Below are 114,145 nucleotides of genomic sequence, written 5' to 3' on the forward strand. Positions count from 1 at the left end.
CGCAGCCGCGCCAGCCGGCTTCACGCCGCCGAGCGCCGCGGAAATCGCCGCCGTCGCCGCCGAAGTCAAGGCCGCGCCAGGCGCGCGCCGCGAAGTCGCCGACAAGAAAGACGAACGTCAGCACGCCGCGCCGGCCAAGGAAGAATCGATCCGGATCGACGCCGTCAAGCTGGATGCGCTGCTGGAAGTGGCCGGCGAATCGGTACAGGCCGCCAACCAGGCCGCCGTGCTGCTGGAGCGCCTGATGCAGTTCAAGTTCGAGGGCCAGGCGCAGACGCTGATGTCGACGCTGGCCGAGACGCTGGAACGCGCCTCGCGCTACTCCACCGAACTGCAACGCGCCACGCTGGCGACCCGCATGCAGCCGGTCGGCCGCCTGTTCCAGAAGTTCCCGCGTCTGGTGCGCGAGCTGGCCAAGGATCTGGGCAAGGAAGTCGATCTGAACATCGAAGGTGCGGAGACCGAAGTCGACCGCGTGGTGGTGGATTCGCTGTACGATCCGCTGGTGCACATGCTGCGCAACGCGCTGGACCACGGCGTCGAGACGCCGGAAGAGCGCGCCGCAGTCGGCAAGCCGCTGCGCTCGTTCATCCAGCTGAAAGCGTGGCAGGAAGCCAACAGCGTGATGATCGTGCTGCAGGATGACGGCAAGGGCATGGACCCGGTCAAGCTGCGCCAGATCGCCTTGCGCAAGGGTTTGATTTCGGAATCGGCACAGTTGACCGCCGACGATTGCTATCAACTGGTATTCTTGCCGGGTTTCTCGACCAAGGAAGTGGCGTCCAGCGTCTCTGGCCGCGGCGTCGGCATGGACGTGGTGAAAACCGCCGTGGAGAAAAACCGCGGCGCGATCCACATCGAGTCCGAGCTGGGCAAGGGCACCAAGTTCTCCATCCGCCTGCCGATCGAGCTGTCGATCGTGCCGACCATGCTGGTATCGACCTCGGGCGCCGCACTGGCGCTGCCGATGGCCGTGGTTCAGCGCGTGGTCGAGCTGCCGGAAGTGTTCATGGAAGTCGGCGGCGCCCCGGTGCTGAAAGACCAGGGCCGTCCGCTGCCGGTGCGTTCGCTGGCCGACTCGCTGGGCTACGAAAGCTGCCGCGAGAAGGTGGGTATTGTTGTCTCGGCACCACAGCCGTACATCCTGGCCGTGGAAGCGGTGGATGGCACTGCCGATCTGGTGATCAAGCCGATGACCGCGATTACCGTCGAGGGCATTACCGGCACGGCGCGCTCTGCAGAGGGCGAGCTGGTGCTAGTGGTAGGCCTATCGTTCCTAATGGACGGTTGCAGGGGTAGTGTACGCATGGCGGCTTGATTCACGGATCAAGCCAGAAAAGACCAAAAGCCTGCGTTCACGCAGGCTTTTTTTTCGCAGTAAAGAACACGGGGTCATACCAAGTGGATGGATGGGCAGAAGGCGTCGGGCTCAAGAGGCTGGACAGCGGTGGCTGCTATTGCATTGCACAATATGGCATAATCAAGTTGGATAATAGTAGCAGTAAGCAAAGAACATCATGAAGACGCTTTACGACAAACTCTGGGAATCCCACGTAGTCAAGACCGAGGAAGACGGCACCACCATCCTCTATATTGATCGCCACCTGGTTCACGAAGTGACCAGCCCGCAAGCATTCGACGGCCTGCGCGCCGCCAACCGCCAGCCATGGCGCCTGTCGGCCAACCTGGCCGTGGCCGACCACAACGTGCCGACCACCTCGCGCGCCGACGGCATCGCCGACCCGGTGTCGCGCCTGCAGGTCGAAACGCTGGACAACAACGCCAAGTCCTACGGCCTGACCTACTTCAACATGAACGACAAGCGCCAGGGCATCGTCCACGTGATCGGGCCGGAGCAGGGCGCGACCCTGCCGGGCATGACCGTGGTGTGCGGCGACTCGCACACCTCGACCCACGGCGCATTCGGCGCGCTGGCGCACGGCATCGGCACCTCGGAAGTGGAGCACGTGCTGGCCACCCAGACCCTGCTGCAGAAAAAATCCAAGGCGATGCTGGTGCAGGTCGACGGCGTGTTGCCGGCCGGCGTCACCTCCAAGGACATCGTGCTGGCCATCATCGGCAAGATCGGCACCGCCGGCGGCAATGGCTACTGTATCGAGTTCGGCGGTTCGACCATCCGCGCGCTGTCGATGGAGGGCCGCATGACCGTCTGCAATATGGCGATTGAAGCAGGCGCCCGCGCCGGCATCATCGGCGTCGACGACACCACCATCAACTATGTCAAAGGCCGTCCGTTCTCGCCGGCCGGTCCGCACTGGGACCAGGCCGTGGGCTACTGGCGCACGCTGCACACCGATCCGGGCGCCAAGTTCGACCTGGTGGTGACACTGAACGCCGCCGAGATCAAGCCGCAGGTCACCTGGGGCACTTCGCCGGAAATGGTGCTGCCGGTCGACGGCCGCGTACCGGACCCGGACCTGGAAAAAGACGCCGTCAAGCGCAACGCCATGGAAAAGGCGCTGGTGTACATGAACCTCAAGCCGAACACGGCGATCGAGGACATCCGCATCGACAAGGTCTTCATCGGCTCCTGCACCAACTCGCGCATTGAAGATTTGCGCGCGGCGGCGGCGGTGGTGCGCGGCAAGCAGCGCGCCTCCAACGTCAAGCTGGCGCTGGTGGTGCCGGGCTCCGGCCTGGTCAAAGAGCAAGCCGAACGCGAAGGCCTGGACCGCATCTTCAAGGATGCCGGTTTCGAATGGCGCGAACCGGGCTGCTCGATGTGCCTGGCGATGAACGCCGACCGCCTGGAACCAGGCGAGCGCTGCGCCTCGACTTCCAACCGTAATTTTGAAGGACGCCAAGGCCAGGGCGGACGCACCCATCTGGTGTCTCCCGCCATGGCGGCGGCAGCCGGTATCGCCGGCCATTTTGTTGACGTGCGTGCACTGCACTAACCCCTCTACCCACCGGGAATTATCATGAAAAAACTGATCGCTCTGACCATCCTCGCAATCGCTATCACCGGCTGCAACACCATTGCCGGCATGGGCAAGGATGTGCAGAAAGCCGGCCAGGCGGTGCAGGGCGCTGCCGGGCATTAACGAACCGACGCGCGCCCCGTAGCAAGACGGGGTGGCGTCCCAGGAAGAGCATTATGGAAAAATTTACGATTTACGAAGGTCTGGTCGCGCCGCTGGATCGCGCCAATGTCGACACCGACGCCATCATCCCGAAGCAGTTCCTGAAGTCCATTCACCGTACCGGCTTCGGCCCCAACCTGTTTGACGAGTGGCGCTATCTGGACCACGGCGAGCCGGGCATGGATAACAGCAAACGTCCGCTGAACCCGGACTTCGTGCTGAACGAGCCGCGCTACCAGGGTGCTTCGATCCTGCTGACCCGCAAGAACTTCGGCTGCGGCTCCTCGCGCGAGCACGCGCCGTGGGCGCTGGACCAGTACGGCTTCCGCGCCGTGGTGGCGCCGTCGTTTGCCGACATCTTCTTCAACAACTGTTTCAAGAGCGGCTTGCTGCCCATCGTATTAACTGAAGCGCAGATCGATCATCTGTTCAACGAAGTCAAGGCGTTCCCCGGATACAAACTGGTGGTCGACCTTGAGCAGCAGCGCATTTCCACCAGCAATGGCAGCATCTCCTATCCCTTCGAGATCGACGCCTTCCGCAAATACTGCCTGATGAACGGCCTCGACGATATCGGCCTGACGCTGCGTCACGCCGACACCATCCGTGAATACGAAGCGCGTCATCTGGCAAACCAACCCTGGTTGGCTAACGTCATCTAAAGATAAAAGACATGAAAATCGCAATCCTCCCGGGCGATGGCATCGGCCCGGAAATCGTCACCCAAGCGGTCAAGGTACTGAACGCGCTGGGCGAGCAATTTGAACTGGAAACCGCGCCGGTTGGCGGCGCCGGCTACGAAGCCAGCGGCCATCCGCTGCCGGAAGCCACGCTGCAACTGGCCAAGGACGCCGACGCCGTGCTGTTCGGCGCCGTGGGCGACTGGAAGTACGACACGCTGGACCGCCCGCTGCGTCCTGAGCAGGCGATCCTGGGCCTGCGCAAGAACCTGGGCCTGTTCGGCAACCTGCGTCCGGCCATTCTGTACCCTGAGCTGGCCAACGCCTCGACGCTGAAGCCGGAAATCGTCTCCGGCCTGGACATCCTGATCGTGCGCGAACTGACCGGCGACATCTACTTCGGCCAGCCGCGCGGTGTGCGCGTGTGCCCGGACGGTCCGTTCAAGGGCCAGCGCGAAGGCTTCGACACCATGCGCTATGCGGAAGGCGAAATCCGCCGCATTGCCCACGTGGCGTTCCAGGCTGCGCAAAAGCGCGACAAGCGTTTGACCTCGGTGGACAAGGCCAATGTGCTGGAGACCTTCCAGTTCTGGAAAGACATCGTCACCGACGTGCACAAGGAATATCCGGACGTCGCGCTGGACCACATGTATGTCGACAACGCCGCCATGCAGCTGGTGCGCGCGCCGAAGAAGTTCGACGTCATCGTCACCGGCAATATGTTCGGCGACATCCTGAGCGACGCGGCGGCGATGCTAACCGGTTCGATCGGCATGCTGCCATCGGCTTCGCTGGACGCCAACAACAAGGGCCTGTACGAGCCGTCGCACGGTTCGGCGCCGGACATCGCCGGCAAGGGCATCGCCAATCCGCTGGCGACCATCCTGTCGGCCGCGATGATGCTGCGCTTCTCGCTGAACAAGGTGGAGCAAGCCGACCGCATCGAAAACGCCGTCAAGAAAGTGCTGGCCCAGGGCCTGCGCACCGCCGACATCTACGAAGCCGGCACCACCAAGGTGGGCACGGAAGAGATGGGCAACGCGGTCGTCAAAGCACTCGCATAAAAATTCATAGACAAGGAAGAGCAAAATGAAACTCGTAGGTCTGGTAGGTTGGCGCGGTATGGTGGGTTCGGTCCTGATGCAACGCATGCAGGAAGAGGGCGATTTCGCCCATATCGAGCCGGTGTTCTTCACCACCTCGAATCCGGGCGGTAATGCACCGGCGATGGCCAAGAACGAAACCAAGCTGAAAAGCGCGACCGACATCGACGAACTGAAAAAGTGCGAGATCATCATCTCGTGCCAGGGCGGCGATTACACCACCGAAGTGTTCCCGAAACTGCGCGCAGCCGGCTGGAACGGCTACTGGATCGATGCGGCATCGACCCTGCGCATGGAAAAAGACGCGGTGATCGTGCTGGACCCGGTCAATATGCACGTCATCAAGGACGCGCTGGGCAAGGGCGTGAAAAACTTCATCGGCGGTAACTGCACCGTGTCGTGCATGCTGATCGGTCTGGGCGGTTTGTTCCAGCACGGCCTGGTCGACTGGATGACCTCGATGACGTATCAGGCGGCCTCGGGCGGCGGCGCGCAGCACATGCGTGAACTGCTGACCCAGTTCGGCACCATCAACGGCGCCGTCAAGCCGCAGCTGGACGATCCGGCTTCGGCCATCCTGGAAATCGACCGCCAGGTGCTGGCCACCCAGCATGGCCTGTCGCCGGACGAGATCAAGCAGTTCGGCGCGCCGCTGGCCGGCAACCTGATTCCGTGGATCGACAAGGATCTGGGCAACGGCCAGTCGAAGGAAGAGTGGAAGGCCGGCGCCGAGACCAACAAGATCCTCGGTCTGGGTGCGGACTTCGGTTCCAAGGCGATTCCAGTGGACGGCCTGTGCGTGCGTATCGGCGCCATGCGTTGCCACTCGCAAGCGCTGACCATCAAGCTGAACAAGGATGTGCCGCTGGACGAAATCACCGACATCATCGCTTCGGCCAACCAGTGGGCGAAAGTGGTGCCGAACACGCGTGAAGCGTCGGTCAAGGACCTGTCGCCGGCCGCGGTGACCGGTAGCCTGACGATTCCGGTGGGCCGTCTGCGCAAGATGAGCATGGGTCCGGAGTACCTGTCGGCCTTCACGGTTGGCGATCAACTGCTGTGGGGCGCGGCTGAACCGCTGCGCCGCATGCTGCGCATCGTGCTCGATCAGTAAAATTCACACTGCTGCATCGTTGTAAGAGAAGGGGTTTTTCCTATGTGTTCTCATAGGGGAAATCCCTTTTTGTCGTGTAAAGTGGTGCAAAGCTTGCACGCTCCTGTGCATGATGTTATGTTGATATATCTGGGAAAGTAACATTTTCCAACTGACAACCATAAGAATCGCCCCACTATGCCTGTACAAAATCGCCCCCGCATTGTTTCGTTTGCGTTGAAAACGCTCACCAGCGCTGTTGCTAGCGCGGTGCTAGTGGCCTCCACGGCCAATGCGGCTGGGCTGGGCAAGTTGACGGTGCTATCGTCGCTGGGCCAGCCGCTGCGGGCGGAAATCGAATTGACCTCGGTCTCGGCCGAGGAGGCCAGCGCGCTGGTGGCCAAGCTGGCGCCGGCGGACGCCTTCCGCACTGCCAATATCGACTTCAACCCAGCGCTGAGTTCGCTACGTTTTGAAGTCGAGCCGCGCAATGGCCGGCAGGTCATCAAGGTCAGCTCCAGCCAGGCCATCAACGAGCCGTTCGTCGACATGCTGCTGGAACTGAGCTGGACGGGGGGGCGCATGGTGCGCGAGTACACCTTCCTGCTCGACCCGCCGGATCTGCGCGCCACCCAGGCGCCGCAAGTGACCGCGCCGGTGGATGTCAGCAATCGCACGGGGCAGGCGCCAGCTGCCGCACCAGCGCAAACGCCTGTCGCTGCGCAGCCTGCCGCAACCGCTGCTGCGCCGGCGCGCGCCGAGCCGGCACGGCCACAGCCAGCCGCGAAGCCGGCTGCCAAAGCCGCCGCCGACTACACCGTCAAGCAAGGCGACAACCTGACCCGTATCGCCAACCAGGTCAAGCCGGTGGACGTATCGCTGGACACCATGCTGGTCGCGCTGTACCGCGCCAATCCGGAAGCGTTCGCCGGCAAGAATATGAACCGCCTGAAATCCGGCCAGATCCTGGCCGTGCCGGATGCCGAACAGATCCGCGCTGTCGGCGGTGAAGGCGAAGCACACGGTGTGGTGGTTGCCCACGCGGCCGATTTCAACGCTTACCGCGCCAAGCTGGCCGGTCAGGTCGCCGCCAGTTCGGCCGCCAAGGAAACCGAGCCAAGCAAGATCGCGTCGGGCAAAGTCACCGCCAAGGTGGAAGAGAAACCCAACGCCACCAACACCGCGCAAGACAAGCTGACGCTGTCCAAGGCCACCACCGAGAAACCGCAAGCCGGCAAGACCGGCGTGGCGGCGGAAGAAGACAAGATCGCCAAGCAGAAGCAGGTGGACGAAGCCGCCGCCCGCGTCAAGGAACTGGAAAAGAACGTCAACGACCTGGAAAAGTTGATGGCCTTGAAGAGCAAGACTGCAGCGGATGTGAAGGCGCCTGCCGCCTCTGCTTCAGTGTCTGCCTCCGCAGCGGCCTCTGCTCCGGCTTCGGCCCCGGCCGAAGTCAAACCGAAGCGCACGCTGGTACTGCCGCCGAAGTTCGCCGAGCCGAGCCTGTTCGAAACGCTGATGGACAATATCACCTACGTTGGCCTGGCCGCTGCGGCGGTGCTGGCCGGCGCGCTGGGCATCATGGCCTCGCGCCGCCGCAAAAAATTCGTGGTGCCGCAGGACGAGCCGTCGATTCTCGGCGATACCGCGCTGCCGCCACCGCAGCCGCTGATTGCCGATGCCGGCGGCCAGAGCATCGACACCAACAACAGCGTATTCAATTCGAACTTCGCGCCGTCGGCCAGCCAGCTCGACACCAATGAGGTCGATCCGGTGGCGGAAGCCGACGTCTACATCGCCTATGGCCGCGACGCCCAGGCGGAAGAGATTCTGAAAGAAGCGCTGCGCACCCATCCGGAACGCCATGCGGTGCGCCTGAAGCTGATGGAAATCTACGCCGCCCGCAAGGACGCGCGCGCGTTTGAAACCCAGGCCTCGGAACTGTACGCGCAAACCCGTGGCCAGGGCGACGAGTGGGATCACGCCGCCGCGCTGGGCAAGACGCTCGATCCGTCGAATCCGCTGTACACCGCCGGCAAGGATGAGGGCAGCTTTGCCGCCGCACCGCTGATGGCTGGCGCTGCCGGCGTCGCCGCCGGTGCCGCTGCTGTCGCCGCGTATGAATCGTCGGACTTCAGCAACGACTTCGGTGACACCTTCGGCGCCGAACCGCCGGCCCCTGCGCCTGCCGCCGCGCCATCGCCGCTGGACTTCGACCTGAGCCAGGACGCCGTGCGTTCGGCGCCAATCTCGCACAGCCCGGACTTTGGCGCCGAGTTCGCTGCCGACGACATGGAAACCGCACTGCCGCAAGCAGCCGATGCCGCCATCTCGCCAGCCTCGGTGGCGGCGGAAAACGACAACCTGATGGACTTCGACCTGGGCGGCCTGAGCTTCGAGCCGGTCTCCGCACCGTCGCCGGCGATTGAAATGCCGGCCCCGGCCGCCGAGCCGGAAGCGCCTGCGCCAGCCGACGACATGAGCCTGGACTTCGGCCTCGACCTGCCATCGCCGGCCGCCGCGCCGGTTGCTGCTCCTGCGCCAGCGCCGGAACCACGCGACCTGACCACCGTCGATCCGCTCGACCTGGACCTGGCTGGTTTCGATATCCCGGAAGTGCGCGCCTTCACCGAGCCGCCAAAAGAACCGGCGCCGCTGGACTTCGACGCCACCCTGGACCTGCCGCCTGACGTGGAAACCATCACGCCGGCCCCGGCCCCGGCAACGCCGGAATTCGACCTGTCGAACATCGACCTGGACCTGGGCAGCTTCAACAACGACACCGCCGCCCCGGCCACCGCCGCATCCAGCAATGAACCGCTGTCGGCGATGCAGATGGAGATGGACACCAAGCTGGATCTGGCAGTCGCTTATCAGGAAATTGGCGACAAGGAAGGCGCGCGCGAGCTGCTGGACGAGGTGCTGCGCGGCGGCAGCGACGAGCAAGTCGCCAAGGCCAACGCCATGAAGGCCCAGCTGGGATAAAAGCCGGGCGTTATATAATGGCTGACTCAGACATTTAGATTGGGCAGCAATTGAAACGGATCGCAATCGGGCTCCAGTACGACGGCCAGGCCTGGCAGGGTTATCAGAAGCAGGTCCACGGCCTCACCGTGCAGGACAAGCTGGAACATGCGCTGCTGGAGTTCACCAAAGTGCCGATGGCAACCACTTGCGCCGGCCGCACCGACGCCGGCGTGCACGCCAGCGAACAGGTGGTGCATTTCGATACCGATCTGGACCGCGTGCCGTATGCCTGGCTGCGCGGCATCAACGCCTTTTTGCCGCCGTCCATCGCCGTGCGCTGGGTCAAGGAGTTGGACGGCGATCCAGGCGTCCTCGATTTCTTCCACGCCCGTTTCAGCGCCCAGGCGCGCACCTATCACTACGTGCTGTACAACAATCCCACGCGTTCGCCGCTGCTGGTCGGCCGGGCCGGTTTCTATCATCGCCCGCTGGACGTCGAGCGCATGCAGGCGGCGGTCGCGCCCTTGCTGGGCTGGCACGACTTCACCACCTTCCGCGCCGCGCAATGCCAGGCCAAGTCGCCGGTCAAGCTGATGCACGACATCCAGATCCGCCGCCATGGCGAGCTGATCGTGTTTACCTTGAAAGCCAACGCCTTCCTGCACCACATGGTGCGCAACCTGGTGGGCTCGCTGGTCTACATCGGCCAGGGCCGCGAAGAGGTCAGCTGGCTGGGCGAGTTGCTGGAATCGAAAAATCGCGGGCTGGCCGCGCCGACTTTCATGCCGGACGGCCTGTACCTGGCGAAAATCGACTACGATGAAAAGTGGGCACTGCCGCAGGAAACCACCAGCGTGCTGCCCTGGTTTTAAAGGATGAGCATGCGCACCCGTATCAAGATCTGCGGCCTGACCCGCGAAGAAGATGTGCAAGCCGTGGTGGCTGCCGGCGCCGATGCGATCGGCTTCGTGTTCTATCCGAAAAGCCCGCGCTACGTCACGCCCGAGCGCGCCGCCGAACTGATCCGCAGCGTGCCGCCGTTTATCACCAGCGTCGGCCTGTTCGTCAACGCCACGCCGGACGAGGTGGCAGCCACTGTGCGCGTCGCGCCGTTGTCGTTAATTCAATTGCATGGCGACGAAACCGTGGACCAGGCGGCTGCCATCGCGGCGGCGGCGGGGCGGCAGTACATGAAAGTGTTCCGCGTCAAACCTGACACGGCCCCGGATGAACTGCTAGAATACGAGCAGGCAAACCGCGCCGCCAGTCCCTTGTTCACCAGCCTGTTGCTGGATACCTATGTGGACGCCTACGGGGGCGCAGGAAAGGGTTTTGATTGGTCTCTCATTCCAAAAGATCTCGCGCCTCGGGTCGTTTTAAGTGGTGGCTTGAGCGTACACAACGCGACTGACGCGGTGGCCGGTGTACGTCCCTACGCTGTCGACATCAGTTCTGGTGTCGAGGCGGCCAAGGGAATCAAGGATGCCCGCAAGATCGCCGACTTTGTCGCGGCGGTGCGGGCCGGAGATGCCATTTTAGAAAGCCAAGCCCATCATGAATCCCCAAGCGAAGCCGCTGTTCCACGCTAAAGAATACGATTTGCCCAACGCCAAAGGTCACTTTGGCCCTTACGGCGGCAGTTTTGTCGCCGAAACCCTGACCTATGCGCTGGCCGAGCTCAACGAAGCCTATGCGCGCTACAGCCAGGACCCTGAATTCCTCGAAGAGTTCCGCTACGAGCTGAAGCACTTTGTCGGCCGCCCGTCGCCGATTTATCACGCCAAGCGCTGGTCCGGGATGGCCGGCGGCGCGCAGATTTACTTCAAGCGCGAAGACCTGAACCACACCGGCGCGCACAAGATCAACAACGTGATCGGCCAGGCATTGCTGGCCAAGCGCATGGGCAAGCCGCGCATCATCGCCGAGACCGGCGCCGGCCAGCATGGCGTGGCCACCGCGACCATCTGCGCGCGCTTCGGCCTGGAGTGCGTGGTCTACATGGGCAGCGAAGACGTCAAGCGCCAGGCGCAGAATGTCTATCGCATGAAGCTGCTGGGGGCGACGGTTGTTCCGGTCGAGTCCGGCTCCAAGACCCTGAAAGACGCGCTCAACGAAGCGATGCGCGACTGGGTCACCAATATTGAAAACACCTTCTACATCATCGGCACCGTGGCCGGTCCGCACCCGTATCCGATGCTGGTGCGCGACTTCCAGTCGGTGATCGGCGAGGAGTGCCTGGTGCAGATGCCGGAAATGACCGGCCGCCAGCCCGACTATGTGGTGGCTTGCATCGGTGGCGGTTCCAACGCCATGGGCATCTTCTACCCGTACATCGATGAGAAGAATACCAAGCTGGTTGGCGTGGAAGCGGCGGGCGAGGGGCTGGACGGCGACAAGCATGCGGCGTCGCTGACCAAGGGCTATCCGGGCGTGCTGCACGGTAACCGCACCTATCTGCTGCAGGACGAGAACGGTCAGATCATCGAGACGCATTCGGTGTCGGCCGGGCTGGATTATCCGGGCGTCGGCCCGGAGCATGCTTACCTGAAGGATAGCGGCCGTGCCGAGTATGTCTCGATCACGGACGATGAGGCGCTGCAGGCCTTCCATGATTGCTGTCACATCGAGGGCATCATTCCGGCGCTGGAGTCGTCGCACGCTTTGGCCTACGCGGCCAAGTTGGCGGCCACGCTGCCGAAAGATAAGATTGTTTTGGCCAACCTGTCGGGCCGCGGTGACAAGGACATGCATACGGTCGCAGAGCGTATGGGTCTGAACTTCAACTAAGGAAACCGACAATGTCCAAAATCGCAGCAACCTTCAGCGCTTTGAAAGCGCAAAACAAGACCGCGCTGGTGACCTTCATCACTGCCGGCGATCCTGGCAAGGAATCCACCGTGCCGCTGATGCACGCCCTGGTGGCCGGCGGCGCCGACATCATCGAGCTGGGCGTGCCGTTTTCCGATCCGATGGCCGAAGGCCCGGTGATCCAGCGTGCCTGCGAGCGGGCGCTGGCCAACGGCGTCGGCATCAGGGATGTGTTTGATTACGTGGCCGAGTTCCGCAAGACCAACCAGACCACGCCGGTGGTGCTGATGGGTTACGCCAACCCGATCGAGCGCATCGGCGCTGCCGAGTTTATCGCGCGTTCGACGGCGGTGGGGGCGGATGGCGCGATTGTGGTCGACTATCCGCCGGAAGAGTGTGAAGAGTTCGCCGCCGCCATGCGCGCGGCCGGGCTGGACCTGATCTTCCTGCTGGCGCCGACCTCGACCGAGCAGCGCATCGAGCAGGTGGCCAAGGTCGGTGGCGGCTTCAGCTACTATGTTTCGCTGAAAGGCGTGACGGGCGCCGGCAATATCGACGTGGCCGATGTGGCGCAGCGGCTGACGGCGATCCGCAAGCACGTCAAGTTGCCGATCGGCGTAGGTTTCGGCATCCGCGACGGCGCCACCGCGCGCGCCGTGGCCGAGGTGGCGGATGCGGTCGTCATCGGCAGCCGCATCATCCAGGAAATCGAAGCCGCCGGCAAAGACGGCGCAGTGGCCGCCGTACAAGCCTTCACCACCGCCATCCGCACCGCCCTCGACGCGTAATGCGTTCGCAAGGGGCGCCGTCATGGTACCCCTTGAAATATCTTCAATATTGGCTATATTGAAATAGTGTCTCTTCAATAGTGTATTTCCTCTAAAGTTCGACAGGTCTGCGAGAAACGGCTACACTTCGGCCCACGAGTAAGCTGCAAGGAGAATTTATGAGTTGGTTGGAAAAACTGCTGCCCCCCCGAATCCAGCGTTCCGACGCTGCCGCGCGCAAGACCATGCCGGAAGGCCTGTGGGTCAAATGCCCATCGTGCGAAGCCGTCCTGTACCGCACCGACCTGGAATCCAACCTGCACGTCTGCCCGAAATGCGACCACCACATGCGCATTCGCGCCCGCGAACGCCTCGATAGCCTGTTCGACGCCGGCGGCCGCTACGAAATCGGCATGGACACGCTGCCAGTCGATACGCTGAAGTTTAAGGACAGCAAGAAATACCCGGACCGCCTCAAGCAAGCCATGGAAGCCACCGGCGAGACCGATGCGCTGATCGTCATGGGCGGCTCCATCATGAGCCTGCCGGTTGTGGTGGCGTGCTTCGAATTCGAATTCATGGGCGGCTCGATGGGCTCCGTCGTGGGCGAGCGCTTCGTGCGCGGCGCGCAACAGGCGCTGGAACAGAAAGTGCCGTTCATTTGCATCACCGCCACCGGCGGCGCCCGCATGCAGGAAGGTTTGCTGTCGCTGATGCAGATGGCCAAGACCACCGCCATGCTGACCAAGTTGTCGGAAAAGAAACTGCCGTTCATCAGCGTGTTGACCGACCCGACCATGGGCGGCGTGTCGGCCTCGTTCGCCTTCATGGGCGACGTGGTCATCGCTGAGCCGAAAGCGCTGATCGGCTTCGCCGGCCCGCGCGTGATCGAGAACACCGTGCGCGAGAAACTGCCGGAAGGCTTCCAGCGCGCCGAGTTCCTGGTGACCAAAGGCGCGGTGGACATGATCGTCGACCGCCGCAAGATGCGCGAAGAAATCGCCCGTCTGCTGGCCTTGCTGCAAAATCAACCTGTGGAAGTGCTAGCCTAAAAAACGGCCCGGCCTACACACCACGGCGCGCAATCGGATATCATCCGGCCTGCGCGCCGTTTTCATTTCAGAGTCCCATCATGTCGAACCTCCCAACTACTTTGCCCGCCTGGCTTGCGCTGCTTGAATCGCGCCATGCCGAAACCGTCATCAACATGGGCCTGGACCGCGTTCTCGCCGTCAAGGAACGCCTGCAACTGAGCTTCAGTTGCCCGGTCATCATGGTGGCCGGCACCAACGGCAAGGGCTCGACCTGCTCGATGCTGGAATCGATACTGCTGCGCGCCGGCTACAAGGTCGGCCTGTACATCAAGCCGCATTTCCTCGATTTCAACGAGCGCGCCCGCGTCAACGGCGAGCTGGCCAGCGATGAAGTGCTGGTGGCCGCCTTCACTGAGGTCGAAGCCGCCCGCGGCGACACCACGCTGACCTACTTCGAATTCACCACGCTGGCCATCATGAAGCTGCTGTCGCAAGCCGGCATGGACGTGGTGATCCTGGAAGTGGGCCTGGGCGGCCGCCTGGACGCGGTCAACATCGTCGATGCGGATGTCTCCATCGTCACCAGCGTCGATATCGACCACACCGACTACCTGGGCGACACCCGCGAGAAGATCGGCTTCGAGAAAGCCGGCATCTTCCGCACCGGAAAAACCGCGATCTGCTCCGATCCGGTGCCGCCGCAATCGCTGATCGACCACGCCGAAGCCATCGGCGCCGACCTGTGGCTGATGGGCCGCGATTTCAATTATTCCGGCGACAAGCAGCAGTGGAGCTATGGCGGCCGCAACCAGCGCCGCAATTCGCTGGCTTACCCAAGCCTGCGCGGCGCCAATCAGATTCTCAATGCCTGCGCCGCACTGGCCGCGCTGGAAGCGCTGAAGCTGGAATTGCCGGTCGGCGCGCAGGAAGTGCGCACCGGGCTGGTCACGGTGGAACTGCCGGGCCGCTTCCAGGTGCTGCCGGGCCGTCCGACCACCATCCTCGACGTCGCCCACAATCCGCACGCCGCCGCCGCGCTGAACCAGAACCTCGGCAACATGGGCTTCCACCGCTACACCTACGCCGTGTTCGGCTCGATGCAGGACAAGGATATCGACGGCGTGATCGCGGCCATGTCCGAACACGTCGATCACTGGTGCCTGGCGACGCTGCCGTCGCCGCGTTCGGCCAGTGCCGCCGAGCTGGCCGCCAAGGTGCTGGTAGTGCAGCCGGAACGCGACGAACGCACCATCAATGTGTTCGATGATCCTGCTGCCGCGTACGCAAATGCCGTCAGCCGGGCCGGTGAGGATGATAGAATTGTGGTCTTTGGATCGTTCCTGACCGTGGCCGGTGTCATGGCGGCGCGAAAATCCTCACTCCACTGAACGCACAGGACTGAAATCACGCATGGGCTTGTTCTCGAAATCCGGTAAAAACAAGCAAGACGCTGGCCAGGACAGCGGCTATTACACCAGCGCAGATGACCAGGCGGCAACCGAGCGCGCCCGCTCCAAGCGCGCCTCGTCGGCCGATGGTCCCAAGCGCCGCTCGCGCGACCGCGAAGAGGATGATCCGGTATTGCCGGAAAAGAAACGCGCGCGCCGCCGTCTGGTTGGCGCCATCATGCTGGCGCTGGGCGTCGCGGTCGGCCTGCCGATGCTGCTCGATTCCGAGCCGAAGCAGCTGGCGTCCGATATCGAAATCAAAATCCCCTCCAAGGACAAGCCGGTAGCTGAAGCCGCGCCTGCGCCTGCCGCCACCGTGCCGGCCAACGCCGCGCTGGACAGCCGGGAAGAAATCGTCGAGGACGTGAAGCCGGCCGCCAAGCCAGCCGCCGCAGCCGTAGCCGCCGCCGCGCCGGTGGTCGCCGCCGTCGACACCACCAAACAGGACGCCGCCAGGCTGGAAGCGAAGGCCAAGGCGGACGCCCGCGCTGAAATCATGGCCAAGGCACAGGCTGAGCGCGAGCTGAAGGCCCGCCAGGACGCCGACTACAAGCAGGAACAGGAACGCAAACTGGCCGAGGCCAAGGCCGAAGCCAAGCTCAAGGCCGACAAGGATGCCGAACGCAAGCTGGCCGAAGCCAAAGCCGCCAAGGCCGCCGAAGCCAAGCCGGCCGCCGCACCGTCCAAGTCGGACGACGCCCGCGCGCTGGCCATCCTGGAAGGCAAGGGCGCCGCCCCTGCTGCCGAGGGCGGCCAGAAATTCGTGCTGCAAGTGGCCGCACTAAGCGACCAGGGCAAGGCGGACGAACTGCGCGCCAAACTGAAAAACGCTGGCATCAGCTCGTTCACGCAGAAAACGCCGTCGGGCATCACCCGCGTGCGTGTCGGCCCGTTCAGCAGCAAGGAAGAGGCCGAGAAGGTCAAGGCCAAGCTGACCAGCATGGGCCTGGACGGCCGCCTGGAAACCGTCTGACGTGACGCTCTTCGACTACCTGGTGATCTTCGTGCTGGCCACGTCGGTCATCATTGGTCTGGTGCGCGGACTGGTGAAGGAAGTGCTGTCGCTGCTGAGCTGGATCGTGGCGTTCGTGGTGGCCAATGCCTACGCCGCGCCGCTGGCGCAGATGCTGCCGGCGGCGGTGCCGGGCGAGGTGTTGCGGCTGATCGTTGCCTTTATCGCACTGTTTATCGGTGCACGGATTTTAATGAGCCTGTTGTCGCTGGCGCTGGACGCCTTGCTCGACGCGGGCGGCCTGAGCTTCATCGACCGCGTGCTAGGCGCCGCGTTCGGTATTGCCCGTGGGCTTGTAATTGTGCTGGCCGCCGTCATCTTGAGTGGGATGACCTCGCTGCCACAACAGGATTTTTGGAAGCATGCGATGTTGAGTCCTTACGCGGAAGAAGGCGTACGGATGGCCAAACCCTATCTTCCCGCTGCCATCGCGCAGCATGTAAATTTTTGAATTCTTTAAATCTGCGTTTTTAAATCTGTAGTCCAGTCCAGGAGCACCATCATGTGTGGCATTGTCGGCGTCGTTTCCCATCAACCTGTCAACCAAATGCTGTATGACGCCTTGCTGCTGTTGCAGCATCGCGGTCAGGATGCGGCAGGTATCGCGACCAATCACAGCAGCATGTTCGCCATGCACAAGGCCAATGGCCTGGTGCGCGACGTTTTCCGTACCCGTAATATGCGTACGCTGCAAGGCAACTCCGGTATCGGCCACTGCCGCTACCCAACCGCCGGCTCGTCGAGCGAGGAAGAGGCGCAACCGTTCTACGTCAATGCCCCGTTCGGCATCACGCTGGCCCACAACGGCAACCTGACCAACTGGGAACAGCTCAAAAAAGAGATGTTCGAGAATGATCGCCGCCACATCAACACCGATTCCGATTCGGAAGTGCTGCTGAACGTGCTGGCGCACGAAATCGAAAAAGCCACGGTCGGCATCTCGATCGACGCCGAGACCATCTTCAACGCCGTGACCGTGCTGCACCGCCGCGTGCGTGGTGGCTATGCTGCCGTGGCGCAAATCGCCGGTGTCGGCCTGCTGGCGTTCCGCGATCCGTTCGGCATCCGTCCGCTGTGCCTGGGCATCAACGAAGGCCCGGATGGCGTGGAATACCTGATCGCCTCCGAATCCGTGGCACTGGAAGGCATGGGCTTCCGCTTCGTGCGCGACATCGCGCCGGGCGAAGCCGTCTTCATCGACAACGACAAGAAGCTGCATGCGCGTCAGTGCGCCGACAATCCATCGCTGAACCCATGCGTGTTCGAGTTCGTCTATCTGGCCCGTCCGGATTCGGTGATCGACGGCGCCTCGGTGTACGCCACCCGTTTGAAAATGGGCGAGTACCTGGCCGAGAAGATCAAGCGTGAACTGAAAGACATGAAGATCGATGTCGTCATGCCGATTCCGGATTCGTCGCGTCCTGCGGCGATCCAGCTGGCGCTGGCGCTGAACGTGGAATACCGCGAAGGCTTCATCAAGAACCGTTACATCGGCCGTACCTTCATCATGCCGGGTCAGGCTGCGCGCAAGAAATCCGTGCGCCAGAAGCTGAACGCCATTCCGGCTGAATTCAAGGACAAGGTTGTGCTGCTGGTCGATGACTCGATCGTGCGCGGCACTACCAGCCGCGAAATCGTGCAGATGGCGCGCGACTCCGGCGCCACCAAGGTGATCTTCGCTTCGGCCGCGCCACCGGTGATCTACCCGAACGTGTACGGCATCGACATGCCGACCCGCGACGAGCTGATCGCCCACGGCCGCACGGTGGAAGAAGTCTGCCGCGAAATCACCGCCGACGCCCTGGTGTACCAGGACATCGATGCGCTGAAACGGGCGATTTCGGACGTTAATCCGGCGCTGACCAGCTTCGAGGCATCGTGCTTCGACGGCGTCTACGTGACCGGCGACGTGACCCGCGAGTATCTGGATAAACTGGAATACGAGCGTCACCACCCGACCAAGGCCGCCGCGCCGGAAGATGCTGGCCGTTCGCAGCTGAACCTGAACTTGGCAGCCAGCGAAGCGTAACCATGAGCGACAAGAAGAACTACGGCTTCACCACCACCATCCTGCACGGCGACCGCCAGAAGGGCATCGAGCACGGTTCGTTGCACAAGCCGATTCATACCTCGGTGGCTTTCGGCTACGCCGATGCGCGCCAACTGGCGTCGGTCTTCCAGGGCAAGGAACCGGGCTTCCGCTACGGCCGCCAGGGCAACCCGACCATCTCTGCCTTGGAAGAAAAGGTCAACAAGATGGAGCAGGGCGTGGGCACCATCTGCTTCGCCACCGGCATGGGCGCGATTGGCGCCGTGGTGCAGGCGCTGCTGCGCACGGGTGATCATGTGGTGTCGTCGGCCTTCTTGTTCGGTAACACCAACAGCCTGTGGCAGACCGCCATGAGCCAGGGCATCGGCGTGTCCTTCGTGGACGCGACCGATGTGGCGAATGTGGAAGCGGCCATCACCGAAAACACCCGGGTGGTGTTCGTCGAGACCATCGCCAATCCGCGCACGCAAGTGGCGGACCTGAAGCGCATCGGCGAACTGTGCCAGGCGCGCGGCATCCTGTACGTGGTGGACAACACCATGACCACGCCCTACCTGTTCCTGCCGAAAGCGGTGGGGGCCGGCCTGGTGGTCAACGCGCTGACCAAGTCGATCGGCGGCCACGGCAACGCGCTGGGCGGCAGCTTGACCGATACCGGCGCCTACGACTGGACCCGCTTCCCGAATATCTACGAGAACTACAAGAAAGCCGCGCCGCTGCAATGGGGCCTGGCACAGATCCGCGCCAAGGCGCTGCGCGACTTCGGCTCCTCGCTGGCGCCGGACGCTGCGCACCACATCGCGGTCGGCGCCGAAACGCTGGCCTTGCGCATGCAGCGCACCACCGCCAACGCGCTGGCGCTGGCCGAGTTGCTGGAGAAGGATGAGCGCGTCGCGGCCGTCTACTATCCGGGCCTGAAGTCGCACCCGCAGCACGCCATCAGTTCGGAACTGTTCCGCGCGCACGGCTCGCTGCTGAGCTTTGAGCTGAAAGACGGCCTGGATTGCTTCGACTTCCTCAACCGCCTGAAGCTGGCGATTCCGGCATCCAATCTGGGCGACAACCGCACGCTGATCATCCCGGTGGCGCACACCATCTTCTACGAGATGGGCGCCGAGCGCCGCGCCTCGATGGGCATTGCCGAATCGCTGATCCGCGTCTCGGTCGGCATCGAAGACACCGCCGATCTGCTGGACGACTTCTGCACCGCACTGGAAGGTTGCTGATCACCCGGGCCGGGTGTTGCGGTTTTGTCGCAACGTTGCGAACCTGATACTAAATTAATGCGATGTCAAAATCCTTGAGGTACACTGGATTTTGCTGTTTCGATAATTAAATCAGGGGTTGAGATGAAAACACGTCAATTGCTGGGCCTGGGGTTTGTACTGTTCTGTGGCGCTGCCGTAGCGGATGAGCTGGCGGATGCCGACCGCTTCGTGGCGGCCAAGGAGTACGCGCGCGCATTGCCGATCTACGCCAAGCTGGCGGCCAGCGGCAACGCCGTGGCGCAATTCCATCTGGGTGAACTGTACTGGTATGGCGAGGGCACGCCGGCCGACACGGCCAAAGCCGATGAGCTGTTCCGCAAAGCCGCCGATGCCGGTGTCACGGACGCGCGCCAGGCCTTGCAGCTGACGCCGCAGCGCGCCGCCAACCGCGCCAAGATCGATTACTACGTCAAGCAGTACGACGGCGCCGATGTCCGCCTGAACAAGTTCAATTGCGTCAAGCCGGCCATTCCGGTGCTCTCCACCACGGCGGAAGAAATCAAGAAAGTGACTGCTGGCATCGACGGCTGGCAGAATTGCTACAAGGGCTTTGTCAGCAACCTGACCACCTTGCTGCCGGTCGGCAAAGCCATTCCGGCCGATTTGCAGAACGTGATGACGGACGAGGAAATTACCGCTGCCGTAGCGCGCCTGGACAAGGCGTATGCGGCTGCCGCAGGCGACGCCAAGGTGGAAGCGGATGCGATGCTGGCGGCGCAGGACGCGTGGCGTGAACGGACCAACAGCCATGTGGTCAGCGCCAACGCCAAGACGGCGTCCGACCTGGCGCTGATGCGCGCGCAAGATGAGAAGGTGCGCGCGATGAATCGCGACAAGGGTGTGGGCTTCACTTCGCCCACGCCGGGCGCGCGCTAATAGAATAGCGACGCCGCAAGTAAAACAGCCCGCAACTGCGGGCTGTTTTGTTTTTTAGTGCCAGGTGCGCATCAAGCCGACCGCCAGGCCTTCCAGCGCAAACTCGTCCGCTTCCGGATCGACGGTGATGATCTTGAAGTCCGGATTTTCCGGCAGTAGCTCGATCAGCCCGCCGGTCTTGCGGTAGCGCTTGACCGTGACGTCGTTGCCGATGCGGGCGACGACGATCTGGCCATTCTTGGCGCTGTCGACTTTTTTCACGGCCAGCAGGTCGCCATCCATGATGCCGGCGTCGCGCATCGATTCCCCGCGTACCTTCAGCAAGTAGTCCGGCTTGGCGGCAAACATGGCCGGGTCGACGTTGTAGTTGGTTTCCAGGTTTTCTTGCGCCAGGATCGGCGAGCCGGCGGCCACGCGGCCGATCAGCGGCAGCGACATCATCAGCGCGGCCGGGATTTTCGACGCGGCCGGTTCGGCATGCACGCCCAGCAGGCGGATGCCGCGCGAGGTGCCGGCAGCGATTTCAATCGCACCCTTGCGGGCCAGCGCCTGCAAGTGTTCCTCGGCGGCGTTGGCGGACTTGAAGCCCAGTTCATTGGCGATCTCGGCGCGCGTCGGTGGGAAACCGGTGTTTTCGATCGCGTCCTTGATCAGATTCAGGATTTGTTCCTGGCGGGCGGTGAGCTTAAGCATGGGGTACGGTGAGCCTGTGTATATAGACAGTCTGTATTTTTGTACAGTATGCCTTGAAATGCAAGGGAATTTGTTGCCTCGTACGAAATAAATTCACTTGCCACGCCAGGTGGTGGCTCCCTCTGCCAGCGTCACCAGCGACTCGCTGCGCTTGCCGTTGCGCTCGACGATCACGCGTGCGGTCGGCGTCGAGGCCGTGCGCGGCGCCAGTTGCAGCGTGATGGCGCCGCTGCGGGTGTCGATGTCGGCGCTGTCGATCTTGCCGGCTGCCAGCGTGATCCAGGTGCGCGTCGAGGCGACGAACAGGCGGCTGCGGGCGCTGTCCCTGGGCGTGACGTGCAGCGTGGCGCCATCATTGCGCAGGTTGGCGCCGAAGGCCAGCCAGCCGAACACCGGATCGTTGAGCACGTAGGTGGCGGTAGCGTAGGCGTGGCCGTAGAAGCCCATGCCGTAGTCGCCGCTGTAGGCGTCCCAGCGCATCATGTCCGGCCAGGCGTGGAAGGCGGCCGAGGCAAAGCCTTGCGGATCGATATTGGTGATGCCGCCCAGCAGGCCGCCATACGCCACGCGCAGCAGGTGCAGGTCGGACGGGTTGGCGCGGTAGGCGGCAAACAGCGGCACCGCGTTCAGCGTCGAGCCGTAGTGGTGCAATTGGCGCTCGATGCGGCGCGTCTTGCCGCCATACAGGAAGTCCCAGTAGCGGCGGGCGTTGCCGTTGTAGCCCCAGCTGGGCAGTGTCGGGTCGTAGCCGAGGATCACTTCGCGCGTGATGTCGGCCTGCTTCTGGTAGCCGAAGTAGCGCATCCATGCGTAGACCTCGGCCTGGCCGGTCGAGTCCCACGCCATTTCGCTGCCGAACGGGTAGGCCAGCGAACGCCAGTGGTCGGCGCGCTGCTTCATCAGGCGTTCCATGTTGGCGGCTTCGGCTTGCAGGCCTTCGCGTTGCAGGTCTTGCAGGATGTCGACGAAGACGTCGCCTTCCATCAGGCCGAACTGCGCGTACTCGGGCGCGTCGCGTTCCATCGCCACCACGGTCTGGTAGGCGTGTTGCAGATACCAGCGCCAGTCGTGCGCAGTGACCAGGCCGCTGTGGTTGCGCGCAAGGCGGTACAGCACCCAGTGGCCGATCGCCACGTGCGGATAGTTGTAGGCGCGGCCGAGGTCGCCGGCGTCCTTCTTGTTCCACGAGGTCCAGGTCTTCCAGTCTTGCGTGGCATCGTAATAGGCAGGGAAGGCTTGCGGATCGTAGTAGAACAGGCTCTTGCGCACCGCGCCGGCTTGCGGGCCGTCGGCTACTTGCAGCTTGCCGACGACGGTCTCGTTGACCAGGCGTTCCAGCTTGGCCACTTCGACCGCGTCCGGGTTGTCGAGCTGCTTCATGATGGCCGCCACCCAGCTGCCGGCGCCGCCTTCGTCGCTCATGCCGGAAATCCACACGCGGGTGTCGTCGGTGACGATGCGTTTGGCGTCGTTGTCGTAGGTCAGGATGGCCGGCGCGCGCTGGAAGGGATCGGTCTTGTCATCGAACCATTGCTGCGTGGTGCTGAAGCGGCCGAGGTCGGCCACGGCCTGTTCCAGCGGCTTGGTGATGAAATAGCTGATGGTCTGCACGCTGTGGTCGGCGTAGGTGATGTTCAGGCGCGCCGGTCCCCAGCCCTGGCTCTTGATGGTGTAGCGCAGCCAGCCTTTGGCGGTGGCGCTGGCCGGTGCTGCGGCTGGCGTGGCAGTCAGCGCGCCGGCCGGTTCAGCGTCGATGCGCGCTATCTTTTGCGGGCTGTGCAGGAACAGTGTGGCGTCCAGGTCGGTCGGCACCACGTAGCCGGGAATGCCGATCGCCACCGGCCGCTGTTGCGCCACCAGCGTCTGCTCGATGGCGCGGATGGTCGGCGCGGTGACGAAACGGACGCCAATCTCGCGCCGTTCGCCCGCTTGCAGCGTCAGGCTGGTGGGCGTGTTCCACTGCTGGCCGGCGTTTTTCCAGTCGGTTTCCGCGTAGGCCTTGCTGGTCACGGTCCAGTCGTAAAAGCCTTCGGCGGTCTGCGCGCGCTTGCTGTTGTCCTCGATCGGACGCCAGGCTTCCAGCGGCGTGTGACCGTCCGGCAGCACCAGCAGCGCCGGGCCCTGGCCGTTGAGGCGCGTCACCTGCACGTAGCCGGCGTCGCGGCCGATGTAGGGATCGGCGAAGCTGGCGCTGGCGTGGGCCTGCTCCAGCGTGCGGTCGGTGATGATGTTATCGAACACCATCGGCATGCCGAGGCCGCCAATCTCCACCGGCTGGGCCGAGCGGTTGATCAGCGTGAAGCGCAGCACCAGCGCGCCTTTATCGTTGAGCCAGCGTCGTTCCACTATCAGCGGCAGTCCGCCGCCAAAGGTGGCGCTGATGTCGGCGGCGGCCAGCGCGCGGCCGGCCGGCAGCACGCGCACCGGTTTTCGATCTTTGGACGACGAATATTCCTGCCAGGCGCCGTCGCCGCTGCGCAGCCGCAGGTTGAGGTCGCCGATGTGGGCGTAGCCGTTGCCGCGCCGTTCCTGTCCCCGCGTGCCGGGCGTGAAATCGAAGCTGGGATCGCTGACCGGCGTCAGCCGCGCCAGCGTTTGCGTGTCGGCGCGCAGGGCCAGCAGCAGTTGCGGCGTGCTATAGGCGCGGTCGGCGGCAGCAGCGGGCAGGACGATAAGGGCGGCAAGCAGGGCAGGGTAGAAATTCATCGGCACTCCTGAAGGAAGATCCGATGATTGTAGCCGGGCTCGCCTGCCCGGGGAGCGCTTTTCCACGGACAGGCTGCGACGGTCAGAAGTGGTAGTTGAGGCCGACCGTGATGGTCTTGAAGCGGATGTCGGTATCCGGGCGATCGCCCTTGCTCCAGTCCTTGGACAGCTTGTTGGCCAGCACTTCAAGATTGGTGGTCAGCACTGGCGACCAGGCCCACTCGACGCCGGCGCCGGCCGACCAGCCGTATTTCACGCGCTTGTCGCCAGCGTCGTCGATGCGGCCGACCGCCACGCCGCCGGTACCGTACAAAAACAGCCGCTCGTCCAGCATCAGCGAACCGCCGCGCAGCCGGCCGGTGGCCAACAGCGGTATCTTGACCTGCGGCGACAAGGCGCCGTCACTGCCGGCTTTGATGCGGGTGCCGGAGAAGTCATTCTGGAAGCCGACCACGAACGTCGGGCTGAGGCGATAGTTGTAGCCGATCTGCACGCCGCCAAGCGCGCCGCTGCCGTCGCCCTTGAAGGAGCCGAGGCGGCTGTTGAGCGAGTCGCTGTCGGTGCTGGCGTGACCGCCGCTGACGCCGCCATAGAAGCCGCTCCAGGCGGATTGCGCGCTGGCGCCGCCGCAGGCGCACAGGATGCTGATGCCCAGCAGGGCTTTGGTGGTGAAGGTCATGTCTGGCTTGCTCCGGATAAGGTGATTGAGGTGGTTCATTGCAGTTCGGCCAGCAGCTCGTGGGCGCCTTTGTCCAGGCCGGTACGCGCCGCGCCGAGGCTGCCGAAGGTGGCGCCGACGTTCATGGCGTTCGGGTACTGCCGCGCCTGATAAGCCTTCAGCAGGCGGTTGCTCATGGCGTCATACACCTCGACCGAGTAGCTGACCGAGCCCATGAAGATGCCTTCCTTGCCGCGCAGCGCCTGCACGGCGTTGTAGGGCAGGCCGACCAGGTCGAAGCGGGTGACGGTGGAGACCACGGCGGTATTGCCTTTGGCGCCGGTCAGCGTCAGCCGCAGGCGCAAGGCGCCCGGTTGGGAGGTGTCGGTGAGCCGGAAGCGGCTGCGCAGTGTCTGGCGGAATTCATGGTCCATGGCGGACGCCAGTTCGCGCTGGTCGCTGGCCGACAGGTCGCCGAACTGGTGGTCGGCGCCGGCGTAGATGGCGACCGGTTCAATGATGATGGCGGAGTAATCGCGCCAGTGCGCCGGTTCGTCATAGGCGAACGGCATGGTGTCCGAGCTGGTCGGTTGCAGCCGGGCCGTGATCGGCAGGTCGTTATAGCGGTCCGGCGGCCGGCTGGCGCAGGCGGTCAGCGCGCTGCATGCCAGCAGGGCAAGGAGTAGGGGACGGGTAGCCAAGATAATCCTCTCAGGATAAAAGTTGAACAAAGGCGCCGACCGGTGCTGGCGAAAATTCGCTAATGACCGATCGATCACTTTTATCGTAACACACTAACGATCGATCGGTCATTAGTGTGTTTGCTTGGCGGTGGTATCATTTCCGCAGTCCCACATGGAAGGAACACATGGCTGTAGCAAAAACTGCTGGCGCGGCGCCGGCCAAAAAGCGCGTGCGCTTGACCACGGAAGTGCGGCGGCAGCAGATCCTGGAAGCCGCGCTGATCGAATTCACCGCGCTCGGCTTCAATGCCGCCAGTATTTCCAAGATCGCCAGTCGGGCTGGCACCTCCAAGGCCAATCTGTACGTGCACTTTGAAAACAAGGACGAGATTTTCGAGACCTTGCTGAAAGATGTGCTGCAGCCGGCGCTGGGCGCCTGGCAGCTGCCGCCGGTGGGGCATAGCGTCGAGAGCGCGCTGGATACTTTCATCGACCAGCGCTATGACGAGATGACGCCGCAAATGGTGTCGCTGATGAAATTGCTGATTGCCGAAGGCCACCGGGTGCCGGCGCTGATCCGGCGCTGGCAGGACGAAACCGTGCTGCCGGCCCACCGCCAGCAACAGGCGGTGATCGATGGCTATGTCGCCAGCGGCGTGCTGGAGCCGAGTCCGCTGACCGATAATTTCAGCTTCATCATGGCGCCGGTGCTGTACGCGGCGATCTGCCGCATCATCTTCACGCCCGACGTCGCCGAGGCGGAATGCCAGAAAACCAAGGAAACCCACCGGCAACTGATCCAGCTCTTGCTCAAGCCAAGGGCTGGTGTTTTGCCGTAAAAGCTGGTATAGTCGCCGGCTTACCTCTTCCCACACCTGTCTTGACGCCAGGGTGGGCTCATTTTCAAGTCCTTAAGGGAGTTATACATGCGTCACTACGAAATCGTATTTATCGTCCACCCGGACCAGAGCGAGCAAGTGCCCGCCATGATCGAACGTTACAAAGCAACCGTAACGACTCGCGGCGGCTCCGTGCACCGCGTTGAAGACTGGGGCCGCCGCCAAATGGCTTACCCAATCCAGAAACTGGCCAAAGCGCACTACATCTGCCTGAACATCGAAGCAGACAACGAAACCCTGGTTGAGCTGGAAACCGCATTCAAATTCAATGATGCCGTTCTGCGTCACCTGACCGTCAAGCTGAAGAAAGCCGAAACCGCTCCTTCGCCAATGATGAAGTCGGTACAACGCGAAGATGCAGCGAAATCGCATCGCACCGAAGCGCCAGCCGCTGCTGCTCCAGCCGCTGCTTAACTGGTCTGAGAAGGAACCGCGCTGAACCAGCTCCAGTTCATCGCCCTCATCGCCGAACGGGATGCAATTCGTTACACCCCGGCCGGTATGCCGATCGTGAATGCTGTACTCCAGCACCGGTCGCAGCAGATGGAGGCGGGCATCGCCCGATTGAGCGAGTTTGAAGTGTCCGCGATTGCCGCGGGCGAGATTTCAAGCCGCTTCAGTCAGACGCCGCTGGCAGGGCTGTATCAGTTCACCGGTTTTCTCAACAAGAAAAGCCGCAATAGCAAAAGCCTGGTGTTTCACATCATTGATTTTAGTGCTGTCCAAGACAGCGCAATTTAAATACAGGAGCCTAAAATGGCATTCGGTAAAAAGTTCGACAAAAACAAGCTCAAGCTGAAAGAAAAGCGCAAGCAACAAAACCCACTGTTCAAGCGCAAGAAGTTCTGCCGCTTCACCGCCGCTGGCGTTGAGCAAGTAGACTACAAAGACGTAGACACCCTGAAAGACTTCGTCCAGGAAAACGGCAAAATCATGCCAGCACGTCTGACCGGTACCAAGGCGCACTATCAGCGTCAAGTTGACACCGCCATCAAGCGCGCTCGCTATCTGGCCCTGCTGCCGTACACCGATCTGCACAACGCTTAATCGCGGCAGAGTAACTGGAGAAGAACTATGCAAATCATTCTGTTGGAAAAAGTTGTCAATCTGGGCAACCTGGGTGAAGTCGTTAAAGTTAAAGACGGCTACGCACGTAACTTCCTGATCCCGCAAAAAATGGCCCGTCGTGCAACCACGTCGGCTATCGCGGAATTCGAAGCCAAACGCGCTGAACTGGAAAAAGCTGCTGCCGCTAAACTGGCTGCTGCTCAAGCCCAAGGCGAGAAACTGAACGGCATGACCGTGACCGTTTCGCAAAAAGCTGGTGTTGACGGCCGTCTGTTCGGTTCGGTCACCAACTTCGACATCGCTGAAGCGCTGACCAAAGCTGGCTTCGCAGTGGAAAAAGCTGCTGTGCGCCTGCCAACCGGTCCGCTGAAGACCGTCGGCGAGTTCCCAGTCACCGTTTCGCTGCACACCGATGTGCTGGCGGAAGTGACCGTTGCCGTAGTCGGCGAAGCTGCCTAAGACTGGACCGGGCGGCAACGCCTGTCTGGTTTGCAACACCCTTAAAAAAGCCGGGCTTTGCCCCGGCTTTTTTCTCGTCATAATTTTGTAGTACGGCACAAGCAGGTATAATTCGCGCCATGAACGCCCCCTCCGATCCGCAAGTCGATTCGCTCCGCGTCCCGCCGCACTCCATCGAAGCAGAACAGTCCGTCATCGGCGGCCTGCTGCGCGATAACGCGTCCTTCGACCGTATCGCCGACATGATGCATCCGGAAGACTTCTACCGCTACGACCACCGCATCATCTTCGAGCAGATCGTCAAGATGATCAACGGCTCGCGGCCGGCCGACGTCATCACTGTGTTCGAGACCCTGACGCAATTGGGCAAAGCCGACGATGTGGGCGGTCTGACCTATCTGAACGCGATGGCGCAGAACACGCCGTCCGCCGCCAATATCCGCCGCTACGCCGAGATCGTGCGCGACCGCTCGGTGCTGCGCCAGCTGATCACCGTGGCCGATGATATCTCCGGCCAGGCCTTCAGCCCGCAGGGCAAGGAAACCAAGGAAATCCTCGACGAGGCCGAGTCGCGCATCTTCGCGATTGCCGAGCAGGGCGCCCGCGGTTCTGCCGGCTGGCTGGCGGTGCAACCGCTGCTGACCCAGGTGGTCGAGCGCATCGACGAGCTGTACTCGCGCGAGAACCAGTCTGAAATTACCGGCGTGCCGACCGGCTTCATCGACCTCGACCGCATGACCTCGGGTCTGCAGGGCGGCGACCTGGTGATTGTGGCCGGTCGTCCGTCGATGGGTAAAACCGCATTTTCGGTCAACATCGGTGAAAACGTCGCCATCGAAGCCGGTTTGCCGGTGGCGATTTTCTCGATGGAGATGGGCGGCACCCAGCTGGCGATGCGTATGCTGGGTTCGGTCGGCCAGCTCGACCAACACCGCCTGCGCACCGGCCGCCTGAACGACGAGGATTGGCCGCGCCTGACGCACGCCATCCAGAAGATGAATGACGCCCAGGTCTTCATCGATGAAACCCCGGCGCTGAATCCGATCGAGATGCGCGCCCGCGCGCGCCGCCTGGCGCGCCAGTGCGGCAAGCTCGGCCTGATCATCGTCGACTACCTGCAACTGATGCAGGGTTCCAAGCCGGGCGACAACCGCGCCTCCGAGATTTCGGAAATCTCGCGTTCGCTGAAAGGCCTGGCCAAGGAGCTGGGCTGCCCGGTGATCGCGCTGTCGCAGCTGAACCGCTCGCTGGAGCAACGCCCCAACAAACGGCCCGTCATGTCCGACTTGCGCGAATCCGGCGCTATCGAGCAGGATGCGGACGTCATCATCTTCCTGTATCGCGACGAGGTCTACAATCCCGACTCGCCCGATAAGGGAACGGCCGAGATCATTATCGGTAAGCAGCGTAACGGCCCGATCGGCGCGGTACGTCTGACCTGGATCGGCCAGTACACCAAATTTGGCAATTACTCTGGTAGCTTGGGTGTGTACCAGGGTGACTAATCCTTAACGCCGGTACATCATCCAAGAGACCGGCGATCTGCAGTAGTAATAAAACGGAGAAAAATATGTTTGGACGTTTGATGCCCACCGAGGGCAAATTCTTTGACCTGTTTAATCAGCACGCCGAGCTGTGCGTCAAAGGCGCAAAAGAAATGGTGGGCCTGATGTCCAACTTCGATGACCTGGAAAACCGCGTGCACGCGATCGAGAGCATCGAGAAACAGGCCGACAAGATCACCTACCAGACCGTCGACCTGCTGCACAAAACCTTCATCACGCCGATCGACCGCGACGACATCCACAAGCTGATCACGCGCCAGGACGACATCCTCGACCTGCTGGAAGACGCGGCCCAGACCGTGTCGCTGTACGACCTGCATTCGGTGACGCCGGAAGCCAAGCGTCTGGCCGAACTGGTGCTGGCCTGCGCCGAGAAGGTCAAGGAAGCCGTGTCGCTGCTGCATAACATGGACAACTCGCGCCAGATCGTCGCCATTTGCGAAGAGATCGACCGCCTGGAGTCGGACGCCGACCACGTGATGCGCGCCGCCATGTCCAAGCTGTTCCGTGATGAGCCGGACGTGCGTAACCTGATCAAGATGAAGGCCATTTACGAAATCCTCGAAACGGTGACCGACCGCTGCGAAGATGTGGCCAACATCATCGAAGGCATCATCGTCGAAAACGCTTAAGAATAACAACATGCATACCATACAAATCAGTCTCTACGTGCTGATCCTGCTGATCGGGCTGGCGCTGATATTTGACTTCATGAACGGCTTCCACGACGCCGCCAACGCGATCGCCACAGTGGTCTCGACCGGCGTGCTGAAGCCGCAAACGGCGGTGGCCATGGCCGCGCTGTTCAACTTCGTGGCGATCTTCGTGGTCGGCCTGCACGTGGCCGGCACGGTGGGTAAGGGCACGATCGACCCCGGCATCGTCGACCAGTACGTCATCTTTGGCGCGCTGGTGGGCGCCATCGTCTGGAACCTGTTTACCTGGTACTACGGCATTCCATCGTCGTCGTCGCATGCGCTGATCGGCGGCCTGGTGGGCGCTGCAGTGGCCAAGTCCGGCACCAGCGCGCTGGTTGGCGGCGGCCTGTGGAAGACCGTGCAGTGGATCATCCTGTCGCCGCTGATGGGCTTTGTGTTCGGCTCAATCATCATGCTGATCGTCTCGTGGATCTTCGTGCGCTCGACGCCGCGCCGGGTCGACAAATGGTTCCGCCGCCTGCAACTGATTTCGGCTGCTTCGTACAGCCTGGGCCACGGCGGCAATGACGCGCAGAAAACCATCGGCATCATCTGGATGCTGCTGATCGCGGTCGGCCAGGTGCCGGCCGGTGGCGAAACGCCGCCGCTGTGGGTGATCGTTTCGTGCTACGGCGCGATCTCGTTCGGCACGCTGTTTGGCGGCTGGCGCATCGTCAAGACCATGGGCCAGAAGATCACCAAGCTGAAGCCGGTCGGCGGCTTCTGCGCCGAGAGTGGCGGCGCCATCACCTTGCTGATCGCCTCGCACTTCGGCGTGCCGGTGTCGACCACGCACACGATTACCGGCGCGATCGTCGGTGTCGGCTCGGCGCAGAAGATGTCGGCGGTGCGCTGGGGCGTAGCGGGCAACATCGTATGGGCCTGGATCTTCACCATCCCCGCCTCGGCCTTCGTGGCCGCGCTGGCCTGGTGGGTCGGACACCACATCATGTAACACCAAGGGAGCTGCGGCTCCCTTTTTTGTTCCTGCCGATACGGAAAAAAGATAGTTTAGGTATAGTGGCTGCTGGTCGTATTCTAGTGAACAAGAGAATGTTTATCGATTTTGCAAACCTGAAGCGGATGGCGGAACAATCCGCCGCTGTGACGCAGTCCTGCAGCTGTAGCGATGCGCAGGCGCTGGCCTGGCGGCAGATACCGCTGACGCTGGAGCTGGATCAATTCGAAGAAGTAGGCACGCTGGTGGCAGATCCGTATGCCGAACCAGCGTTCAAGGAATACCATCCAGCCGGCACCCGCCTGCAAAGCGATGACGCTCCCATTGCGCCACGTTACTATCCGGCCAACCTAAGCCAGGTACTACGCTGCGTGAAATGCAGCCGCCTCTATCTGCGCTACACCGAAGGCGGCGGCTACTTCACCGAAGTACGCCTGCGCGCCTTGCGGCCGCAACTGCTGGTTGACGCCCCGCTGTAAAACGCTCCACCAGAAGTGCGGTGCCGGCCGCCGGCTATTGCACGAATGCCGTCGCAACCGTAGACTAAGCAATTCTCAACATTGGCAGCTTACAAATGGTCGATACTCATCCCGCCCATGATCTTGAATGGGACGCCGGCGATCTTTCCTGCGGCGACCTGGTGCTGGAGCTGCGCCGCCGCGTGCGCGCCGCTCCCGGTAAGGTGTTCAAGCTGATCGCGCGCGATCCCGGCGCCCCGGCCGACCTGCCGGCCTGGTGCGGCATGACCGGCCACCAGCTGCTCGCGCAAGACCTCGCCGCCCAGACCTACTGGATTCGCGCCAAGCCTTAACCCCCATGCTTTACTCACCAAGGAGATATCATGTCCGGCAAATTCCTGATCAACCTCACCAGCGGCCTCGATAACACCGACAAGGCCACGGTCGCGTTCGTGGTCGCCAACGCGGCGGTCGCCTCCGACAAGGAAGTGGTGGTGTTCCTGTCCACCGAAGCGGTGCGCCTGTCGCAGCTGGGCGTGTCCGACGCTGTGCACGAAGCCGGCTTCGCGCCGCTCAAGGAGTTGATGGACAACTTCGCCGCCGCCGGCGGCCGCATGTTCGTTTGCTCGCCGTGCTTCAAGAAGCGCGCGCTGGACGAGAACGCGCTGGTGCCGGGCGCGGCCGTAGTTGGCGGCGCCAAGCTGGTCGAATTCATGACCACCAGCGAATGCCCAAGCGTCAGCTTCTAACCCAAGGAACCGTGTAATGACCGCATCGAAACGTAGAACCCTGCTGACTGCCGGCGCCGCCGCTGCCGGTGTGCTGGCCTTGGGCGCCGCCGCCCCCGTGCTGGCGCAAACCAAACGCAAGCTGCGCTTCGGCGTCGGCCCGCTGCTGCCGACCGCCGAGGACACCAAGAAAGCCTATAACGCTTTCTTTGCCCACCTGGCCAAGGAACTCAACGCCGATTTCGAACTGCACGCCACCACCGACTGGGCCGGCATGGCCGTCGCCATGGGCTCGGGCCAGCTCGACCTGGCATGGATGGGCCCGTGGGGCTACATCATCGCCAACAACAGCACCGGCTGCACCGCGCTGGCCACCGTCAAGTACGACGAGAAGCCGGTCTACCACGCCATCATCATCGGCAAGCCGGACCTGAAGGTCAGCAAGTTCCCTGAAGACACCAAGGGCCTGACCATCTCGTTCGCCGACATCGGCTCCACCTCGGGCTGGCTGATCCCCAGCTGGTACGCCAAGGAAGTGTGGAAGATCGATCCGAAGAGCTACTGGAAATACAGCGAAGGCGCGACCCACGCCGCCAATGAAATGGCAGTGCAGGCAGGGCAGGCCGACATGGCCACCGACTTCGACCGCAACCGCAACGCCATGATCGAATCGGGCAAGGTCAAGCCGGACAGCAACAAGATCCTGTGGACCTCGGCGCCGCTGCCGAACGACGCCATCGCCGTGCCGAAGGGCACCTCGCCGGCGCTGGTGGCGCAGATCCAGAAGATCCTGACCGCGATCACGGTCGAACAGGCCAAGACGCTGCTGCCGAACCATTACACCGGTTTCGTTGCCGCCACCCACGCCGACTACGCGTCGATTGAAAAAGCCGGGCTGACGCTGGGCAAACTCAAGAAGGCATAAGCGTGAGCACGCCACCAAGCGCGCGTGTCGGCGTGACAGCGGTGCAGGCCGCGCTGGCGCGCCAGCTGGCCAGCCGTGCCAGTCCGGCCCGCCGGCTGCGGCGCGCCGCGCTGGTGGTGGTGCTGATCGTGTTGTACGGCCTGTGCTGGCAACTGGCGCAGGTCGATCTGATCAAGCTGGCGGACGGCCTGCCCAAGCTGGGCCACTGGCTGGCGCAGGCCTGGCCGCCGGACGTGGCCGAGCTGCCGCTGTTCGCGCAGCGCATGGGCGAGACCATGGCGATGGCGGCGCTGGGCACCACGGCCGCCGCGCTGCTGGCGCTGCCGATGGCGGTGCTGGCCAGCCGCAACATCACACCGTTCCCCAAACTGTACTATCCGGCGCGCTGGCTGCTGAACGCCCTGCGCGGCATCGATTCCTTTGTGTTCGCGCTGCTGTTCGTGGCGGCGGTCGGCCTGGGGCCGTTCGCCGGCGTGCTCGGCATCGCGCTGCACACCTGGGGCAGCGCCGCCAAACTGTTTGCCGACCATATCGAGAACGCCGGCACCGGTCCGCTGGACGCGGTGCGCAGCACCGGCGCCGGGCGCGGCACGGCCATCGTCTACGCTTTGCTGCCAGACCTGCTGCCGGTGCTGCTGTCGACCACCTTGTTCTGGTGGGAATTCAACGTGCGCGCCTCGACCGTGCTGGGCGTGGTCGGCGCCGGCGGCATCGGCCTGGAACTGAAGAACAGCATGGACCTGCTGGACTTCTCGCGCCTGTTCACCATCATTGCGCTGATCCTGGTGGTGGTGACGCTGCTCGACCAGCTGAGCGGCTGGCTGCGGAAACGCCTGGTATGAGCGCGCCGCTGTTCGAAGTGCGCGCCGCGCGCAAAACTTATGGCCAGCTGGTGGCGCTGGACGACGCCAGCTTCCGCGTCGCGCGCGGCCAGATGCTGGCGGTGCTGGGGCCCAGCGGCGCCGGCAAGAGCACGCTGTTCCGCTGTCTGGCCGGCCTGGCGCCGCTGGACGGCGGCGCGGCGCTGCTGCACGGCGGCGACGTCGCCCACCTGCGCGGCCGCCAGCGCCGCAAGATCGCCGTGGTGTTCCAGCAGTTCAACCTGGTCAACCGCCTGAGCGCGCTGGACAACGTGCTGGCCGGACGGCTCGGCCATGTGCCGGCCTGGCGCGGCTGGCTGCGCCGCTTCGGGGCGGAAGACATCCGCCTGGCGCTGGAATGCCTGGACCGCGTCGGGCTGCTGGCGCATGCTGACCAGCGCGCCGATGCGCTGTCCGGCGGCCAGCAGCAGCGCGTGGCGATCGCGCGCGCGCTGGCGCAGCAGCCGGACCTGATCATCGCCGACGAACCGGTGGCCAGTCTCGATCCGCACACCGGCGCCGGCGTCATGGCCTTGCTGTCGTCGATCTGCCACGACGGTGAGGGTGGCATCGCCGTCATCTGCAGCCTGCACCAGCCCGAACTGGCGCGGCGCTACGCCGATCGCGTGGTCGGCCTGCGCCAGGGCCGCATCGTGCTTGACGTGGCGGCCGCCGACTGCGCCGATGCTACGCTGGAACAACTGTACGGCGCGGCGCCGCTGGCGCCCGCCGCGTGAATCACCGGAGAAATACCATGACCGCTTCTTTCCCCCACCCGCAGCAGCCTGACGTCAGTTTCGACGGCGGCGACCTGGATTGCGGCAACGGCCTGCTGTTGCTGATCCGCCGCCATATCGACCCGCTCGAACGCGGCGGCCTGCTGGAAATCCGTTCCACCGAAATCTCGGTCGATGAAGACCTGCCGGCCTGGTGCCGCATGACCGGCAACGAGCTGGTGTCCTTCCTCAAGGATGGCAAGCAGCGCAGCTTCCTGGTCTGCAAGGGCCAACTGGCGGAACGGCGCGCGGCGCCGGCGCAACCGCCGCAACAGCGCGGCGGCATCGAGCTGGTCGCGGTCAAGCCGCTGACGGTGTACCCGGCGCCGGCCACCGCGCCGGCGATCCGTCCGCTGTCGGTGATGGGCATCGGCAGCTGGCCGCGCCCGCGCTGGATGCTGCAGGCGGTGCACGAACACATGGAAGGCCGGCTCGATGACGCCGCCTTCCACGCCACCGCCGACGACGCCGTCAGCCTGGCCATCAACGCCCAGCTGCGCGCCGGCGCCGATGTGGTCAGCGACGGCGAACAACGGCGCGACAGCTATTCCAGCTTCGTTGCCTCGCGGCTCGACAACTGCCAGCTGATTCCGCTGACCGACCTGCTGCCGCTGGTGGACGATCCCGAGGAATTCGAACGCGAGCTGCGCGCGCTGGACGTGCCGGCCGGCGACGTGCGCCATCCCGCCGTGTTCGGTCCGTTGGGCCGCAGCCGCGGCATCGCCGTGCACGAAGTCGACTACGCGCGGGCGCTGACCACGGCGCCGGTCAAGGTGGCGCTGCCAGGACCGTACCTGCTGACGCGCACCATGTGGATGGAATGCATCTCCGATCGCGCCTACGAGAACCGCGAAGACCTGGCGCGCGACATCGTGCGCGTGCTGCGCGAGGAAATCGCCTGCCTGCTGGCGTCCGGCGCGGCGCTGGTCCAGCTGGACGAGCCGGTGCTGTCGGAAGTGGTGTTCAGCGGCCCGGCCAACCAGCGCAGCTTCATGTGCGGCGCGCTGGGCGCCAAGGGCGACACGCCGACCGAACTGGCGTTCGCGCGCGATCTGGTCAACGCCGTCACGCAGGACTTCCCGCGCGAGCGCATCGCCCTGCATATGTGCCGCGGCAACTGGACCGCCGACGAAAGCAAGGCGCTGTCGGGCAATTACCAGCCGCTGGTCGACACGCTGGGGCAGATGCGGGTCGGCACGCTGTTCCTTGAACTGGCCACGCCGCGCGCCGGCGAGATGGAAATCCTGCGCTCGCTGCCGGACGACATTCGCATCGGCATCGGCGCCTGCAACCAGAAGCACGCGCACGTGGAAAGCGTGGGCCACGTGGTGGCGCACGCCGAGCATGCCATCCAGCTGTTCGGCGCGCAGCGCGTGCTGCTGACGCCCGACTGCGGCTTTGCCACCTTCGCCGACAATCCGCTCAATTCCAGCGCCACGGCGGAAGCCAAGCTGGCGGTGCTGGCGCAGGCGGCGCGCATTCTGCGGGAACGTCATGGCGTCTGAGCACGCGGGCAAGCTGGTGATCCTGCTGGAGCGCGCCGTCACGCCGGAGGCGGTGCAATCGGCGCTGCGCTACGCCAGCACGGCGGCCGCCATGGACCTGGCGGTGGAAGTGCATGCGGTTGGCGCAGCCGTGAAACTGCTGCGGCGCGGCGCCGAGGCCGACTACGGCGCCTGGCAGGCCACGCTGGCGCAGGCGCTGGAGCTGGGCGTGCTGCTGTTTGCCTGCCCGCAGGCGCTGGCGGCGCAAGACATGGTGGCGGACGACCTGATCGACGGCGTCGCGGGGATACGCGGTGCAGCCTCGCTGCTGGCGGCCGGCATGGCGCCGGGCGGCCGCTTCATGGTGTTCTGACTGCCGGCAGCGTCCAGTTAGGCTATGATGCCGGGTTTTCCGCTTTCCTGGCCGCCTTCATGTTCGTTCCGCGTAACAAACGCTATTCCCGCCGCCACGCCACCACAGAGGCGTGGCTGAATGCTGCCTTGCTCGGCGGCCGTGTGGCGGCGTGGAGTTATCGGCTGGGACTGCACGGCCGGCTCGGCGTCACGCGCCACACGGTAACGCTGCCGCCCGAGCGGCGCTTGCCGGAGCCGTTGAAGATCGCTTTCGCGTCCGACTTCCACGCCGGCCCGCCGACCCATCCCGCCATCTTCGACGATCTGTTCGCGCAGATCGCCGTCGAGCAGCCGCATGTGCTGCTGCTGGGCGGCGATTACGTCTCCGGTCCGGCGCGCTTTGCCGAGGCGCTGATGCCACGCCTGGCGGCCTGCCATCCGCCGTGCGGCAAATTCGCCGTGTTCGGCAACCACGACCTGTCCACCGACGACATGCAGCTGACGCAGATGTTCAGCCAGGTCGGCGTGCATACGCTGGTCAACCGCGCGCTGACGCTGCCGGCGCCGTTCGACAGCGTCTCGATCTGCGGCATGGACGATCCGTGGACCGGCGCGCCCGACGCCGCCGCTACCTTCGCCGGCGCCGGCGCCACCCGCGTGCTGCTGATGCACGCGCCCGACGGCCTGCTGATGCTGGATGGCCAGCACTACGATGTCGGCTTCGCCGGGCACACGCACGGCGGCCAGATCGCCTTACCCAACGGCACGCCGTTGCTGATGCCGCAAGGTCCGCTGTCGCGGCCGTTTTATTACGGCCGCTTCCCGGTGCCCGCTAACGGCGACCTGATCGTCAGCCGCGGCGTCGGCTGCGGCAATATTCCGGTCCGCATCAACGCCGATCCGGAACTGGTGATCTGCACTGTGCAATAATCTAGCCACCATGCACACTATCCACCTGATTGAAGAAGATCCGACCGCGCCCGAGTCCGTTCTGCTGATGGCGGAATTGTCGACCGCGCTGGAAGCCATTACCGGCGACAGCGGCAAGGCCTCGTTCGACCCTGACGACGTGCGCGGCCCGGCCGCCTGCTTCGTCGTGGCGCGCAGCGACAGCGGCGCGGCGCTCGGCTGCGGCGCCTTCCGCCCGCTGGAGCCGGGCGTGGCCGAGATCAAGCGCATGTACGCGCGCCACGGCACCAGCGGCGTCGGCAGCGCCGTGCTGCGCTATCTGGAAGGCGAGGCGCAGGCGCTGGGCTACCAGGCTGTCTGGCTGGAAACGCGGCTGGTCAACCGCCGCGCCATGGATTTCTATGAAGCGCGCGGCTACCAGCGCATCGCCAACTACGGCAAATACATCGGCAACCCGCTGGCCGTGTGCTTCGAAAAACAACTGCCATGACCCGCCACGCCGCCCTTGCCGTACTGCTGATGCTGGCGCTGGGCGCGCCGGCGGCCGGCCCGCTGCGGGACCGTCTCGCCGCCTTGCAGGATGAGATGGACGAAGGCGGCGCCACGGCGCCGTTTGCACTGCCCGCCGGCGTGCGGCTGCTGGCCGACCAGCCTTACGGCGAACATCGCCTGCAGCGCTACGACGTGTATCTGCCACCGCACGCCAGCCAGGCGCCGGTGATCTTCATGGTCCATGGCGGCGCCTGGCGCACCGGCGACAAGGCCAGCGCGCAGGTGGTGCAGAACAAGGTGCGGCGCTGGACCGCGCGCGGCATCATCGTGGTGTCGGTCAACTACCGCCTGTTACCTGGCGCCAGCGTGGCGACGCAAGCGGCCGACGTCGCTGCTGCGCTGGCGGCGGTGCAGGCCGGCGCGGCCGGCTGGGGTGGCGACCGCAGCAAGTTCGTACTGATGGGGCATTCGGCCGGCGCCCACCTGGTGGCGCTGCTGGCGTCGGCGCCGCCGGCGCAGGGCGTCACGCCGTGGCTGGGTGCGGTGGCGCTCGACAGTGCCGCCATGGATGTGCCGGCGCTGATGGCGCAGCGCCATTTCCCGTTCTATGATCGCGTCTTCGGCAGCGATGCCGCTTACTGGCGCAGTGTCTCGCCGGCGGCGCAGCTGAAGCCGGGCGCCTCGCCGCTGCTGGCGGTGTGCTCGTCGCGGCGTCAGGACTCCTGTCCGCAAGCCGAGGCCTACGCCAGCCGCGCCCGCGCGCAAGGGATGCGCGTGCAGGTGCTGGCGCAGCCGCTGAGCCACATGGAGATCAACGCCACGCTGGGCCAGCCCGGCGCCTACACTAATGCTGTGGAAACTTTCCTTGCCGAGTTAGATCCAGCCTTCGCCGCGCGGCCGTGATGTAAGTTTTGTCTTACAAGCCGCCGCGCCCGGCGCTGCTTCCGCGTGCAGCCGGCAACGGGCACAATGCTGCTCATGAAAATCATTGACCAACGCTATCTGGAAAGCGATAACCGCTACTCCACCCAAACTTGCCTGCTGAGCATCCTTGAACTGGATGCTGTGAGCGAAGAAGCAACTGAAAAATTGCAGGAACGCCTGTACGCCGCCTTGCCCGGCCTGGCCCGTTTGCGCGGCCTGGTCGGCAAGCGTGCCGACGCTGTGCCGCCCGTCGTGGAACTGGTGCAGCAAACCGCCCTGGAGTTGCGCCGGCTGGCGCTGAATGAAGTGACGGTCGGGTTTGTCGACGTCGTGCCGCGCATGCAGGGCCGCTACCGCATGGTGCTGCCGTACAGCGCCAAAAGCGCCGCTGCGCCCTCGCTGAAAATGGCCACGCAGCTGGTGAACGCCATGCTGGCTGGCCGTTCCTTCAACGTCAAGGCCGGCCTGGCCCGCTTGCGCGCACTGGCGGACCGCCGTAGCAAGCCGCGCGGCTCGCTGATGCAGACCGCGCGCACCATCCTGATGTCGGTGATTCCCAAGCAACCGCTGGCGATGCTGCTGCCGGCGCCACGCCTGGGCTAATCAGGCTAGTTCGACTTCCATCCCCTCGTAAGCCAGTACCACCTTCAGGTCGCCCAGTACCGGCGCATGGCGCGCCATGACTTCGGCGAATACCGCTTCCAGCTCATCGTCGCTGCGGGTCGGTTCGTGGTGGGTGCAGAACAGCGTCTTGGCGCCGGTGCGCAGCGCCAGCGCGAAGGCCGAGTCGAAGGTGCCGTGCCCCCAGCCCTGCTTGGCAGGGTATTCCTCCCGCGTGTACGAACAATCGACGATCAAGGCATCGACCCCGCGCACGGTGGCGTCGATGGCGGCATTGCGCTCGGCCATCCACGTCTCGTAGGCTGCATGCTCAGGGTGATCGGCCGGGTGAATGTTGTAGTGCGGTTCGTGGTCACCGGTGAAGAACAGCGAGCGGCCGTTGCATTCCACCCGGTAGCCCAGATCCGTCACCGGATGGTTCATCACCACATTGCTGACCGTGGCGTCGCCCACGTTGATTGGCTGGTCCACTTCCAGCGTCTGGTATTCAATGGTCGCGTCCATCTGCGTTTCGCTGACCGGGAAATAACTGTTCTGTAACTGCACGCCCATTACATGCTCGATGCCATTGCCAGTGACCGGATCGGTCACGCCATGTAGCCGGACCCGGCTGTCGCGAATGAACAGCGGCGTAAAGAACGGCAGGCCATGGATATGATCCCAGTGGCTGTGGGTAATGAAAATGTTCGCGTGGATAGGACGGGTTTTTTGCTGGATCAGCGATTGCGCCAGCGAAAACAGGCCGGTGCCGCCGTCCAGAATGATCAGGGTGTCGTCGTCGGTGCGGACTTCAATGCAGGTGGTATTGCCACCATAGCGTGCCGTCCGCGGACCGGGGGAGGGAATCGAACCACGGACTCCCCAAAATGTGAATTTCATACGCAAAATCCCTGGTGTGCTTTTTTGTTCCTGCTATTTGGTGTGTTGCAGCATTGCCTACAGCCGATGATAGCTTTTTTTTTACGCGACAGGGAAAAAGCCGCTGCAATTTCGTCGCGTCGCACCATTTCTCGATGTACAACAGCTTGCACTACAGATACACTTCCACATTGAGCTTGCTCATTGTGCGGTCGCTGTCATCCTTCCTCAGGTATCTAAAAAACAACCATGCAAGAGTTGAATCAATCGCAAATCGCCGAGCGGCTGGACCAGTTGACCGAGCTCAACGTCCAATTAGGCCGCAGCCACGATACCGACTCCTTGCTGGAGCGCATACTGATCGTCGCCAAACGCATGACCAACGCCGATGGCGGTACGCTGTACCGTCCCAGCGACGACAAGCGGCAGCTGAATTTCCACATCCTCATCAACGATACGCTGCAAACCCACCAGGGCGGCTCCAGCGGCCAGCCGGTGACGGCCGGCAGCGTGCCGCTGTACAACGACGATGGCGAGAAAAACCTGTCGGCGGTGGCGGCCTATGCCGCGCACTTCGGCCTGTCGGTCAACATCGAGGATGTGTACAAGGCCGATGTGTTCAACTTCTCCGGCATGGTCAAGTTCGACCAGCTGCGCAACTACCATTCGCAATCCTTCCTGACGGTGCCGATGAGCGACCACGAAGGCGAACTGGTGGGCGTGCTGCAGCTGATCAACTCCAAGGACACCGAAAGCGGCGAGATCCGCGCCTTCACCCAGACCGACCAGCGCTTCATCGAAGCACTGGCGGCGCAGGCGGCGGTGGCGCTGACCCACCAGCGCCTGATCGCGCAATTGGAAGAACTGCTGGAATCGCTGGTTAACCTGATCAACATCGGCATCGACGAAAAATCGCCGTACACCGGCCGCCACTGCCAGTTCGTGCCCGAGCTGACCATGATGCTGGCCGAGGCCGTGCACAACACGGAGACCGGCCCGCTGGCCGATTTCCAGATGAACGACGCCGACCGCAAGGAGCTGTGGCTGGCCGGCCTGCTGCACGACTGCGGCAAGATCACCACGCCGGTGCACGTGGTCGACAAAGCCACCAAGCTGGAAACCATTTTCGACCGCATCGCGCTGGTGGACACACGCTTTGAAGTGCTGCTGCGTGACGCCGAGATCGCCGCCCTCAAGCGTAAGATCGAAGCTGGCAGCGACCATGCCGCCATCGATGCTGAGCTGGCGCAGCAACAGGCTGCGCTGCGCGAAGAACGCGACTTCATCCGCTACGCCAACGTCGGCGGCGAGGGCATGCAGTCGGAAGACCAGGAGCGCGTGCGCCAGATCGGCAAGCGCCGCTGGACCGGTCCGGACGGCGCCGAGCAAGCCTTCCTCAGCGCCGACGAGCTGACCAACCTGACCATCAAGTTCGGCACGCTCACCGAGCCGGAACGCAAGGAAATCAATAACCACATCTCGATGACCATCAAGATGCTGGAGGCGCTGCCATGGCCGAAGCATCTGAAGAACGTGCCCGAATACGCCGGCGGCCACCACGAGCGCATGGACGGCAAGGGCTATCCGCGCGGCCTGACCAAGGACCAGATGTCGGTGCAGGCGCGGGTGATGGCGATTGCCGACATCTTCGAGGCGCTGACCGCCAAGGACCGCCCGTACAAGAAGGGCAAGATGCTGTCGGAGTCGCTGCGCATCCTCGGCCATTTCTCGCTGAACGGCCACATCGACCCGGACCTGTTCGACATCTTCATCCGCAACAAGATTTACCTGGAATTCGCCCACAAGAATATGGACGAAAAACAGATCGACTTCATCGACGAAACGCAGATCCTTGGTTATCGTGCGGATCAAAACGCTTAAAAAGTACGGCCTGCGCTGGGCGCTCGGCCTGCTGCTGACGGCGCTGGCGGTGTTGCAGGTGTCGGGCGCGCTGCGCATCGACGCCGTCGAGCGCATGGACACTTTCTTTGCCGACCTGCGCATGCGGCTGGTCAAGCCGGTGCTGGACCCGCGCATCGTGGTGGTCGACATCGATGAAAAAAGCATCGCCGAAGTCGGCCACTTTCCGTGGAACCGCAAGATCGTCGCCCAACTGGTCACGCAGCTGACCGAGCACTACGGCGTGGCGGCGGCCGGCTTCGACATCGTGTTCGCAGAGGCCGACAACACCTCCGGCTACGACGTGCTGGCACAGCTGGCGCAGCGCGAGCTGAAAGATGTCGGCGGCTTCAGCGCCCGCGTCGCCGGCCTCAAAGAACAGCTGGACTACGACGGTCTGCTGGTCAAGGCGCTGCAAGACCAGCCGGTGGTGCTGGGTTATAACGTGGCCGAGAATCAGCGCAAGGGCAAGCTGCCCAATCCCTTCTTCAACACCGATACGCTGAACGGCCGCGAACTGCCGGCCATCGCCTCCAATGGCTACCTGGCCAACCTCGACCGCTTGCAGGACGCGGCGGCCAGCGGCGGCATCTTCACCGCCTTGCCGGACCCGGACGGCATCCTGCGCCACACGGCGCTGCTGATGCGTATCGGCGACGGTTTCTATCCGACCTTGTCGCTGGCGACGGCAGCGGTGGCCTTGCAGGCGCGCGCCATCACGCCGCTGTGGGAAACCAATGTAGCCGAGATGTCGGCCCGCCAGCGCGCCAACGGCGGCCTTGACACGCTGCTGATGTTCGTCGGCCAGGAAAAAGTGCCGCTGCACATCGCGGTCGGTGAAAACCTGTCCAACCTGATCGAGTTTCGCGGCACCGGCGGACCCAAAGGCGGCGCCTTCCCGTACGTGTCGGCGGCCGACGTGCTGGCTGGCCGCGTCAAGAAAGAGGTGCTGGCCGATCGCATCATCCTGATCGGCACCACCGCGCCCGGCCTGCTGGACTTGCGCGCCACGCCGGTCAGCAGCGCCTATCCCGGCGTGGAGGTGCACGCCAACATGATCAAATCCATCCTTGACGATCGCTTCAAGGTGCGGCCGGATTATGCCGATGGCATCGAGGCGATCCAGGTGCTGGTGGTAGGCGGCGTGCTGGCGCTGGCGCTCGGGGTGCTGGCGCCGCTGCCGTCGATGCTGCTGGCAGCGGCCATGGCGGGCGCGGTGTTCGGCTTCAACTACTGGAGCTACACCGAGATGGACGCGGTGCTGAAGCTGGCGATGACGCTGGTGCTGATCGCCGCCGTGTTCGTGCTGAACGTGGCCTGGGGCTATTTCTTTGAAGTGCGCCGCAATCGCGGGCTGGTGTCGCGCTTCGGCGAATACGTGGCGCCGGAACTGGTGGCGCAGATGGCCGAGAATCCCGCCCAGTACAACATGGACGGCGAAAGCCGCGAGCTGACCGTGATGTTCGTCGACGTGCGCGGCTTTACCACCATCTCGGAAGGGCTGACGCCGAAGCAGCTGCGCGAATACATTAACCTGTACCTGACGGCGATGTCGGAAGACATCCGCAGCGCCCACCAGGGCACGCTGGACAAATACATCGGCGACGCCGTGATGGCGTTCTGGGGCGCGCCGGTGCACTTCAGCGACCACGCGCGCCGCGCAGTCGCCACCTCGCTGCTGATGCAGGCCAGCGCGCGCCGCCTGAACGACGACTTTGTCGCGCGCGGCTGGCCGGAGCTGAAGATCGGCATCGGCCTCAACTCCGGCCTGATGCACGTGGGCGACATGGGTTCCAACATCCGCCGCGCGTACACGGTGATGGGTGACGCCGTCAATCTCGGTTCGCGGCTGGAAGGCATCACCAAGGTGTACGGCGTCGGCATCGCGGTCGGCGAGGCCACGCGCGCAGCGGCGCCGGAATTCTGCTACCGCGAGCTGGACCTGGTGCGGGTCAAGGGCAAGAACGAGCCGGTGGCGATTTTCGAACCGCTGGCGCTGGATGCCGAGGTGGATGACGCTACACGCGCCGAACTGGCCAACTGGCACGCAGCCCTGGCCGCCGTCCGCGCGCAACGCTGGGACGAGGCCGAAGCAACGCTTGCAGCATTGCAGGCATTGTCGCCGCAGCGTGGCCTGTACCAGCTGTACCGCGACCGCATTGCCCACTACCGCGCCCATCCCCCGGGCGAAAGTTGGGACGGTGTTACCACCTATGACACAAAATAATACTTAAAAAGTAACAATCGTCAGAATTTCATGGCTAACCCGGCCAAGGCAGTTTACACTTCAATAAAAAGTTTCCCTAGGGCTATTTTTTTGGCCCACCCCTCATCCTGATAAAAATCAAATGCCATCCGTCATGCGTCACAACATGAAATATAAGATCACGCGCCTGCTTGCAGTGTCCCTTCTTGCTGCCGCAGTGGCGTCGGCGTGGGGCGCGGCGGATGACGGTATCATCCGGTTTGAGATTTCCCGCTTCGACGTCAAGGGCAACACCTTGTTGCCGCAGGCCGAGATCGACGCCGTGCTGGCCGGCTACAGCGGCAAGCAGCGCGACTTCGGCGACGTGCAGCGCGCACTGGAAGCACTGGAAGCGCGTTATCACCAACACGGCTACAACATCGTCACCATCGAACTGCCGGAGCAGGAATTGAACGGCGGCGTGGTCATGCTGCGCGTGGTGGAGACCAAAATCGGCCGCGTGACGGTCAAGAACAACCGCTATTTCGACGAAGCCAACATCCGCCGCAGCCTGCCGGCCTTGCAGCCGGGCCGCACGCCGGACCTGAGTGCGGTGTCAGCCAACCTGAAACAGGGCAACGAGAATCCATCCAAGCAGGTCACGATGAAGCTGCAAGGCGGCGAGCGCGACGATGAGGTGGACGCCGTGCTGGACGTTAAGGACGAGTCGCCATGGAAGGTCATGGCCAATGCCGACAACACCGGCAGCGAGGGCACCGGCAAGACCCACGTCGGCGTGGTGCTGCAAAACGCCAACCTGTTCGGCCGCGACCATGTGGGTTCGCTGCAATACACCACCTCGGCCGAAGAGCCGGGCCGGGTCAAGGTGTATGGCGCCGGCTACCATATTCCGCTGTATGAACTGGGTGACTCGCTGGACTTCTTCGCCAGCTATTCCAACGTCGATTCCGGCACCATCAGCGCCGGCTTGCTCAACCTGGCCGTCAGCGGCAAGGGCGCGGTGTACGGTGCGCGCTACAACCAGGCGCTGGCCAAGCGCGGCGAAGTCGAGTCGCGGCTGTCCTACGGCGTCGACGTCAAAGCGTTCAAGAACAGCGTGCAGTACGACGGCGTTGAGCTGGGCAACAATGTGACGGTGCATCCGGTCAGCGTCAGCTACCAGCTGAATGCGCCTATCCCGCAAGGCGAAGTGGGCGGCCAGTTGACGCTGTTGCGCAATATCTCCGGCGGCTCCAACGGCGACCAGGGCGCCTTCACCGCTGCGCGCCTGAACGCCAAGCCGGACTACACCGTGCTGCGCTTCGCCGGCAGCGTCACGCGCGCGCTGGCCAGCGACTGGCAGCTGCGCGCCATCGTCAACGGCCAGTACACGCGCGACGCGCTAATTCCCGGCGAACAGTTCGGCGCCGGCGGCGCCACCTCGGTGCGCGGCTTTACCGAGCGCGAAATTTCCAATGATACCGGCGTCAGCCTCAACCTGGAGGCCTACACGCCCAACCTGTGCACGCGCACCGGCTGGAACTGCCGCCTGCTGGGTTTCTACGATACCGCCTACGTCAGCCGCAACAAGGCGCAGCCGGGCGACCTCGACACCACCACCATCGCCAGCGCCGGCCTCGGCGCGCGCCTGGTGCTGTCGACGTATGTGAATCTGCAACTGGACTATGGCCACGTGACCAAGGCCGGCCTGACCACCCGCGCCGACGCCAACCGCCTGCACCTGCGCCTGGGCCTGGCTTACTAAAGAAGAAGAGACAAGATGAAACCGACTCCACGTTTTAACTTGCGCCGCAAAGCCCTCGCCATGATGGTGGCGGCTTGTTACGCCAGCGCCCAGGCGGCGCCCGTCAACCCGACCGTGGTGGCGGGGCAGGCGAGCTTCAGTCAGCAGGGCAAGACCTTTACGATTACCAATACGCCGAACGCCATCATCAACTGGCAAGGCTTTTCGATCAGCGCCGACGAGGTCACCCGCTTCATCCAGCAAAGCAGCGACAGCAAGGTGCTGAACCGCGTGACCGGCGTGGACCCGAGCCTGATCCTCGGTTCGCTGCAATCGAACGGCAAGGTGTTCCTGATTAATCCGAACGGCGTGGTGTTCGGCGCCGGCGCGCGCGTGGACGTCAACGGTCTGGTGGCGTCGAGCCTGAATATTTCCAACGCCGATTTCCTGGCGGGTAAAAACAACTTCACGGCCGGCGACGTCGCGGGCAAGGTCAGCAACCAGGGCACGATTACTACGCCGTCCGGTGGCCAGATCTTCCTGATCGCGCCATCGGTGGAAAACAGTGGCGTCATCACCGCGCCGAATGGTGATGTGGTGCTGGCGGCCGGTCACAGCGTGCAGCTGTTCGATTCGAAAGATCCGAATGTGCAGGTGGTGGTGTCGGCGCCGGCCGACCAGGCGCTGAACCTGGGCAGCATCGTGGCGCAGGGCGGCCGCGTGGGCGTGTATGGCGCGCTGGTCAACCAACGCGGCGTGATCAACGCCAACAGCGCGGTGCGCGGCGAGAACGGCAAGATCGTACTCAAGGCCAGCGGCACCACGCTGGTGGAGGCGGGTAGCGTGACCAGCGCTACCGGCAGCGACCAGAACACTGGCGGCGACATTCTGCTGCTGGGCCGGCAAGTCGGCGTGACCGGCAATGCGGTGGTGGACGCCAGCGGCGCGGCCGGCGGCGGCAAGGTTTTGGTCGGCGGCGATTATCAGGGCAAGAACGCGGCGGTGGTCAACGCCGAGTCTACCTTCGTCGGCAAGGACGTGGTGATCAGCGCCGACGCCACGCAGAGCGGCAACGGCGGCACGGTGGTGGTGTGGAGCCAGGATGCGACGCGCATGTTCGGTTCGATCTATGCGCGCGGCGCACAGGGCGGCAATGGCGGCCAGGTGGAAACCTCCGGCGATTACCTGGACGTGGCCGGCGCGCGCGTGAATACCGGCGCGGTCAACGGCAAGACTGGCAGCTGGTTGCTTGATCCGCAGGATATTGAAGTGGTCAGCGGCCTCGGTGGCTTGTTGACCGATGTCACCACCTTTGGCGGTGGCCTGATCAGCGGCCTGACGTCCATCGGCGCCAGCCAGATTACCCAGGCAAGCAGCAATGTGGTGCTACAAGCCAAACGCGACATCACTTTCAGCAGCAGTATTTCGAACGACACCAGTGCCTCGCTGACGGTGCAGGCCGGGAATGACATCAAGGTCAACGCGCCGATCTACATGGGCGGCGGCGTCACGCTGACCGCGAACGACGCGGCCAGCGGCAGCGCCACCGGCATCGGCGGCATCACGCTGGCCAGTGCCGCCAACAACGCATCCATCCTGCGCACCGGCGGCAAGAACGCTACGCTGACCGGCGCCTATATCAACATCGACGGCAAGGTGGATCTGGCGGGCGGTAACCTGGACGCGCGCGCCAACGTTGCCGGCGGCACCATCACGCTAGGCGCCAACAGCAGCGTGGCGACCACTGCCAGTAGCCCGGCGGTGCTGTCCTTCGTGGCCGACAATATCGTCCTGAACGGCGCCAGCGGCACCGTCGGCAGCGGCGCCAGCGATGGCAAGGATGCGGTCTCGTTTGCGGCGTACACGGCCGGCCGCGGCATCACGCTCGGCGGCAGCGATCCCAGCACGCTAAGCCTGAGCGCAGCCGGGTTGGGATCGGTATCGACCGGCACGCTCACTATCGGCAATGGTGCGGCCGGCACGGTGACGGTGGCCGGTCCGGTCGACCTGAGCAGCGGCATCGGCCAGGTGAATCTCTCCGGCGCTTCGATCGCGGTCAATGATGCACTGACGGTGGCGCAGGGCCTGAACCTGAATGCGACGAACGATATCAGCGGCACCGGCGCGATTAGCGCCGATAGCCTGAACGCCAATGGCGCCAGCGTGGCGCTGAGCGGCGCCAACAGCGTCAACGATATTTCCGGCAGTGCGCGGAGCGGCGGCTTCAGCTTCAGCTCCCTGAGCGATATGAATATTGGCGGCAATATCACCGCAGGCAGCGGGATCACCCTCAGCTCCGGCGGCGGTATCCAGCAGGGTCAGTCTTCCACCCTGAGCGCGAATTCGTTGTCGGTGACGGCCGCCGGCGCGGCGCGCCTGAACGGCTCTAATCAGATTGCGGCGCTGAGCGCGACCAGTGTCGGCTCCTTGTCCTTCAATGACAATGCCAGCCAGCTGACGTTGAATGGCATCACGCTGACCGGCACCTACGGCGATGGCACGATTAGCATCCAGTCGCTCGGCGATGTGCTGGTGGCGGGCGCGCTGAATGCGAAGACGCAGAGTGTGACGCTGACAGGCGCCAACATCACTGGCAGTGGCGTGATCACTGCCAGCTCCCTGAGCGCCACTGCTGTCGCCAGCAGCAACGGCAGCGTCAACCTAAGCGGCGCCAACCTGGCCGACCGTGTCACCGGCAGCTCCAGTGGCACTTTCAGTTATAGAGGCGCAGGCGACTACAGCGTGAGCAACATCGACGCTGGCCAGAGCAGTATCGCGCTGTCGGGGACCGGAAATATTTCACAGGCGGTCGATGAGGGCGCACTCAGTGCGCTGTCGCTGAGTGTGAGCACGCCGGGGGCGGTGAGCCTGCTGGGCAACAATCAATTGACTGCGCTCAGCGCCACGGATGTGGGATCGCTTTCGTTCCATAACGGTCAGGCGCTGACTTTGGGGAACGTCTCGCTGAGCAGTGCTTCGACCGGTGCGGTGAATGTGGAGGCCAGGGGCATCACGGTGAACGGCACGTTGAATGGCCGCGCGCAAAAAGTAACGTTGGCGGGTGATTCGGTGGTGGTGAATAAAGCTGGCTCGGCCGGCACCTTCGAGATCGGCGCCGACTCGTTGACGCTGGCGGCGGAACTGGCGTCCGCCTACGCCATCGTGCACCCGTACAGCACCGACTATAAAATGGTGGTTGGCGCCAACAATGGCTGCGGCGGCGATTGTCTGGCGGTGAGCAATCTGTGGCGTCTGTCGGCGCCGAGCGTGACGCTGGGCTCGACCGATGCCACGCTCAACGTGGGCAATATCACGGTGGCTGGCATCATCGGTGGCAATGGCGGCACGCTGGCTACCCGCAACGCCGCGACCACCCGCATTGCGCTGTTCAGCAATGACGGTAACATTACCCAGACTGGCAACATCGCTGTGCAGGATCTGGCGTTGCAGACGTCCGGGAATATCATGCTGACCAGTCCGGGCAATACCGTCACTAATCTGGCGGTGGCGCAGACCGGGAGCGGGCACCTGCAATTCGCCAACACCGGAACGCTGGCGATTGCGCAGCTCGATGATATTGACGGCGTCAGCAGCAACGACGACGTGATGATTTCGGTGACGGGCGGTGGCGTGGTGCGCGGTAGTGGCATGGCGCTGACTGCGGATAGACTGACGTTGAACACCACGGGCGGTGTGGGCGCCAGTGGCAGTCCGCTGGTGACCGAGGTGGCGGAGCTGACGGTGATCAATACGGCCGGCAGCGGCAACACGGCGGGGATTTACATCGCCAACACCAATCACAATACACAGATGATGACGGTGCATGACGTTACCCAGGTTGACGCGGGCGGCGGCAATGGCGGCGCCATCAGCATCGATAATACCGGCGGCATGAAGATCGCCGGCACGGTGCAAACCTCTACCGGCGCGATCACCTTGCAGACGCACAGTCCGCTGGTGATTGACGGTTGGGTGGATTCGCTCAGCGGCGATATTACGTTGGCAGCGGGCACTGGCTATGATGTCAGCAATACGATTACGGTCGGCGGTTCTGGCAAGGTGACGTCGGCCAGCGGGCATGTGGGTATTACTGGGACGGCTTATTCGTCGACGGGCATTGTGTCGGATGTGAACGGGGCGGTGACGGCGACGATTGTGCCTGCACCGACGCCAACACCGACTCCAACACCAACACCAACGCCAACGCCAGTACCAACGCCTGTGCCAACGCCAGTACCAACTCCGGTGCCGACGCCTGTGCCAACGCCTGTACCAACGCCTGTACCAACTCCGGTGCCGACGCCTGTGCCAACGCCTGTACCAACTCCGGTGCCGACGCCAGTACCAACGCCTGTGCCAACTCCGGTGCCGACGCCAGTGCCAACGCCAGTACCGACGCCAGTACCGACGCCTGTGCCAACGCCAGTACCGACGCCTGTGCCGACACCTGTACCGACACCTGTACCGACACCTGTACCAACTCCGGTGCCGACGCCAGTACCGACGCCTGTGCCGACACCTGTACCAACTCCGGTGCCGACGCCTGTGCCGACACCTGTACCAACGCCTGTGCCAACGCCAGTACCCACGCCTGTACCAACTCCGGTGCCGACGCCGGTACCAACGCCTGTGCCGACGCCAGTCCCGACACCGGTACCAACGCCGCCACCGTCGGCCGATATCTGCACCATCGCGCCGAATTCGGCGTTGTGCCAAGTGCTGTCGCCGCCAACGGCTTCTGAGCCTGTCAAGCCAGTCCAGCAAGCCTCCAACCAGGTCATCAAAACCTTGGCGGCCAGCGATAGCGCGCCGGGCAGCAGCTCGTCCGGCGGTTTAAGCTCGGGCGGCACGACCACCTCGTCAACCCCTGACGACAGCAAAAAGACGGACAAAGTAGCAACAACCACCGACAAGACCGGAACGCAAAATGACGCAACTAAAAAACTCTACTGCAATTAAAGCGTGGCTGGCGTTGATGCTATTCTGCGTGGCCGGCGCCGGCTGGGCGGCGCAGGTAGCGGGCACCATCGTGCAGTTAAGCGGACCGCTGATGGCCAAGCGGACCGACGGCGCGGTACGCATCCTGTCGATGAAATCCGAGGTGGAAAGCGGCGACACGCTGGTGACCGAGAAGAACACCTACGCCATGGTCAAGTTCATTGACAACAGCGAGATCACGCTGAAGCCGTCGACGACCTTCAAGGTGGAGAATTTCGCCTACGATGCCGACAAACCGGATGGCGACAACGCTTCCTTCAACCTGGTCAAGGGCGGCCTGCGCTCGGTGACCGGCCTGCTGGGCAAGCGCAACAAGGAAAAGTTCTCGCTGAAGACGCCAAGTGCGACCATCGGCATTCGCGGCACCACTTTCATCGCTGAATGGGTGGAACCGACCGAACAAGCCGTCGCGTTTGCGGCCGCTGAGCGCCAGGCGTGGCTGATGGCCAGTACCGCCGGCCTGGGTGACGCCTATCCGCTGCAACCGCTGATGCTGGCGCAAGCCAACATTCCACAGCCGGGCAGTCAAAACACGCTGGTGCCGGGCCTCTATGTGCAGGTGATCGACGGAATGATCAATTTGACCAATAAGGGCGGCACGCAGAATTTTGCCGCTGGCCAGTTCGGCTACACGGCGACTTTCGTGCAGCCGCCGGTGATCGTGCCGCAGAATCCGGGCCTGAAATTTACGCCGCCGCCGGTGTTCAGCCAGTCGACCGGCCCGACCAGCAGCACCACGCCGCCCAAGTCCAATGCGGTGGATTGCGAAGTCCGCTAAAAAAACCTTGACCTTCCAATCGTGGGATACTTGATGCTGTAGGTATGTAAATACAGCATCGGGTGGCCCATGAATCAGCAAGCGATCAAAATTGACGGTATGAGCTGCGCCTCCTGCGTTGGCAGGGTGGAGCGGGTGCTGGCGGCCGTGCCGGGCGTCGATAAAGTCAGTGTCAATCTCGCAACCGAGATGGCGCGCGTGGAGTCGGCCCAGCCGGTCGATTTTTCCACGCTGGCGCAGGCGATCGACAAGGCGGGCTATCAGGCCTCGCTGCCGCCACCGGAACCGGGCGCTGCACCTGCCGCCGATGCAGCCACCGTTGCGGGCGACGGCGTTGCTCCGGCCGCGCGCGGCTTCCTCGCAGCCTTCACGCCGACCGGCGGCACGGCCGTCCTGTTGGCCGCGCTGCTCTCACTTCCCCTGGTCCTTCCCATGCTGCTGGAACTGGCCGGCATCCACTGGATGCTGGACGGGCGCCTGCAATGGCTGCTGGCCACGCCGGTGCAATTCTGGCTGGGTGCACGCTTTTATCGCGCCGGCTGGCTGGCAGCGCGTGCGCGCAGCGGCAATATGGACTTGCTGGTGGCCCTGGGCACCAGCGCGGCGTACGGCCTGAGCGTGTATCAGCTGCTGTCGGCCGCCGCTATGCCACACCTGTATTTTGAAGCGTCGGCGGTGGTGATTACGCTGGTCTTGCTGGGCAAGTGGCTGGAAGCGCGCGCCAAGCGTCACACGGCGCAGGCGATCCGCGCGCTGCAAACGCTGCGGCCGGAGTCGGCGCGCTTGCGCCGGGGCGGGCAGGATGTGGATGTCGCGATTCATGAAGTGCGGGTGGATGACATCATCGTCGTGCGTCCCGGTGAACGTATCGCCGCCGATGGTGTGGTCAGCGAAGGCGCCAGCCATGTGGACGAGGCGCTGATTACCGGCGAGAGCCTGCCGGTCGCCCGTCATGCCGGCGAGCGCGTGACCGGTGGCGCCATCAACGGCGAAGGCTTGTTGCTGGTGCGTGTGACGGCGGTGGGGGCGGAGAGCACGCTGTCGCGCATCATCCGTCTGGTGGAGGATGCGCAGGCGGCCAAGGCGCCGGTGCAGCATCTGGTGGACCGCGTCAGCGCGGTGTTCGTGCCGGTGGTGCTGGTGCTGGCGCTGCTGACCTTCGCCGGCTGGTGGCTGGTGGGCGGCGATGCCGAGCAGGCCATCATCAATGCGGTGGCGGTGCTGGTGATTGCGTGTCCGTGCGCGCTGGGGCTGGCGACGCCGGCGGCCATCATGGCCGGCACCGGCGTGGCGGCACGCCATGGGATTCTGATCAAGGACGCGGAGGCGCTGGAACTGGCGCACCGCATCACCACGGTGGCCTTCGACAAGACCGGCACGTTGACCGAAGGCCAGCCGTCGCTGGCCGTGCTGGCGCCCGCGCCGGGCGTCGACGAAGCGCACTTGCTGCAATTGGCCGCCGCCGTGCAGCGCGGCAGCGAACACGCGTTAGCCCGTGCAGTCCAACAAGCCGCCGATGTCGCTGAGCGCGTCGCCCCGCCGCTGCTGGCGTCCGACATCAGCGCCTTGCCGGGACGCGGGGTGACGGCCACGGTGGCAGGCGTCCGTCTGCTGCTGGGCAGCACGCGCCTGATGCAGGAGCAGGGCATCTCACTGCAAGCGCTGTCCGTCCGCGCCGAAGAACTGGAGCACACCGGCCACACCATCTCCTGGCTGGCCGATGCCAACACCCGCCAGTTACTCGGCCTGCTGGCCTTCGGCGACCGCATCAAACCGCAAGCCCAAGCCGCCATCGCCGCGCTGCGCGCGATGGGCATCCACACCGTGCTGCTCACCGGCGACAACCAGGGCAGCGCCAACGCCGTCGGCCAGCAGCTCGGCGTGCAGCGCATCGTCGCCAACATGCTGCCGGCCGATAAAGCCAGTACCATCGCCGCCCTCAAACAGGAAGGCGGCACCATCGCCATGGTCGGTGACGGCATCAACGACGCGCCCGCGCTGGCCGCCGCCGATGTCGGCATCGCCATGTCGAGCGGCACCGACGTCGCCATGCACGCTGCCGGCATCACGCTGATGCGCGGCGATCCGGCACTGGTGGCCGCCGCCATCTCCATCTCGCGCCGCAGCTACAGCAAGATCCGCCAGAACCTGTTCTGGGCCTTTATCTATAACCTGATCGGCATCCCGCTGGCCGCCTTCGGCCTGCTCAACCCCATGGTGGCCGGCGGTGCGATGGCACTCAGCTCGGTCAGCGTGATCAGCAACGCGCTGCTGCTGCGCCGCTGGAAACCGGAGCACCGCACATGAATATCGGACAAGCCGCAACCGCCACCGGCGTTTCAGCCAAAATGATCCGCTACTACGAAAGCATTGCCCTGATCCCGGCCGGCAAACGCACTGACGCCGGCTACCGCATCTACGGCGACAACGACCTGCACACGCTGCGCTTCGTCAAGCGCGCGCGCTTGCTGGGCTTCTCGCTGGAGCAGATCCGCGGCCTGCTGTCGCTGTGGCAGAACAAAGGACGCGCCAGCGCCGACGTCAAGACCATCGCGATGGGCCACGTGGCCGAACTCAATCAGCGCATCGCCGAACTGACCGAAATGCGCGACACCTTGCAAACCATGGCCAGCTGCTGCCACGGCGACCAGCGTCCCGATTGCCCCATCCTGCAAAGCCTGGCCGATTGACGGCACCACCGAAGCACGTATAATCCTGACACGTTTTGGTGCTCGCGCTTCTGTTCGGATGCGCAGTTAAACGGGAAACAGGAAGCCGTCACCGGCCCACCTGTGCTGCCCCCGCAACGGTCAACAAGCGTCGTCGCATGACGACACTCCGCCTCGCAATACCACTGTGCTCCTTGCATGGGAAGGTCAGGCGGATTTGCTTGCCAGCCCGGATACCGGCCAAACAGGGGGAAATGCCGCAGGCATTTCTATTCAATCCGCTCACGGGGAGGTGAGTGGCTTGCTTCTGAAAGCTTTCAATGATCTACAAATCGATCGTCGCCTTGGCGACTTTCCTGCCGCTGGCCGTCCATGCGGACACCACGGATGCCGCCGATACGCCGGAGACCACGGTCCAGGTACGCGGCCATTACGATAACGGCGTGGGCACCTCCAACGCCGCCAGCCAAGGGGCGGTGACGGCGGAGTTGATCGCCAATCGTCCCGCATTGCGTCCGGGCGAACTGCTGGAGTTTGTGCCCGGCGTGATCGTCACGCAGCACAGCGGCGACGGCAAGGCCAATCAATACTTCCTGCGCGGCTTTAACCTCGACCACGGCACCGACTTCGCCACCTTCGTCGACGGCATGCCGGTCAACATGCGCACCCACGCGCACGGCCAGGGCTACACCGATCTGAACTTCCTGATCCCGGAACTGGTCGACCGCATCAACTACAAAAAAGGTCCGTACTACGCGGATGAAGGCGACTTCGCGTCGGCCGGCGCGGCGCATCTGACGCTGGCGAACAAGCTGCGGGAAAACACCGCCAGCCTGTCGGTGGGCGAGAACCAGTATTACCGATCGGTGGTCACCGGTTCGACGCCGATGGGCGCCGGCAATCTGGTGTACGGTGCGGAGCTGGGCCACAACAACGGCCCGTGGGTGGAGCCGGAAGCCTTCCACAAAAGCCTGGGCGTGCTGCGTTACGCGCAAGGCGCCAGCGATGACCAGTTCACCGTGACCGGCATGTTCTACAAGGGTGCCTGGCATGCGAGTAACCAGATTCCGCTGCGCGCGGTGCAGAGCGGCGAGATCGATCCGTTTGGCGCGATCGATCCGACCGACGGCGGTGAGACGTCGCGATACAGCCTGTCCGCCACCATGCGCAAGCGCACCAGTGACGCGCTGTTCCAGGCCAATGCCTACGTGGTGCAATCGAGCCTGACGCTGTACAACGACTTCACCTACTTCCTCGACGACCCGGTCAACGGCGACCAGTCGCGCCAGACCGAGAAGCGCCGCATGGCCGGCTTCGACGTCGGCCAGACGTGGTTCAGCCACTGGGGCGGTCTGGATGTCAGCAACAAGGTCGGCTTGCAGGGACGCTACGACTACATCTCGCCGCTGGGCCTCTACAAGACGGCGCATCAGCAAACGCTGGGCGTGATCACCGAGTCGAAAGTGAAGGAAGCCAGCGCCGGCGCCTACGTCGAGAACACTGTGCAGTGGCTGCCGTGGATGCGCACCACGGCCGGCCTGCGCTACGACCGTTACCGCTTTGACGTCGACAGCAACATCGCCGAGAACTCGGGCAAGGTCAGTGCCGGCACCACGTCGCCGAAATTTTCGGTGGTGCTGGGACCCTGGGCCAAGACCGAATTCTTCATCAACTACGGCGAAGGCTTTCACAGCAACGATGCGCGCGGCACCACTGTGCATCTGACGCCGAAGGAGCGTGAGCCGATCGATCCGGTCACGCCGCTGGTGAAGACGCGCGGCGCGGAGATTGGTGCGCGTACCGAATTCCTGCCTGGCCTGCAAAGCTCGATGGCGTTGTGGAAGCTGCGCTCCGAATCGGAGCTGGTGTTTTCCGGCGACGCCGGCGACACCTCGCCGAGCCGTGGAAGCTATCGTTCAGGCATCGAGTGGAATAACCACTACATTGCCAATTCCTGGCTGCTGTTCGATCTGGATATGGTGTATTCGCGCAGCCACTACACCGAGCATGATCCGGTGGGCGATTACATTCCCGGCGCGATCGGCAAGGTGGCTTCGTTCGGCGCCACCGTCATGGATATGGGGCCGTGGTCGGGCGCTTTCCAGATGCGGTACTTCGGACCGCGTCCGCTGATTGAGGATAACAGCCAGCGCTCGGCCAGCACGGCGATCGCGTATGCGCGTGTGGGCTATAAATTCAACCGCCGCTGGACGGTGCAGCTGGACGCCTTCAACCTGTTCGACCGCAAGGCCAGCGATGTGGATTACTACTACGCTTCACGCCTGCCGGGCGAGCCGGCGGAAGGCGTGGACGACATCCACTACCATCCGGCCGAACGCCGCACCTTCCGCCTGACGGTCAAGACCACGTTCTGAATCGGGCTACGCCATGGTGGCGCCGGTGCTACCATGGCTGCATGACGACTCCATACCAACTTTATTATTGGGACGGTCTCCAGGGCCGCGGTGAATTTGTGCGGCTGGCGCTGGAGGAAGCCGGCGTGCCGTATGTCGACGTGGCGCGCAAGAAGGGCGGCATGTCCGCGCTGACGGCCAGCCTGGATGGCGAACAGGTGGCGCATCCATCGTTTGCGCCGCCGGTGCTGCGGGTGGGCGAACTGCTGATCGGGCAGACTGCGAATATCCTGATGTTTTTAGGCACGAAGCATGGGCTGGCGCCGCGTTCGCAGGACGGACGCTTGTGGGCCAATCAGCTACAGCTGACCATCGCCGACATCGTCGCTGAGGCGCACGATACGCATCATCCGATTTCTTCCAGCGCGTACTACGAGGAGCAGAAGAAGGAAGCCAAGGCGCGCGCCAGGGATTTTCGCGAGAAGCGCATACCGAAGTTCCTCGATTATTTTGAAGGCGTCATCGAGCGCAATCCGGGACGTGGCGGTTACGCGATTGGATCGCGGCTGTCGTATGTGGATTTGTCGCTGTTCCAGCTGCTGGACGGGCTGGCGTATGCCTTCCCCAACACGATGGCGAAACTGGCGCCATCGTATCCCGGCCTGTTTGCCCTGCACGCCAAAGTAGCGCAGCGCCCCAATGTTGCCGCCTACCTCAACTCGAAGCGCCGGATTCCGAATAACGAGACCGACATCTTCCGCCACTATCCGGAGCTGGACAAATAATTACGCTGCGCTGGTGACCGGGTAGCCGGCGTCGGCGATGGCGGATTTCAGCGGGGCGAGCGGGGTGGCGCTGTCGATCTTGACGGATTTGGTGGCCAGGTCGATCTCGACTTTGGCGCCGGCGTCGATGGTTTGCACGGCCTTGGTGACGGCCCCCACGCAGTGGCCGCAGCTCATGTTTTCTACTTGCAGCTGGTACATCGCATACTCCTTAAACAGTTTCATTACCTGTACTTTAATCCTTCCTGCCATGGGAAGGTCAAGCGTTCATTTGGGAGGGTTGGTATGGCAACTTTGGAGCGGGCGGGGCTGGAGCCGGTGGCGTAGGGGAGGGGCGAAGCGTCTCATGACTGAGGCGGTGTTGAGATAGCGCATCGGGTGGCGCACCGGAACGCGCTAGCCTCCTTGAATGACTAGCGAAGTTCATGCTGAAACGGGTAAAAGTGTTGTCGTGCCATATCCAAAAAAGCATTTGGCAGTTGGGGCGATGCGCGCTATCTTAAGACAGGCGGATTTGAAGGGGAGGGGATGGCGCATGGCGAACCTATCCCCGCCGCCACGACCATCGATCATTGGCGCAACGATGCGCAATTCCATGGCGGCTTCTGGATGCTGGTGGAGATTAATCCTGCGGCGGGTCGTCCAGGCGGGCCAGGTCGAGGCTGACCAGGGCCCAGATGCCGCCGGCGTAGTCGGGTTCCTGCGACAGCGTTTCCACTTCCGACGGCCGAATTTCGAAGGCCTTGCCTTGCTCGACCAACTGGCCGACGTGGCCGTAGATGGCCTTGGTGGCGTTGCTCATGGCGGTGCCCACCGTGTCGCCCGTAGTCACGCAGCCGGGAATGTCCGGCACCGTCACGCCATATTTTTTGGCGCCGATGGTTTTCTGGATCAGGATAGGGATGTCCATGATGTCTGACCTCTGCTGTGGCGCGAAATCCGGGCAAAATCAATAACTTGGATTCTTAGTGTCATACAGGATGCCGACGGTTTCAAGCACTTTTTCAGACGCGCCTTTACCCCGCTATTCGTGGTTTTTGAGCGATTGACATCGCCTGTTGCCTCAGATAACATTCATGCCATGCATTAAAGAATTTAAAAGTGCATAACAGAAACACTCTTTCGCCAAGGTCCCACACCCCCGTACCTGGTTAAGCTTCGCCGCTTTTCAACCATTTACCTACAGGGACCATCATGAAATACGCCAAACTCGCCGCACTCGCCGTTGCACTCGCCTACGGTAGCGCAGACGCCGCTGTCATCACTTTCCAAACCGGTACGTCGAATGCCGCTGCGCAAACCACCGCCAACGCCTACCGCGATATCGTCGACGCCGCTGTTGCCAATTCGTCGCATTCAACCGTACTGAGCAACTACGATATCGTCTCCAACCAGTCGCTGTTCGGCGCCGGCGCCACCAATATCGCCTTCAAGTCGACCATTAACTTCGGCCTGAGCGCGGCTGGCACCTATTCGTTCCGTGCCGGCGTCGACTTCGGCAACGGCGGCGCCGTGTTCCTGGACGGCCAGGCTGTCGATCTGAAGACCGGCGACCTGTGGTGGGCGCATGACTATAACAACACCAATTCGGTGCTTAGCGTCAGCAACAAGGCGCTGACGGCCGGCAACCACACGCTGACGATCTACGGCCTGGAAGGCTGCTGCGATGGCGGCCAGCAGGTGCAGTACTCGGCCAACGGCGCCGCGTTCCAGAGCTTCGGCGCCAGCACCCTGCAGATGGCCGCTGTGCCTGAGCCGGAAACCTATGCCATGATGCTGGGCGGCCTGGGCGTGGTCGGCGCCATCGCCCGCCGCCGCCGCGAGAAAAAGCAGGCGTAAAAAAACTCAGCCCCGCCGGCATTGCTGCGGGCGGGGCTGAGAGGATCGAACTAAACGATTTATACCATTACAGGACTTCGCTGGCGTGATCCGCCAGACGCGAACGTTCGCCGCGCGCCAGCGTCACGTGACCGCCGTGCGACCAGCCCTTGAAGCGATCCACCACATACGTCAGGCCACTCGAACCTTCGGTCAGGTATGGCGTGTCGATCTGCGCGATATTGCCCAGGCAGATGATCTTGGTGCCCGGACCGGCACGCGTCACCAGCGTCTTGACCTGTTTCGGCGTCAAGTTCTGCGCTTCGTCGATGATCAGGAACTTGTTGACGAAGGTACGGCCACGCATGAAGTTCAGCGACTTGATCTTGATGCGCGAACGGATCAGGTCCTGGGTTGCCGCGCGGCCCCACTCGCCGCCATCCGAATCGGACTTGTTGAGCACTTCCAGGTTGTCGTCAAACGCGCCCATCCACGGCGACATTTTCTCTTCCTCGGTGCCAGGCAGGAAACCGATGTCTTCGCCGACCGGCACCGTCACGCGGGTGACGATGATTTCGTTGTAGAGCTTGGTTTCCAGCACTTGCGCCAGGCCAGCGGCCAGGGCCAGCAGGGTTTTACCCGTACCAGCCTGACCCAGCAGCGTGACGAAGTCGCATTCCGGATTCATCAGCAGGTTGAGCGCGAAGTTCTGCTCGCGGTTGCGCGCGGTCACGCCCCACACATTGTTCTTGTTGTGGCTGAAGTCGCGCAGGGTTTGCAGCACGGCGGTCTTGCCGTTGATCTGCTTGACCTGGCCATAGAACGGCGCTTCGCCATTCTTCGGCTCCAGGAACACGAACTGGTTGACCAGCATCGACGGCACGAACGGACCGGTCACGCGGTAGAACGTGGCGCTCTGGCCGCTCTTGTTCTCCTGCCACGACTCCAGGTCCTTGGCGTGCTTGTTCCAGAAGTCTTCCGGCAGTTGCAGGATGCCCGAGTACAGCAGGTCGGTATCTTCCAGCACGTGGTCGTTGAAGTAGTCTTCCGCCGGCAGGCCCAGCGCGCGCGCCTTGATGCGCATGTTGATGTCTTTCGACACCAGCACGATGGCGCGGCCTTCCTGCTCCGATTCCAGCGAGCGCACTACCGACAGGATCTGGTTGTCGGCTTTGCCCGATGGCAGGCCCACCGGCAGTTCCGCCGTTTGCAGGCGGGTCTGGAAGTACAGGCGGCCCTTGGCGTCCTTGTTGCCCAGCTTGGACAGCGGGATGCCGTTCTCGATGGCGTCGTCGTCGGTGTTGGAGACCAGCGCGTCCAGCGTGCGCGAGACTTGACGCGCATTGCGCGCCACCTCGGTCATGCCTTTCTTGTGGTTGTCCAGCTCTTCCAGCGTCATCATCGGCAGGTAGACGTCGTGTTCTTCAAAGCGGAACAGCGACGATGGATCGTGCATCAGCACGTTGGTGTCCAGCACGAACATCTTGGTGGTGCCGGTCTGGTCGGCATTGCGGCTGGTGGACGACTTGATCGCCACCTCATTGGCCTTGTGCTTGGCCGGATGCGGCGCTTCGGTGGTGATCGGCGTGACCTTGCCGCGCGGCGATGGCTTGCCCTTGGCTTCGACGGCGTCGGCCGCCGCTTTCAACACGGCTGGCGCGGCTTTCAGTACGGCGGCCACGGCTTTGGATTTGGCTGGCGCAGGCGCCGGCGCTGGAACAGCAGTTGCAACGGCGGCGGGCGCTTTGGCGACCACCGGTTTTTTTGCTACAGGAACGGCTTTGACGGTCGCCGCTTTCTTCGGCGCTGGTGCTGGCTCGGGCGCGATATCGGCAACTGCCGCGAGGGCAGGGGTCGCACGGCCGGTGGCCTTGGGGTAATCTTTTGCCAACAGTATAGTCGCTGGCTTACTTGGTATTTTTGGCAGTGGCATCAGGATCTCAATCGAAAGATATCTGGAGGAATCCGCCCACAGGGAGTCGTCCCGATGGGGTGGATGCTGGGTAAAAGGGAAAAGGAGACTGCCGACGGGCACGCATGGCGCCCGGTGAAAGTACCGCGTGGTGGCCGGCTGGCCACCATGTAGGGTGGGAGGAATTACAGTGCTGACTCAAAATGACTGGATACGCTCGGTTCTGCTACGGTTGAGCAAACTGGAAGCTGCAACGCATCCCTACAACTTAAGCCTGGCGCGTGACAAATTCCAGCACTTCATCAACGTGACCCGCTACCTTCACGCCTCTCCATTCTTTCACCAATTGGCCGGTAGCGTCAATCACAAACGTGCTGCGTTCGATGCCGCGTACAGTCTTACCGTACATTTGCTTCATCTTCATGACACCGAACTGTTCGCAGACTTTTTCTTCCGGGTCGGAAATCAGTTCAAACGGCAGGCCCAGCTTGGCGCGGAAGCCTTCGTGCGAACGCAGCGAGTCGCGGCTGATGCCGTAGATTTCGGTCTCGGCCGCCTGGAATTGCTCGTACAGGTCGCGGAAGGCCATGTTTTCGGTGGTGCAGCCTGGGGTGTTGTCCTTGGGGTAGAAGAACAGCACGGTATAACGCGCCGGGCGGCCGGACAACTGGAAGGTCTGGCCGCTGGTCATCGGCGCGGAGAAATCGGTTACTACATCAGCCACAGGCGTCTCCTGGAAGGGTTATTCGGCGCGGGCGGGGCCCTGAATGATCAGCTGGCCCGAACGTCCCGGCAGCTCGCCCCAGGTGATGGGGCAAACCGGCATCGGCAGGTCTTGTATCTTCTGATGGTAGTCAGCCATGGACGCCAGTTGGTATCCCTGTGCTTGCCACCCTGCCAATAGCTGCTCGAATATGGGGGCGAGTTTCTGTCCTTCAAGCTCGGCGTGCAAAGTATAGACGTGGTCGCGCGTGGCGCCTTCGGTCAGCTTGAGCAGGAAGGCGGCGATATTGCCGGTGCCGATCGTCACGCCGTCGACTTCGCAGCCCAGCACTTCGTCCAGCGTCGGCAGCGTGGTCGGCATCTGGATGTGCTTCAGCACCTGCGCGCCGTCGGACAGACGGTGCGGACCGTCGGCCGGATTGGCCAGCTGGCCGTTTTCCTTCAGCACGCAGCGGCCGTCGGAAGCGTAGGCGTAGCCGGCGGTGTCGTGTTCGTGGAAGGCGGCGTTGTTCATCTGCCAGCCGGCGGCGCCGTGGGTGCGCGGCGCCTGGCCGAACACCTGGGTGAAACGGTTGGCGGCCTTGCGCATCATGCTGGTGGCCCAGCCGGCGTCGCGCCTGGCGACGTTGTCCTGCCACAGCACGTGGTCCCAGGTGTGGATGCCGCACTCAAAGCCGGCGTCCTGCACCGCGCGCATGTCGGCGGCGCAGTCCTTGCCGATGTCCGGGCCGGGCAGCAGCACGCCGTACATCAGCGTCTTGAAACCGTAATGCTCAACCACCGACGTGCGCGACACCTTGCTGAAGAAGCCCGGACGCAGCGCGCGCCGCATCGCCCAGCCGGTGTGATCCGGCCCGAGCGAAAACAGGAAGGTGGCGCCGGCATTGTGCGCCTTCAGCATGCGTACCAGGTTGGGTACGCCCTCACGGGTGCCGCGGTAGGTGTCGACGTCGATCTTCAACACCATCAATGGTTTTTGATTCAATGCTTAGTCCATCAGTTTCTGTGCTTCGGCCACTTGGCCGCGGTAGGCGTCGAAGATTTTCTTCAGCGCGTCAGCCATGGTGGTGGTCGGCTTCCAGTCCAGCTCTTCGCAGGTGTTGGTGATTTTCGGCACGCGGTTCTGCACGTCCTGGTAGCCGGCGCCGTAGTAGGCGCCCGAGGTGGTTTCAACGATCTGGACCTTGGCGGCGCCTTCGGCGTACTCAGGGTATTGCGGCGCCAGTTTCAGCATCATGTTGGCCAGTTCGCGGATCGAGAAATTGTTGACCGGGTTGCCGATGTTGTAGATCTTGCCGGTGGCGGCGCCGTTCTTGTTCTCGATGATTTTCATCAGCGCATCAATGCCGTCGTCGATGTCGGTGAACGCGCGTTTCTGCGCGCCGCCGTCCACCAGCGAGATGTTCTCGCCACGCACGATGTGGCCGAAGAACTGGGTCACCACGCGCGACGAGCCTTCTTTCGGCGTGTGGATCGAATCCAGGCCGGCGCCGATCCAGTTGAATGGACGGAACAGCGTGAAGTTCAGGCCTTCCATGCCGTAGCCCCAGATCACGCGGTCCATCAGCTGCTTGGCGTTGGAGTAGATCCAGCGTGGCTTGTTGATCGGGCCGCAGATCAGTTCCGAGTTTTCCGGATCGAACTCTTCGTCGTGGCACATGCCATACACTTCCGAGGTCGATGGGAACACCAGGTGCTTGCCGTACTTGGCGGCGGAACGCACGATCGGCAGGTTGGCTTCAAAGTCCAGCTCGAATACGCGCAGCGGCGCTTTCACGTAGGTCGATGGGGTCGCAATAGCAACCAGCGGCAGGATCACGTCGCACTTCTTGACGTGGTACTCGACCCATTCCTTGTTGATGGTGATGTCGCCTTCGAAGAAGTGCATGCGCGACTTGTAAGCCTCATTCTCCAGCACGTCGGTGATACGGTCGGTACTCATGTCCATGCCGTACACGTGCCAGTCGGTGGTTTCCAGAATGCGTTTCGACAGGTGATGGCCGATGAAGCCATTGACGCCGAGGATGAGAACTTTTTTCATGTGAGTATATCCAGGTAATGTTTAGTGCTGCCGCCGCTTAAGCGCGCGCGGCCAGGCGAATATCGAGCTGCTCCGCCGTGATCGGTTCACCATCGGCGGTCAATGCGGAAATCGTCAGCATGCGGCCATCGCCGCAAACGCCAAAGATGCAATTATCTACTACTGTCAAGCCCGGTGGCAAACTGAGAGAAACAACATTGCCAAAGTTGCCATGGCCAGTGCCGGTGATGCGGGCGCGCTGGATCACGTAGCGTACACCGTCGATGTCGGTAAAGGCGCCCGGATACGGCGGCGCCACCGCGCGGTGCAGGTTGTAGACGTGCTGGGCCGGCCAGAGCCAGTCGATGCGGCCGTCTTCCGGCTTGCGGCCGCCGAAGTAGCCGCCCTTGCTCAGGTCGTTGTGCAGGCGCGGCGCCGTGCCGTCCAGCAGCGATGGCAGCACGCGCCACAGCGCCTGCTCGGCCGCCACCTGCACCTTGCCGAATACTTCGTGCGCGGTGTCGTCCGGCAGGATCGGCACTTCCATCTGCGAGACGATGGCGCCGGCGTCCGGCTTGACGGTCATTTCGTGCAGCGTGGCGCCGGTCACGGTGGCGCCGTGCAGCACCGCCCAGTTGACCGGCGCGCGGCCGCGGTATTCCGGCAACAGCGAGCCGTGCATATTGAACGCGGGCGCCACCGCCAGCAGCTCGGCCGGCAGCATGTTGCGGTAGTAAAAGCTGAACATCAGGTCCGGCTTGGCGGCCTGCACCTGCGCCAGCAGCTCGGGCGACTTGGCGTCGGCCGGCGTGATGTAGGGAATGCCTTCGGCCTCGCACAGCGAAATCACCGATTCGAACCAGATGTTTTCGTTGGCGCTGTCCTCGTGCGTGACCACCAGCGCGACGTCGACGCCGCCGGCCAGCAGCACTTTCAGGCAGCGCACGCCGACATTGTGATAGCCGAAGACGACGGCGCGCTTGCGCGGTTCCAGGTCACTCATGATGGCGGCCCACGGTGCGTTTCTCGACGCCGGGCGGCGGCAGCGGCTGGCCGTTGTCGTCGCGCTGTTGCAGGATGGTCTGCACCACGTAGCGCGGACGGGCCCGCACTTGCTGGAAGATGCGGCCGACATATTCGCCCAGCAAACCGATGCCGAACAGGATGATGCCCATGAAGAAGAAGGTGATGGCAAACAGCGTGAACACGCCTTCCGCTTCCGCGCCCAGGAACAGGCGGCGCGCCACCAGCACCACCACCAGCAGCGCCGACAGCAGCGACATCAGCATGCCCATCATCGAGTAGAACTGCAGCGGCACCAGCGAGAAGCCGGTGACCAGGTCGAAGTTCAGGCGGATCAGGCTGTACAGCGAGTATTTCGATTCGCCGGCCGAACGCTCTTCGTGCTCGACCACGATTTCGGTCGGGTTGCGCGAGAAGCGGTAGGCCAGCGCCGGCACAAAGGTATTCACTTCGGCGCACTGGTTCATCAGGTCGACGATGTTGCGGCCGTAGGCGCGCAGCATATTGCCCTGGTCGGTGATCTTGATGTTGGTGATGCGCTCGCGCAGGTGGTTCATGGCCTTGGAGGCGTAGGTGCGCCACGCCGAGTCCTGGCGTTTGCGGCGGATCGAGCCGACGTAGTCGTAGCCTTCGCGTACCTTGGCCACCAGGTTGCCGATTTCTTCCGGCGGATTTTGCAGGTCGGCGTCCAGCGTCACCATGATGTCGCCGCGCGACGCTTCAAAGCCGGCCAGGATGGCCATGTGCTGGCCGTAGTTACCGTTGAACAGCACCACGCGGGTCACGTCCGGGCGCTGGCGGAACTGTTCGGCCAGAATCGACACCGAGTTGTCGCGGCTGCCGTCGTTGACGAACACGATTTCGTAGCTGGCGCCCAGCTTGTCCAGTGCCGGATACAGGCGCGCGAACAAGGCGGCCAGGCCGGCCTGTTCGTTGTAGATCGGGATGACGACGGAGATTTCCGGCTTGTTCAGGGAGACGGTCATTTGATCAGGATCGCTTTCACGGCTGCGACTGCGCGATCGACGTCGGCAAAAGTCATGGCGTAGAACATCGGCAGGGTCACGGTCAGGTAGCCGAGTTTTTCGGAGACCGGGAACATGCCTTCCTTGAAGCCGCGCTCGCGGTACAGGCTGAACAAATGGATCGGCGAGTAGTGGTAGCCGGTGCCGACGTTGAAGCGGTCCTTCATGGCGGTCATGAAGTCGGCGCGCGTGCTCGGACCGTTGTCCGGCAGGATGATCTGGAACAGGTGGTAATTGCTGGAATCGAAGGCTTGCAGCGGCAGCTGGGCGCCGGACTGCGCTTCAAACTCCGGACCAAACGCCTCGTAATAGCGGCGCGCCAATGCGCGGCGATGGGCGGTGACCTGCTCGATATTGGCGAACTGGCCCAGGCCGATGGCGGCCATGATGTCGCTCATATTGTATTTGCCGCCCAGGACATCGACATCGATGCCGTCGACGCCGCTGCGGGTCACGCCTTGCAGGCGGTATTTCTCGGCAATCTTGGCTTCTTCCAGGTTGTTCAGCACCAGTGCGCCGCCTTCGCCGGTGGTCAGGTTCTTGTTGGCCTGGAAGCTGAACGAGACGAAATCGCCGAACGAACCGATGCGCTTGCCGTTCCATTCGGAACCGAAGGCTTGCGCCGCATCTTCCACCACGCGCAGATTATGCTTTTTGGCGATGGCGTACAGGCGGTCCATATCGACCGGCAGGCCGGACAGGTAGACCGGAATGATGGCCTTGGTGCGCGGCGTGATCGCGGCTTCGACTTTATCGAGGTCGATATTGCGGGTGACCGGGTCGATGTCGGCAAACACCGGGGTGGCGCCGACTTCGATGATGACGTTGGCGGTGGCGACCCACGAAATCGGCGTGGTGATCACTTCATCGCCAGGACCGATGCCGGCGATGCGCAACGCGATTTCCATCGTGCAGGTGCCGGAATTGAAGGTGCGCACCGGACGGCCGCCGAAGTACTCGGACATCTGGGCTTCAAACGCCGCCACTTTCGGGCCGCTGGTGATCCAGCCCGAACGCAGGACTTCGCCCACGGCGGTAATGGTGGCCTCGTCGATCGTAGGCTTGGAAAAGGGCAGGAAGGGCTGATCAGCACTCATGAGGTGGTATGCTCTCTTAATATATTTTTGTCTATGACGTATGGCCGTCATTCTAAATTGTTCGTCAGGTACGCGCCAGCCACGCCACCCCGACCAGGATGACGAAAATGGCAAGCAGGCGCTGCATCGACAGCGCTTCGCCGAACAGGTACCAGGCGCCGACGGCGGTGACCACATAGCCTAAAGACAACATCGGATAGGCGACGGACACATCGACGCGCGACAGTGCAATAATCCACAGCACTACCGACAGTACGTAGCAAGTAAGCCCGCCAATGATGGGCAACTGCGTGGCGACGCGCCAGCCGACACTGAACAGATTGCTCAGCGTCAGGTGGATTTCGCCGACGTTGCGGGCGCCGGCCTTGAGCAGCAGTTGCGCTACTGCATTAAGCAGCACGCCGACGATGATGAAGCTAAACGTTGCAATATTCATTTATGGTTTTATTCATTACAGATTGGTAATGACGATCCGGCGGCTGTCTTCCGCGATCACGCGCATGGTCACGCCCTTGCTTTTCAATTCCCGATAAGCATCGTCGCTGACGATGGCCATGGCCTTGACCTGCTGCGCCGTATGCTCGCGCCAGCGGGCGATAAAGCCGTCCACCGTCGGAATCGACAGCTCCGGCTGCTGGCGCAGGCCGAAGGTGAATTCGTCCCAGTAATCCACCAGGATCACCGTGCGGCGCAGGTAGAAGGTCATCGATTGCTCGTAGGTGGAGACCGAATAGATCTTGGTGTCCGCTTGCAGTTCTGGCAGCATCTTCAACGCCAGTTGTTTGCCGGCGCGCAGATTGCCATACGGCTCAAAGCCGGTCAGGATCAGCTGTACCGAGACAAAACCGGCGATGGCCAGCGTCAGCACGGTCAGGTCGCGGCGCAGCTGGCGCGCATGCAGCATCGCCAGCGCACCGCCGCCGGCCGCCACGATGGCGGCCGTCAGCACCCACGGCTGGTAGGCTTCCAGCAGCGCGCGCTCGTCCGGATGGCGCGTCGCGTTGCCGATCATGTGCGGCAGCGCCGCCAGCCCAGCTATGCCGACCAGCACCAGCAGGCCGGCCGCCAGCGTGCGGTTCATGCGCGAGGCGCTTTCCAGATAGGTGGCGATCAGGATGGCCAGCGCCGGGAATACCGGCAGGATGTAGCCCGGCAGCTTGGAGCTGGAATAGCTGAAGAAGAAGGTAATGAACACGGCCCAGATCACCAGCAGCAGTTTCGGCTGGAACACGCCGGCCGTGCGCTTGGCGCCCTGGAACAGCGCCTGCGGCAGCAGGCCCAGCCATGGCATCACGCCGGGAATCAGCAGCAGCAGGAAGTAGTACCAGGCGCCTTCACGGTGGTGGGCCTTGAGGAAGAAGCGTTCCCAGTGTTCATGGATGAAGAAGAAATGCGGCTGTTCCGGGTTCTTCAGCGCCACCAGCACAAACCACGGCGCGGCAATGGCGAAGAACAGCACCAGGCCTTTGCCCAGATGCAGACGTTTCCAAATGGTAACGTCACGCGACAGCACGGTGTACAGCACCAGCACCGCGCCCGGCAGCACTAGGCCGATCAGGCCCTTGGCCAGCACCGCCAGCGCCATGCCGGTCCAGCACAGCAACATCCAGTTGCGTTGTTCGGTCGGCGTGGCGTTATCGCGCTGGGCCAGCAGCAGGCTGCACAGGGCGATGGTCATCATGCCCGACAGGCCCATGTCCAGCGAGTCGATCTGGCCGCAGGCGACCCAGAACAGGCTGGAACCCAGCGTCAGCGCGGCATAGAAGCCGGCGCGCTGGCCGAACACGCGGTTGGCGGCATAGCCGGTGAACAGCACGCCGCCCAGGCCGCACAGCCCGGTCCACAGGCGCGCCTGCCACTCGCCCAGGCCGAACAGGCCGAACGAGACGGCGTTCATCCAGGTTTGCAGCGGCGGCTTTTCGAAATACTTGATGCCATTCAGGCGGGTGGTGATCCAGTCGCCGGTGGCCCACATCTCGCGCGCCATTTCGGCGTAGCGGCCCTCATCGGGCGGCACCAGCGTGCGCACGCCCAGCACGTACAGCCAGACAATGACGAACGCCGCCAGCAGTCCCCACACGACTTTCTTGGAGTTGTAGAGGTCGTTCATCAGGCGCTTTTGCCCTCGTTGGCGTCGATGATCAGGGCCAGCGCGACCTTGCGGCCTTCGCCCATCAGGATGTTGTAGGTGCGGCAGGCGGCCTGGCTGTCCATGCACTCGACGCCGATGCGGCGCAGCGTCAGCGCGGCGGTCAGCCTGGGATGGATGAAGCGCTGGCGGGCGCCGGTGCCGAGGATCACCACGTCCGGATTCTCGGCGCCGATCAGGTCGAAATGTTCGGCGGTGATCGACTCGAAGGTCGGCGCATTCCAGGCGCGCGGCGCCACTTCCGGCAGTACGATCAGGCTGTAGTTGTAGCGCTCAGCATTGATTTCGACGCCGGTTTCGTCGTAGCCGGTAACGGTCTGGTATTTTTGGGTATCGCTTTGGTGGAGCTTCATGTCGGAAATCGTGGATGGAATCGGGTGTATAAAGCGCAAAAGAAGTTGTCATTGTAGCGTTTTCAAGGGGCGTCCGGCCTGAAAGGTTGATTAAATCGGCCCCTTTCGGCAGAATGGTTCTTTTCGCATTGCAGCACGGGCCGCCACCGGCATTTTTGGCAGGTCATGGAAGTTTGCCTCACATAAACAGGATTTTATTTTGCGACCGATTCAAAAATCGAACAAACTGGCGGAAGTCTGCTACGAGATCCGCGGCCCGGTGCCGGAAAAAGCCCGGCAAATGGAAGAGGAAGGCCACAAGATCACCAAGTTGAATATCGGCAACCTCGCCGTGTTCGGCTTCGATCCGCCGGACGAGATCGTGCAGGACATGAAGATCAACCTGTCGAATGCGGCCGGCTACACCGATTCCAAGGGCATGTTTGCGCCGCGCAAGGCGGTGATGCACTACACCCAGGGCAAGAATATCGCCGGCGTCAGCATCGACGATATCTACCTGGGCAATGGCGCGTCCGAGCTGATCGTGATGTCGATGAATGCGCTGCTGAACAACGGCGACGAGGTGCTGGTGCCGGCCCCGGACTATCCGCTGTGGACGGCGGCGGTGTCGTTGTCGGGCGGCACGCCGGTGCATTATGTGTGCGACGAGCAGCAGGAGTGGTATCCGGACATCGAGGACATGCGCCGCAAGATCACGCCGAACACGCGCGCCATCGTCGTCATCAACCCCAACAATCCGACCGGCGCGCTGTACCCGGTCGAGCTGCTGCTGCAGATCATCGAGCTGGCGCGCCAGCACGACCTGATTATTTACGCCGATGAAATCTACGACAAGGTGCTGTACGACGGCGCCGAGCACGTGTCGATCGCCTCGCTGGCGGACGACCTGCTGTTCGTGACCTTCAACGGCCTGTCGAAGAATTACCGCGCCTGCGGCTACCGGTCCGGCTGGATGGTGGTGTCGGGCGAAAAGTCGCACGCAAAAGATTACATCGAAGGCCTCAACATGCTGGCCTCGATGCGCTTGTGCGCCAACGCTCCGGGGCAGTTTGCGATCCAGACTGCGCTCGGCGGCTACCAGTCTATCGACGATCTGGTTGGCCCGGGCGGGCGCCTGTTGAAGCAACGCGATCTGGCCTACAAGCTGCTGACCGAGATACCGGGCGTCACTTGTGTCAAGCCGAAAGCGGCGCTGTATATGTTCCCCCGTCTTGATCCGAAGATCTATCCGATCGCGGATGACCAGCAGTTCGCTTACGAGCTGCTGGCCGAAACGAAAGTGCTGATCGTCCAGGGCAGCGGCTTTAACTGGATCGCGCCGGATCACTTCCGCGTCGTGTTCCTGCCGAACTCGGACGATATGGTGGAAGCCTTCGGCCGCATGGCCAAGTTCATGGAAAGCTACCGCAAGCGCCACGGCGCCAGCTTTTAATTCAGATCCACAGAAAAGATTGATATGAAACCGATCAAAGTAGGCTTATTAGGCGTCGGCAATGTCGGCGGTGGCACGTTCGACGTGCTGGAGCGCAATCAGGAAGAAATCCGCCGCCGCGCCGGCCGCAGCATCGAGATCGTGGCCGTGTCGGCACGCAACCTGGAACGCGCCAAAACGCGCACCGGCGGCAAGGTCAAGGTGGTGGCCAGCCCGTTCGATATCGTCAACGATCCGGAAATCGACATCGTCGTCGAACTGATCGGCGGCTACGACCAGGCGCGCGAGCTGGTGCTCAAAGCGATTGAAAACGGCAAGCACGTGGTCACCGCCAACAAGGCGCTGCTGGCCGTGCACGGCAACGAGATTTTCGCCGCGGCGCAAGCCAAGGGCGTCATGGTCGCGTTTGAAGCGGCGGTGGCCGGCGGCATCCCGATCATCAAGGCGCTGCGCGAGGGCCTGACCGCCAACCGCATCGACTGGCTGGCCGGCATCATCAACGGCACCACCAACTTCATCCTGTCCGAAATGCGGGACAAGGGCCTGGACTTCGCCACCGTGCTGAAGCAGGCGCAGGAACTGGGCTATGCGGAAGCCGACCCGACCTTCGACATCGAGGGCGTGGACGCGGCGCACAAAGCCACCATCATGTCGGCGATTGCCTTCGGCATTCCGGTGCAGTTCGACAAGGCGCACGTAGAGGGCATTTCCAAGCTGAACGCCATCGACATCCGCTACGCCGAGCAACTGGGTTACCGCATCAAGCTGCTGGGCATTGCCAAGCGCGCCAAGGTCAACGGCAAGGAAGGCGTGGAGCTGCGCGTGCATCCGACCCTGATTCCATCCAAGCGTTTGATCGCCAATGTGGAAGGCGCGATGAACGCCGTGCTGGTGCAGGGCGACGCCGTCGGCGCGACGCTGTACTACGGCAAGGGCGCCGGTTCGGAACCGACCGCCTCGGCGGTGATCGCCGACCTGGTGGACATCACCCGCCTGGCCACGGCCGATCCGGAGCACCGCGTGCCGCACCTGGCGTTCCAGCCGAATGCCATGACCAACATCGAGATCCTGCCGATGTCGGAAGTGACCACCAGCTACTACCTGCGCATGGATGTGAGCGATGAGCCGGGCGTGCTGGCCGACCTGACCCGCATCCTGGCCGATGCCGGCATTTCGATCGACGCCATGCTGCAAAAAGAGCCGGCGGAAGGCGAGACCCGCACCGACATCATTTTCCTGACGCATCAGACGCAGGAAAAGCATGTGACGGCGGCGATTGCCAAGATGGAAGCCTTGTCGACGGTGGGCGGCAGCGTCACCAAGATCCGTCTGGAAAACCTGAGCTAAATAAAAAAAGCCGGTCAGCGTCTACGCACGCTGACCGGCAAAGGGTTCTCTCTACAGTTTAAAGCTGGCTACATCTTTACTTCGAAGCGACAGTCAGCTCGCTTTTCACTTCTTTCACGCCTGGCACGGCCGATGCCACCTGGATGGCTTTGGTGCCGACATCGGTATTCGCGACGCTGCCCGACAGGGTGACTACGCCGTCAGCAGTGGTCACGCCGATTTGCTTTTGATCTGCCAGCGAAGCCTTGATTTTGCTGGTGATGGCCTCGTCATTGGTGGCGGTACCGGCTTTCGCGGCGCCAGCCAGCGCTGCATCCTGTTGGCCAGCGGCGAAGGCGGTGCCGGTTGCGGCAGCGGCGGTCAGGGCGGTGGCTACCATCAGGCGGGCGATCAGTTTGTTGGTCATCATGATTTGCTTCCTTTATCGAGTTTGAGGATAAAACGTCTGTGACGTTATCCACTCCTTTGCAAACCCCGTGCCAGCTCTGATTTTCTATTTGAATTCAATGACTTAGTTATGTTGTTCCGATGAGGAACCATGGCAACATGGATTATCTGTCCATATTTGTCGGGAGACAGCGACGATGCCGTGTCTCCCTTTGTTAAGTCATTGATTTTTAAGCGATTCGTCTTGTCGCTCTTCGGCGACATCATTGCGGAACAGACTGGCGTCGAGATTGTGTTTTTGCAGCAGGCGGTAGAACTCCGTGCGGTTGCGCTCGGCCAGGCGGGCGGCGTCGGCGACGTTGCCATCGGCCAGTTTCAACAGCTGGACCAGGTAATTGCGCTCGAAGCGCAGGCGCGCCTCGGTATAGCTCAGCACTTCCAGCGACGGTACCCGCAGCGCCCGTTGTACCAGCGACAAGGGGACCAGCGGCGAGGTGGCCAGCGCGCAAACGTGCTCGACTACGTTGTACAACTGGCGCACGTTGCCGGGCCAGGATGACATGGTCAGCGCCTCCAGCGCGTCCGGCGCAAAGCCGCGCACCGTCTTGCCGTATTTGGCGGCCAGCGTTTGCAGGAACTGGTTGGCCATCGGCGCCACGTCCTCGCGCCGCTGGGCCAGCGGCGGCAAGGTCAGGGCGATGACGTTGAGGCGGTAATACAAGTCCTCGCGGAACTGGCCTTCGCGCATGGCGACATCCAGGTCGCGGTGGGTGGCGGACAGGATGCGCACGTCGACCGGCTTGGCCACATCCGACCCCAGCTGGCGCACCACGCGCTCCTGCAACACCCGCAGCAGCTTGACTTGCAGCAGCAGCGGCATATCGCCGATCTCGTCCAGGAACAGGGTGCCGCCGTCGGCCGCCTGCAGCAGGCCTTCGCGCGCCGCGACGGCGCCGGTGTAGGCGCCCTTGACGTGGCCGAACAGTTCCGACTCCAGCAGCGCCTCGGGAATCGCGCCGCAGTTGACGGCGATGAACGGCGCCTTGGCGCGCCGGCTGGCGCGGTGGATGGCCTGCGCCAGCAACTCCTTGCCGGTGCCGCTCTCGCCGCGTATCAGCACGCTGGCGTCGGAGGCGGCCACCAGCCGCGCTTCGGCCAGCAGCTCGTCCATGCACTGGCTGCGGCTGATGATGGCGGCGCGCCAGTCTTCGCCGGCTTCGCTGGCGTTGGTGGCCGGCGCCGACAGGCTGAGTGCCTGGGCGATGCGTTCCAGCAGCAGCTTGGCGTCGAACGGCTTGGTCAGGTAGGCGTAGGCGCCCAGCGTGGTGGCTTCCACCGCATCCGGAATGGTGCCGTGCGCGGTCAGCAGGATCACCGGCAGCGCCGGGTAGCTGCGGCGGATTTCCTGGAACAGCCACATGCCGTCGCGGTCCGGCAGGCGGATGTCGCTGATCACCAGACGTGGCAGCTCCATCGACAGCCGCGTCACGGCCGCTTCGGCGCTGCCGACGGCGGTGACGCGGTAACCGTTGGCGGTCAGGCGCATCGAGAGCAGGCGCAGCAGGTCGTCGTCGTCATCGACTAATAACAGGTGGGCGCCCTGGCCCTGGGTAGCGGTCGTCATTTGGTCACCTGTGGTCCTGGCGCCGGGCGGACCGGCAGCGTGCGTTCGATGGTTTTCAGACCTTCCAGCATCTCGCTCAATTGATCGATGCGGCGCTGGTTTTCTTTTTGCTGCACGGCCAGCTTGTCGGCATGGTCATACAGGCGGCGCGTTTCCGCGCAGTTGCTGGACAACAGCTGCGCCAGCGGCCGGAACGGTGCGGCATCCACGTCGGACGAGGTGGCCACGCTGTCCAGCAGCGCCTGCGCCTTTGCCAGGTCGCCATTGCCGCGCGTCAGCATCAACGCCATGCCCATCTGGATTGCCACGCGCGGGCTGCGCTGTTGCAGGCCGAGGCCGCTCAGTTCCTTGACCAGTTCGCCCTGGCTCATGCGCCGCAGCGACTGGTGATAACTGAGTAGCGGGCCGACTTCGTCTGGCGGCGGCAATGGCGGCGCCACCAGTTCGATCACCGGTGGCGGCGTTGGCGCCGGCGGCGGTTCGGTCGGCAGCGGCGAGTTGAGCGTGCAGGCGGCCAGCGACAGGCAGGCCAGCACGGTCAGGATCAGGGGGAGCTTAGGATTCATAGGGCAATTCAATGCGGAAGTGGGCGCCTCGTTGCGAGGGCATCAGTTTGAGAATGCCGCCATGCGCGGCCACGTATTCATGCACGATGGACAGTCCGATGCCATTGCCGCGGCGGGCGCCGGGCGGCTGGCGCTGTCCCTGGTAAAACGGTTCGAAGATGTGGGCGGCGTCGTCCGGCGCCACGCCCGGCCCCTGGTCGCAGCAATCGAGCAGCAGCATGCCGTCCAGTTCGCCCAGGCGGAAGGAGATCAGGCCGTCCGGCGGGCTGAAACGCACGGCGTTCGACAGCAGGTTGCCGACCGCAATCGCCATCTTGTCGGTATCGATGGCGATGCTGCGCGCCTTGCCTTCGGTGGCCACGGTCAGGCGCATGGCCTGCCATTGCAGGCGCTGGCTGTCGATGGCGTGCGCCAGCAGGTCGCCCATGTCGGCCGGCTGGCGTTGCAGGTGCTGGGCGTCGAAGGTGGCGGCGTTGTAGCGCAGCAGCGCTTCGATCTGCGATTGCAACGCGGCGGTATTCTGGTTGAGGATGCCGGCGATTTCGCGCTGGTTGGGCGACAGCGCGCCGGCCACGCCGTCTTCCAGCAGCGCCACGCCTTCGCGCAGCGCCGCCAGCGGCGTCTTCAGCTCGTGCGAGATGTGGCGCAGGAAGCGCGCCTTGTCGGCTTCCAGGTCGGCCAGGCGCTGGCGCAGCCAGTTCAACTGCTGGCCCACGCGTTGCAGGTCGCTGGGGCCGCGCACCACCACGGTCTGGTCGTAGCGGCTTTCGCCCAGCGTATCGATGGCCTGTTCGATCTGCGCCAGCGGCCGCGACAGCCACAGGCCGAAGCCTGACGCCAGCAGCGCGGCCAGCAGGATGGAGCCGATCACCTGCGCCTTCAGCACGGCGCGCCGCTGGTCGAGTTCGGCCAGCAGTTCGGCGTTGCGGCGTTCGACTTCCTGTTTGACTTCCTCGGCCAGTTGCTCGTTGATGGTGGGCAGCGGATCGAGCGCTTTCTCCAGTGCCTGCTGGCGCGCGCTGTTGCGCGAGCGGGATGGCATTTGCAGGATATCCCAGGCTTGTTCGCTGGCCTGGCGCCAGCGCTGGAACAGGGCTTCGGGCGCATTCGGCAGCGCGGCCGCCACCGCGTCGAGCGACAGGCGGGCGTCGCGCCAGGCGTCGGCGTAGCGTTTGCGGAAGGCGGGATCGTCCAGCACCAGGTACTGGCGGGCGCTGCGCGTCATGGCGACGCTGCGTTCGGCCAGCTGTTGGGTATTTTCAGTGAGCGCCAGCGCGTGGTGTCCGCTGTCGCGGCTGTGGGCCGCCAGGCGGTCCAGCGTCCACAAAGCGTGCAGCGAGGCGGCGCTCAACAACACGGCAATCAGCAAAAAGACACCCAGCAGCAGCTGGCGAAACGAGAGTTTCGAGAGCATCGCGGGTTAGAAAGTGGCTATATTACAGAAATAATAAGGCCAAACGGCCGCGATAGCCTGTTCGATTGGGCGCTTGTCCCGCGTGTGTCCTAGTGGGCGACGGCGTTTTGCAGCCGCAGCTTGTGGACCGCCTCGATCACCAGCTTGCGGGCGTCGGTGCAACTGAGCTTGGCCAGCGCCGGCAGGTCGCGGGTGGCGCCGATCGCGCGCGCGACCAGGTAACCCAGGTAATAACCACGGCGCGGCGCCAGGCCGGTGTCGTCCTTGCCGGTGCTGAACAGCGGGCTGTAGTACTTGTCGTCGGTGTTGTCGAGCACCGGTTCCAGATTATCCCAGCTGGCTTGCAGATGGGCTTTGGTGATGGACAGGCTGCCTTTCGGGAAGTCCAGCAGCATTTCGCTGTCGGTGGCGTTGGGGTTCATCACTTTGGACACATAAGTGGCCAGACCTTCGCGCCACAGCGGTTGCCACATGCCCTGGTCGTCGCACTCGGGCGAGACGGCGTCCTGGTAGGTGTGGAACAGTTCGTGATGGAAGAACGCGCTTTCATCGCCGTTGCCGTGCAACACCGCCATCATGTCGGCGCCGAAGATGAAATAAGGATGGCCGTTGAACACGCGCGTGCCGCCGTCCATCTCACCCAGGGAGTGGATGATCCAGGTGTCGATGGTAGGGCGGAAATCGGGGAAGGTGGCGGCAAAGCGGGCGCTGTGGCGGGGCAGGTCGGCGTTGAAGCGGGCCACCGTGGCCAGATAGGCCTGGCGCTGCGGACCGAAGGCGTTCAGGGCGCGAGCAATCACGTAGTCCTGCTGCTCCTGGGTGCGGCGGCCCTGATAGCGCTCGATGCCGTAGAAGGCGGGGAATTTCGCCCCCACCTGCTGCTTGAAGGCCGCCACCCGCTCGGCGGAGGGCATGTTTTGGGTCGCATCCCAGAAGGTGGCGAAGTCCTCGGCGATGCTGTGGACTTGCATGACTGGCGCCGCCGCGCCGGCGCAGAACGTGGCACACGCCATCACGCCAGCGAGCAGCGCGCGCCTCATGCTGGACCGACGTCCATGCCGTCGTAGGATTCCAGCTGTTGTTCTTCGGCGAACTTGTAGAATTCCTGGTTGCGGGCGTGCAGCGTGTCGACCGTGTGCTTCTCGACTTTTTCGATATGCAGCCACCACAGCGCCGGGCTGTCGCCTTCCGGTTTGGAGTCGTAGATGCCGACCACCTGGTAGCCCTTGGCCTTCAGCAGCGCCTGCGCGGTTTCCAGCTTGGCCTTGTCGGCGTCGGCGAAGAAGTAGCCCCACAACAGCGGCTTGCTGAGATCCCACGGGGCGTTTTGTTTCATGTCGTCGAACAGCGCGACCATTTCTTCTTTGGTAATCATGAGTGTTCCTTCAAGGTCAGTACGGTATTTTACCGCGCCGGGAACTGGATGCGGACTTTCAGGCCTTGGCCGCTGCTGGCGTCGTCGAGGGTGATGGTGGCGGCGTGCAGGGTGGCGATGTCGCGCACGATGGCCAGGCCGAGGCCATGGCCGCCGGGATTGCGTTCCAGCGTGGCGGCGGCGCGGTAGAAGGGGGCGAACACGCGTTCACGCTCGGCGGCGGCGATGCCGGGGCCGTTGTCTTCCACTTCCAGCGTGACGCCGTCCGCGCTGTCGCTGACGCGCAGGGTGACGGCGCCGCCCGCCGGCGTGTAGCGCAGCGCGTTGTCGACCAGGTTGGCCAGCATTTCGTGCAGCAGCAAGGCCTGGCCCGGCACCACGCAGTCCTGCTGCGCCTCCAGCGCCAGGTCGATGTTCTTGGCCACCGCCGCCATCGCCAGTTCCAGCCCGACCTGGCGCGCGGTATCGCGCAGCGAGACGGGCGCCGTGCTATCGGTGCTTTGGTCGCGGTGTTCGATGCGCGCCAATGTCAGCAGGCGGTTGGCCAGGTTGACGGTGGAGTCGGTGGTGGCGGCCATGCTTTGGACAATCTCGCGCAGCGCGGCCTTGCTCAGTTCCGGATCGGCGCCGGGCCGGTCGCATTCGCGCAGCGCCAGTTCGGCCTGGGTTTTCAGCACCGTCAGCGGGGTGCGCAACTGGTGCGACGCGTCGGCGATGAAGCGGCGCTGGCTGTTGATCAGCATGTGCATGCGTGACCGGGAACTGTTCAACGCCGCCACCAGCGGCCGCACTTCCTTGTGGACCAGCGTCGGATCGACGTCGGAGGCGTCGTTCAAACCGCGCGTCTCGACCGCGCTTTTCAGCTGCATCAATGGCCGCAGCACCAGCCGCACCGCAAACCACACCAGCAGCGCCACCGCCGCCAGCAGCAGCGCCTGCCATTTGAGCGTGTCGAACAGGATCTGGTTGGACAGCACGCGCCGCGCTTCCAGCGTTTCGCCGACCTGGATCAAGGCGATGCCGCGCATCGAGTCGTCATACACCGGCTGCAGCAGCGCGGCGATGCGCACCGGCTGACCGTTGTACTGGGCGTGATAAAAGCGCACCAGCGCCGGATAGGCCTCCGAGCGCGGCACATCAGCCGGCACCGCCGGCAGATCGCCGTAGCCGGACACGGTCTCGCCGCGAATGCCGGTGACCTTGTAGTAGATGCGGCCCAGCGTATCGGTCTCAAAGCTGTCCAGCGCCACGTAGGGCACGTCGGCCACTACTTTGCCATCGACCACCGACACCCGTTCCGCCAGCGCGCGGGTGGAGGCCAGCAGCGAACGGTCGTAGGCCACGTCGGCGGCATCCTTGGCGTTGCGGTAGACCGAGATGGTGTTCAGCGCCACCAGCACCAGCAATGGCCCCAGCAACCAGCGCAGCAACTGGCCGCGCAGGCTGCCCAGCATGTCGCCGGCGCGGGGCGCTTGAGCGCCTGGTGTTGCTGGTGCGGGCGGCGTGGTCATGCCGGTCAGGCTGGCGCGCCGGTAGCGGCGCGCGGTTGCAGCAGGTAGCCGATGCCGCGCAGCGTGGTGATGACGGCGGCGTCCGGGCCGGGCATGTCGAGCTTCTTGCGCACGCGGTGGATGTACAGGTCAATCGCATCGATGCCGGCATCGTCGGCCAGCGCGAAGACTTCGTCGAACAGCTTCTCCTTGGAGACGGCGCGGCCGGTGCGAGTGATCAGCGTCTCCAGCACCGCGTGTTCGCGCGGCGTCAGCGCCAGCGGATTGCCGGCGTAGCTGAACATGCGGGTGACGGTGTCGAAACTGAGTGCGCCGCATTGGTGGACCAGCGCCTCGTTGCCGACGCTGCGTCGCAGCAGCGCCTTGACGCGCGCTTCCAGTTCCGCCAGCTCGAACGGCTTGGCCAGGTAATCGTCGGCGCCAAGATTGAGGCCTTGCACGCGGTCTTCCAGGCCGCCGCGCGCGGTCAGGATCAGCACCGGCGTCTTGGCGCGCGCACCGCCGCGGGCACGCAGGCGCTTGAGCACATCCAGGCCGTCCATGCGCGGCAAGGTCAGGTCGAGGATGACCAGCGCGTAGTCCTGGGTGTGCAGCAGCGCGTCGGCGTCGGCGCCGTTGTCGGCGCATTCCACCGTCAGATGGGCGTCGCGCAGCGCCTTGGCCAGCCAGTGCTGTAATTCGGTGTGGTCTTCAACTAACAATATGCGCATGGAGTCTTGCCAGTTCGCTTAAATAAGTGCAGGGTGAGGCCAGCATCATGGCGCGCCGGCGCATAAAAGTGAAGTGTCTCCGGCGATTGTGGTGATGAGGAGACATTGAAAGGCAATTGAAAGATTGACGCTCCTATAGTGGACACCTGATCGCAAAAGATCAGAGAACACATATAACTATATTTGGAGACAATTTGATGAAAAAATCCCCGTTGACCCTCGCGGTCCTGGCGCTGTTTGCGGCCGCCGGCGGCGCGCAAGCGCAATCCAACGTTCAAGTGTATGGCCTGCTGGACGTCGGCATGGAAACCGCCACCAATCAAACGCCAACCGGCGGCAGCATGACCCGCGTGATTTCCGGCGGCATGAACACCTCACGCTGGGGCCTGCGCGGCAGCGAAGACCTGGGCGGCGGCCTGAAAGCCGTGTTCAATCTCGAAGGCGGCATCCTGATGGACACCGGCGCGCAGGACGGCGCGCTGTTCAAGCGCCAGGCCAATGTCGGCCTGGAGGGCGCCTTCGGCCGCGTGGTGGTGGGCCGCTCGTTCACCACCGTGTACGACACCGTGATCGGCTTCGATCCCATGGGCTTTGCGCCGTACTATTCGTGGGCCACCTCCGGTCCCGCCACCGGCCCGGCAAAATACGGCTTCACCACCCAATACGATAACATCATCAAATATGCTGGCACTTTCGGTGACTGGAAGGTTGGCGCCAACTACGCCGCCGGCGAACAGACCACCGGCGCGCAGGACAGCGCCAAGACCGGTTTCAGCACTGTCTACAAACTGGGCGGAGTCAATCTGATGGCAACCTGGGAACGCAACAACGGCAACACCGTGCCGGCCACCGGCAACCGTGACCGCAACACCGTCTGGCATGTGGGCGGTAATTACGAAACCGGCCCGTTCAAAGCCTGGGCCGTGCTGCGCGATTACAGACTGGCGGCCGGCAAGGCGCTGACCGCCGATGTCGACGCCACCACCACCTGGGCCGGTCTGGCCTACCGCACCGGCGCCACCACGCTGACGGGCGCCATCTATCACATCAACGTCAAGAACGTCGCCGCCGGCAAGGATGCCGATCCGACCATGTACGTGGCGCGCTACCGCTACGCGCTGTCCAAGCGCACCGACCTGCACGTGACGGCCGCCTATGCGAAGGCAAAGAATGGCCAGCTGACCGGCCTGTCGCGTGACGACCCTGGCTATGGCACCAGCCAGCGCGGCCTGACCATCGGCATGCAGCATCGCTATTGATGAAAATCCTGCTGGCACTGATCTGCGCATTGCTGTTCGGCGCGACGGCCCAGGCGGCGGGCCTTGAGTGCATCGTGCCGTCCAAACCGGGCGGCGCGATGGACCTGACCTGCAAGCTGGCGCAGAAAGGCCTGCGCGGCCTGAAGGATGCGCCGAATCCGCCGCCGTCCGACATGCACATCACCTATCTGCCGGGCGGGATCGGCGCGGTGGCCTGGCATTCGCTGGTGTCGGGCCGGCGCACCGAGCCGAATACGCTGGTGGCGTTTTCCGGCGGCTCGCTGCTGAATCTCGCGCAGGGCAAGTTTGGCAAAGTGAAGTCGTCGGACGTGCGCTGGGTGGCAGCGCTGGGCGCGGACTACGGCATGATCGCAGTGCGCGCCGACTCGCCCTACAAGACGCTGCGCGACCTGGTGGCGGCGCTGCAGGCCAATCCGCAGAAGGTGCTGATCGGCGTCTCCGGCACCATCGGCAGCCAGGACTGGCTGAAGATGGCGCTGCTGGCGCGCACCAGCGGCATCGATCCCAAGGCGCTGCGCTTCGTCGCGCTGGAAGGCGGCGGCGAAGCCTTCACCGCGATGCACGCCAACTTCGTGCACGTGGTGTCGGGCGACGCCAGCGAAGCCTCGCTGTACGCGGCCAGCGGCAACACCCGCGTGCTGGCGGTGCTGTCCGAACAGCGCCTGCCGGGCGTGCTGGCCAACGTGCCGACCGCGCGCGAGCAGGGCTTCGATGTGGTGTGGCCGATCATCCGCGGCGTGTGGATGGGGCCTCACGCATCAGAAGCCGAGTACCGGCAGTGGGTGGCGCACTTCGATCGCGTGCTGGCCAGCCCGCAGTTTGCGCAGATGCGTGCTGCATCAGGCTTATACCCCTTCGGGCTGACCGGCGATGCGCTGGCGGCCTACATCAAGAAAGCCGTAGACGACTACGGCAGGCGCGCCGCCGAACTGGGACTGGTGCGCTGAATTTAAACCAATGGAGATGACATGATGTTGAAAACGACTTTGGCCGCCGCATGCGCCACACTGTTTGCCGGTTCCGCACTGGCGCAAGTTCCGGCCGGCTATCCGGCCGACTACCAGAAGCTGATCGACGCCGCCAAGAAAGAGGGCAAGCTGGTGATCTACGGCGCCACCGACAGCAAGGCCACGCAGCCGCTGATCAAGGACTTCAGCGCGCTGTATCCCGGCATTACGGTGGAATACAACGACATGAATTCCACCGAAGTGTATAACCGCTTCATCTCCGAAGTGGCGGCCGGCGGCAATACGGCCGACGCCATGTGGTCGTCGGCGATGGACCTGCAAATGCGCCTGGCCTCGGACGGCTACGCGCTGGCCTACAAATCGGTGGAGGCGTCGAAGATCCCCGGCTGGGCGGTGTGGGACGACAAGGCTTACGGCACCACCTTCGAGCCGGCCGCCATCGTCTACAACAAGCGCCTGGTCGACGCCAAGGAAGTGCCGCAGACGCACGCCGACTTCACCAGGCTGATACAGCAGCCCAAGTTCAAGGACAAGGTCACCACCTACGACATCGAGAAATCCGGCGTCGGCTTCATGTTCATGACCCAGGACGCGCGCGAGAATCCAAAGTTCACCGATCTCGAAAACGCTTTCGGCGTGGCCAAGGTACGGGTGCAATCGTCCACCGGCACCATGATGGAGCGCATCTCGTCCGGCGAGAACCTGATCGGCTACAACGTGCTGGGTTCCTACGCGCTGGTGCGCGCCAAGGCCGATCCGTCGATCGGCGTGGTGCTGCCGAAGGATTACACGCTGGTGATGTCGCGCGTCTTCTTCATCAACAAAAGCGCGAAGAACGTCAACGCCGCCAAGCTGTGGCTGGACTACATGCTGTCGCACCGCGGCCAGACCATCATCGCCAACGAATCCAAGCTGTTTGCGATCCGCGCCGACGTCACCGGCGAAACCACGTCGGCGGAGCTGATCAAACAGATCGGCAAGGACAACATCAAGCCGGTGCCGGTGCATCCTATCCTGCTGCAGTTCCTCGGGCCGGCCAAGCGCATGGCCTTCCTCAATCAGTGGAAAGCCACCGCTGGCAAGAAGTAAGGATCAACTTCCATGAACACACTCGCTCACTCCGTCCGGCCGGGACGCTGGTCCGGCATCAACTGGCCGCGCGGCGTGGTGGTGACGCTGGCCGTCTGCGCCATCTTCCTGCCGCTGTTCCTGATTTTCTACCAGAGCTTCCTGGACGCGCCGTTCTTCATGCCGGTCAAGAACCTGGGGCTGGACGCCTACCGTTTCATCTTTGAAGATCCCGACTTCGCGATCGCCTTCAAGAACGCGTTCTGGCTGGCGTCCGGGCTGGCAATCATCGCCGTGCCGCTGGGCGGCATGCTGGCCTTCCTCATGATACGCACCGACCTGCCGGGAAAAGGCTTCATCGCGCCGATGCTGCTGGTGCCGATCTTCGTCTCGCCGATGGTGATGGGCTTCGGCTACGTGGTGTCGATGGGGCCAGTGGGCTTTTATTCGCTGTGGGCCAAGGATATCCTCGGCTTCATCCCGTGGAATATCTACTCGTTCAGCAGCATCGTCATCATTGCCGGTCTGACGCACGTGCCGCACGTCTACCTGTACGCGTCGTCGGCGCTGAAGAGCCTCGGATCGGACGTGGAGGAAGCAGCACGCGTGGCCGGCGCTTCGCCATTGCAGGTGATGTTCAACGTCTCGCTGCCGATGATCACGCCAGCGCTGGCGTATGCCGGCGTGCTGGTGTTCTTCCTCGGCTTTGAAGTCTTCGGCCTGGTGCTGGTGCTGGGCGATCCGGAAGGCCACATGGTGCTGGCCACCTACCTGTACAAGCTGACGAATAAACTGGGCACGCCGTCCTACCACCTGATGGCCGCAGTCGCGGTCTGCCTGGTGATGGTGACCATGCCGCTGGTGATGGTGCAGCGCTGGCTGCTCAAGTCGGCCAACAAGTTCGTCTCGATCAAAGGCAAGGGCGCGCGTTCCAAGGCCATGCCGCTGGGCCGCTGGAAGTGGCTGGCGTTCGCGCTGATCTTCGGCTGGCTGATGTTCACCATCATCATGCCGATGTCCGGCATCGTGCTGCGCTCCTTTGTCCAGTACTGGGGCGAGGGTGTGAACCTGGCCGACGTGCTGACCTTGCAGCATTTCCGCGAAATCATGGAACAGCCGGCGCTGATGCGCGGCATCCTGAATACGGTGCTGATCGGCGTAATCGGCGGCGCCTGCGCGGTAATCTGCTACTGCGCCATTGCGCTGGCCATGCACCGCAAGCCGGACATGATCACCCGCTTCCTCGACTACAGCGTGCTGGTGCCGCGCGCCGTGCCTGGCCTGCTGGCCGGCCTGTCGTTCCTGTGGGTGTTCCTGTTCGTCCCGAGCTGGCTGGATGGCGCCTTGAAGGGCATGGACAACGGCGCCGCGCTGTGGCTCAGCGAGAATGCGATTCCCCTGCTGCGCTCCATGCGCTCGACCATCTTCGCCTTGTGGCTGGCGTATTCGGTGGTGTGGCTGGCCTACGGCATGCGTTTGATCTCGACCGCGCTGCTGCAAGTGGGGCCGGAGCTGGAAGAGGCGGCGCGCGCCGTCGGCGCCACGCGCGGCCGGGTGACGCGTGACGTGACCGTCCCGCTGATCAAATATGGCCTGCTGGGCGCGTGGCTGATGGTGTTCCTGATCTTCGAGCGCGAATATTCGACCGGCGTGTACCTGCTGTCGCCCGGCACCGAGGTGATAGGCGCGCTGCTGGTGTCGCTGTGGGCGACCGGCTCCACCGACCTGGTGGCGGCGCTATCGTTCATCAACATTGCGCTGGTGGCGGTAGGCCTCGGCGTCGCGCTGCGCTTCGGCGTCAAGCTGCATAACTGAGAACATCAATATGAAACGAGACATCATGACCAATGAACTGACCGTCAACGAGCTGCATCTGGACTACGGCAGCGGCGCCAGCGCCAATCCGATCCTGAAGGGCGTCTCCATGCACCTGCAAAAAGGCGAAGTGGTGGCGCTGCTCGGACCTTCGGGCAGCGGCAAGACCACGTTGCTGCGCGCGGTGGCGGGACTGGAAAGCCCCAAGGCCGGCGCGATCAACATCGGGGACCGCAATGTGTTCGACGGCGCCAAGGGCTTCGAGATGCCGGCCGAGCAGCGCAACCTCGGACTGGTGTTCCAGTCGTATGCACTGTGGCCGCACAAGACGGTGTTCGAGAATGTCGCCTATGGCCTCAAGCTACGCAAGCTGGGCGCCAGCGAAATCAAGGACAAGGTCAGCGACGTGTTGAAGAACCTGGGCCTGGGGCATCTGGGCGAACGCTATCCGCACCAGCTGTCCGGCGGCCAGCAGCAGCGGGTGGCGATTGCGCGGGCGCTGGTCTACAACCCGCCGGTGATTCTGCTGGACGAGCCCTTGTCCAACCTGGACGCCAAGCTGCGCGAGGAAGCGCGCGCCTTCCTGCGTGAGCTGATCGTTCGGCTTGGCCTGTCGGCGCTGATGGTCACGCACGACCAGGCCGAGGCGATGGCGATCTCGGACCGTATCCTGCTGCTCAATAACGGCAAGATCGAACAGCAAGGCACGCCGCAAAGCATGTACGAAACGCCGGACACCTTGTTCACCGCCGAATTCATGGGCAGTAACAACCGCCTGCCGGCGCGCGTGGTGCAGCGCGACGGCAGTCAGGTGCAGCTCGACATCAACGGCACGCGCTTGCAGGCCACCGCACGCGGCGCCAGCGCTGGCGGCGAGGGCATCACCATCATCCGTGTTGAGGAAGTGCGAGTCAGCGCCACGCCGGCCGACAACGCCATCGAACTGCCGCTGCTAACCTGCATGTATCTCGGCGACCGCTTCGAGTGCCTGTTCAAGGGCGAGGGTGGCACGGAGATCAGCCTGCGCGCCTATTCCAAGTACCGGCTGGAGCCGGGCCGCTACTGGCTGCAACTGCCGGCGGATAAACTCTGGGTGTTCTGAGCCCTCAGCGGAGTGAATAGCCCTCGTTTATAATGCCCTTTTGGTTCTGGCAATATTCAAGATGACGAAGGCTACACTCTGGATGGTCGACGCGGATGCGGTGGCGGATGCTGATTTGCAGCGCTGGCGTGGCTGGCTCTCGGCGGACGAGATGGCGCGTCATCAGCGCTTCGTGCGCGCGCAGCGGCAGCGCCAGTTCATCGTTGGCCGCGTGCTGTTGCGGATGATGCTGGCGCGCCTGCTGGGCGTGACGCCGCAGGAGATCCGCCTCGACGAGCAGGTGGGCAAGGCGCCGCGCCTGGCAGCGCCGGTGATGAAGACTGTAGCGCCGGGCTTCAGCATTTCGCACAGCGGCCGCTGGGTGGCGTGCGCAGTCAGCGCGCAAACCACGCTGGGACTGGATATCGAGATGAAGGATGCGGCGCGCGACCTGAACGCGCTGGCGGCGCAAGCGTTCGATAGCGGCGAGATGCTGCGGTGGGAGCGTCTGCAAGGCCTGCCCGATGATGAGCGGGTCGAAGGCTTTTACCGTCTGTGGAGCGAAAAGGAAGCTTACTTTAAGCTGGGTGCTGCGGCCGGTGGTCACAGTGTCGTGCTGGCGCACCCTGAACTGTCGGTGGTGCTGTGCAGCGAGCAGCAACTGAACAAGGCGCCGCCGATAGAACTCGTCACACTGGAATGAAGAAAGCCGGCGCAAGCCGGCTTTTTTATTCATGCGCTGCGCCAGCGCTGAAGAGTGGCAGGGGCCGTTAGTCCAGGCTCCAGACGTACTGCATCTTGGTCCACAGTTGCTGGGGCACGCCGTCCACGGTGCCGGGCTTGAATTTGCACAGGCTCAGGCCTGCCTGCGCTGCACGGTCCAGATCACGGAAACCGCTGGTTTTTTCGATGCGCGAATCGGCCACCTTGCCGTCGATGCCGATCAGGAAGGCCAGCAGGACGGTGCCGGTGTCGCCATTGCGCAGCGCGTTTTTCGGGTAATCCGGTTTGGTGCAGGCCTGCGCGTCCACAACGGCGGCTGTGACTACCGGCGCCGATTTGGCCGGCGTCGGCTTGACGCCGGTGTCGGCGGTTCCGCCCATCGGCGGCTGGGTTGGTGGCTGATCCGGCATGGCGCGCGCCGTGACGTTCGGCGGCGACTGCACCGGTACGTCGAACGGGATCTCAGGCACGAAGATATCCGGCCGCGTCATTTTTGGCAGTTCCACCTGCGGATCAAGCGGCTTGGGCTGGGGCGGATCAAGCGTGGGCACCAGATCGACCACGGACGCCGACGGCTTGAATATCGTCAGCTTGGAGCCGTGCAGGAACACAGCCAACAGCGCGACATGCAGCAGAACGACGGTGGTGATGCCGGTCAGGTTCTTCTTTTGGTTCATGGTTGCTCCTTGGTGGTGGGTGGAATTGCTATGTGTTGGAATAATAATATTCTATTATGTAGCAAAATAAAAGAGATTTTTGAGCAATGATGATGTGATATGCTTCGCACAAGGCATGCTTTGGAGTAGAAAATGAAAAAAATACGCTTGATGCTGGCGGACGATCATCCCATCGTGATGACGGGTTTCGCCATGTCGTTGCAAGGGCAGGGGCTGGACGTGGTGGCGCAGGCGCGCACGCCGGCCGAGGCGCTGGCGCAGTACCAGGAATTGAAGCCGGACGTGATCGTGCTGGACATCCGTTTCGGCGAACAGTTGACCGGGCTTGATGTGGCCAAGCAGATCCTGGCGCAGATGCCGTCCGCCGCCATCGTCTTCCTCAGCCAGTTCGACCAGGATAGCCTGATCAAGGAAACCTACCGCCTCGGAGGCCGCGCCTTCATGACCAAGGATTGCGATCCGGCCGACCTGGCGGCGGCGGTGAAACGCGCGCATGACGGTGAGCTGTATTTCCTGCCGCATATCGCCGAGCGGCTGGCCAATCTGTCGGTGCGCGGCGATGCGTCGCCGCAGTCGCAGCTGGACGAGCGCGCGCTGGAGATTTTCACGCTGATGGCGGAAGGCCTGACCAACGCGGAGATTGCGGAGAAGCTGGATGTCTCCACCAAGACCATCAGCAATATCAGCCAGGCGGTGAAGGAAAAGCTGGGCGTGCACCGTCCGGCCTATATCACGCGGCTGGCGGTCAAGCACGGGCTGATTGAGCCTTGATGCTGCACTGGCGCCACTGGAGCGTGCGCACGCGCCTGATGGCGATGACCGCGCTGCCGCTGGCCTATCTGTTCTGCACCTTTGTCTGGTACGCGTATCAATCGCGCTTGTCGGAGGTGCGCGAGGAGATGGCGGAGCGCGGGCCGCTGGTGGCCAAGGTGCTGGCCGATAGCAGTGAATTCAGCCTGGTGTCGCGCCGCTATGATGATCTGAAGCTGACCATCAATGGCCTGCTGCGCGCGGACCCCAGCATCCAGCGCATCGAGGTGCTGGATGCGCAGCGGCGCGAGTTGGTGCACGCGGCCGCGCGCGCGGTCAGTACCTCGCCGCAGGAACTGCGCTACGACGAGGCGCCGGTTCTCAAGCGCCTGATGTGGGTGTCGATGCTGGCGCCAGACGGCACGCCGTATCAGAAGGACCGTCCCGCCGCCAGCGGCATGACGGTGGAGACCATGGGCTATGTGCGGGTGACGATGTCGCCGTCCGCACTGCTGCTGAAACAGACGCGCAGGTTTTATGTGGAGCTGATGGTCGGCTGTCTCGGCCTGCTGGCGTGCGTGCTGCTGGCGTGGCAACTGGCCAAGGGACTGGACGCGTCGTTGCAGGCGTCGATGCGCGCGCTGCGCGAGGCGGATGACGAGAAGCGCCGCTTGATCCGCAAGGTCAACACGGCGGTGGAAGATGAACGCCAGAGCATCGCGCTGGAGATCCATGATGAACTCAACGCCACGCTGATCGCCGTGCGGCTTGAGGCGCAGCGGATTGCCGCCATCAGTCCGGAGGGCGAGGCGCGCGACAAGGCGCAGTCCATCATCAAGCTGGCGCTGGGTCTGTACAACAGCGGCCGCGCGCTGGTGCGCCGTTTGCGGCCGGAAGTGCTGGATATGCTGGGCCTGGACGGCGCGGTGGAGGAGATGATGCGCCACTACGACAGTGCGCGCAGCGGCTGCCGCTTCGATTTGCAGGCGCAGGGTGACTTCTCGAAGATGGAAGCGAGAGTTGCTATCTCCGCGTACCGGATCGTGCAGGAGGCGCTGTCCAACATCGTCAAACATGCGCGAGCTACGCAGGCCTCGGTGCAGCTGTCGCTGGAAGAGGGCGAACTGCGCATGCAGATCAGCGACAACGGCGCCGGCTTCGATCCGGCCCAGGCTTCATCCGGCATCGGCCTGGTGGGCATGCGCGAGCGCGTGTACGCCCTCAATGGCCGCATCGCCATCGATACCGGGCTCAGCGCCGGCACACGTATCAACATTGCAATGCCAATTCGATAAATTTTCTCTTTGAATGTAAACGATTCTCATTTAATATTCTTATTTGGGAATAGTTCTCATTCAATAAAAACAGGGGAAATAGGGAAATGCGCATCAAGGTGATGGTGGTGGCGCTGGCCGGAGTTATGGCTGGCTGGGCGGTGCACGCGGAAGAGGTGGAGACGACGGAACCGGTGGAGCAGGTGGTGATCACCGGCGACAAGCTGAAACGCACGGAAATCGACAGCAGCGCCAGCGTCGGCGCGCGCAACCGCCGCCAGATCGCCGAATCCGGTATGACCACGCTGGAAGACGTGGCCGCGCAGATGGCCAACGTCGGCACCGCCGAAAACCTGTCGATCCGCGGCGTGCAGGCCTATGGCCCGACCGGCGGTGGCGGCAAGACCATCACGCTGGTGGTGGATGGCGTGCCGCAGGACGGCTTCGGCCAGGACATCTCGAATCTGAGCGTATGGGACGCCGACCGCGTGGAAGTGCTGCGTGGTCCGCAGTCCACCAACCAGGGCCGCAACTCGCTGGCCGGCGCAGTGGTGCTGAAGACGCGCGACCCGCAGGATGCGCGCGATTTCAGCTACCGCGTCAGCGCCGGCAACCAGCATGCCCATCGCGAGGCGATCGCCGGCGGCGGCGCCATCGTGGAAGACGTGCTGGCCGGACGCATCTCCCTTGAACAGCACAAGCGCGATGGTGACGTCTACAACCCCACCCGCGACGACCGCCGTTCCAATCACGACGATGGCTACACGCTGCGCGGCAAGCTGCGCATCACGCCGTGGGGCGACAACTACCAGGCGCTGGTGACGCTGGTGGATGACAAGCAGGAGCGCGGCTACGGCAATGTCGAAGCGGTGACGGTGCCGGCGTCGGCGCGCGAGAATTTCTCCAACGAGCCGCGCGACACGGTCAACCGCACGCGGTCGGCCGCGCTGGAGCAGACCTTCCGCGCGCTGGGCGCCGACATCACGCTGTTGACGACGTATTCGCACAACCGCTACAGCCGCATCCAGGACTACGATGGCACCGAGCTGCGGCAAGGTTACCGCGATGGCGTCAATATCGACCGTCAGTGGGTGCAGGAGGCGCGCGCCAATTTCGACACGCTGGTGGCCGGCAATAAGCTGAAAGGCGTGGTCGGCCTGTACTACTCGCAGCAATATTACGACGGCGACGACCTGTTTACTGTGCCGGTATCGTATGTGCTGGGCTTGACCGGCCAGTGCCGCGTGCAAGCCGCATGCGACGCCCAGTACGGCGCCGATTTCATCAACCGGCGCCAGATGCAGAATAACGCCAGCAAGACGCGCGCGGCGTACGGCGAGGCGGACTATGTGGTCGGCAAGCTGACGCTGACGGCGGGCATGCGCTTCGACGGCGAGCGCCAGAAGCGCATCCTGCAGTCCGAGACCAACGGCACCTCGGCGCTGGCCAAGCAGGTGTTCACGCAGCTGATCCGCGGCGGCGTTTTCGCGCCGGACAATGTGCAGGACCTCGGCACCGATAACTCGGTGTGGCTGCCGAAGCTGGGGTTGCGCTATGCGCTGGCGCCGGAGTGGGTGGCGGGCCTGACGGCGCAGCGCGGCTATCGCACCGGCGGCGTCGATTACAGTTACCAGCGCGGCTCGCACGCCTACGGGCCGGAATACACCAAGAACTACGAAGCCTCGCTCAAGGGCGTGCTGGAGAGCGGCTTGATGGTGTCGCTCAACGCCTACCGCGTCAACTGGACCGACCAGCAGGTTGACGTCGGCCGCAATTCGCTCGACACCTATCTGGTCAACGCCGGCAGCTCGCGCCTGCAAGGGGTGGAAGCGGAACTGCGGGGTAAGGTCGCGCCAACCCTGGAGCTGTTCGGCGCGCTGGGACTGGCCCGCACCAAATTCATCGACTTCGTGTCACCGACCGGCGATTACACCGGACATCAGTTTGGGCGTTCGCCGCGCCAGACGCAGTCGGTCGGCGTCAGCTGGACGCCGGGCCGCTGGATGCTCAATATGAACCTGCAGCACGCCGACGGCACCTACATGGACGCCGCCAACATCGACCGCAACGACGGCCACACCACGCTGGGCGGCAAGGCCACCTATGAGCTGAGCAAGGGCGTCACGCTGTTCGCCTATGGCAGCAATCTGACCAACCAGACCTACATCACCGCCAACAAGCTGGTGTCAGTGACCGGCCGCTACAACGTAGCGCTGGGCGCCGCACGCCAGTTCGGCTTCGGTGTGCAGGGCTCGCTGTAACGCGGAGGGATGGCATGAACTGGATCTGTATCGGCGTGGCCGCATTGGCTGCGTTGTGTCTTTATCTGGCGTCACCACACCAGACCTTGTGGCCGGCGGCGTTGCGGCGGCAGGCTTTCCTGCGCTGGCTGTCGGTGCCGCTTATGGCGGGTTCCATCGCCGCGGCGACCGAGACCTATGGCGGCTGGTGCGGCGTGTGCATGGCGCTGGCGGGCTTCATGACCACGCTGGTGGTGCTGCCGTATCTGGACGCATGGCGTCGGAAGGGAGCGCGCCATGTGGGGTAAATCGACTGCCGCCGTGTTCCTTGGCCTGCCGTTGTCGGTGCTGGTGGTCGGCTTTGCGGCGCTGCTCAGTAGCGGCCAGGCCAATACCACGCTGCCTTGGCTGCTGCTGTTCTTCGTGGTGTGGATCGCGGTGATGACGGGTACTTTCCTGTTCAGGACCGGGCTGCGCGCCTGGCTGTGGATGGGCGGGCTGACTGTGGCCGGCTACATCGCGCTGCATTTTCTCAAGGCCAGTGGCCTGATCAGGATCGCCGCATGAAGGCCGCGACTTTACGCACCTATATTTCGGTGCATACCTGGGTGGGAATTGTGGCGGGCTTCTTCCTGTTCATCGCCTTCTATGCGGGATCGGTGACGCTGTTCCATGAGGAGCTGCATGCGTGGGAGACGCCGCTGCCGCAAACGGCCGTGACGCAGCGCGATCCGCAGGCGCTGATCGACGCGGTGCTGCAAGCGCACCCGAAGGCGAAAGATATGTTCTTCCTGCGCCTGCCGTCGAAGAGCGCACCGGAGATGGTGCTGGAGTTCGACGAACGCCACTTCCGCTTCGACGCCAGCGGCAAGCTGGAAGAATTCCACGAACGTTCGCAACTGGTGGACTTCATCTACCGCCTGCATTACACGGCCGGCTTGCCGAATAGCTGGGGCATCTACGTGCTGGGCGTGGTGTGCATCTTGTACGGGCTGGCGCTGGCCAGCGGGGTGATCATCTACGCGCCGAGCTTCGTCAAGGACTTGTTCGCGCTGCGCATTGGGAAGAACATCAAGCGCATGTGGCAGGACGCGCATAACGCGATTGGCATTCTGTCGCTGCCGTTCCACCTGATGTATGCGTGGAGCAGCGCCGTGCTGGCGCTGGGGATCATTCTGCTGGCGCCATTCCAGTACATGGTCTTCGACGGCAAGCTGCTGCAACTGGTCGGGCAGGACATCAACGCCGCCGCGCCGCCGAAAGCAGCGGGCACGGCGGCGCCGCTGATGCCGGCGTCGCAGCTGTTGGTCGAAGTGCAGCGCGCCGCGCCGGGCATCGAGATCGAAATCATGGTCTATCGCCAGGCCGGCGACGCCAATGCGCAGTTGCAGGCGTATGGGCCGATGCATCAGAAAACCGTGGCCAGCATCGGCGCGGTGGTGCTGAACGCCAGCACCGGCAAGGTGCAGCGCGCGATGATGCCGGAGAATTTCAGCCCCGGTACGCGCTTCCTGCGCAGTTTGCAGTCGCTGCACTTCGCCAGCTTTGGCGATATGGCGGTGCGGTGGATGTACTTCATACTGGGCTTGGCGGGGGCGTTCCTGTTCTACAGCGGGAACCTGCTGTGGATCGAAGCGCGCCGCAAGCGGCAGAAACTGGTGCAGCCGCGCAGCGGCAAGCTGATGGCGCAAGCCACGCTGGGCGTATGCCTGGGCTGCGTGGCCGGCGTGTCGGCCGTGTTCCTGGCGAATAAACTGGGACCGGCAGGGCAATTGCCCCTGTGGGAAGCGCGCAGCTATTACGCGGTGTTCTTCGGTTGCGTGCTGTGGGCCTTCGCCCGTCCGCCGGCGCGCGCCGCGCATGAACTGCTGATGCTGTGCGCCGCGCTGACGCTGGCGGTGCCGCTGGCGCACTGGTGGAACACCGGCCTCAACCCGCTGCTGGCGCTGTTGCAGGGCGACGGCATCGTGACCGCCGTCACCGTCATCGCGCTGCTGCTGGCGACGCTCTACTGGAAAATGGCCCGCGCCGCCTTGCACCGAGGCCGCCACGGCGACCCGCACAGCGTCTGGTCGCTGCGTGTGCCGACGCAACAAGCTGCTGAGGAGCAACAGGCAGCTTGAGGGAACGCATGCCGAACGGCGGCGGCATGCGGTTATAATCCGTTCAATCTTTCCGGAAACTTCATATTGAACGGACCCGCCCTCGTATGAGCCAGCCCAATCAGTTTTCCCTGCTCAAGCAACGCCGTTTCGCGCCGTTTTTCTGGACCCAGTTCCTCGGCGCGTTCAACGACAATCTCTTCAAGACAGCCCTGGTGGTCATCATCACCTTCGATGCGCTCAGCTGGACCACGATGGAGCCGTCGCTGATCACCAACCTGATCCCCGGCTTGTTCATCCTGCCGTATGTGCTGTTCTCGGCCACCGCCGGCCAGTTGGCCGACAAGTTCGAGAAGGCCGGCTTGACGCGCTTCGTCAAGTGGCTGGAAGTCGGCATCATGTGCGTAGCCGCGCTGGGCTGGGTGACGCATCATCTGTGGCTGCTGATCGCGGCGGTGGTGGGAATGGGCGTGCATTCGACGCTGTTTGGTCCCGTCAAATATGCCTACCTGCCGCAGCAGCTCAAACCGGAGGAGCTGATCGGCGGTAACGGCGTCACCGAGATGGGCACCTTCGTCGGCATCCTGATGGGCGAGGTGCTGGGCGCGGTGCTGGTGGTACAGCAGCCGCATGGCCTGCTGTATGAAGCGGCAGCCACGGTACTGGTGGCGGCGCTCGGCCTGGCCGCAGCCTACCGGATTCCCCATTCGCCGGCGCCGGCGCCGGACCTCAAAATCAGCTGGAACTTCGTCAGCGAATCGGTCCGCAATATTAATTTCTCACGCAAGAACCGCACGGTGTTCCTGTCCATGCTGGGCAACTCGTGGTTCTGGTTTTATGGCGCGCTGATCCTGGCGCAGTTCCCGGTGTACGCCAAGGATTACCTGCACGGCGACCATGGCGCCTTCGTGCTGCTGTTGACGATTTTCTCGCTGGGCGTCGGCAGCGGCTCGCTGCTGTGCGAACGGCTGTCCGGCCGCAAGGTGGAGATCGGTCTGGTGCCGTTCGGCTCCATCGGCCTGACGGTGTTTGGTATCGACCTGTATTTCGCCAGCCTTGCCTTCAGCGGCGGCGCACTGATCCCGGCGGGCGTGCATCTGGACGCGTTTGCGCTGCTGGCGCAACACGGCATGTGGCGCATCCTGTTTGACGTGCTGATGATCGGCATGTTCGGCGGCTTCTTCATCGTGCCGCTGTTTGCGCTGATCCAACTGCGCTGCGATCCGCAGCACATCTCGCGCACCATCGCCGGCATGAATATCCTCAACGCGCTGTTCATGGTGGCGGCGGCCGGCCTGGCGATTGTGCTGCTGGGCCAAGGGCTGACGATCCCGCAGCTGTTCCTGGTGACGGCGCTATTGAACGCCGTGGTGGCGATCTATATCTTCTCGCTGGTGCCGGAATTCCTGATGCGCTTCCTGGCCTGGCTGCTGATCCATACCGTGCACCGCGTGCGCACGGTGGATGTCGAGCGGATTCCGGCCGAAGGCGCGGCGGTGCTGGTGTGTAATCACGTCAGCTATGTCGACGCCATCGTCATCGGCGCTACCGCGCCACGGCCGATCCGTTTCGTCATGGACCATCGCATCTTCAAGCTGCCGCTGCTGGGCTGGATCTTCCGCACTGCGCGCGCGATTCCGATTGCGCCGGCCAAGGAAGATCCGTGGCTGATGGAGAAGGCCTATATCGATATCGCGCAGGCGCTGCATGAAGGGGAGCTGGTGTGCATCTTCCCGGAAGGGCAACTGACCCGTACTGGCGACATCAACGACTTCAAGGGTGGCATCGCCAAGATCATCGACCGCACCAAGGTTCCGGTGATCCCGATGGCGTTGCGCGGCTTGTGGACCCATCTGCTGACGCGCAACCGTGAGAACGTATTCGGCCGCGCCTTCCGCATTGGGCTGCGTTCGCGCCTGGAACTGGTGGTGGGCGAGCCGGTGGCGCCGCAGGACGTCACGCCGGAAGATCTCAAACAGCGCGTAGCGGCCTTGCGCGGCGATTGGAAATAAGTATGGCAGACACCTTTACTGCCTCCGTCCCGCGCCTTCAGACGGAGCGACTGATACTGCGCGAATATCGGCGCGAGGATTTTGAATTATTTGCCGACCATCTGGCGGATGCAGAAAGTTCGGCGTTCCTGGGTTCCGCCGACCGTGCCACGGCGTGGCGCATCTTCGGTTCGCATGCCGGATTGTGGATGCTGCACGGCGCTGGCTGGTGGACCGTCGAGGATAAGCAGACTGGCCAGGTGGTCGGTTGCGTCGGCGCTTTCTTCCGCGAGCAGGCCACGGTGATGGAGCTGGGCTGGAATACCTACCGCGCGTTCTGGGGCCAGGGCATGGCGAACGAGGCCGCTGCGGCGATCTTGCAGTATGTATTCGAGGTGCGCGGTGAGCCGAAAGTGCGGGCGCTCATCACCACTGGCAACGAATCGTCCCGCCGCGTGGCCGAGCGCCTGGGCATGGTCTACGAAATGGAAACCGAACTGAACGGCAGGGCAATCAACAGTTACATGCTTGAGCATGCGTGAGTCCATTGTTCCCGTTGCTGTTGAACATGCCGAGGCTCTGGCATCGTTGGTTCAGCAAAACCTTGAGCATTTCTGCGAATATCTTCCGGCGCTAGCAGGCCTGGCCTCTATTGAGGCGGCCAGGCAACATCTCTTTGCGGCAGTGGAGCATGCGTCCACCGGTGAGGTACTTGAGTGGCATATTTTCGTCGACGGAGCACTGTGCGGCGCCATCCGCCTCAGGGATATCGATGACGAAGACAGGAAAGCTAAAATTGGCTATTTCATTGGTCGCCAATTCTCAGGGAGAGGTATCGTTACTTCAGCTGTGCGCACGGTCCTTGCACACGGCTTTGAGCAATTGAACCTCAACAGAATCGAACTCCGTTGCGCCGCCGGGAATGAACCGAGCAAACGCGTTGCCGAGCGGCTGGGATTCGTGCTGGAAGGCGTGCTGCGACAAGACGAATATCTGCATGACGTGTTTGTCGACCAGCATGTGTATGGATTGCTGGCTATCGATTTCACTGCGGATCGTGCTGAGCGCGACATGAACGTCCAGCCACAGTAATCAGCGCGCCGCCTGCACCTGTTCGCGATTGTGGCGCGCGCCGGCCAGGCGGACGATCTGTTCCAGCTCCACCGGCTTCACCAGATGATGGTCGAAGCCGGCTTCCACAGTGCGCCGGCGGGCGTCGCTCTGGCCCCAGCCGGTCAGGGCCAGTAGCAGGATGCGTTCGGCGCCGGGACGCTGGCGAATAGCGCGCGCGGTCTCGTAGCCATCCATGCCGGGCATGCCGAGGTCCATGATGATCATGTCCGGCGCCAGCTTTTCTACAGCGGCGATGGCGGCCGGGCCGTCGTACACGGCGCGCACGTCGAAGCCGTCGATTTCCAGTAAGGCGGCCAAGGAGTCGGCGGCGTCCTGGTTGTCGTCCACTACCAGGACCTGCATCTTGCGGCCGTCGTGGCCGGCGTGTTGCGCCAGCGGCACCGGCTGGCGCGCACCTTCGTTGTCGAGCACCGGCAGGCGGATCACGAATTCGCTGCCCTGGCCGAGACCAGCGCTGTGAGCGTTTACACTGCCGCCATGCATTTCGGCGAACTCGCGCGCCAGGCTCAGGCCAATTCCCAGTCCGCTGGAAAACTGGCCGCTGACGGTATTGCTTTGCTCGAACATGCGGAAGATGCGCGGGATGGTGTCTGCGTCGAGGCCAATGCCGTCGTCGCGGATGGTGACCTGCAACGCGCCGTCATCGGCGCTGGCGCATACCAGCACATGGCCGCCCTGCGGCGTGAACTTGACGGCGTTGGACAGGATGTTGGCGTAGATTTGCACCACGCGCGCGTAGTCCACATTCAGCATGGTCTCGCTGGGCGGCAGCTGCCAGGCGATGTGGATGCGCTTGGCGTCGGCGGCTTGCTGGCACAGCTCGGACACGTGGCTCATCACCGACGACAGCGACACCAGCTGCGGTTGCAGCTTGATCTTGCCGCTGGTGATGCGCGCCACGTCCAGCAGGTCATCGACCAGGCGCGTCAGCAGGCGCACCTGGCGTTCCACCATGTCGCGGATGCGCGCCACCGGCGCGGCGTTCGGATACAAATGCGTCAGCAGCGACACCGAGGTGCGGATCGGCGCCAGCGGATTGCGCAGCTCGTGCCCGAGGCTGGCGAGGAATTCATCCTTGCGGCGCGCCGCCTCGCGTACCTGGTACTGCTTGTTGCGTGCGCGTAGGGTGGAGTGCAGCGCCGTGATCAGCGTCAGCGTGCGCACCGGCCGCTCCATCAGGCTCAGGTTGCCGAGTCCGGTGATGGCGCGCCGCACCACCGCCGAATCGGCGCCGTTGTGCGTCAGCAGGATGATCGGCAGGTCGGACCAGTCGGGCTGGCGCTCGACGCAGGTCTGCAGCAGCTGCAAGGCGCCGGGCGCCAGCGCTTCCTCCACCGTCAGCACGGCGCCGGCGCCGCGTTCCAGTTCCTCTTCCAGCTGCGCCAGCGTGGCGCACACCTGGCTGTCGATAGCGGCCAGGGCCAGCACCTTGGCCGCCAGCGGCGCGTCCTGTCCGGTGGGGGCGTAAATCAGGATGCGCGTTTCCATGATGTTCAGAGCGTCGGCGGCTGGATGGCGGCCGGGCCGTGAAAAGTCGGTACGCCGGTCAGCACGCCGTGGAAGTCCTTTAGCACCGGTCCCACATGCAGGCCGCTGGAACTGATTTCGAAACGGCGCAGGGTGCGTTCGTGCGAGCTGCCGCGCTTCTTGAAGACCGAGATGGCCTGGCGCACCTCGCCATCAGCCTCGAAGTAGCGCAGCATGATGATGTTGTCGGCCAGGTAGCTGGCGTCGACGGCGGAGGTCATGTTGGCGCCCATCACGCCTGACTGCACGCCGACCAACATGCTGACCACGCCGCGCTGGCCCAGGTAGGTCAGCAGCTCGTGCAGATGGACGATCAGGAAGCGTTCGTCCGGCACCGCGTTCAGGTAGCCGTTGAGGCTATCGATGACGACGATGCGCGCGCCTTGCTCCACCGCCAGCATGACGGCACTGGAAAATTCGCCCGGCGACAGTTCGGCCGGATCGATCTGCTGCACCGACAGCAGGCCGGCGTCAATGGCGCCGCTGAGGTTGAAGCCGAGGTTGGCGCAGCGGTTCAGCATATTATTGCGCGCTTCCTCGAACAGGAACATGGCGCATTTCTCGCCGCGCTGGGTGGCGGCGTGCACGAATTGCGCCGTCAGCGACGACTTGCCGGTGCCGGACGGGCCGGACAGCAGGGTGCTCATGCCTTCCTCCAGGCCGCCGCCGAGCAGCGCGTCCAGCGCCGGCAGGCCGCTCGACAATTGGCGGCGGCTGCTGGATTCGCGCGTGGTGGCCGCCACCAGGCGCGGATAGACATACAGGCCGCCCTTGATGATCTTGTAGTCATGCGAGCCGCCACGGAAAGCCACGCCGCGGTATTTGACCACGCGTAGCCGGCGCCGTTCGGCGCCGTAGGCTTGGTCGGCCAGTTCCAGCGTCATGACGCCGTGCGCCACGCTGCGCACCTGGAGGTCGGTGGAGAGCGCGGTACGGTCGTCGAGGAAGATGGTGGTGCAGTTGCGGCTGCTCAGGTACTGTTTCAGCGCCAGCACCTGGCGCCGGTAGCGCAGCGGGCTTTCCGCCAGCAGCTGCAGTTCCGACAGCGAATCGAGCACCACGCGGCGCGGCTGATAGCGGTCAATGGCGCCAAGGATACGCTGGGTGGTGTTGCCGAGTTCGATTTCAGACGGATGGAAGATGGTGTACTGCTGGTCCGGATCGAGCGCCTTTTCGTCGGGGATGATTTCCTCGATGTGGATGCCATCCATGCTCCAGCCGTGCGACTGCGCCACGCTGAGCAGTTCCACCCTGGTTTCGGCCAGCGTAATGTACAGCGTGGCCTCGCCGCGCCGCACGCCTTCGTTGAGGAACTGCAGCGCCAGTGTGGTCTTGCCAGTGCCCGGTTCGCCTTCGACCAGGTACAGCCGGTCCTTGGTCAGGCCGCCGGTGAGGACATCGTCCAGGCCCGGCACGCCGGTGGGGAGAAAATCGGTGCTCAGGCTGTTTTGTTCTTCCATTGGTCGCGTTCCAGGCAATAATTGTTGTCCTGGACGATGCTACCGGAAAGCGCTAACGGCGGGCGCGCTGCTGAATTCCCTGTTGCTTGTGACGGTACATGGCACGGTCGGCGCGGCCCAGCAGCATTTCGATATCCTGCGGATCATCCGGGTGATGCACCGCGATGCCCAGGCTGGCGCTGAGGGTAACGCTGGTGGTTTTCAGCGTGAACGGCTGGCGCAGCGCCGGCAGCAGCTTGTCGGCCGCTTCCTGGGCGGCGGCGTCGTTGGCCAGCATCTCGAGGATGACGATGAACTCGTCACCGGCCAGACGGCCGACGGTGTCGGTCTTGCGCACCGCACCGCGCACGCGCTGGGCGAACTGGCGCAGCAGTTCGTCGCCTTCCTCGTGGCCGTAGCGGTCGTTGATCTGCTTGAAGCGGTCGAGGTCGAGGAAGAACACGGCGCAGCTCTGGCCCGAACGGTTGGCCCGTTGCAGCGCTTCCGGCAGCGTCTTCATCAGTGCGCGCCGGTTCGGCAGACCGGTCAGGGTGTCGCGCAGCGCCAGTTCCTCCATCGACGCAAACAGCTGCTTGCGCTCGCTGATGTCGTGCAGGAAGGCGATGAACAGGTGGCCGCTGCTGCGCGGCACGTAGGCCAGCGACACTTCCACCGGCAGTTCCTGACCAGCGCGGTTATGCAGCGCCAGTTCGACGCGGCGGCTCAGCACCGTGGTGGCGCCGTCGGCGCTCTCGGCCAGCTGGCGCATGTCGCGTTCGTAGGCGCGGCGCAGCGGCAGCGGCAGCATCATGGCCGCCAGCGGCTGGCCGATTACTTCCGAGCGTTTCCAGCCCAGCAGTTTTTCCGCCTGCAGGTTCCAGTCGCGCACCACGCCGCCCGGATCGAGTGCGATGAAGGCGTCGTGGGCGTTGTCGAGGATGGCGCGCAGTTCGGCGGCGCGTTCCTGTAGCAGCTGTTGCGTGCTTTGCTCCTGGCCCAGCGCGCGCTCCAGCTGCAAGGCCTTGCGGGCGATTTCGCGGGTGCGCTCGGCCACTGTGGATTCCAGCTTTTCATTCAGGCCGCGCAGGGCGTCCAGGTGGTGTTGCTCGTTGCGCAGCATTTCCGCCAGCGCACGCGACAGTACCTGCGCCTCGTGGAAGGTATCGACCGGCTGGATCGCCGGCAGTGTCGGCAGCGCGTCGGTGGTTACCAGGCGCGCCTCGATGGTGTGGCTGAGTTCATTCAGCGGCCGGGTCAGGCGGCGCGTGACGATGGCGGCGGCCAGCGCCATGGCGGCGCCGAGGATGGCGCCCAGCAGCAGGATCTGGCGTTCCAGCGCGCGGGCGCCGGTCAGCGCCTGTTCCTCCGGCTGGCGCGCCAGGATCGCCCAGCTGAGCGTGGCCGGATCGGCGGGGTTGCCGCTGCGGGCGTAGCCGGTCAGGTAGCTGTGGCCGTCGGCCCAGGTTTCCTTGAGCGCGCCGGAGGCGCCGCCGCGCGCCATGGTCAGGCTGTCGCTATATATCTGGTGTTCCTCGCTGCCCGGCGGGCCGAGCATGACGGTGCCGTCGCCGCGCACTACGAACAGGTCGGCCGAATACTGCTGGTCACCGGCCGGCGCCAGCATGGTCTGCGCCAGGCGCCGCATCCAGCCCCAGCTCAGGCGCACGCACAGCACGCCGCGGTAGTTGCCGTCGGCGTCCATCAACGGGCCGGCGGCGTCAATGAAGCGCCACTGTTCGGCGCCGGACAACGGTTTCTGGCCGGCCAGCGCGGTGGACGAGGCATCGCCGGCGTACAGCGCGCGCCGGCCTTGCTTGAACCAGGAGCGGCCACTGACATCGGCGCCTTCCAGCTCCCCTTGCGTGCCGGCCACCACCACGCCTTGCGGATTGACCAGGCCGATCCAGGCGTAGTCGGGGAAGGTTTTTTGCAGGCTTTCCAGTGCCTGGCGCACCTCGGCGGGTGAACGCGCGGCGCGCACGCCGGGCAGCGAACTGAGTAATTGGACATCGCCGGTGGCGCGCCGCACTGCGCCATTCAGCGCGTCGCGCATTTGCCACGACAACTGCTGTAAACGCTGCTGGGCCTCGCGGCGGGCGTAATTCAGCGCGAAATGGTCGACCAGAATCAACAGCGATAGCACCGTCAGCAGCACCGTGGCGCTGACGCCCATCGTCACCAGTGTGGTGAGCCGGGGGCGGGTGGTAGAGGACGGTTTAGGAATGTGCACGAGCGTACTAAATGATGACGTAAAGAAATTAACTGATTGTAGCATTGCAACGTCACTGCACTTGGACAGTGCGTTGAATTTCATCGCCTTAAGCCACGCTTAAATCTTTCGGTATCACCCCGCACTGCACAAAATAGTTGCTTGACTTAATTAGAATGATCGTTCATTCTATAGGTTGTGCTTAATTTTTATACAGAAAGCTCATCACATGGAAGCCCTTTTCTGCAAAAAAACAATGCTGCGCACCGCTGGTGCCGCAGCTATCGTCTCCGCACTGGCCGTTCTGGCCGGTTGCTCCAAGTCCACGTCCGAAGCACCTCACCAGCAGCAGGTGGCGGAAGTGGGCGTTTTCAAAGTGGCGCAAGCGCCGCTGCAAATCACGACCGAACTGCCGGGCCGCACCAGCGCTTACCAAGTTGCTGAAGTGCGCCCGCAGGTCAGCGGTCTGATTCAGAAACGCCTGTTTGTCGAAGGCGCCGACGTCAAAGCCGGTGTACCGTTATACCAGATTGACCCGGCCACGTATCAAGCCGCGTACAACTCCGCCAAGGCGGCCCTGGCCAAGGCCAAGGCCAACCTGCTGACGTCGCAGCCGAAAGTGGGCCGCTATAAAGAGCTGGTCGCCATCGAAGGCGTCAGCAAGCAGGATTACGACGACGCCGTGGCCGCCTACGAGCAGGCCAAGGCCGATGTGGAGTCGGCCAACGCCGCGCTGGAACAAGCCAAGATCAATGTGAATTACACCCACGTCGATGCGCCGATCAGCGGCCGCATCGGCCGTTCGACCGTCACGCCGGGCGCGCTGGTCACCGCCAGCCAGACCACCGCACTGACCACCGTGCAGCAGCTGGACCCGATCTACGTCGACGTTACCCAGTCGAGCGAAGACATGCTGCGCCTGAAGCGCGACGTCGCCAACGGCAGCCTGCGCAAAGACGGCCAGGCCAAGGTCACGCTGGTGCTGTCGGACGGCACCAAGTACGCCGAAGAGGGCAAGTTGCAGTTCTCCGATGTGACGGTCGATACCGGCACCGGCAACGTCACGCTGCGCGCGCTGTTCCCGAATCCTAAGCATGATCTGCTGCCTGGCATGTTTGTGCGCGCCATCGTCGATTCCGGCGTCAACGAGCACGCCATCGCCGTGCCGCAGCAGGGCGTGACCCGCAACGCCAAGGGCGAAGCGACCGCGCTGGTGCTGAACAAGGAAGGCAAGGTCGAACAACGCGTGCTGACCACCGGCGGCACGCTGGGCGACAAGTGGCTGGTCAAATCGGGCCTGAACGAAGGCGACCTGCTGATCGTCGAAGGCGTGCAGAAAGTCAAACCAGGTGCGCCGGCCAACGCCGCCAAGCCTGCCGCTGCCCCTGCAGCCGTTGCCGTCGGCGGCGCCGTGCCTGCCAACGCCAAGAGCGCGCAATAAGGAGTTAGTCTATGTCTCGTTTCTTTATTGATCGCCCGATTTTTGCGTGGGTGGTCGCGATCGTGATTATGCTGGGCGGCATAATCTCGATTCTCGGCCTGCCGATCGCACAGTATCCAAGCATTGCGCCGCCGTCGATTTCGATCAGCGGCACCTACCCAGGCGCCTCGGCCAAGACCGTGGAAAACGCCGTTACCCAGATCATCGAACAAAAGATGAAGGGTATCGACGGCCTGCGTTATATGTCGTCGTCGTCCGATTCGGCCGGTGGCGTGACGCTGACGCTGACCTTCAAGAGCGGCACCAATCCTGACATCGCGCAGGTGCAGGTGCAGAACAAGCTGCAGCTGGCCACGCCGCTGCTGCCTGCCGCCGTGCAGCAGCAAGGCCTGGTGGTTGCGAAAGCCACCAAGAACTTCCTGATGGTGCTGGGCTTTGTCTCCGAAGACGGCTCGATGAAGCAGGCCGACATCGGCGACTACGTCACCGCCAGCGTGATCGATCCGGTCTCGCGTGTGGAAGGCGTGGGCGATGTGACCAACTTCGGTTCGCAGTACGCCATGCGCATCTGGCTGGACGCCGCCAAGCTGCAAAGCTATCAGCTGACGCCGGCCGATGTCAGCGCCGCGATCAGCGCGCAGAACACCGAAGTCTCGGCTGGCCAGTTGGGCGGCCTGCCGGCCGTCGCCGGCCAGCAGCTGAACGCCACCGTGACCGCGCAAAGCCGCTTGCAAACGGCCGAGCAGTTCGGTGAGATCCTGCTGAAAACCGCCTCCAGCGGCGCCACCGTGCATCTGCGCGATGTGGCCCGCATGGAGCTGGGCAGCGAGACCTATAACATCCTGGCGCGCTACAACGGCAAGCCGGCATCCGGTATGGCGATCAAGCTGGCTACCGGCGCCAACGCGCTGGACACCGCCAATGCGGTCAAGGCCAAGATCAAGTCGATGGAAGGCCAGTTCCCGAAAGGCCTGAAAGCCGTCGTCGCCTTCGACACCACCCCGTTCGTCAAGCTGTCGATTGAAGAAGTGGTGAAAACCCTGGTCGAGGCAATCGTCCTGGTGTTCCTGGTGATGTACCTGTTCCTGCAAAACTTCCGCGCCACGCTGATTCCGACCATGGCGGTGCCGGTGGTGCTGCTGGGTACCTTCGCCATCCTGTCGGCGCTGGGCTATTCGATCAACACGCTGACCATGTTTGCGGTGGTGCTGGCGATTGGTCTGCTGGTGGATGATGCGATCGTGGTGGTGGAAAACGTCGAGCGCGTGATGACGGACGAAGGCTTGTCGCCGCTGGAAGCGACGCGCAAGTCGATGACCCAGATCAGCGGCGCGCTGGTGGGTATCGCCATGGTGCTGTCGGCGGTGTTTGTGCCGATGGCCTTCTTCAGCGGTTCGACCGGCGTGATTTACCGCCAGTTCTCGGTGACCATTGTGTCGGCGATGGTGCTGTCGGTGCTGGTGGCGATGATCTTCACGCCAGCGCTGTGCGCCACCATCCTGAAGCCGGTGGAAAAAGGCCATGCCATGTCGAACAAGGGTTTCTTCGGTTGGTTCAACCGTACCTTTGAGCGTGGCACCAATAAATACCAGGGCATCGTCGGTTCGATCCTGAATCGCGGCGGCCGTTCGCTGGTGCTGTATGCAGTGCTGCTGGTAGTGCTGGCCGTGGTGTTCATGCGCCTGCCGACTTCCTTCCTGCCGGAAGAAGACCAGGGCGTGCTGTTCTCGCAGATCCAGCTGCCTACCGGCGCGACCCAGCAACGCACGCTGAAAGTGATTGAAAAAGTCGAGAACCACTTCCTGACCAACGAGAAGGACAACGTCGCTTCCGTGTTCGCGGTGGCTGGCTTCAGCTTCAGCGGCAATGGCCAGAACACCGGCATCGCCTTCGTGCGGATGAAGGACTGGGCGGATCGTCCGGGCGTCGCCAACCGCGTCAGCTCGATCGTCGGCCGCGCCATGGGTTCGTTCTCGCAGATCAAGGACGCGATGGTGTTCGCCTTTGCGCCACCTGCTGTGCTGGAACTGGGTAACGCCAGCGGCTTCGACTTGCAGCTGCAGGATATCGGCGGCGTCGGTCACGATGCGCTGATGGCTGCGCGTAACCAGATGCTGGGCATGGCCTCGCAGAGCAAGCTGCTGGTGGGCGTGCGTCCTAACGGCCAGGAAGATACGCCGCAGTACAAGATCACCGTCGACCAGCAGAAAGCGATTGCACTGGGCCTGACCGTGTCCGATGTGAACTCGGTGCTGAGCACTGCCTGGGGTAGCGCCTACGTCAACGACTTCGTCGACCGTGGCCGCGTGAAGAAGGTCTACCTGCAAGGCGCCGCCGAAGCGCGCATGACGCCGGAAGACCTGAACAAATGGTTCGTGCGTAATTCCAGCGGCCAGATGGTGCCTTTCTCGTCGTTCTCGTCGGGCGAATGGATTTACGCCTCGCCGCGCCTGGAGCGCTACAACGGCCTGCCGTCGACCGAGATCCTGGGTGCGCCTGCGCCGGGTCAGAGTTCGGGTACCGCCATGCTGGAAATCGAAAAACTGGCGACGCAACTGCCGCCGGGTATCGGTTTCGAGTGGACCGGCCTGTCGACCGAAGAACGCGACTCCGGCTCGCAGACCACGCAGCTGTACGCAATCTCGGTACTGATCGTGTTCCTGTGCCTGGCCGCGCTGTATGAAAGCTGGTCGATTCCGTTCTCGGTGCTGCTGGTAGTGCCGCTGGGTGTGATCGGCGCAGTGGTCGCAACCTATGTGTTCAAGCTGTCCAACGACGTCTACTTCCAGGTCGGTCTGCTGACCGTGGTCGGTCTGGCGGCGAAGAATGCGATTCTGATCGTGGAGTTTGCGAAGGAACTGCAGGACGCCGGCGAGGATCTGAAGAAGGCCACGCTGCACGCGGTCAAAATGCGTCTGCGTCCGATCCTGATGACTTCCATCGCGTTTGGCCTGGGCGTGTTCCCGCTGGCGATCAGCAGCGGCGCCGGTTCCGGCAGCCAGAATGCGATTGGCATCGGTGTGCTGGGCGGGATGCTGACGGCGACCTTCCTGGGGATCTTCTTCGTGCCGCTGTTCTTTGTGCTGGTGCGTGGCTACTTCGCTCCGAAGAAGCCGGCCGCTCCTGCTCCTGCTGTAGAGGTGCACTAATATGATGAAAAAATCTTTATTCACGATGGCGGCGCTGGCGATGTTGGCCGGCTGCAGCCTGGCGCCGGTGTATGAACGCCCGGCGCAACCGGTGGCGCCAGCCTTCCCGAACGGCGACGCCTACAAAGGCGTGCCGCAGGCGGCGGCCGATGCCAAGCCGGTGTCGCAAATCCTGTGGCGCGAATACTTCGCCGACGCCAAGCTGCGCAAGGTGATCGAGCTGGCGCTGGTGAACAACCGCGACCTGCGCGTCTCGGTGCTCAACATCGAGAAGGCCAAGGCGCAGTACAACATCGACACGGCGGCGCTGCTGCCGAAACTGTCGGCCAATGTTAGCCAGAGCGCATCGCGCACGCCGTCCAACATGACCGGCACCGGCCAGTCGGTCATCAACCGCCAGTACAACGGCGGCCTGGTGATGTCCTCGTATGAGCTGGACTTCTTCGGCAAGGTGCGCAACCAGTCCGAGGCTGGCCTGCAAAGCTACCTGGGCACCGAGGAAGCGCGCCGCACGCAGCAGATTACGCTGGTGTCGGAAGTGGCGAATGCCTATCTGACGCTGATCGCCGATCAGCAGCGTTTGAAGCTGTCGCTGGAGACCGTCAAAAGCCAGCAGACCAGCTATGACCTGAGCAAGAAGCGCTTCGCTTCGGGCGTGGTGGCCGGCACCGATATGTACGACGCGCAGACCAGCGTGGAAACCGCGCGCAACGACGCCGCGGTCTACACCGCGCAAGTGGCGCTGGACCAGAACGCGCTGGCGCTGCTGGTCGGCAGCGCCGTGCCGGACGAGCTGCTGCCAACCGGCGAGCTGGAAGAGGTGACGCAGCTGGCGGCAATTCCAGCCGGCCTGCCATCGGACCTGCTGCAATCGCGTCCGGACGTGCAGGAAGCGGAGCGCTCGCTGCGCGCCGCCAATGCCAATATCGGCGTGGCGCGCGCCGCCTTCTTCCCGAGCATTTCGCTGACGGCGTCGGGCGGTAGCGCCAGCAGTACCTTGTCCGGTTTGTTCAAGGCCGGTTCGTCGACGTGGAGCTTTGCGCCGCAGATCAACCTGCCGATCTTCGATGGTGGCGTCAACCGCGCCAACCTGAATATCGCCAAGGCCGATCGCGACATCTCGGTGGCGCAGTATGAGAAGTCGGTGCAGACCGCGTTCCGCGAAGTGGCCGATGCACTGGCCACGCGCGGCACGCTGGATCAGCGCCTGTCGTCGTCGCAGGCGCTGGTTGAGGCTTCGCAGAAGAGCTACACCATCAACGAAGCGCGCTATCGCCAGGGGGCTGACACCTACCTGAACGCGCTGGTGTCGCAACGCGCGCTGTACACGGCGCAGCAAGCTTTGATCACCACGCGCCTTGCAAAAAACAGCAATGCCGTCACCTTGTATAAGGTGCTGGGCGGCGGCTGGCAGCCTGAGTTGCCACCGCAGCGCTGATGCTGCACGGTGGACGCCGCACTGGCGTCCACCGGTTTGATCTTTTCATATTACCCAAGGACCGCTCCATGAAATCCCACGTCAAGCGACGCACTGACCCGGAACGGGCGCAGAGTCGCCGTAACCAGGTTTTGCAGGCCGCTGCCGTGTGCTTCGCGCGCAGCGGCTTCCATGGCGCCAGCATGTCCGAGATTTCGAAAGAAGCCGGCATGAGCGCGGGCCACATCTACAACTACTTCGACAACAAGGAAGCCATCATCATGGCCTTCGTCGACCTGGAGTCGGAGCATGTGGCGGCGCAGTTGCGCGAGTTGGGCGGCAAGGACGATCCGCTGCAATCGATGATCGACGAGGCGCCGCGCCACATCGACGAGAACCTCGATCCGGAGTACTTCCAGCTGCCGCTGGAGATGTTTGCCGAAGCGGCGCGCAATCCCAAGATCGCTGAAGCGATACGGGCCTCCGACGTGGTGGCCATGGCCGAGTTCCGGCCCATCATCAAGCGCGAGCGCGAACGGCGCGGCCTGCCGGTGGACGACGCGCTGCTTGACGGCCGCATCAACACCATGGTGTCGCTGTTCCACGGCCTGCCGATCCGTTCACTGCACCGTCCGGACATGGACCGCAACTCCCTTGTGGAAGGGTACCGGGTCGCCATGAAGGCGCTGCTGCTGAGCTGATTTGTCTCTTAATGTATCCTTCCGCTGCACGCGGTTGGCTGCTGTTGTACCATGCGTGATGTCCCTCTACAGCCTACAGGAGCATCATGACTTCCTACGTAATTCCCGCCCATGACATCGTCGGCCTGCCGGTCGCCGGTACTTCCGATTTGTTCCCGGTGCGCCGCGTCTACTGCGTCGGCCGCAACTACGCCGGCCACGCGCGCGAGATGGGCTCCGACCCGACCCGCGAACCGCCATTCTTCTTCTCCAAGCCGGGCGACGCCCAGGCCGTAGTGCCGGCCGCGCCGAACCGCGTGCTGGAACTGCCGTACCCGCCGCTGACCAACAACCTGCACTACGAGTGCGAACTGGTGGTCGCGCTGGGCAAGGGCGGCGCCAATATCTCGGTGGAAGATGCGGCCTCGCACATCTTCGGCTACGCCGTCGGCTTCGACATGACGCGCCGCGATCTGCAATTCAAGATGCGCGACGTCGGCCGTCCGTGGGAAATCGGCAAGGCGTTCGACTACTCGGCGCCGATCGGCCTGATCACCCGCGCCGAAGATGCGGGCGACATCAACCACGCCGCGATCCAGCTGGATGTGGATGGCGTGACCAGGCAGTCGTCGGATATTTCGGAGCTGATTTGGTCGATCAGCGAAACCATCGCCAACCTGTCGACTTATTTCACGCTGGCGCCGGGCGACTTGATCTTCAGCGGCACGCCGGAAGGTGTGGGCGCGGTGGTGCGCGGTAACGTCCTGGAAGGCAAGGTTGCCGGCCTGTCGCCGATTACCGTTAAATTGGTATAAACCGTTTATAGCAGCGCGTCGATGGCGCTCAGTGCCGTCAACGCGTTGGCCGCCAGCCCCACATCCTGCGGGCTGGCGACCTGCGGCTCACGCGGGTTAATCCGTATCATGCGGCCGTTGTAGTGGCGGATCACGGACTGGCCGAAATGGCGCACCGATGGAATCGCCACCCCGGCGCCCAGTTCAATCACCAACGGATTGCTGGCTTTGTGCAGCAGCGCGTGCAGACGCGCTTCCTGGGCGCTGGCACGCGACTCGATCCAGCCGCCGTCACCAAACATCAGGATATTCGGCCGCGCCAATTCGCCGCAGTGTGGGCAGGTGGGCGCCTGGTTCAATAGCTGGCAGTTGACCGTATCCACTTGCGGCGTGTAGCCGTCCGCCGGCCAGATATGGTCGCCGCAGGGCGACAGGCATTGCAGATGGTGGATGGAGCCGTGGCACTCTAGGATGCGTTGCGGATCGAAGCCGGCCTTCTGGAAATGGCCGTCGACATTGCTGGTGAAGACGCCGACGCCATGCGGCATGCGTTCGCCCCATCGCTTCAGCAGAGTGAAGCCGGCGTGTGGCTGCGTGTCGCGGTAGAGATTGAGCCGATGGCCGTAAAAGCCCCAGGCCAGCGCCGGATCTTCGTGAAAAGTGGCGGGCGAGGCGACGCTGGTAAATGCCATCCGCGCGCGGCCAAGGGCAGGGTAGGCCTGCCAGAAACCGTCATTGCCGCGAAAATCCGGCAAGCCCGAATCGACGCCCATGCCGGCGCCGGCCGCGACAATCAGCAGGTCGGCTTGTTGGATCAGGGCGGCGGCTTGTTCGAGATCGGCAGTATCCATGATGCCATCTTAGCTGCGCCCGGCAAACATGACAAATACTTAAACCCGCTGCTATAATAAGCCGTTCGTCGGGGCGTAGCGCAGCCTGGTAGCGTACGTGCATGGGGTGCACGGGGTCGGAGGTTCGAATCCTCTCGCCCCGACCAACAAAATCAACGACTTAGGCCAGCCAAGATGCTGGCCTTTTTCTTGTCCAAGAAAATTACCCCTACATTTACCCCTACAAATTTGTGGCCTCGCGTGATGTCCAGTGACACGGCTTGATACTTTGCGTTGTTCGTTTGCTAGCTGCATTGACCCTGTAAGTTTGACCCGTCCGCCACACCCTCGCTAACGCTGCAATGCCACGTCGATCACTCCAATTTCCCACTCAATGTCATGAGTAGGACTGTGTCTTAAACGTGGGTTAGTTTCATGTGCAATTTACGCGGCAAAGTGGGTCAGGTTTGGATGCAAATCAACACCGTCTAGAATTCCGAAACGCCAGTTGCCGCGCTGGCGTTTTTGCTATTGGCAACGGATCATATACTTCGCTAAACACAAAAATACGACAACACCAATAAATATAAACTTTACAACAAAATGCGGCTATCATGTTCCAACTTTTCCTCCTTTGGAGCAAACCATGAACAAAGTGCTGCGTCTGATCGTCGTCGTCCTGCTTGGCTTAGCAGCCGGTATGGCGCAGGCCGTCAACAATTACACCTTCTCTTACACTTGGTCCAACGGCGACGTCATCACCGGCGGCTTCAGTGGCAACGCCAGCGGCAACCTGATCAACGACCTGACGCACATTTCTTTTAGCCTCAACGGTGTGGTCGTGACCGGTCCGATCGGCAGCTCAGGCGACGAATATGGATTCTCTCCCGCAATCGCCTCGTTCGATGGCCAGCAGAACAAGCTGGTGTTCTACAACAGCGATTTCAGCAGCTTCTTCATTTCCCAGGACGCTGGCCCGGTCTACGGCCCGCCGGGCACCAACTTTTTTGGCGTGAAAGTTCAGGGCGTGGGCGACGCCTGCGACAACTACACCGGTGACGCCGGCCCGGGCTTTGTCTGCAAGGGGGCCATCGGTTCCGTGATGCGCTGGACGGTCAGCGCCGTGCCAGAACCCAGCACCGCCACGATGCTGCTGGGCGGACTCGCCGGACTTGGCGCGCTGGCCCGCCGCCGTGCGCGCAGTTGAGACCTGGCTGGTTGTTGCGGTTGTGTCGCGGCGGTTGTGAAAGCGCGGAAGTTAGCTGCCGTTCGCCAAACGTGTCGAATCCGTAACGACTCGTCTGGGAAGTGGCACGTTTGCGCATAGAACGCGCTGTCAAACCTTAATTATAGTGCTCGCTGCAATTCGGTCGAGCTGCCATTGTGCGACGGCGCCCGAATCCCATGCAACCGCGTGCGGTCCGATGTGGATTGGTGCCGGAAATGTCCCTGCCTTCACGGCGCGCAGGACGGTGCTGCGCGACAGGCCGGTGGCAGCGAGCACCGCTGGCAGACGGATGAACGTTTTCATTTCATTCATATTCATGGCTTCATCTCCTTTGCCAGCGCCGCGCATTTCTGCCAAAGCTGCCAGCTGTAGTTGGTGTATCGAGTGAGGTAGTTGCCGGCGCCGTCGACGGTGAATGCGCGGTCTGGCCAGCCGATGTCGCGCGCGGCTACCTCGAACAGTGCGCGCTCGCGCGCCGGCGTGCGCCAAGCGTCCAGCCGCGCAGCCGTTACCTTGAGCCAGAACGCCTCGCACTCCAGGCGAGCCACTCGTTCGCGCAGCGTGGCATTCTCCTTGGCCTGTTGCGCCAGCTCCTTCACCAGTCGCTCGTGCGGCCAGGTCGTCAGCATCTCGTTGAGGCTCATCCGGCACCGCCTTCCGCCGCACGCCGAGCACGCTCAGCCCACACGCGCCGGCCGAACTCGATCTGGTCGAGCGTGATATTGCCGTCCAGACCGGCCAGTCAGTCCTTGTACCAGGCGCGCTCTTGCTGCGTGGTCGGCGCCGATTGCTGGCGCCGCGGATCATCTTGCGCGGCTGATCACGTCGTCCAGGTCTTGCCTGGTGTATCTGGTTAAAATGCGCCGCAGGATCACGTCCACGGTCGCGTTGTAAAGCCGTTCAAATTCGATTTCGTCCATCACAGCGAAGGAAATGCTCTTCGCCTCGAGCCGGACTTCGCTTCGGATGTTCACCGTCGACTCGTAAAAGCCGGCGAGGATGATCAGATCCTCGCGGAAGCGCTCTTTGTTCTTCGCCACCGGCATGCCCTGGCGTCTTCGGTCTCCAGCGAGTCGAAGCGGATTTCCAGCCCTTGGGCGAGCAACCATGCTTTGTAGGCTTGATGTCTTCATCGAAATCGGGCAGGCCCGGGCACGACAGTCGATCACATCCGTATTGATGTGCTCGGTGACGTTCGGTGAATCAGAAATCTGAGCGAGAACTCGGACAACGGATCGTCAAGGCATGCCATGTAGTAAAAAAGCAACATGGTAATTATTTAGCAGTTTTAGCATGTCATTTGTAGTAGTTTTGATGATGTTTTTGCAATGCACTCGATTGACTTTAATGTATCGATAAACCAAAAGGATTCTTATTATGAATTGGAACATTAAACAAATTTTTAGCAGCGCCGCCGTGGCCGCGTCGCTTCTGTTTGTCGGAGCGGCTGACGCAACGACATTAAGTTTCGTGGTCACTGGGGATTACTCGGCGTCGTGGACCATGGACTCGCAGCCGACTCCAATCTCGGCGTATGACGGCAACAGCTTTGTATTGTTGATGGGCGGGAATTATGCCTACTCTCCGTCCTATCATGCCTTCATTACTTTTCGGAATGACATTTGGGGCGGCGGCCTCAGCATAGAAGGCGACAGTGGGTACGGTTTCCCTTTACTCCTTCTGAACACCTATAGCCCAAGCCCTCAGCTTTACTCTGGTACGGAAGGCGCACCGGTGTTCGCGACTGGAGCATATGCCTTGACCGGTTACAGCAAGCCCAATGTCTATTGGGGCAATTTCACTTTGACTATTTCAGCTGTGCCTGAGGTCGAAACCTATGCGATGCTTATCGCTGGCTTGAGCGTTGTCGGTGTAGCCGCGCGCCGCCGCAAGAAGCCCGCATAATCTGCCCGAAAAGCATAGGCCGCCTCGAGGACGGCTTTTTCGTAAGCTTGTTTTTAGTAAATTTAACCGGCAGGCAGTCAGAACTGTAGATCCGTGGTGTGCATGGGCAGCATTGCAGGCCGCCAGTCGATCTCATCCGTATTGATGTGCCTGACGATGTTGGTAGTATCGAAGTGCGCGAAGCTGCGCGAGAAGCCGCCGATGCGCGGCGAGACTAGGATGATGGGGAGGGGAGGAAAGTTGCGCTGAGCGGCGGCGATTAGGCGCGTGCCTGGTGCGGGATAGGTCTGATCTGGCTCAACCAGAATGGCGGCAAGCCTCATGTGATTGATGAGGAGTACGGCGGAAGAATATTGCATGTAGGCATTATGCCTTATTTCCAAATCAGCGCTCATGCCTCTAGGGGGGGATTGGTATGCGGGCAAGCTGTACGCGAAACACTGAGTGGATTTTCAGCGACATATCTTCATTACAAGTTTGAAATGTTCGCGTTCAGCGACGAGCAAACTATCTTTTGAAAAGCTTGAGGATTACTGCTT

107 protein-coding genes, 1 tRNA gene and 1 riboswitch are annotated in these 114,145 nt (G+C 63.2%); of the genes, 73 read left to right on the plus strand and 35 right to left on the minus strand.

What is annotated here, in order from left to right; all coding sequences use genetic code 11:
- The 18 genes from GTP69_RS02920 to GTP69_RS03005 all read left to right on the plus strand — a co-directional run.
- Nucleotides 1–1,318 (plus strand): chemotaxis protein CheA (locus GTP69_RS02920; RefSeq protein WP_229260796.1); only part of this gene is annotated, 1,318 nt, incomplete at its 5' end.
- 196 nt (nt 1,319–1,514) lie between these two features.
- Nucleotides 1,515–2,918, plus strand: coding sequence for a 3-isopropylmalate dehydratase large subunit (gene leuC, locus GTP69_RS02925; RefSeq protein ID WP_161053854.1), 1,404 nt, complete (start codon nt 1,515–1,517; stop codon nt 2,916–2,918).
- Between the two features lie 24 nt (nt 2,919–2,942).
- The gene (locus GTP69_RS02930; RefSeq protein ID WP_110844547.1) at nt 2,943–3,065 is read left to right on the plus strand and encodes an entericidin A/B family lipoprotein; all 123 of its coding nucleotides are present in this window, start codon (nt 2,943–2,945) and stop codon (nt 3,063–3,065) included.
- A gap of 53 nt (nt 3,066–3,118) precedes the next feature.
- Nucleotides 3,119–3,766 carry a 3-isopropylmalate dehydratase small subunit gene (leuD, locus tag GTP69_RS02935; RefSeq protein WP_110844546.1) on the plus strand — a complete coding sequence of 216 codons (648 nt, stop codon included), beginning with the start codon at nt 3,119–3,121 and terminating at the stop codon, nt 3,764–3,766.
- Nucleotides 3,767–3,777: 11 nt separating this feature from the next.
- Nucleotides 3,778–4,848, plus strand: a complete 1,071-nt coding sequence (leuB, locus tag GTP69_RS02940) for a 3-isopropylmalate dehydrogenase (RefSeq protein WP_161053498.1) — start codon at nt 3,778–3,780, stop codon at nt 4,846–4,848.
- A gap of 25 nt (nt 4,849–4,873) precedes the next feature.
- Nucleotides 4,874–6,001, plus strand: coding sequence for an aspartate-semialdehyde dehydrogenase (asd, locus tag GTP69_RS02945; protein WP_161053499.1), 1,128 nt, complete (start codon nt 4,874–4,876; stop codon nt 5,999–6,001).
- A 177-nt stretch (nt 6,002–6,178) separates the two neighbouring features.
- Nucleotides 6,179–8,965: a motility hub landmark protein FimV gene (locus GTP69_RS02950; RefSeq protein ID WP_161053500.1), complete on the plus strand. Its 2,787-nt coding sequence runs from the start codon at nt 6,179–6,181 to the stop codon at nt 8,963–8,965.
- 50 nt (nt 8,966–9,015) lie between these two features.
- The gene (gene truA, locus GTP69_RS02955; protein ID WP_161053501.1) at nt 9,016–9,819 is read left to right on the plus strand and encodes a tRNA pseudouridine(38-40) synthase TruA; all 804 of its coding nucleotides are present in this window, start codon (nt 9,016–9,018) and stop codon (nt 9,817–9,819) included.
- A 3-nt stretch (nt 9,820–9,822) separates the two neighbouring features.
- Entirely contained in the window at nt 9,823–10,536 is a 714-nt protein-coding gene (locus GTP69_RS02960; protein ID WP_161053502.1) for a phosphoribosylanthranilate isomerase, read from the plus strand.
- Nucleotides 10,502–11,734, plus strand: coding sequence for a tryptophan synthase subunit beta (gene trpB / locus GTP69_RS02965; protein ID WP_161053503.1), 1,233 nt, complete (start codon nt 10,502–10,504; stop codon nt 11,732–11,734). The genes GTP69_RS02960 and trpB overlap by 35 nt, the downstream gene beginning before the upstream one ends.
- An 11-nt stretch (nt 11,735–11,745) precedes the next feature.
- Nucleotides 11,746–12,543 carry a tryptophan synthase subunit alpha gene (gene trpA / locus GTP69_RS02970; protein WP_161053504.1) on the plus strand — a complete coding sequence of 266 codons (798 nt, stop codon included), beginning with the start codon at nt 11,746–11,748 and terminating at the stop codon, nt 12,541–12,543.
- Between the two features lie 158 nt (nt 12,544–12,701).
- Nucleotides 12,702–13,574, plus strand: coding sequence for an acetyl-CoA carboxylase, carboxyltransferase subunit beta (accD, locus tag GTP69_RS02975; protein ID WP_110844538.1), 873 nt, complete (start codon nt 12,702–12,704; stop codon nt 13,572–13,574).
- A gap of 80 nt (nt 13,575–13,654) precedes the next feature.
- Entirely contained in the window at nt 13,655–14,944 is a 1,290-nt protein-coding gene (folC, locus tag GTP69_RS02980) for a bifunctional tetrahydrofolate synthase/dihydrofolate synthase (protein ID WP_161053505.1), read from the plus strand.
- Nucleotides 14,945–14,966: 22 nt separating this feature from the next.
- A complete protein-coding gene (locus GTP69_RS02985; RefSeq protein WP_161053506.1) occupies nt 14,967–15,977 on the plus strand; it encodes an SPOR domain-containing protein in 1,011 nt (336 codons plus the stop codon).
- Between the two features lies 1 nt (nt 15,978).
- The gene (locus GTP69_RS02990; protein WP_161053507.1) at nt 15,979–16,467 is read left to right on the plus strand and encodes a CvpA family protein; all 489 of its coding nucleotides are present in this window, start codon (nt 15,979–15,981) and stop codon (nt 16,465–16,467) included.
- Between the two features lie 51 nt (nt 16,468–16,518).
- A complete protein-coding gene (gene purF / locus GTP69_RS02995; RefSeq protein ID WP_161053508.1) occupies nt 16,519–18,045 on the plus strand; it encodes an amidophosphoribosyltransferase in 1,527 nt (508 codons plus the stop codon).
- 2 nt (nt 18,046–18,047) lie between these two features.
- A complete protein-coding gene (locus GTP69_RS03000) occupies nt 18,048–19,292 on the plus strand; it encodes a cystathionine gamma-synthase family protein (protein WP_161053509.1) in 1,245 nt (414 codons plus the stop codon).
- 123 nt (nt 19,293–19,415) lie between these two features.
- Nucleotides 19,416–20,210 carry a tetratricopeptide repeat protein gene (locus GTP69_RS03005; protein WP_161053510.1) on the plus strand — a complete coding sequence of 265 codons (795 nt, stop codon included), beginning with the start codon at nt 19,416–19,418 and terminating at the stop codon, nt 20,208–20,210.
- A 54-nt stretch (nt 20,211–20,264) separates the two neighbouring features.
- Here the strand turns inward: GTP69_RS03005 and lexA are convergent, their stop codons facing one another.
- The 4 genes from lexA to GTP69_RS03025 form a co-directional block, all read right to left on the minus strand.
- Nucleotides 20,265–20,903, minus strand: a complete 639-nt coding sequence (lexA, locus tag GTP69_RS03010; protein WP_110844531.1) for a transcriptional repressor LexA — start codon at nt 20,901–20,903, stop codon at nt 20,265–20,267.
- Nucleotides 20,904–20,996: 93 nt separating this feature from the next.
- Nucleotides 20,997–23,609, minus strand: a complete 2,613-nt coding sequence (locus GTP69_RS03015) for a DUF5695 domain-containing protein (protein WP_202424281.1) — start codon at nt 23,607–23,609, stop codon at nt 20,997–20,999.
- Nucleotides 23,610–23,691: 82 nt separating this feature from the next.
- The gene (locus GTP69_RS03020) at nt 23,692–24,288 is read right to left on the minus strand and encodes an outer membrane protein (protein ID WP_161053511.1); all 597 of its coding nucleotides are present in this window, start codon (nt 24,286–24,288) and stop codon (nt 23,692–23,694) included.
- Between the two features lie 35 nt (nt 24,289–24,323).
- Nucleotides 24,324–24,968, minus strand: a complete 645-nt coding sequence (locus tag GTP69_RS03025) for a DUF3313 domain-containing protein (RefSeq protein WP_202424282.1) — start codon at nt 24,966–24,968, stop codon at nt 24,324–24,326.
- Between the two features lie 167 nt (nt 24,969–25,135).
- Between GTP69_RS03025 and GTP69_RS03030 the strand changes: the two genes are divergently transcribed.
- The 20 genes from GTP69_RS03030 to GTP69_RS03125 all read left to right on the plus strand — a co-directional run bounded on the left by GTP69_RS03030 (nt 25,136) and on the right by GTP69_RS03125 (nt 39,110).
- Complete coding sequence (locus GTP69_RS03030; RefSeq protein WP_161053512.1) at nt 25,136–25,789, plus strand: TetR/AcrR family transcriptional regulator; 654 nt, start codon at nt 25,136–25,138, stop codon at nt 25,787–25,789.
- Nucleotides 25,790–25,876: 87 nt separating this feature from the next.
- Complete coding sequence (gene rpsF / locus GTP69_RS03035; RefSeq protein WP_110844529.1) at nt 25,877–26,263, plus strand: 30S ribosomal protein S6; 387 nt, start codon at nt 25,877–25,879, stop codon at nt 26,261–26,263.
- Nucleotides 26,264–26,284: 21 nt separating this feature from the next.
- Complete coding sequence (gene priB, locus GTP69_RS03040) at nt 26,285–26,590, plus strand: primosomal replication protein N (RefSeq protein WP_161053856.1); 306 nt, start codon at nt 26,285–26,287, stop codon at nt 26,588–26,590.
- 15 nt (nt 26,591–26,605) lie between these two features.
- Nucleotides 26,606–26,896 (plus strand): 30S ribosomal protein S18, encoded by a 291-nt coding sequence (gene rpsR / locus GTP69_RS03045; RefSeq protein WP_090176193.1) that lies wholly within the window; start codon nt 26,606–26,608, stop codon nt 26,894–26,896.
- A 27-nt stretch (nt 26,897–26,923) separates the two neighbouring features.
- The gene (gene rplI, locus GTP69_RS03050) at nt 26,924–27,376 is read left to right on the plus strand and encodes a 50S ribosomal protein L9 (protein WP_161053513.1); all 453 of its coding nucleotides are present in this window, start codon (nt 26,924–26,926) and stop codon (nt 27,374–27,376) included.
- Between the two features lie 119 nt (nt 27,377–27,495).
- Complete coding sequence (locus tag GTP69_RS03055; protein ID WP_161043982.1) at nt 27,496–28,881, plus strand: replicative DNA helicase; 1,386 nt, start codon at nt 27,496–27,498, stop codon at nt 28,879–28,881.
- A gap of 65 nt (nt 28,882–28,946) precedes the next feature.
- Entirely contained in the window at nt 28,947–29,573 is a 627-nt protein-coding gene (locus GTP69_RS03060; protein ID WP_110844525.1) for a DUF47 domain-containing protein, read from the plus strand.
- 10 nt (nt 29,574–29,583) lie between these two features.
- The gene (locus tag GTP69_RS03065) at nt 29,584–30,594 is read left to right on the plus strand and encodes an inorganic phosphate transporter (RefSeq protein WP_110844524.1); all 1,011 of its coding nucleotides are present in this window, start codon (nt 29,584–29,586) and stop codon (nt 30,592–30,594) included.
- Nucleotides 30,595–30,722: 128 nt separating this feature from the next.
- Nucleotides 30,723–31,076, plus strand: a complete 354-nt coding sequence (locus GTP69_RS03070) for a hypothetical protein (RefSeq protein WP_229260797.1) — start codon at nt 30,723–30,725, stop codon at nt 31,074–31,076.
- 95 nt (nt 31,077–31,171) lie between these two features.
- Nucleotides 31,172–31,408 (plus strand): sulfurtransferase TusA family protein, encoded by a 237-nt coding sequence (locus tag GTP69_RS03075; protein WP_161053515.1) that lies wholly within the window; start codon nt 31,172–31,174, stop codon nt 31,406–31,408.
- 30 nt (nt 31,409–31,438) lie between these two features.
- The gene (locus tag GTP69_RS03080) at nt 31,439–31,804 is read left to right on the plus strand and encodes a DsrE family protein (RefSeq protein ID WP_161053516.1); all 366 of its coding nucleotides are present in this window, start codon (nt 31,439–31,441) and stop codon (nt 31,802–31,804) included.
- A gap of 16 nt (nt 31,805–31,820) precedes the next feature.
- The gene (locus GTP69_RS03085; protein ID WP_161053517.1) at nt 31,821–32,708 is read left to right on the plus strand and encodes a phosphate/phosphite/phosphonate ABC transporter substrate-binding protein; all 888 of its coding nucleotides are present in this window, start codon (nt 31,821–31,823) and stop codon (nt 32,706–32,708) included.
- Nucleotides 32,709–32,710: 2 nt separating this feature from the next.
- The gene (gene phnE / locus GTP69_RS03090; protein ID WP_371867782.1) at nt 32,711–33,550 is read left to right on the plus strand and encodes a phosphonate ABC transporter, permease protein PhnE; all 840 of its coding nucleotides are present in this window, start codon (nt 32,711–32,713) and stop codon (nt 33,548–33,550) included.
- Nucleotides 33,547–34,305 (plus strand): phosphonate ABC transporter ATP-binding protein, encoded by a 759-nt coding sequence (phnC, locus tag GTP69_RS03095; RefSeq protein WP_161053518.1) that lies wholly within the window; start codon nt 33,547–33,549, stop codon nt 34,303–34,305. The genes phnE and phnC overlap by 4 nt, the downstream gene beginning before the upstream one ends.
- Nucleotides 34,306–34,322: 17 nt before the next feature.
- Nucleotides 34,323–35,849, plus strand: coding sequence for a 5-methyltetrahydropteroyltriglutamate--homocysteine methyltransferase (locus GTP69_RS03100; protein ID WP_161053519.1), 1,527 nt, complete (start codon nt 34,323–34,325; stop codon nt 35,847–35,849).
- The gene (locus tag GTP69_RS03105) at nt 35,839–36,201 is read left to right on the plus strand and encodes a DsrE family protein (protein ID WP_161053520.1); all 363 of its coding nucleotides are present in this window, start codon (nt 35,839–35,841) and stop codon (nt 36,199–36,201) included. Before GTP69_RS03100 ends, GTP69_RS03105 begins: the two co-directional genes overlap by 11 nt.
- Before the next feature lie 59 nt (nt 36,202–36,260).
- Entirely contained in the window at nt 36,261–37,112 is an 852-nt protein-coding gene (locus GTP69_RS03110; RefSeq protein WP_161053521.1) for a metallophosphoesterase, read from the plus strand.
- A 10-nt stretch (nt 37,113–37,122) separates the two neighbouring features.
- Nucleotides 37,123–37,581, plus strand: a complete 459-nt coding sequence (locus GTP69_RS03115; RefSeq protein WP_161053522.1) for a GNAT family N-acetyltransferase — start codon at nt 37,123–37,125, stop codon at nt 37,579–37,581.
- On the plus strand, nt 37,578–38,486 hold the full coding sequence (locus tag GTP69_RS03120; protein WP_161053523.1) for an alpha/beta hydrolase: 909 nt from the start codon (nt 37,578–37,580) through the stop codon (nt 38,484–38,486). The genes GTP69_RS03115 and GTP69_RS03120 overlap by 4 nt, the downstream gene beginning before the upstream one ends.
- A gap of 75 nt (nt 38,487–38,561) precedes the next feature.
- Nucleotides 38,562–39,110, plus strand: coding sequence for a cyanophycin synthetase family protein (locus GTP69_RS03125; protein WP_161053524.1), 549 nt, complete (start codon nt 38,562–38,564; stop codon nt 39,108–39,110).
- Here the strand turns inward: GTP69_RS03125 and GTP69_RS03130 are convergent, their stop codons facing one another.
- A complete protein-coding gene (locus tag GTP69_RS03130; RefSeq protein WP_161053525.1) occupies nt 39,111–40,007 on the minus strand; it encodes an MBL fold metallo-hydrolase in 897 nt (298 codons plus the stop codon). It lies immediately after the preceding gene.
- A gap of 228 nt (nt 40,008–40,235) precedes the next feature.
- Here GTP69_RS03130 and GTP69_RS03135 point away from each other — a divergent pair, with 228 nt between their 5' ends.
- The 9 genes from GTP69_RS03135 (at nt 40,236) to GTP69_RS03180 (ending at nt 57,398) form a co-directional block, all read left to right on the plus strand.
- Entirely contained in the window at nt 40,236–41,867 is a 1,632-nt protein-coding gene (locus tag GTP69_RS03135; protein WP_161053526.1) for an HD family phosphohydrolase, read from the plus strand.
- Nucleotides 41,848–44,112 (plus strand): CHASE2 domain-containing protein, encoded by a 2,265-nt coding sequence (locus tag GTP69_RS03140; protein WP_371867783.1) that lies wholly within the window; start codon nt 41,848–41,850, stop codon nt 44,110–44,112. Before GTP69_RS03135 ends, GTP69_RS03140 begins: the two co-directional genes overlap by 20 nt.
- 145 nt (nt 44,113–44,257) lie before the next feature.
- Nucleotides 44,258–45,835 (plus strand): ShlB/FhaC/HecB family hemolysin secretion/activation protein, encoded by a 1,578-nt coding sequence (locus GTP69_RS03145; RefSeq protein ID WP_161053528.1) that lies wholly within the window; start codon nt 44,258–44,260, stop codon nt 45,833–45,835.
- A 15-nt stretch (nt 45,836–45,850) separates the two neighbouring features.
- On the plus strand, nt 45,851–50,773 hold the full coding sequence (locus GTP69_RS31245) for a beta strand repeat-containing protein (protein WP_229260798.1): 4,923 nt from the start codon (nt 45,851–45,853) through the stop codon (nt 50,771–50,773).
- On the plus strand, nt 50,742–51,590 hold the full coding sequence (locus GTP69_RS03160; protein WP_161053529.1) for a FecR family protein: 849 nt from the start codon (nt 50,742–50,744) through the stop codon (nt 51,588–51,590). The genes GTP69_RS31245 and GTP69_RS03160 overlap by 32 nt, the downstream gene beginning before the upstream one ends.
- A 69-nt stretch (nt 51,591–51,659) precedes the next feature.
- Nucleotides 51,660–53,897 (plus strand): heavy metal translocating P-type ATPase, encoded by a 2,238-nt coding sequence (locus GTP69_RS03165; RefSeq protein WP_229260799.1) that lies wholly within the window; start codon nt 51,660–51,662, stop codon nt 53,895–53,897.
- On the plus strand, nt 53,894–54,280 hold the full coding sequence (gene cueR / locus GTP69_RS03170) for a Cu(I)-responsive transcriptional regulator (RefSeq protein ID WP_161053530.1): 387 nt from the start codon (nt 53,894–53,896) through the stop codon (nt 54,278–54,280). Before GTP69_RS03165 ends, cueR begins: the two co-directional genes overlap by 4 nt.
- A gap of 19 nt (nt 54,281–54,299) precedes the next feature.
- A riboswitch (cobalamin riboswitch) is annotated at nt 54,300–54,518 on the plus strand.
- Between the two features lie 61 nt (nt 54,519–54,579).
- Nucleotides 54,580–56,634: a TonB-dependent receptor gene (locus GTP69_RS03175; protein WP_161053531.1), complete on the plus strand. Its 2,055-nt coding sequence runs from the start codon at nt 54,580–54,582 to the stop codon at nt 56,632–56,634.
- Between the two features lie 41 nt (nt 56,635–56,675).
- Nucleotides 56,676–57,398 carry a glutathione S-transferase gene (locus GTP69_RS03180; protein ID WP_161053532.1) on the plus strand — a complete coding sequence of 241 codons (723 nt, stop codon included), beginning with the start codon at nt 56,676–56,678 and terminating at the stop codon, nt 57,396–57,398.
- Here the strand turns inward: GTP69_RS03180 and GTP69_RS03185 are convergent, their stop codons facing one another.
- The 3 genes from GTP69_RS03185 to GTP69_RS03195 all read right to left on the minus strand — a co-directional run bounded on the left by GTP69_RS03185 (nt 57,399) and on the right by GTP69_RS03195 (nt 58,308).
- A complete protein-coding gene (locus GTP69_RS03185; RefSeq protein ID WP_161053859.1) occupies nt 57,399–57,599 on the minus strand; it encodes a heavy-metal-associated domain-containing protein in 201 nt (66 codons plus the stop codon). It abuts the gene before it with no gap.
- 222 nt (nt 57,600–57,821) lie between these two features.
- Nucleotides 57,822–57,995, minus strand: a complete 174-nt coding sequence (locus GTP69_RS03190) for a hypothetical protein (RefSeq protein WP_161053533.1) — start codon at nt 57,993–57,995, stop codon at nt 57,822–57,824.
- Nucleotides 57,996–58,020: 25 nt separating this feature from the next.
- The gene (locus tag GTP69_RS03195; RefSeq protein ID WP_110844507.1) at nt 58,021–58,308 is read right to left on the minus strand and encodes a type II toxin-antitoxin system HicB family antitoxin; all 288 of its coding nucleotides are present in this window, start codon (nt 58,306–58,308) and stop codon (nt 58,021–58,023) included.
- Nucleotides 58,309–58,592: 284 nt separating this feature from the next.
- Between GTP69_RS03195 and GTP69_RS03200 the strand changes: the two genes are divergently transcribed.
- A complete protein-coding gene (locus GTP69_RS03200; protein WP_161053534.1) occupies nt 58,593–59,237 on the plus strand; it encodes a CCXG family PEP-CTERM protein in 645 nt (214 codons plus the stop codon).
- 67 nt (nt 59,238–59,304) lie between these two features.
- On the opposite strand, the gene GTP69_RS03205 is transcribed toward GTP69_RS03200, so the two are convergent.
- The 10 genes from GTP69_RS03205 to GTP69_RS03250 form a co-directional block, all read right to left on the minus strand.
- The gene (locus GTP69_RS03205; RefSeq protein WP_161053535.1) at nt 59,305–61,149 is read right to left on the minus strand and encodes a PhoH family protein; all 1,845 of its coding nucleotides are present in this window, start codon (nt 61,147–61,149) and stop codon (nt 59,305–59,307) included.
- Between the two features lie 247 nt (nt 61,150–61,396).
- Entirely contained in the window at nt 61,397–61,852 is a 456-nt protein-coding gene (locus tag GTP69_RS03210) for a peroxiredoxin (RefSeq protein WP_110844504.1), read from the minus strand.
- An 18-nt stretch (nt 61,853–61,870) separates the two neighbouring features.
- Nucleotides 61,871–62,818 carry a polysaccharide deacetylase family protein gene (locus tag GTP69_RS03215; protein ID WP_161053860.1) on the minus strand — a complete coding sequence of 316 codons (948 nt, stop codon included), beginning with the start codon at nt 62,816–62,818 and terminating at the stop codon, nt 61,871–61,873.
- Nucleotides 62,819–62,839: 21 nt separating this feature from the next.
- Nucleotides 62,840–63,892: a bifunctional UDP-4-keto-pentose/UDP-xylose synthase gene (locus GTP69_RS03220; RefSeq protein ID WP_161053536.1), complete on the minus strand. Its 1,053-nt coding sequence runs from the start codon at nt 63,890–63,892 to the stop codon at nt 62,840–62,842.
- 37 nt (nt 63,893–63,929) lie between these two features.
- Entirely contained in the window at nt 63,930–64,874 is a 945-nt protein-coding gene (locus tag GTP69_RS03225; RefSeq protein WP_161053537.1) for a formyltransferase, read from the minus strand.
- Nucleotides 64,867–65,880, minus strand: a complete 1,014-nt coding sequence (locus GTP69_RS03230; protein ID WP_161053538.1) for a glycosyltransferase — start codon at nt 65,878–65,880, stop codon at nt 64,867–64,869. Before GTP69_RS03230 ends, GTP69_RS03225 begins: the two co-directional genes overlap by 8 nt.
- The gene (locus GTP69_RS03235) at nt 65,877–67,016 is read right to left on the minus strand and encodes a DegT/DnrJ/EryC1/StrS family aminotransferase (RefSeq protein WP_161053539.1); all 1,140 of its coding nucleotides are present in this window, start codon (nt 67,014–67,016) and stop codon (nt 65,877–65,879) included. Before GTP69_RS03235 ends, GTP69_RS03230 begins: the two co-directional genes overlap by 4 nt.
- A gap of 64 nt (nt 67,017–67,080) precedes the next feature.
- Entirely contained in the window at nt 67,081–67,452 is a 372-nt protein-coding gene (locus GTP69_RS03240; RefSeq protein ID WP_161053540.1) for an SMR family transporter, read from the minus strand.
- Nucleotides 67,453–67,467: 15 nt separating this feature from the next.
- Nucleotides 67,468–69,126, minus strand: a complete 1,659-nt coding sequence (locus GTP69_RS03245) for a glycosyltransferase family 39 protein (protein WP_161053541.1) — start codon at nt 69,124–69,126, stop codon at nt 67,468–67,470.
- Nucleotides 69,126–69,518, minus strand: coding sequence for an Mth938-like domain-containing protein (locus GTP69_RS03250; protein ID WP_161053542.1), 393 nt, complete (start codon nt 69,516–69,518; stop codon nt 69,126–69,128). Before GTP69_RS03250 ends, GTP69_RS03245 begins: the two co-directional genes overlap by 1 nt.
- Before the next feature lie 199 nt (nt 69,519–69,717).
- On the opposite strand from GTP69_RS03250, the gene GTP69_RS03255 reads away from it, so the two are divergent.
- Nucleotides 69,718–70,950 (plus strand): pyridoxal phosphate-dependent aminotransferase, encoded by a 1,233-nt coding sequence (locus tag GTP69_RS03255; RefSeq protein ID WP_161053543.1) that lies wholly within the window; start codon nt 69,718–69,720, stop codon nt 70,948–70,950.
- A 24-nt stretch (nt 70,951–70,974) separates the two neighbouring features.
- On the plus strand, nt 70,975–72,297 hold the full coding sequence (locus tag GTP69_RS03260) for a homoserine dehydrogenase (RefSeq protein ID WP_161053544.1): 1,323 nt from the start codon (nt 70,975–70,977) through the stop codon (nt 72,295–72,297).
- 76 nt (nt 72,298–72,373) lie between these two features.
- On the opposite strand, the gene GTP69_RS03265 is transcribed toward GTP69_RS03260, so the two are convergent.
- From GTP69_RS03265 to GTP69_RS03300, 8 genes are all read right to left on the minus strand, one after another.
- Nucleotides 72,374–72,706, minus strand: coding sequence for a BON domain-containing protein (locus tag GTP69_RS03265; RefSeq protein WP_161053545.1), 333 nt, complete (start codon nt 72,704–72,706; stop codon nt 72,374–72,376).
- A 198-nt stretch (nt 72,707–72,904) separates the two neighbouring features.
- A complete protein-coding gene (locus GTP69_RS03270; protein WP_161053546.1) occupies nt 72,905–74,308 on the minus strand; it encodes a sigma 54-interacting transcriptional regulator in 1,404 nt (467 codons plus the stop codon).
- The gene (locus GTP69_RS03275) at nt 74,305–74,874 is read right to left on the minus strand and encodes a hypothetical protein (RefSeq protein WP_161053547.1); all 570 of its coding nucleotides are present in this window, start codon (nt 74,872–74,874) and stop codon (nt 74,305–74,307) included. The genes GTP69_RS03270 and GTP69_RS03275 overlap by 4 nt, the downstream gene beginning before the upstream one ends.
- Nucleotides 74,864–76,288 (minus strand): sensor histidine kinase, encoded by a 1,425-nt coding sequence (locus GTP69_RS03280; protein ID WP_161053548.1) that lies wholly within the window; start codon nt 76,286–76,288, stop codon nt 74,864–74,866. Before GTP69_RS03280 ends, GTP69_RS03275 begins: the two co-directional genes overlap by 11 nt.
- 89 nt (nt 76,289–76,377) lie before the next feature.
- On the minus strand, nt 76,378–77,328 hold the full coding sequence (locus tag GTP69_RS03285; protein WP_161053549.1) for a hypothetical protein: 951 nt from the start codon (nt 77,326–77,328) through the stop codon (nt 76,378–76,380).
- On the minus strand, nt 77,325–77,663 hold the full coding sequence (locus GTP69_RS03290; protein ID WP_161053550.1) for a ribonuclease E inhibitor RraB: 339 nt from the start codon (nt 77,661–77,663) through the stop codon (nt 77,325–77,327). The genes GTP69_RS03285 and GTP69_RS03290 overlap by 4 nt, the downstream gene beginning before the upstream one ends.
- A gap of 29 nt (nt 77,664–77,692) precedes the next feature.
- Entirely contained in the window at nt 77,693–79,174 is a 1,482-nt protein-coding gene (locus GTP69_RS03295) for a sensor histidine kinase (protein ID WP_161053551.1), read from the minus strand.
- 5 nt (nt 79,175–79,179) lie between these two features.
- Nucleotides 79,180–79,884, minus strand: a complete 705-nt coding sequence (locus GTP69_RS03300) for a response regulator (RefSeq protein ID WP_161052005.1) — start codon at nt 79,882–79,884, stop codon at nt 79,180–79,182.
- Nucleotides 79,885–80,081: 197 nt separating this feature from the next.
- On the opposite strand from GTP69_RS03300, the gene GTP69_RS03305 reads away from it, so the two are divergent.
- From GTP69_RS03305 to GTP69_RS03330, 6 genes are all read left to right on the plus strand, one after another.
- Nucleotides 80,082–81,143: a porin gene (locus GTP69_RS03305; RefSeq protein ID WP_161053552.1), complete on the plus strand. Its 1,062-nt coding sequence runs from the start codon at nt 80,082–80,084 to the stop codon at nt 81,141–81,143.
- The gene (locus tag GTP69_RS03310) at nt 81,143–82,111 is read left to right on the plus strand and encodes a tripartite tricarboxylate transporter substrate binding protein (RefSeq protein WP_202424284.1); all 969 of its coding nucleotides are present in this window, start codon (nt 81,143–81,145) and stop codon (nt 82,109–82,111) included. Before GTP69_RS03305 ends, GTP69_RS03310 begins: the two co-directional genes overlap by 1 nt.
- 21 nt (nt 82,112–82,132) lie before the next feature.
- Nucleotides 82,133–83,221 (plus strand): ABC transporter substrate-binding protein, encoded by a 1,089-nt coding sequence (locus GTP69_RS03315; protein ID WP_161053554.1) that lies wholly within the window; start codon nt 82,133–82,135, stop codon nt 83,219–83,221.
- Between the two features lie 12 nt (nt 83,222–83,233).
- Nucleotides 83,234–85,015: an ABC transporter permease gene (locus tag GTP69_RS03320; protein WP_161053555.1), complete on the plus strand. Its 1,782-nt coding sequence runs from the start codon at nt 83,234–83,236 to the stop codon at nt 85,013–85,015.
- 25 nt (nt 85,016–85,040) lie between these two features.
- Nucleotides 85,041–86,117: an ABC transporter ATP-binding protein gene (locus tag GTP69_RS03325; RefSeq protein WP_161053556.1), complete on the plus strand. Its 1,077-nt coding sequence runs from the start codon at nt 85,041–85,043 to the stop codon at nt 86,115–86,117.
- A 61-nt stretch (nt 86,118–86,178) separates the two neighbouring features.
- Nucleotides 86,179–86,799, plus strand: a complete 621-nt coding sequence (locus GTP69_RS03330; protein ID WP_161053557.1) for a 4'-phosphopantetheinyl transferase family protein — start codon at nt 86,179–86,181, stop codon at nt 86,797–86,799.
- A gap of 67 nt (nt 86,800–86,866) precedes the next feature.
- On the opposite strand, the gene GTP69_RS03335 is transcribed toward GTP69_RS03330, so the two are convergent.
- A complete protein-coding gene (locus tag GTP69_RS03335; protein ID WP_161053558.1) occupies nt 86,867–87,496 on the minus strand; it encodes an energy transducer TonB in 630 nt (209 codons plus the stop codon).
- 132 nt (nt 87,497–87,628) lie between these two features.
- On the opposite strand from GTP69_RS03335, the gene GTP69_RS03340 reads away from it, so the two are divergent.
- From GTP69_RS03340 to GTP69_RS03380, 9 genes are all read left to right on the plus strand, one after another.
- Nucleotides 87,629–88,267: a response regulator transcription factor gene (locus tag GTP69_RS03340; RefSeq protein WP_161053559.1), complete on the plus strand. Its 639-nt coding sequence runs from the start codon at nt 87,629–87,631 to the stop codon at nt 88,265–88,267.
- Nucleotides 88,267–89,541 (plus strand): sensor histidine kinase, encoded by a 1,275-nt coding sequence (locus GTP69_RS03345; RefSeq protein WP_161053560.1) that lies wholly within the window; start codon nt 88,267–88,269, stop codon nt 89,539–89,541. The genes GTP69_RS03340 and GTP69_RS03345 overlap by 1 nt, the downstream gene beginning before the upstream one ends.
- Nucleotides 89,542–89,627: 86 nt before the next feature.
- Nucleotides 89,628–91,781 carry a TonB-dependent receptor gene (locus tag GTP69_RS03350; protein ID WP_161053561.1) on the plus strand — a complete coding sequence of 718 codons (2,154 nt, stop codon included), beginning with the start codon at nt 89,628–89,630 and terminating at the stop codon, nt 91,779–91,781.
- A gap of 14 nt (nt 91,782–91,795) precedes the next feature.
- Nucleotides 91,796–92,068: a hypothetical protein gene (locus tag GTP69_RS03355; protein WP_161053562.1), complete on the plus strand. Its 273-nt coding sequence runs from the start codon at nt 91,796–91,798 to the stop codon at nt 92,066–92,068.
- Nucleotides 92,058–92,327 carry a hypothetical protein gene (locus GTP69_RS03360; protein ID WP_161053563.1) on the plus strand — a complete coding sequence of 90 codons (270 nt, stop codon included), beginning with the start codon at nt 92,058–92,060 and terminating at the stop codon, nt 92,325–92,327. The genes GTP69_RS03355 and GTP69_RS03360 overlap by 11 nt, the downstream gene beginning before the upstream one ends.
- Nucleotides 92,324–93,883 carry a PepSY-associated TM helix domain-containing protein gene (locus GTP69_RS03365; protein WP_161053564.1) on the plus strand — a complete coding sequence of 520 codons (1,560 nt, stop codon included), beginning with the start codon at nt 92,324–92,326 and terminating at the stop codon, nt 93,881–93,883. Before GTP69_RS03360 ends, GTP69_RS03365 begins: the two co-directional genes overlap by 4 nt.
- Before the next feature lie 86 nt (nt 93,884–93,969).
- Entirely contained in the window at nt 93,970–95,874 is a 1,905-nt protein-coding gene (locus GTP69_RS03370; RefSeq protein WP_161053565.1) for an MFS transporter, read from the plus strand.
- Nucleotides 95,875–95,876: 2 nt separating this feature from the next.
- The gene (locus GTP69_RS03375) at nt 95,877–96,395 is read left to right on the plus strand and encodes a GNAT family N-acetyltransferase (protein ID WP_161053566.1); all 519 of its coding nucleotides are present in this window, start codon (nt 95,877–95,879) and stop codon (nt 96,393–96,395) included.
- Complete coding sequence (locus GTP69_RS03380) at nt 96,388–96,945, plus strand: GNAT family N-acetyltransferase (protein ID WP_161053567.1); 558 nt, start codon at nt 96,388–96,390, stop codon at nt 96,943–96,945. Before GTP69_RS03375 ends, GTP69_RS03380 begins: the two co-directional genes overlap by 8 nt.
- Here GTP69_RS03380 and GTP69_RS03385 read toward each other — a convergent pair whose 3' ends face one another.
- Genes GTP69_RS03385 through GTP69_RS03395 form a run of 3 tightly spaced genes read right to left on the minus strand, consistent with a single transcriptional unit; the run spans nt 96,946 to nt 102,183 of the window.
- Nucleotides 96,946–98,475 (minus strand): hybrid sensor histidine kinase/response regulator, encoded by a 1,530-nt coding sequence (locus GTP69_RS03385; protein ID WP_161053568.1) that lies wholly within the window; start codon nt 98,473–98,475, stop codon nt 96,946–96,948. It abuts the gene before it with no gap.
- 5 nt (nt 98,476–98,480) lie between these two features.
- The gene (locus GTP69_RS03390) at nt 98,481–99,974 is read right to left on the minus strand and encodes an ATPase domain-containing protein (protein ID WP_161053569.1); all 1,494 of its coding nucleotides are present in this window, start codon (nt 99,972–99,974) and stop codon (nt 98,481–98,483) included.
- 52 nt (nt 99,975–100,026) lie between these two features.
- The gene (locus GTP69_RS03395; RefSeq protein ID WP_371867784.1) at nt 100,027–102,183 is read right to left on the minus strand and encodes a diguanylate cyclase domain-containing protein; all 2,157 of its coding nucleotides are present in this window, start codon (nt 102,181–102,183) and stop codon (nt 100,027–100,029) included.
- A gap of 208 nt (nt 102,184–102,391) precedes the next feature.
- Between GTP69_RS03395 and GTP69_RS03400 the strand changes: the two genes are divergently transcribed.
- From GTP69_RS03400 to GTP69_RS03420, 5 genes are all read left to right on the plus strand, one after another.
- Nucleotides 102,392–103,603 carry an efflux RND transporter periplasmic adaptor subunit gene (locus GTP69_RS03400; RefSeq protein WP_371867785.1) on the plus strand — a complete coding sequence of 404 codons (1,212 nt, stop codon included), beginning with the start codon at nt 102,392–102,394 and terminating at the stop codon, nt 103,601–103,603.
- A gap of 11 nt (nt 103,604–103,614) precedes the next feature.
- The gene (locus GTP69_RS03405) at nt 103,615–106,752 is read left to right on the plus strand and encodes an efflux RND transporter permease subunit (RefSeq protein WP_161053572.1); all 3,138 of its coding nucleotides are present in this window, start codon (nt 103,615–103,617) and stop codon (nt 106,750–106,752) included.
- Between the two features lie 4 nt (nt 106,753–106,756).
- Nucleotides 106,757–108,190, plus strand: a complete 1,434-nt coding sequence (locus GTP69_RS03410; protein WP_161053861.1) for an efflux transporter outer membrane subunit — start codon at nt 106,757–106,759, stop codon at nt 108,188–108,190.
- Between the two features lie 68 nt (nt 108,191–108,258).
- Complete coding sequence (locus tag GTP69_RS03415) at nt 108,259–108,870, plus strand: TetR/AcrR family transcriptional regulator (RefSeq protein WP_161053573.1); 612 nt, start codon at nt 108,259–108,261, stop codon at nt 108,868–108,870.
- Between the two features lie 86 nt (nt 108,871–108,956).
- Nucleotides 108,957–109,664, plus strand: coding sequence for a fumarylacetoacetate hydrolase family protein (locus GTP69_RS03420; RefSeq protein WP_161053574.1), 708 nt, complete (start codon nt 108,957–108,959; stop codon nt 109,662–109,664).
- A 5-nt stretch (nt 109,665–109,669) separates the two neighbouring features.
- Here GTP69_RS03420 and GTP69_RS03425 read toward each other — a convergent pair whose 3' ends face one another.
- The gene (locus GTP69_RS03425) at nt 109,670–110,494 is read right to left on the minus strand and encodes an SIR2 family NAD-dependent protein deacylase (RefSeq protein WP_161053575.1); all 825 of its coding nucleotides are present in this window, start codon (nt 110,492–110,494) and stop codon (nt 109,670–109,672) included.
- Between the two features lie 69 nt (nt 110,495–110,563).
- Between GTP69_RS03425 and GTP69_RS03430 the strand changes: the two genes are divergently transcribed.
- Both GTP69_RS03430 and GTP69_RS03435 read left to right on the plus strand, forming a co-directional pair.
- A tRNA-Pro gene (locus GTP69_RS03430) sits at nt 110,564–110,640 on the plus strand.
- Between the two features lie 479 nt (nt 110,641–111,119).
- Nucleotides 111,120–111,680 (plus strand): PEP-CTERM sorting domain-containing protein, encoded by a 561-nt coding sequence (locus tag GTP69_RS03435; RefSeq protein ID WP_229260800.1) that lies wholly within the window; start codon nt 111,120–111,122, stop codon nt 111,678–111,680.
- A gap of 129 nt (nt 111,681–111,809) precedes the next feature.
- On the opposite strand, the gene GTP69_RS03440 is transcribed toward GTP69_RS03435, so the two are convergent.
- From GTP69_RS03440 to GTP69_RS03450, 3 genes are all read right to left on the minus strand, one after another.
- The gene (locus GTP69_RS03440; RefSeq protein WP_229260801.1) at nt 111,810–112,019 is read right to left on the minus strand and encodes a helix-turn-helix transcriptional regulator; all 210 of its coding nucleotides are present in this window, start codon (nt 112,017–112,019) and stop codon (nt 111,810–111,812) included.
- Nucleotides 112,016–112,345 carry a hypothetical protein gene (locus GTP69_RS03445; protein ID WP_161053576.1) on the minus strand — a complete coding sequence of 110 codons (330 nt, stop codon included), beginning with the start codon at nt 112,343–112,345 and terminating at the stop codon, nt 112,016–112,018. Before GTP69_RS03445 ends, GTP69_RS03440 begins: the two co-directional genes overlap by 4 nt.
- Before the next feature lie 159 nt (nt 112,346–112,504).
- A complete protein-coding gene (locus GTP69_RS03450) occupies nt 112,505–112,834 on the minus strand; it encodes a DUF1367 family protein (protein ID WP_161053577.1) in 330 nt (109 codons plus the stop codon).
- A 244-nt stretch (nt 112,835–113,078) separates the two neighbouring features.
- Between GTP69_RS03450 and GTP69_RS31250 the strand changes: the two genes are divergently transcribed.
- Nucleotides 113,079–113,606 (plus strand): hypothetical protein, encoded by a 528-nt coding sequence (locus tag GTP69_RS31250; protein ID WP_161053578.1) that lies wholly within the window; start codon nt 113,079–113,081, stop codon nt 113,604–113,606.
- Between the two features lie 77 nt (nt 113,607–113,683).
- Here GTP69_RS31250 and GTP69_RS03460 read toward each other — a convergent pair whose 3' ends face one another.
- Nucleotides 113,684–114,001 carry a hypothetical protein gene (locus GTP69_RS03460; RefSeq protein WP_161053579.1) on the minus strand — a complete coding sequence of 106 codons (318 nt, stop codon included), beginning with the start codon at nt 113,999–114,001 and terminating at the stop codon, nt 113,684–113,686.
- Nucleotides 114,002–114,145 lie beyond the last annotated feature (144 nt).

The sequence above is a fragment of the Duganella levis genome, assembly GCF_009857605.1.
GTDB classification, from domain to species: domain Bacteria; phylum Pseudomonadota; class Gammaproteobacteria; order Burkholderiales; family Burkholderiaceae_D; genus Rugamonas; species Rugamonas levis.

Excerpts from the sequence above, each read along its gene's own strand:
- GTP69_RS03290 (WP_161053550.1), bottom strand. The coding sequence starts at position 77,663 with ATGATTACCAAAGAAGAAATGGTCGCGCTGTTCGACGACATGAAACAA.
- GTP69_RS03000 (WP_161053509.1), top strand. The coding sequence starts at position 18,048 with ATGAGCGACAAGAAGAACTACGGCTTCACCACCACCATCCTGCACGGC.
- GTP69_RS03005 (WP_161053510.1), top strand. The coding sequence starts at position 19,416 with ATGAAAACACGTCAATTGCTGGGCCTGGGGTTTGTACTGTTCTGTGGC.
- GTP69_RS03100 (WP_161053519.1), top strand. The coding sequence starts at position 34,323 with ATGACCGCTTCTTTCCCCCACCCGCAGCAGCCTGACGTCAGTTTCGAC.
- GTP69_RS03195 (WP_110844507.1), bottom strand. The coding sequence starts at position 58,308 with ATGGACATCCCTATCCTGATCCAGAAAACCATCGGCGCCAAAAAATAT.
- GTP69_RS03030 (WP_161053512.1), top strand. The coding sequence starts at position 25,136 with ATGGCTGTAGCAAAAACTGCTGGCGCGGCGCCGGCCAAAAAGCGCGTG.
- GTP69_RS03190 (WP_161053533.1), bottom strand. The coding sequence starts at position 57,995 with ATGGAATTGCGCATCGTTGCGCCAATGATCGATGGTCGTGGCGGCGGG.
- GTP69_RS03225 (WP_161053537.1), bottom strand. The coding sequence starts at position 64,874 with ATGAGTGACCTGGAACCGCGCAAGCGCGCCGTCGTCTTCGGCTATCAC.
- GTP69_RS03110 (WP_161053521.1), top strand. The coding sequence starts at position 36,261 with ATGTTCGTTCCGCGTAACAAACGCTATTCCCGCCGCCACGCCACCACA.
- GTP69_RS03180 (WP_161053532.1), top strand. The coding sequence starts at position 56,676 with ATGACGACTCCATACCAACTTTATTATTGGGACGGTCTCCAGGGCCGC.
- GTP69_RS03415 (WP_161053573.1), top strand. The coding sequence starts at position 108,259 with ATGAAATCCCACGTCAAGCGACGCACTGACCCGGAACGGGCGCAGAGT.
- GTP69_RS03310 (WP_202424284.1), top strand. The coding sequence starts at position 81,143 with ATGAAAATCCTGCTGGCACTGATCTGCGCATTGCTGTTCGGCGCGACG.
- GTP69_RS03295 (WP_161053551.1), bottom strand. The coding sequence starts at position 79,174 with ATGACCACGCCGCCCGCACCAGCAACACCAGGCGCTCAAGCGCCCCGC.
- GTP69_RS02950 (WP_161053500.1), top strand. The coding sequence starts at position 6,179 with ATGCCTGTACAAAATCGCCCCCGCATTGTTTCGTTTGCGTTGAAAACG.
- GTP69_RS03145 (WP_161053528.1), top strand. The coding sequence starts at position 44,258 with ATGAAATATAAGATCACGCGCCTGCTTGCAGTGTCCCTTCTTGCTGCC.
- GTP69_RS02930 (WP_110844547.1), top strand. The coding sequence starts at position 2,943 with ATGAAAAAACTGATCGCTCTGACCATCCTCGCAATCGCTATCACCGGC.
- GTP69_RS03375 (WP_161053566.1), top strand. The coding sequence starts at position 95,877 with ATGGCAGACACCTTTACTGCCTCCGTCCCGCGCCTTCAGACGGAGCGA.
- GTP69_RS03405 (WP_161053572.1), top strand. The coding sequence starts at position 103,615 with ATGTCTCGTTTCTTTATTGATCGCCCGATTTTTGCGTGGGTGGTCGCG.
- GTP69_RS03260 (WP_161053544.1), top strand. The coding sequence starts at position 70,975 with ATGAAACCGATCAAAGTAGGCTTATTAGGCGTCGGCAATGTCGGCGGT.
- trpA (WP_161053504.1), top strand. The coding sequence starts at position 11,746 with ATGTCCAAAATCGCAGCAACCTTCAGCGCTTTGAAAGCGCAAAACAAG.
- GTP69_RS03125 (WP_161053524.1), top strand. The coding sequence starts at position 38,562 with ATGAAAATCATTGACCAACGCTATCTGGAAAGCGATAACCGCTACTCC.
- GTP69_RS03285 (WP_161053549.1), bottom strand. The coding sequence starts at position 77,328 with ATGAGGCGCGCGCTGCTCGCTGGCGTGATGGCGTGTGCCACGTTCTGC.
- GTP69_RS03080 (WP_161053516.1), top strand. The coding sequence starts at position 31,439 with ATGTCCGGCAAATTCCTGATCAACCTCACCAGCGGCCTCGATAACACC.
- GTP69_RS31245 (WP_229260798.1), top strand. The coding sequence starts at position 45,851 with ATGAAACCGACTCCACGTTTTAACTTGCGCCGCAAAGCCCTCGCCATG.
- GTP69_RS03325 (WP_161053556.1), top strand. The coding sequence starts at position 85,041 with ATGACCAATGAACTGACCGTCAACGAGCTGCATCTGGACTACGGCAGC.
- GTP69_RS03360 (WP_161053563.1), top strand. The coding sequence starts at position 92,058 with ATGTGGGGTAAATCGACTGCCGCCGTGTTCCTTGGCCTGCCGTTGTCG.
- GTP69_RS03370 (WP_161053565.1), top strand. The coding sequence starts at position 93,970 with ATGAGCCAGCCCAATCAGTTTTCCCTGCTCAAGCAACGCCGTTTCGCG.
- cueR (WP_161053530.1), top strand. The coding sequence starts at position 53,894 with ATGAATATCGGACAAGCCGCAACCGCCACCGGCGTTTCAGCCAAAATG.
- GTP69_RS03420 (WP_161053574.1), top strand. The coding sequence starts at position 108,957 with ATGACTTCCTACGTAATTCCCGCCCATGACATCGTCGGCCTGCCGGTC.
- GTP69_RS03340 (WP_161053559.1), top strand. The coding sequence starts at position 87,629 with ATGAAAAAAATACGCTTGATGCTGGCGGACGATCATCCCATCGTGATG.
- GTP69_RS03165 (WP_229260799.1), top strand. The coding sequence starts at position 51,660 with ATGAATCAGCAAGCGATCAAAATTGACGGTATGAGCTGCGCCTCCTGC.
- phnC (WP_161053518.1), top strand. The coding sequence starts at position 33,547 with ATGAGCGCGCCGCTGTTCGAAGTGCGCGCCGCGCGCAAAACTTATGGC.
- GTP69_RS31250 (WP_161053578.1), top strand. The coding sequence starts at position 113,079 with ATGAATTGGAACATTAAACAAATTTTTAGCAGCGCCGCCGTGGCCGCG.
- GTP69_RS03445 (WP_161053576.1), bottom strand. The coding sequence starts at position 112,345 with ATGAGCCTCAACGAGATGCTGACGACCTGGCCGCACGAGCGACTGGTG.
- GTP69_RS03440 (WP_229260801.1), bottom strand. The coding sequence starts at position 112,019 with ATGAATATGAATGAAATGAAAACGTTCATCCGTCTGCCAGCGGTGCTC.
- GTP69_RS03065 (WP_110844524.1), top strand. The coding sequence starts at position 29,584 with ATGCATACCATACAAATCAGTCTCTACGTGCTGATCCTGCTGATCGGG.
- GTP69_RS03115 (WP_161053522.1), top strand. The coding sequence starts at position 37,123 with ATGCACACTATCCACCTGATTGAAGAAGATCCGACCGCGCCCGAGTCC.
- GTP69_RS03055 (WP_161043982.1), top strand. The coding sequence starts at position 27,496 with ATGAACGCCCCCTCCGATCCGCAAGTCGATTCGCTCCGCGTCCCGCCG.
- GTP69_RS03380 (WP_161053567.1), top strand. The coding sequence starts at position 96,388 with ATGCGTGAGTCCATTGTTCCCGTTGCTGTTGAACATGCCGAGGCTCTG.
- asd (WP_161053499.1), top strand. The coding sequence starts at position 4,874 with ATGAAACTCGTAGGTCTGGTAGGTTGGCGCGGTATGGTGGGTTCGGTC.
- GTP69_RS03450 (WP_161053577.1), bottom strand. The coding sequence starts at position 112,834 with ATGAAGACATCAAGCCTACAAAGCATGGTTGCTCGCCCAAGGGCTGGA.
- GTP69_RS03250 (WP_161053542.1), bottom strand. The coding sequence starts at position 69,518 with ATGAAGCTCCACCAAAGCGATACCCAAAAATACCAGACCGTTACCGGC.
- GTP69_RS03315 (WP_161053554.1), top strand. The coding sequence starts at position 82,133 with ATGATGTTGAAAACGACTTTGGCCGCCGCATGCGCCACACTGTTTGCC.
- trpB (WP_161053503.1), top strand. The coding sequence starts at position 10,502 with ATGAATCCCCAAGCGAAGCCGCTGTTCCACGCTAAAGAATACGATTTG.
- GTP69_RS03355 (WP_161053562.1), top strand. The coding sequence starts at position 91,796 with ATGAACTGGATCTGTATCGGCGTGGCCGCATTGGCTGCGTTGTGTCTT.
- GTP69_RS03330 (WP_161053557.1), top strand. The coding sequence starts at position 86,179 with ATGACGAAGGCTACACTCTGGATGGTCGACGCGGATGCGGTGGCGGAT.
- GTP69_RS03220 (WP_161053536.1), bottom strand. The coding sequence starts at position 63,892 with ATGAAAAAAGTTCTCATCCTCGGCGTCAATGGCTTCATCGGCCATCAC.
- GTP69_RS03120 (WP_161053523.1), top strand. The coding sequence starts at position 37,578 with ATGACCCGCCACGCCGCCCTTGCCGTACTGCTGATGCTGGCGCTGGGC.
- GTP69_RS03245 (WP_161053541.1), bottom strand. The coding sequence starts at position 69,126 with ATGAACGACCTCTACAACTCCAAGAAAGTCGTGTGGGGACTGCTGGCG.
- GTP69_RS03020 (WP_161053511.1), bottom strand. The coding sequence starts at position 24,288 with ATGACCTTCACCACCAAAGCCCTGCTGGGCATCAGCATCCTGTGCGCC.
- GTP69_RS03230 (WP_161053538.1), bottom strand. The coding sequence starts at position 65,880 with ATGACCGTCTCCCTGAACAAGCCGGAAATCTCCGTCGTCATCCCGATC.
- GTP69_RS03135 (WP_161053526.1), top strand. The coding sequence starts at position 40,236 with ATGCAAGAGTTGAATCAATCGCAAATCGCCGAGCGGCTGGACCAGTTG.
- GTP69_RS03265 (WP_161053545.1), bottom strand. The coding sequence starts at position 72,706 with ATGATGACCAACAAACTGATCGCCCGCCTGATGGTAGCCACCGCCCTG.
- GTP69_RS02985 (WP_161053506.1), top strand. The coding sequence starts at position 14,967 with ATGGGCTTGTTCTCGAAATCCGGTAAAAACAAGCAAGACGCTGGCCAG.
- lexA (WP_110844531.1), bottom strand. The coding sequence starts at position 20,903 with ATGCTTAAGCTCACCGCCCGCCAGGAACAAATCCTGAATCTGATCAAG.
- GTP69_RS03200 (WP_161053534.1), top strand. The coding sequence starts at position 58,593 with ATGAAATACGCCAAACTCGCCGCACTCGCCGTTGCACTCGCCTACGGT.
- GTP69_RS03300 (WP_161052005.1), bottom strand. The coding sequence starts at position 79,884 with ATGCGCATATTGTTAGTTGAAGACCACACCGAATTACAGCACTGGCTG.
- GTP69_RS03460 (WP_161053579.1), bottom strand. The coding sequence starts at position 114,001 with ATGAGCGCTGATTTGGAAATAAGGCATAATGCCTACATGCAATATTCT.
- GTP69_RS03320 (WP_161053555.1), top strand. The coding sequence starts at position 83,234 with ATGAACACACTCGCTCACTCCGTCCGGCCGGGACGCTGGTCCGGCATC.
- GTP69_RS03160 (WP_161053529.1), top strand. The coding sequence starts at position 50,742 with ATGACGCAACTAAAAAACTCTACTGCAATTAAAGCGTGGCTGGCGTTG.
- GTP69_RS03105 (WP_161053520.1), top strand. The coding sequence starts at position 35,839 with ATGGCGTCTGAGCACGCGGGCAAGCTGGTGATCCTGCTGGAGCGCGCC.
- rplI (WP_161053513.1), top strand. The coding sequence starts at position 26,924 with ATGCAAATCATTCTGTTGGAAAAAGTTGTCAATCTGGGCAACCTGGGT.
- GTP69_RS03350 (WP_161053561.1), top strand. The coding sequence starts at position 89,628 with ATGCGCATCAAGGTGATGGTGGTGGCGCTGGCCGGAGTTATGGCTGGC.
- rpsR (WP_090176193.1), top strand. The coding sequence starts at position 26,606 with ATGGCATTCGGTAAAAAGTTCGACAAAAACAAGCTCAAGCTGAAAGAA.
- GTP69_RS03280 (WP_161053548.1), bottom strand. The coding sequence starts at position 76,288 with ATGCTCTCGAAACTCTCGTTTCGCCAGCTGCTGCTGGGTGTCTTTTTG.
- GTP69_RS03015 (WP_202424281.1), bottom strand. The coding sequence starts at position 23,609 with ATGAATTTCTACCCTGCCCTGCTTGCCGCCCTTATCGTCCTGCCCGCT.
- GTP69_RS03205 (WP_161053535.1), bottom strand. The coding sequence starts at position 61,149 with ATGCCACTGCCAAAAATACCAAGTAAGCCAGCGACTATACTGTTGGCA.
- rpsF (WP_110844529.1), top strand. The coding sequence starts at position 25,877 with ATGCGTCACTACGAAATCGTATTTATCGTCCACCCGGACCAGAGCGAG.
- GTP69_RS03435 (WP_229260800.1), top strand. The coding sequence starts at position 111,120 with ATGAACAAAGTGCTGCGTCTGATCGTCGTCGTCCTGCTTGGCTTAGCA.
- GTP69_RS03070 (WP_229260797.1), top strand. The coding sequence starts at position 30,723 with ATGGCGGAACAATCCGCCGCTGTGACGCAGTCCTGCAGCTGTAGCGAT.
- GTP69_RS03085 (WP_161053517.1), top strand. The coding sequence starts at position 31,821 with ATGACCGCATCGAAACGTAGAACCCTGCTGACTGCCGGCGCCGCCGCT.
- GTP69_RS02960 (WP_161053502.1), top strand. The coding sequence starts at position 9,823 with ATGAGCATGCGCACCCGTATCAAGATCTGCGGCCTGACCCGCGAAGAA.
- GTP69_RS03130 (WP_161053525.1), bottom strand. The coding sequence starts at position 40,007 with ATGAAATTCACATTTTGGGGAGTCCGTGGTTCGATTCCCTCCCCCGGT.
- GTP69_RS03305 (WP_161053552.1), top strand. The coding sequence starts at position 80,082 with ATGAAAAAATCCCCGTTGACCCTCGCGGTCCTGGCGCTGTTTGCGGCC.
- GTP69_RS03075 (WP_161053515.1), top strand. The coding sequence starts at position 31,172 with ATGGTCGATACTCATCCCGCCCATGATCTTGAATGGGACGCCGGCGAT.
- leuD (WP_110844546.1), top strand. The coding sequence starts at position 3,119 with ATGGAAAAATTTACGATTTACGAAGGTCTGGTCGCGCCGCTGGATCGC.
- GTP69_RS03335 (WP_161053558.1), bottom strand. The coding sequence starts at position 87,496 with ATGAACCAAAAGAAGAACCTGACCGGCATCACCACCGTCGTTCTGCTG.
- GTP69_RS03390 (WP_161053569.1), bottom strand. The coding sequence starts at position 99,974 with ATGGAAGAACAAAACAGCCTGAGCACCGATTTTCTCCCCACCGGCGTG.
- GTP69_RS03425 (WP_161053575.1), bottom strand. The coding sequence starts at position 110,494 with ATGGATACTGCCGATCTCGAACAAGCCGCCGCCCTGATCCAACAAGCC.
- folC (WP_161053505.1), top strand. The coding sequence starts at position 13,655 with ATGTCGAACCTCCCAACTACTTTGCCCGCCTGGCTTGCGCTGCTTGAA.
- leuB (WP_161053498.1), top strand. The coding sequence starts at position 3,778 with ATGAAAATCGCAATCCTCCCGGGCGATGGCATCGGCCCGGAAATCGTC.
- GTP69_RS03215 (WP_161053860.1), bottom strand. The coding sequence starts at position 62,818 with ATGGTGTTGAAGATCGACGTCGACACCTACCGCGGCACCCGTGAGGGC.
- GTP69_RS03240 (WP_161053540.1), bottom strand. The coding sequence starts at position 67,452 with ATGAATATTGCAACGTTTAGCTTCATCATCGTCGGCGTGCTGCTTAAT.
- GTP69_RS03410 (WP_161053861.1), top strand. The coding sequence starts at position 106,757 with ATGAAAAAATCTTTATTCACGATGGCGGCGCTGGCGATGTTGGCCGGC.
- GTP69_RS03345 (WP_161053560.1), top strand. The coding sequence starts at position 88,267 with ATGCTGCACTGGCGCCACTGGAGCGTGCGCACGCGCCTGATGGCGATG.
- GTP69_RS03185 (WP_161053859.1), bottom strand. The coding sequence starts at position 57,599 with ATGTACCAGCTGCAAGTAGAAAACATGAGCTGCGGCCACTGCGTGGGG.
- GTP69_RS03275 (WP_161053547.1), bottom strand. The coding sequence starts at position 74,874 with ATGAATCCTAAGCTCCCCCTGATCCTGACCGTGCTGGCCTGCCTGTCG.
- GTP69_RS03400 (WP_371867785.1), top strand. The coding sequence starts at position 102,392 with ATGGAAGCCCTTTTCTGCAAAAAAACAATGCTGCGCACCGCTGGTGCC.
- purF (WP_161053508.1), top strand. The coding sequence starts at position 16,519 with ATGTGTGGCATTGTCGGCGTCGTTTCCCATCAACCTGTCAACCAAATG.
- GTP69_RS03385 (WP_161053568.1), bottom strand. The coding sequence starts at position 98,475 with ATGGAAACGCGCATCCTGATTTACGCCCCCACCGGACAGGACGCGCCG.
- GTP69_RS03175 (WP_161053531.1), top strand. The coding sequence starts at position 54,580 with ATGATCTACAAATCGATCGTCGCCTTGGCGACTTTCCTGCCGCTGGCC.
- GTP69_RS03060 (WP_110844525.1), top strand. The coding sequence starts at position 28,947 with ATGTTTGGACGTTTGATGCCCACCGAGGGCAAATTCTTTGACCTGTTT.
- accD (WP_110844538.1), top strand. The coding sequence starts at position 12,702 with ATGAGTTGGTTGGAAAAACTGCTGCCCCCCCGAATCCAGCGTTCCGAC.
- GTP69_RS03235 (WP_161053539.1), bottom strand. The coding sequence starts at position 67,016 with ATGAGTGCTGATCAGCCCTTCCTGCCCTTTTCCAAGCCTACGATCGAC.
- GTP69_RS03270 (WP_161053546.1), bottom strand. The coding sequence starts at position 74,308 with ATGACGACCGCTACCCAGGGCCAGGGCGCCCACCTGTTATTAGTCGAT.
- GTP69_RS03365 (WP_161053564.1), top strand. The coding sequence starts at position 92,324 with ATGAAGGCCGCGACTTTACGCACCTATATTTCGGTGCATACCTGGGTG.